Annotated in this window: 106 protein-coding genes, 1 tRNA gene and 1 pseudogene (1 of these 108 running past the window's edge); 39 read left to right on the top strand and 69 right to left on the bottom strand. The window is 45.1% G+C overall.

All coding sequences use genetic code 11. From position 1 onward, the window contains the following. Nucleotides 1-1,388, bottom strand: the 5' portion of a protein-coding gene (gene panP / locus C3B51_RS09700) for a pyridoxal-dependent aspartate 1-decarboxylase PanP (protein ID WP_130244910.1). Its footprint begins 241 nt before the window's first position; only the first 1,388 of its 1,629 coding nucleotides appear in the window; the start codon lies at nt 1,386-1,388; the stop codon falls past the left edge of the window. Nucleotides 1,389-1,701: 313 nt separating this feature from the next. Between panP and C3B51_RS09695 the strand changes: the two genes are divergently transcribed. Then, nucleotides 1,702-3,600 carry an EAL domain-containing protein gene (locus C3B51_RS09695; RefSeq protein WP_130244909.1) on the top strand — a complete coding sequence of 633 codons (1,899 nt, stop codon included), beginning with the start codon at nt 1,702-1,704 and terminating at the stop codon, nt 3,598-3,600. 44 nt (nt 3,601-3,644) lie between these two features. On the opposite strand, the gene trmB (C3B51_RS09690) is transcribed toward C3B51_RS09695, so the two are convergent. From trmB (C3B51_RS09690) to rph, 7 genes are all read right to left on the bottom strand, one after another. After that, nucleotides 3,645-4,310, bottom strand: a complete 666-nt coding sequence (gene trmB, locus C3B51_RS09690; protein ID WP_125780999.1) for a tRNA (guanine(46)-N(7))-methyltransferase TrmB — start codon at nt 4,308-4,310, stop codon at nt 3,645-3,647. A gap of 110 nt (nt 4,311-4,420) precedes the next feature. Further along, the gene (locus C3B51_RS09685; RefSeq protein ID WP_130244921.1) at nt 4,421-5,188 is read right to left on the bottom strand and encodes an ABC transporter permease; all 768 of its coding nucleotides are present in this window, start codon (nt 5,186-5,188) and stop codon (nt 4,421-4,423) included. Between the two features lie 2 nt (nt 5,189-5,190). Further along, nucleotides 5,191-6,111 (bottom strand): ABC transporter ATP-binding protein, encoded by a 921-nt coding sequence (locus tag C3B51_RS09680; protein WP_130244908.1) that lies wholly within the window; start codon nt 6,109-6,111, stop codon nt 5,191-5,193. A gap of 88 nt (nt 6,112-6,199) precedes the next feature. Next, entirely contained in the window at nt 6,200-6,817 is a 618-nt protein-coding gene (locus C3B51_RS09675) for a flavin prenyltransferase UbiX (RefSeq protein WP_130244907.1), read from the bottom strand. Nucleotides 6,818-6,821: 4 nt separating this feature from the next. Further along, complete coding sequence (gene mpl / locus C3B51_RS09670) at nt 6,822-8,171, bottom strand: UDP-N-acetylmuramate:L-alanyl-gamma-D-glutamyl-meso-diaminopimelate ligase (RefSeq protein ID WP_130244906.1); 1,350 nt, start codon at nt 8,169-8,171, stop codon at nt 6,822-6,824. Between the two features lie 192 nt (nt 8,172-8,363). Further along, nucleotides 8,364-9,008, bottom strand: a complete 645-nt coding sequence (gene pyrE / locus C3B51_RS09665; protein ID WP_046006213.1) for an orotate phosphoribosyltransferase — start codon at nt 9,006-9,008, stop codon at nt 8,364-8,366. Nucleotides 9,009-9,033: 25 nt separating this feature from the next. Beyond that, nucleotides 9,034-9,747 carry a ribonuclease PH gene (rph, locus tag C3B51_RS09660; protein ID WP_010383487.1) on the bottom strand — a complete coding sequence of 238 codons (714 nt, stop codon included), beginning with the start codon at nt 9,745-9,747 and terminating at the stop codon, nt 9,034-9,036. A 225-nt stretch (nt 9,748-9,972) separates the two neighbouring features. Here rph and C3B51_RS09655 point away from each other — a divergent pair, with 225 nt between their 5' ends. Next, nucleotides 9,973-10,833 carry a YicC/YloC family endoribonuclease gene (locus C3B51_RS09655; RefSeq protein WP_130244905.1) on the top strand — a complete coding sequence of 287 codons (861 nt, stop codon included), beginning with the start codon at nt 9,973-9,975 and terminating at the stop codon, nt 10,831-10,833. 133 nt (nt 10,834-10,966) lie between these two features. On the opposite strand, the gene C3B51_RS09650 is transcribed toward C3B51_RS09655, so the two are convergent. After that, nucleotides 10,967-11,428, bottom strand: a complete 462-nt coding sequence (locus tag C3B51_RS09650) for a hypothetical protein (RefSeq protein WP_130244904.1) — start codon at nt 11,426-11,428, stop codon at nt 10,967-10,969. A gap of 317 nt (nt 11,429-11,745) precedes the next feature. On the opposite strand from C3B51_RS09650, the gene C3B51_RS09645 reads away from it, so the two are divergent. Further along, nucleotides 11,746-12,348 (top strand): DUF4377 domain-containing protein, encoded by a 603-nt coding sequence (locus tag C3B51_RS09645; RefSeq protein ID WP_165389135.1) that lies wholly within the window; start codon nt 11,746-11,748, stop codon nt 12,346-12,348. A gap of 118 nt (nt 12,349-12,466) precedes the next feature. Here C3B51_RS09645 and C3B51_RS09640 read toward each other — a convergent pair whose 3' ends face one another. The 4 genes from C3B51_RS09640 to C3B51_RS09625 all read right to left on the bottom strand — a co-directional run bounded on the left by C3B51_RS09640 (nt 12,467) and on the right by C3B51_RS09625 (nt 15,436). Next, nucleotides 12,467-13,222: a hypothetical protein gene (locus C3B51_RS09640; RefSeq protein ID WP_130244902.1), complete on the bottom strand. Its 756-nt coding sequence runs from the start codon at nt 13,220-13,222 to the stop codon at nt 12,467-12,469. Next, nucleotides 13,219-14,091: an ABC transporter ATP-binding protein gene (locus tag C3B51_RS09635; protein WP_130244901.1), complete on the bottom strand. Its 873-nt coding sequence runs from the start codon at nt 14,089-14,091 to the stop codon at nt 13,219-13,221. The genes C3B51_RS09640 and C3B51_RS09635 overlap by 4 nt, the downstream gene beginning before the upstream one ends. A 511-nt stretch (nt 14,092-14,602) precedes the next feature. Further along, on the bottom strand, nt 14,603-15,139 hold the full coding sequence (locus C3B51_RS09630) for a hypothetical protein (RefSeq protein WP_130244900.1): 537 nt from the start codon (nt 15,137-15,139) through the stop codon (nt 14,603-14,605). A 3-nt stretch (nt 15,140-15,142) separates the two neighbouring features. Continuing rightward, on the bottom strand, nt 15,143-15,436 hold the full coding sequence (locus C3B51_RS09625) for a helix-turn-helix transcriptional regulator (RefSeq protein WP_046006275.1): 294 nt from the start codon (nt 15,434-15,436) through the stop codon (nt 15,143-15,145). A 304-nt stretch (nt 15,437-15,740) separates the two neighbouring features. Here C3B51_RS09625 and C3B51_RS09620 point away from each other — a divergent pair, with 304 nt between their 5' ends. The 6 genes from C3B51_RS09620 to C3B51_RS09595 all read left to right on the top strand — a co-directional run bounded on the left by C3B51_RS09620 (nt 15,741) and on the right by C3B51_RS09595 (nt 22,674). Continuing rightward, the gene (locus C3B51_RS09620) at nt 15,741-16,913 is read left to right on the top strand and encodes a MerR family transcriptional regulator (protein ID WP_130244920.1); all 1,173 of its coding nucleotides are present in this window, start codon (nt 15,741-15,743) and stop codon (nt 16,911-16,913) included. Nucleotides 16,914-17,023: 110 nt separating this feature from the next. Continuing rightward, nucleotides 17,024-17,647 carry a guanylate kinase gene (gmk, locus tag C3B51_RS09615; RefSeq protein ID WP_125717114.1) on the top strand — a complete coding sequence of 208 codons (624 nt, stop codon included), beginning with the start codon at nt 17,024-17,026 and terminating at the stop codon, nt 17,645-17,647. Nucleotides 17,648-17,811: 164 nt separating this feature from the next. Next, nucleotides 17,812-18,087, top strand: coding sequence for a DNA-directed RNA polymerase subunit omega (gene rpoZ / locus C3B51_RS09610; protein ID WP_046006224.1), 276 nt, complete (start codon nt 17,812-17,814; stop codon nt 18,085-18,087). A 240-nt stretch (nt 18,088-18,327) separates the two neighbouring features. Further along, a complete protein-coding gene (spoT, locus tag C3B51_RS09605; protein WP_046006225.1) occupies nt 18,328-20,430 on the top strand; it encodes a bifunctional GTP diphosphokinase/guanosine-3',5'-bis pyrophosphate 3'-pyrophosphohydrolase in 2,103 nt (700 codons plus the stop codon). Between the two features lie 10 nt (nt 20,431-20,440). Then, nucleotides 20,441-20,833, top strand: coding sequence for a RidA family protein (locus C3B51_RS09600; RefSeq protein WP_130244899.1), 393 nt, complete (start codon nt 20,441-20,443; stop codon nt 20,831-20,833). A gap of 230 nt (nt 20,834-21,063) precedes the next feature. After that, the gene (locus C3B51_RS09595) at nt 21,064-22,674 is read left to right on the top strand and encodes a DUF342 domain-containing protein (protein ID WP_130244898.1); all 1,611 of its coding nucleotides are present in this window, start codon (nt 21,064-21,066) and stop codon (nt 22,672-22,674) included. 42 nt (nt 22,675-22,716) lie between these two features. Here C3B51_RS09595 and asnA read toward each other — a convergent pair whose 3' ends face one another. After that, on the bottom strand, nt 22,717-23,712 hold the full coding sequence (gene asnA / locus C3B51_RS09590) for an aspartate--ammonia ligase (RefSeq protein WP_130244897.1): 996 nt from the start codon (nt 23,710-23,712) through the stop codon (nt 22,717-22,719). Between the two features lie 179 nt (nt 23,713-23,891). Here asnA and asnC point away from each other — a divergent pair, with 179 nt between their 5' ends. From asnC to recG, 3 genes are read left to right on the top strand one after another with little or no spacing between them, the layout of a single operon-like run. Beyond that, nucleotides 23,892-24,350: a transcriptional regulator AsnC gene (gene asnC / locus C3B51_RS09585; RefSeq protein ID WP_130244896.1), complete on the top strand. Its 459-nt coding sequence runs from the start codon at nt 23,892-23,894 to the stop codon at nt 24,348-24,350. A 53-nt stretch (nt 24,351-24,403) separates the two neighbouring features. Next, nucleotides 24,404-25,102, top strand: a complete 699-nt coding sequence (gene trmH / locus C3B51_RS09580; RefSeq protein WP_046006228.1) for a tRNA (guanosine(18)-2'-O)-methyltransferase TrmH — start codon at nt 24,404-24,406, stop codon at nt 25,100-25,102. 2 nt (nt 25,103-25,104) lie between these two features. Next, nucleotides 25,105-27,189, top strand: a complete 2,085-nt coding sequence (gene recG / locus C3B51_RS09575; RefSeq protein ID WP_130244895.1) for an ATP-dependent DNA helicase RecG — start codon at nt 25,105-25,107, stop codon at nt 27,187-27,189. 18 nt (nt 27,190-27,207) lie between these two features. Here the strand turns inward: recG and C3B51_RS09570 are convergent, their stop codons facing one another. Continuing rightward, on the bottom strand, nt 27,208-27,603 hold the full coding sequence (locus C3B51_RS09570) for a VOC family protein (RefSeq protein ID WP_130244894.1): 396 nt from the start codon (nt 27,601-27,603) through the stop codon (nt 27,208-27,210). Between the two features lie 14 nt (nt 27,604-27,617). On the opposite strand from C3B51_RS09570, the gene C3B51_RS09565 reads away from it, so the two are divergent. Both C3B51_RS09565 and C3B51_RS09560 read left to right on the top strand, forming a co-directional pair. Next, a complete protein-coding gene (locus C3B51_RS09565; RefSeq protein ID WP_046006231.1) occupies nt 27,618-27,893 on the top strand; it encodes a ribbon-helix-helix domain-containing protein in 276 nt (91 codons plus the stop codon). Between the two features lie 134 nt (nt 27,894-28,027). After that, nucleotides 28,028-28,711 (top strand): hypothetical protein, encoded by a 684-nt coding sequence (locus C3B51_RS09560; RefSeq protein ID WP_206076623.1) that lies wholly within the window; start codon nt 28,028-28,030, stop codon nt 28,709-28,711. Between the two features lie 96 nt (nt 28,712-28,807). Here the strand turns inward: C3B51_RS09560 and galU are convergent, their stop codons facing one another. From galU to rplU, 6 genes are all read right to left on the bottom strand, one after another. Then, nucleotides 28,808-29,683, bottom strand: coding sequence for a UTP--glucose-1-phosphate uridylyltransferase GalU (gene galU, locus C3B51_RS09555; protein WP_125717108.1), 876 nt, complete (start codon nt 29,681-29,683; stop codon nt 28,808-28,810). Between the two features lie 206 nt (nt 29,684-29,889). Next, the gene (locus tag C3B51_RS09550) at nt 29,890-30,264 is read right to left on the bottom strand and encodes a DUF3718 domain-containing protein (RefSeq protein WP_125717107.1); all 375 of its coding nucleotides are present in this window, start codon (nt 30,262-30,264) and stop codon (nt 29,890-29,892) included. Between the two features lie 77 nt (nt 30,265-30,341). Then, nucleotides 30,342-30,833 (bottom strand): type 3 dihydrofolate reductase, encoded by a 492-nt coding sequence (folA, locus tag C3B51_RS09545; protein WP_206074698.1) that lies wholly within the window; start codon nt 30,831-30,833, stop codon nt 30,342-30,344. Between the two features lie 90 nt (nt 30,834-30,923). Beyond that, the gene (cgtA, locus tag C3B51_RS09540) at nt 30,924-32,072 is read right to left on the bottom strand and encodes an Obg family GTPase CgtA (RefSeq protein WP_130244893.1); all 1,149 of its coding nucleotides are present in this window, start codon (nt 32,070-32,072) and stop codon (nt 30,924-30,926) included. Nucleotides 32,073-32,267: 195 nt separating this feature from the next. After that, the gene (rpmA, locus tag C3B51_RS09535; protein ID WP_010383519.1) at nt 32,268-32,525 is read right to left on the bottom strand and encodes a 50S ribosomal protein L27; all 258 of its coding nucleotides are present in this window, start codon (nt 32,523-32,525) and stop codon (nt 32,268-32,270) included. A gap of 19 nt (nt 32,526-32,544) precedes the next feature. Beyond that, on the bottom strand, nt 32,545-32,856 hold the full coding sequence (gene rplU / locus C3B51_RS09530) for a 50S ribosomal protein L21 (RefSeq protein ID WP_010383520.1): 312 nt from the start codon (nt 32,854-32,856) through the stop codon (nt 32,545-32,547). Nucleotides 32,857-33,214: 358 nt separating this feature from the next. Here rplU and ispB point away from each other — a divergent pair, with 358 nt between their 5' ends. Then, nucleotides 33,215-34,186 (top strand): octaprenyl diphosphate synthase, encoded by a 972-nt coding sequence (ispB, locus tag C3B51_RS09525; RefSeq protein ID WP_125717104.1) that lies wholly within the window; start codon nt 33,215-33,217, stop codon nt 34,184-34,186. Between the two features lie 59 nt (nt 34,187-34,245). Here ispB and C3B51_RS09520 read toward each other — a convergent pair whose 3' ends face one another. Together C3B51_RS09520 and mutY are read right to left on the bottom strand one after the other, a co-directional pair. Continuing rightward, nucleotides 34,246-34,518 carry an oxidative damage protection protein gene (locus C3B51_RS09520; protein WP_046006237.1) on the bottom strand — a complete coding sequence of 91 codons (273 nt, stop codon included), beginning with the start codon at nt 34,516-34,518 and terminating at the stop codon, nt 34,246-34,248. A gap of 34 nt (nt 34,519-34,552) precedes the next feature. After that, nucleotides 34,553-35,611 carry an A/G-specific adenine glycosylase gene (mutY, locus tag C3B51_RS09515; RefSeq protein ID WP_125717103.1) on the bottom strand — a complete coding sequence of 353 codons (1,059 nt, stop codon included), beginning with the start codon at nt 35,609-35,611 and terminating at the stop codon, nt 34,553-34,555. 130 nt (nt 35,612-35,741) lie between these two features. On the opposite strand from mutY, the gene trmB (C3B51_RS09510) reads away from it, so the two are divergent. The 5 genes from trmB (C3B51_RS09510) to arcA all read left to right on the top strand — a co-directional run bounded on the left by trmB (C3B51_RS09510) (nt 35,742) and on the right by arcA (nt 40,714). Next, nucleotides 35,742-36,467 carry a tRNA (guanosine(46)-N7)-methyltransferase TrmB gene (gene trmB, locus C3B51_RS09510; RefSeq protein ID WP_125717102.1) on the top strand — a complete coding sequence of 242 codons (726 nt, stop codon included), beginning with the start codon at nt 35,742-35,744 and terminating at the stop codon, nt 36,465-36,467. A 48-nt stretch (nt 36,468-36,515) separates the two neighbouring features. Further along, nucleotides 36,516-37,553 (top strand): methyltransferase, encoded by a 1,038-nt coding sequence (locus C3B51_RS09505; protein ID WP_130244892.1) that lies wholly within the window; start codon nt 36,516-36,518, stop codon nt 37,551-37,553. 187 nt (nt 37,554-37,740) lie between these two features. Next, on the top strand, nt 37,741-39,363 hold the full coding sequence (locus C3B51_RS09500; RefSeq protein ID WP_125717100.1) for an ATP-binding protein: 1,623 nt from the start codon (nt 37,741-37,743) through the stop codon (nt 39,361-39,363). Beyond that, complete coding sequence (locus tag C3B51_RS09495) at nt 39,360-39,887, top strand: YfiR family protein (RefSeq protein ID WP_125717099.1); 528 nt, start codon at nt 39,360-39,362, stop codon at nt 39,885-39,887. The genes C3B51_RS09500 and C3B51_RS09495 overlap by 4 nt, the downstream gene beginning before the upstream one ends. A 107-nt stretch (nt 39,888-39,994) precedes the next feature. After that, the gene (gene arcA, locus C3B51_RS09490; RefSeq protein WP_046006242.1) at nt 39,995-40,714 is read left to right on the top strand and encodes a two-component system response regulator ArcA; all 720 of its coding nucleotides are present in this window, start codon (nt 39,995-39,997) and stop codon (nt 40,712-40,714) included. 7 nt (nt 40,715-40,721) lie between these two features. On the opposite strand, the gene arcB is transcribed toward arcA, so the two are convergent. Next, on the bottom strand, nt 40,722-43,049 hold the full coding sequence (gene arcB / locus C3B51_RS09485) for an aerobic respiration two-component sensor histidine kinase ArcB (protein ID WP_125717098.1): 2,328 nt from the start codon (nt 43,047-43,049) through the stop codon (nt 40,722-40,724). Between the two features lie 271 nt (nt 43,050-43,320). Between arcB and folE2 the strand changes: the two genes are divergently transcribed. From folE2 to C3B51_RS09465, 4 genes are all read left to right on the top strand, one after another. Next, nucleotides 43,321-44,241, top strand: coding sequence for a GTP cyclohydrolase FolE2 (folE2, locus tag C3B51_RS09480; protein ID WP_130244891.1), 921 nt, complete (start codon nt 43,321-43,323; stop codon nt 44,239-44,241). Between the two features lie 142 nt (nt 44,242-44,383). Next, nucleotides 44,384-44,974: a DUF2726 domain-containing protein gene (locus C3B51_RS09475; RefSeq protein ID WP_046006245.1), complete on the top strand. Its 591-nt coding sequence runs from the start codon at nt 44,384-44,386 to the stop codon at nt 44,972-44,974. A gap of 122 nt (nt 44,975-45,096) precedes the next feature. Then, nucleotides 45,097-45,804: a 5'-methylthioadenosine/S-adenosylhomocysteine nucleosidase gene (gene mtnN / locus C3B51_RS09470; RefSeq protein ID WP_125717096.1), complete on the top strand. Its 708-nt coding sequence runs from the start codon at nt 45,097-45,099 to the stop codon at nt 45,802-45,804. Between the two features lies 1 nt (nt 45,805). Continuing rightward, nucleotides 45,806-46,756: a cobalamin biosynthesis protein gene (locus tag C3B51_RS09465; protein WP_165389134.1), complete on the top strand. Its 951-nt coding sequence runs from the start codon at nt 45,806-45,808 to the stop codon at nt 46,754-46,756. A gap of 57 nt (nt 46,757-46,813) precedes the next feature. On the opposite strand, the gene tyrS is transcribed toward C3B51_RS09465, so the two are convergent. Then, a complete protein-coding gene (gene tyrS, locus C3B51_RS09460) occupies nt 46,814-48,013 on the bottom strand; it encodes a tyrosine--tRNA ligase (RefSeq protein WP_125717189.1) in 1,200 nt (399 codons plus the stop codon). Nucleotides 48,014-48,175: 162 nt separating this feature from the next. On the opposite strand from tyrS, the gene C3B51_RS09455 reads away from it, so the two are divergent. Continuing rightward, nucleotides 48,176-49,513: a peptidoglycan DD-metalloendopeptidase family protein gene (locus tag C3B51_RS09455; protein WP_130244890.1), complete on the top strand. Its 1,338-nt coding sequence runs from the start codon at nt 48,176-48,178 to the stop codon at nt 49,511-49,513. 62 nt (nt 49,514-49,575) lie between these two features. Here the strand turns inward: C3B51_RS09455 and C3B51_RS09450 are convergent, their stop codons facing one another. Together C3B51_RS09450 and radA are read right to left on the bottom strand one after the other, a co-directional pair. Continuing rightward, on the bottom strand, nt 49,576-50,493 hold the full coding sequence (locus tag C3B51_RS09450) for a hypothetical protein (RefSeq protein ID WP_130244889.1): 918 nt from the start codon (nt 50,491-50,493) through the stop codon (nt 49,576-49,578). A gap of 15 nt (nt 50,494-50,508) precedes the next feature. Further along, nucleotides 50,509-51,879, bottom strand: coding sequence for a DNA repair protein RadA (gene radA / locus C3B51_RS09445; protein ID WP_046006249.1), 1,371 nt, complete (start codon nt 51,877-51,879; stop codon nt 50,509-50,511). A gap of 136 nt (nt 51,880-52,015) precedes the next feature. Here radA and C3B51_RS09440 point away from each other — a divergent pair, with 136 nt between their 5' ends. Then, a complete protein-coding gene (locus C3B51_RS09440; protein ID WP_130244888.1) occupies nt 52,016-54,520 on the top strand; it encodes a PilZ domain-containing protein in 2,505 nt (834 codons plus the stop codon). A gap of 44 nt (nt 54,521-54,564) precedes the next feature. Here the strand turns inward: C3B51_RS09440 and ampE are convergent, their stop codons facing one another. Both ampE and ampD read right to left on the bottom strand, forming a co-directional pair. Continuing rightward, nucleotides 54,565-55,449: a beta-lactamase regulator AmpE gene (gene ampE / locus C3B51_RS09435; RefSeq protein ID WP_130244887.1), complete on the bottom strand. Its 885-nt coding sequence runs from the start codon at nt 55,447-55,449 to the stop codon at nt 54,565-54,567. An 11-nt stretch (nt 55,450-55,460) separates the two neighbouring features. After that, nucleotides 55,461-55,997, bottom strand: coding sequence for a 1,6-anhydro-N-acetylmuramyl-L-alanine amidase AmpD (gene ampD / locus C3B51_RS09430; protein WP_125717090.1), 537 nt, complete (start codon nt 55,995-55,997; stop codon nt 55,461-55,463). Between the two features lie 189 nt (nt 55,998-56,186). Here ampD and nadC point away from each other — a divergent pair, with 189 nt between their 5' ends. From nadC to yacG, 7 genes are all read left to right on the top strand, one after another. Continuing rightward, entirely contained in the window at nt 56,187-57,026 is an 840-nt protein-coding gene (nadC, locus tag C3B51_RS09425; RefSeq protein ID WP_125717089.1) for a carboxylating nicotinate-nucleotide diphosphorylase, read from the top strand. 433 nt (nt 57,027-57,459) lie between these two features. Then, the gene (locus C3B51_RS23890; RefSeq protein ID WP_130244886.1) at nt 57,460-57,912 is read left to right on the top strand and encodes a pilin; all 453 of its coding nucleotides are present in this window, start codon (nt 57,460-57,462) and stop codon (nt 57,910-57,912) included. A gap of 55 nt (nt 57,913-57,967) precedes the next feature. Further along, nucleotides 57,968-59,200 (top strand): type II secretion system F family protein, encoded by a 1,233-nt coding sequence (locus C3B51_RS09415; RefSeq protein WP_046006255.1) that lies wholly within the window; start codon nt 57,968-57,970, stop codon nt 59,198-59,200. A 19-nt stretch (nt 59,201-59,219) separates the two neighbouring features. Next, the gene (locus C3B51_RS09410; protein WP_130244885.1) at nt 59,220-60,095 is read left to right on the top strand and encodes a prepilin peptidase; all 876 of its coding nucleotides are present in this window, start codon (nt 59,220-59,222) and stop codon (nt 60,093-60,095) included. 3 nt (nt 60,096-60,098) lie between these two features. Further along, complete coding sequence (gene coaE / locus C3B51_RS09405) at nt 60,099-60,710, top strand: dephospho-CoA kinase (RefSeq protein WP_125717086.1); 612 nt, start codon at nt 60,099-60,101, stop codon at nt 60,708-60,710. Between the two features lie 108 nt (nt 60,711-60,818). Next, complete coding sequence (gene pilB / locus C3B51_RS09400) at nt 60,819-62,495, top strand: type IV-A pilus assembly ATPase PilB (protein ID WP_130244884.1); 1,677 nt, start codon at nt 60,819-60,821, stop codon at nt 62,493-62,495. A gap of 71 nt (nt 62,496-62,566) precedes the next feature. Next, complete coding sequence (gene yacG / locus C3B51_RS09395) at nt 62,567-62,809, top strand: DNA gyrase inhibitor YacG (RefSeq protein ID WP_125717084.1); 243 nt, start codon at nt 62,567-62,569, stop codon at nt 62,807-62,809. Between the two features lie 44 nt (nt 62,810-62,853). Here yacG and C3B51_RS09390 read toward each other — a convergent pair whose 3' ends face one another. Next, entirely contained in the window at nt 62,854-63,363 is a 510-nt protein-coding gene (locus C3B51_RS09390) for a Spy/CpxP family protein refolding chaperone (protein ID WP_130244883.1), read from the bottom strand. 208 nt (nt 63,364-63,571) lie between these two features. Between C3B51_RS09390 and C3B51_RS09385 the strand changes: the two genes are divergently transcribed. Genes C3B51_RS09385 through C3B51_RS09375 form a run of 3 tightly spaced genes read left to right on the top strand, consistent with a single transcriptional unit; the run spans nt 63,572 to nt 66,639 of the window. Beyond that, nucleotides 63,572-64,258, top strand: coding sequence for a response regulator transcription factor (locus C3B51_RS09385; protein WP_130244882.1), 687 nt, complete (start codon nt 63,572-63,574; stop codon nt 64,256-64,258). 31 nt (nt 64,259-64,289) lie between these two features. Next, nucleotides 64,290-65,639: an ATP-binding protein gene (locus C3B51_RS09380; RefSeq protein ID WP_240701878.1), complete on the top strand. Its 1,350-nt coding sequence runs from the start codon at nt 64,290-64,292 to the stop codon at nt 65,637-65,639. Then, complete coding sequence (locus C3B51_RS09375) at nt 65,629-66,639, top strand: alpha/beta fold hydrolase (RefSeq protein WP_130244880.1); 1,011 nt, start codon at nt 65,629-65,631, stop codon at nt 66,637-66,639. The genes C3B51_RS09380 and C3B51_RS09375 overlap by 11 nt, the downstream gene beginning before the upstream one ends. Here the strand turns inward: C3B51_RS09375 and C3B51_RS09370 are convergent. Then, the gene (locus tag C3B51_RS09370; protein ID WP_276319648.1) at nt 66,600-67,490 is read right to left on the bottom strand and encodes a cation diffusion facilitator family transporter; all 891 of its coding nucleotides are present in this window, start codon (nt 67,488-67,490) and stop codon (nt 66,600-66,602) included. The genes C3B51_RS09375 and C3B51_RS09370 overlap by 40 nt on opposite strands. A 195-nt stretch (nt 67,491-67,685) precedes the next feature. Here C3B51_RS09370 and trmL point away from each other — a divergent pair, with 195 nt between their 5' ends. Beyond that, the gene (gene trmL, locus C3B51_RS09365) at nt 67,686-68,150 is read left to right on the top strand and encodes a tRNA (uridine(34)/cytosine(34)/5-carboxymethylaminomethyluridine(34)-2'-O)-methyltransferase TrmL (protein WP_125717079.1); all 465 of its coding nucleotides are present in this window, start codon (nt 67,686-67,688) and stop codon (nt 68,148-68,150) included. A gap of 50 nt (nt 68,151-68,200) precedes the next feature. Here the strand turns inward: trmL and hpf are convergent, their stop codons facing one another. From hpf to C3B51_RS09250, 23 genes are all read right to left on the bottom strand, one after another. Further along, nucleotides 68,201-68,557: a ribosome hibernation-promoting factor, HPF/YfiA family gene (gene hpf / locus C3B51_RS09360; protein WP_054014760.1), complete on the bottom strand. Its 357-nt coding sequence runs from the start codon at nt 68,555-68,557 to the stop codon at nt 68,201-68,203. Nucleotides 68,558-68,769: 212 nt separating this feature from the next. Next, a complete protein-coding gene (locus C3B51_RS09355; RefSeq protein WP_130244879.1) occupies nt 68,770-70,905 on the bottom strand; it encodes a YjbH domain-containing protein in 2,136 nt (711 codons plus the stop codon). Nucleotides 70,906-71,164: 259 nt separating this feature from the next. Continuing rightward, entirely contained in the window at nt 71,165-73,102 is a 1,938-nt protein-coding gene (locus C3B51_RS09350) for a polysaccharide biosynthesis protein (RefSeq protein ID WP_130244878.1), read from the bottom strand. A gap of 124 nt (nt 73,103-73,226) precedes the next feature. After that, a complete protein-coding gene (locus tag C3B51_RS09345) occupies nt 73,227-74,402 on the bottom strand; it encodes a DegT/DnrJ/EryC1/StrS family aminotransferase (RefSeq protein ID WP_130244877.1) in 1,176 nt (391 codons plus the stop codon). A gap of 2 nt (nt 74,403-74,404) precedes the next feature. Then, nucleotides 74,405-75,424: a GNAT family N-acetyltransferase gene (locus C3B51_RS09340; protein WP_130244876.1), complete on the bottom strand. Its 1,020-nt coding sequence runs from the start codon at nt 75,422-75,424 to the stop codon at nt 74,405-74,407. Next, the gene (locus C3B51_RS09335) at nt 75,417-76,460 is read right to left on the bottom strand and encodes a hypothetical protein (RefSeq protein WP_130244875.1); all 1,044 of its coding nucleotides are present in this window, start codon (nt 76,458-76,460) and stop codon (nt 75,417-75,419) included. The genes C3B51_RS09340 and C3B51_RS09335 overlap by 8 nt, the downstream gene beginning before the upstream one ends. Next, complete coding sequence (locus C3B51_RS09330) at nt 76,450-77,082, bottom strand: sugar transferase (RefSeq protein WP_130244874.1); 633 nt, start codon at nt 77,080-77,082, stop codon at nt 76,450-76,452. Before C3B51_RS09330 ends, C3B51_RS09335 begins: the two co-directional genes overlap by 11 nt. A gap of 22 nt (nt 77,083-77,104) precedes the next feature. Further along, a complete protein-coding gene (locus C3B51_RS09325) occupies nt 77,105-77,641 on the bottom strand; it encodes a GNAT family N-acetyltransferase (RefSeq protein ID WP_165389133.1) in 537 nt (178 codons plus the stop codon). A 151-nt stretch (nt 77,642-77,792) separates the two neighbouring features. Then, entirely contained in the window at nt 77,793-79,019 is a 1,227-nt protein-coding gene (locus C3B51_RS09320; protein ID WP_130244872.1) for a glycosyltransferase family 4 protein, read from the bottom strand. A 112-nt stretch (nt 79,020-79,131) separates the two neighbouring features. Continuing rightward, a complete protein-coding gene (locus C3B51_RS09315; RefSeq protein WP_130244871.1) occupies nt 79,132-80,232 on the bottom strand; it encodes a glycosyltransferase family 4 protein in 1,101 nt (366 codons plus the stop codon). Next, entirely contained in the window at nt 80,229-81,473 is a 1,245-nt protein-coding gene (locus tag C3B51_RS09310; RefSeq protein ID WP_165389132.1) for a hypothetical protein, read from the bottom strand. The genes C3B51_RS09315 and C3B51_RS09310 overlap by 4 nt, the downstream gene beginning before the upstream one ends. Nucleotides 81,474-81,713: 240 nt before the next feature. Beyond that, nucleotides 81,714-83,150, bottom strand: a complete 1,437-nt coding sequence (locus tag C3B51_RS09305; RefSeq protein WP_130244869.1) for an MOP flippase family protein — start codon at nt 83,148-83,150, stop codon at nt 81,714-81,716. Between the two features lie 91 nt (nt 83,151-83,241). After that, nucleotides 83,242-84,303, bottom strand: a complete 1,062-nt coding sequence (locus tag C3B51_RS09300) for a TDP-N-acetylfucosamine:lipid II N-acetylfucosaminyltransferase (protein ID WP_130244868.1) — start codon at nt 84,301-84,303, stop codon at nt 83,242-83,244. Between the two features lie 71 nt (nt 84,304-84,374). Beyond that, entirely contained in the window at nt 84,375-85,508 is a 1,134-nt protein-coding gene (gene rffA, locus C3B51_RS09295) for a dTDP-4-amino-4,6-dideoxygalactose transaminase (protein WP_130244867.1), read from the bottom strand. A 2-nt stretch (nt 85,509-85,510) separates the two neighbouring features. Then, nucleotides 85,511-86,209 carry a GNAT family N-acetyltransferase gene (locus C3B51_RS09290; RefSeq protein ID WP_130244866.1) on the bottom strand — a complete coding sequence of 233 codons (699 nt, stop codon included), beginning with the start codon at nt 86,207-86,209 and terminating at the stop codon, nt 85,511-85,513. Then, on the bottom strand, nt 86,209-87,084 hold the full coding sequence (gene rfbA, locus C3B51_RS09285; protein WP_130244865.1) for a glucose-1-phosphate thymidylyltransferase RfbA: 876 nt from the start codon (nt 87,082-87,084) through the stop codon (nt 86,209-86,211). Before rfbA (C3B51_RS09285) ends, C3B51_RS09290 begins: the two co-directional genes overlap by 1 nt. Before the next feature lies 1 nt (nt 87,085). Beyond that, nucleotides 87,086-88,183, bottom strand: a complete 1,098-nt coding sequence (gene rfbB, locus C3B51_RS09280; protein ID WP_130244864.1) for a dTDP-glucose 4,6-dehydratase — start codon at nt 88,181-88,183, stop codon at nt 87,086-87,088. A gap of 2 nt (nt 88,184-88,185) precedes the next feature. Further along, nucleotides 88,186-89,421, bottom strand: a complete 1,236-nt coding sequence (locus C3B51_RS09275) for a nucleotide sugar dehydrogenase (RefSeq protein WP_130244863.1) — start codon at nt 89,419-89,421, stop codon at nt 88,186-88,188. A gap of 320 nt (nt 89,422-89,741) precedes the next feature. Then, nucleotides 89,742-91,979 carry a polysaccharide biosynthesis tyrosine autokinase gene (locus C3B51_RS09270; RefSeq protein WP_130244862.1) on the bottom strand — a complete coding sequence of 746 codons (2,238 nt, stop codon included), beginning with the start codon at nt 91,977-91,979 and terminating at the stop codon, nt 89,742-89,744. A 14-nt stretch (nt 91,980-91,993) separates the two neighbouring features. Next, complete coding sequence (locus tag C3B51_RS09265) at nt 91,994-92,428, bottom strand: low molecular weight protein-tyrosine-phosphatase (RefSeq protein WP_130244861.1); 435 nt, start codon at nt 92,426-92,428, stop codon at nt 91,994-91,996. 11 nt (nt 92,429-92,439) lie between these two features. Continuing rightward, complete coding sequence (locus C3B51_RS09260; protein WP_130244860.1) at nt 92,440-93,561, bottom strand: polysaccharide export protein; 1,122 nt, start codon at nt 93,559-93,561, stop codon at nt 92,440-92,442. A 978-nt stretch (nt 93,562-94,539) separates the two neighbouring features. Then, nucleotides 94,540-95,544, bottom strand: coding sequence for an NAD-dependent epimerase (locus C3B51_RS09255; RefSeq protein ID WP_130244859.1), 1,005 nt, complete (start codon nt 95,542-95,544; stop codon nt 94,540-94,542). 14 nt (nt 95,545-95,558) lie between these two features. Then, nucleotides 95,559-96,725: a nucleotide sugar dehydrogenase gene (locus C3B51_RS09250; RefSeq protein ID WP_130244858.1), complete on the bottom strand. Its 1,167-nt coding sequence runs from the start codon at nt 96,723-96,725 to the stop codon at nt 95,559-95,561. A gap of 168 nt (nt 96,726-96,893) precedes the next feature. On the opposite strand from C3B51_RS09250, the pseudogene C3B51_RS09245 reads away from it, so the two are divergent. Continuing rightward, a pseudogene (locus C3B51_RS09245) lies at nt 96,894-97,846 on the top strand (IS30 family transposase). A gap of 44 nt (nt 97,847-97,890) precedes the next feature. Here the strand turns inward: C3B51_RS09245 and C3B51_RS09240 are convergent. The 15 genes from C3B51_RS09240 to C3B51_RS09170 all read right to left on the bottom strand — a co-directional run bounded on the left by C3B51_RS09240 (nt 97,891) and on the right by C3B51_RS09170 (nt 114,834). Beyond that, nucleotides 97,891-99,315 carry an oligosaccharide flippase family protein gene (locus C3B51_RS09240; RefSeq protein WP_125717059.1) on the bottom strand — a complete coding sequence of 475 codons (1,425 nt, stop codon included), beginning with the start codon at nt 99,313-99,315 and terminating at the stop codon, nt 97,891-97,893. A 37-nt stretch (nt 99,316-99,352) separates the two neighbouring features. After that, on the bottom strand, nt 99,353-100,387 hold the full coding sequence (locus C3B51_RS09235) for a TDP-N-acetylfucosamine:lipid II N-acetylfucosaminyltransferase (protein ID WP_130244857.1): 1,035 nt from the start codon (nt 100,385-100,387) through the stop codon (nt 99,353-99,355). Between the two features lie 24 nt (nt 100,388-100,411). Further along, nucleotides 100,412-101,545: a dTDP-4-amino-4,6-dideoxygalactose transaminase gene (rffA, locus tag C3B51_RS09230; RefSeq protein WP_130244856.1), complete on the bottom strand. Its 1,134-nt coding sequence runs from the start codon at nt 101,543-101,545 to the stop codon at nt 100,412-100,414. After that, the gene (locus C3B51_RS09225) at nt 101,532-102,224 is read right to left on the bottom strand and encodes a GNAT family N-acetyltransferase (RefSeq protein ID WP_130244855.1); all 693 of its coding nucleotides are present in this window, start codon (nt 102,222-102,224) and stop codon (nt 101,532-101,534) included. Before C3B51_RS09225 ends, rffA (C3B51_RS09230) begins: the two co-directional genes overlap by 14 nt. Beyond that, nucleotides 102,221-103,096: a glucose-1-phosphate thymidylyltransferase RfbA gene (gene rfbA / locus C3B51_RS09220; protein WP_125717055.1), complete on the bottom strand. Its 876-nt coding sequence runs from the start codon at nt 103,094-103,096 to the stop codon at nt 102,221-102,223. The genes C3B51_RS09225 and rfbA (C3B51_RS09220) overlap by 4 nt, the downstream gene beginning before the upstream one ends. Next, nucleotides 103,093-104,184 carry a dTDP-glucose 4,6-dehydratase gene (gene rfbB / locus C3B51_RS09215; protein ID WP_130244854.1) on the bottom strand — a complete coding sequence of 364 codons (1,092 nt, stop codon included), beginning with the start codon at nt 104,182-104,184 and terminating at the stop codon, nt 103,093-103,095. The genes rfbA (C3B51_RS09220) and rfbB (C3B51_RS09215) overlap by 4 nt, the downstream gene beginning before the upstream one ends. A 75-nt stretch (nt 104,185-104,259) precedes the next feature. Beyond that, the gene (locus tag C3B51_RS09210; RefSeq protein ID WP_125717053.1) at nt 104,260-105,312 is read right to left on the bottom strand and encodes a glycosyltransferase; all 1,053 of its coding nucleotides are present in this window, start codon (nt 105,310-105,312) and stop codon (nt 104,260-104,262) included. Then, nucleotides 105,312-106,406 carry a glycosyltransferase family 4 protein gene (locus C3B51_RS09205; RefSeq protein WP_125717052.1) on the bottom strand — a complete coding sequence of 365 codons (1,095 nt, stop codon included), beginning with the start codon at nt 106,404-106,406 and terminating at the stop codon, nt 105,312-105,314. The genes C3B51_RS09210 and C3B51_RS09205 overlap by 1 nt, the downstream gene beginning before the upstream one ends. Before the next feature lie 6 nt (nt 106,407-106,412). Then, entirely contained in the window at nt 106,413-107,294 is an 882-nt protein-coding gene (locus C3B51_RS09200) for a glycosyltransferase (protein WP_125717051.1), read from the bottom strand. Continuing rightward, the gene (locus C3B51_RS09195; protein ID WP_130244853.1) at nt 107,287-108,441 is read right to left on the bottom strand and encodes an O-antigen ligase family protein; all 1,155 of its coding nucleotides are present in this window, start codon (nt 108,439-108,441) and stop codon (nt 107,287-107,289) included. The genes C3B51_RS09200 and C3B51_RS09195 overlap by 8 nt, the downstream gene beginning before the upstream one ends. A gap of 29 nt (nt 108,442-108,470) precedes the next feature. Continuing rightward, a complete protein-coding gene (locus C3B51_RS09190; protein ID WP_125717049.1) occupies nt 108,471-109,463 on the bottom strand; it encodes an exopolysaccharide biosynthesis polyprenyl glycosylphosphotransferase in 993 nt (330 codons plus the stop codon). Nucleotides 109,464-109,478: 15 nt separating this feature from the next. Further along, nucleotides 109,479-110,396, bottom strand: coding sequence for a Wzz/FepE/Etk N-terminal domain-containing protein (locus tag C3B51_RS09185; RefSeq protein ID WP_130244852.1), 918 nt, complete (start codon nt 110,394-110,396; stop codon nt 109,479-109,481). Between the two features lie 62 nt (nt 110,397-110,458). Continuing rightward, on the bottom strand, nt 110,459-113,071 hold the full coding sequence (locus C3B51_RS09180) for an SLBB domain-containing protein (RefSeq protein ID WP_125717047.1): 2,613 nt from the start codon (nt 113,069-113,071) through the stop codon (nt 110,459-110,461). 125 nt (nt 113,072-113,196) lie between these two features. Beyond that, a complete protein-coding gene (locus tag C3B51_RS09175; protein WP_130244851.1) occupies nt 113,197-113,997 on the bottom strand; it encodes a DUF481 domain-containing protein in 801 nt (266 codons plus the stop codon). A gap of 21 nt (nt 113,998-114,018) precedes the next feature. Beyond that, nucleotides 114,019-114,834, bottom strand: coding sequence for a mechanosensitive ion channel family protein (locus tag C3B51_RS09170; protein WP_125717045.1), 816 nt, complete (start codon nt 114,832-114,834; stop codon nt 114,019-114,021). Between the two features lie 187 nt (nt 114,835-115,021). Here C3B51_RS09170 and C3B51_RS09165 point away from each other — a divergent pair. Continuing rightward, a tRNA-His gene (locus tag C3B51_RS09165) sits at nt 115,022-115,097 on the top strand. Nucleotides 115,098-115,343: the final 246 nt, after the last annotated feature.

Genomic DNA, 115,343 nt, shown 5'->3' with positions numbered 1-115,343 from the left:
GCATAAATATCGATGCGTTCCTGCTCACCTGCGCGGTCAATCGCCTGGCGGATCTGCTTTGGCACATAGCGATAGGTTAGCAAACATAGTTCTGGCTCTGAAACCAGTTCAAAGTCTTCGTCTGCGCGGATAAGATCTGCAAAATACTGGGCTTTTTCAATGCCTTTGTCGATCAGCATTTCATAGCCTTTACGACCAATCACCCGCAAGCACGCATGCACTAACATGGCCATGCCCGGACGACTACCTTCCAGGGTATGACTGCCCAAGTCTTTAGAGCCTTTACGCAGGATATATTCCGCGTGGTGTTCAATGGCATCCGTTGCGGTAGGGTCTTTAAACAACACTATACCTGCGCCCATTGGTACATACATCTGCTTGTGCGCATCTATGGTAATGGAATCTGCCAGCTCAATGCCCTTGAGCAAGTGACGGAAATTGTCAGACAGCAAAGTCGCCCCGCCCCAGGCGGCGTCGACATGGAAATGACAACCCAATTCCTGTGCAAGGGCCGCCATTTCTGGCAAGGGGTCAATGTTGCCGGTTTCTGTGGTGCCCGCAACGCCAACAATGGCCATGACCTTGATCCCACGCTCACTCAGTTCCTGTGCTTTGGCACGCATAGCCGCCACATTTACCTTGTTATTATCATCGGTTTTTACCGCAACAAAGTTACTACGGCCAATGCCCAGTACATCGGCGGCTTTACCCAGTGAATAATGGCCGCGCTCAGAAACCAACACTGCCAGGCCTTTATAACCATAGTGCAGCATGGCGGCCATAATTCCTTCACTGGCAAGCCCCTTAAAGTCACCATCCGGGCCCAGTAAGCGGTTGCGCGCAATCCATAAAGCCGAAATATTGGCGATGGTGCCGCCAGAGCAAAACGCACCAAGCGCGGTCTTCGCGCTGTGCATCCACTTTTCATAGAAGGCGTCGTTTTCGCCATAGGCAAGATGGTGCATCATACCCAGCACCTGGCGCTCCAAAGGCGTGAATGCTTTTGAAGTTTCTATTTTTACCAGGTTCTGGTTTAGCCCGACCATCAGCTTAGATAGCGGCAGAACAAAATGCGGCAGCGCTGAGGTCATATGCCCGATAAAACTTGGCGAGGCGGTATGCACAGAGTGCGCCACCAGCTGCTCCATAATATCCTGAGCATAGTCAGAGACAAACATTGGTTCTTCCGGGATCATCGCTGACTGAAAGTCTTTTTCTATCTCATGCAATGGCTTTTCAATTGCTGCGATATTTTCATTCAGAAAGCCCGCCAGATTACTGGAAATTTCCTGCTCTATTACACTTAACGTGGAGCTGGGTGCTTCTGGAACGGTGAAAATACGCATTAAGCTTTCTTCAGAAGCGACTGCACAACGCTTTGGACCCATTTTAATACCTAATCATGCGTGGGTAACTGATATTGGGAGTTACCTTGCCAAGTTGATACGAAATGACTAACTTTACTGTAAAGCGATGGGAAAGTCTGCAATGCAGTCAAAAAAAATGAACTCTGCTTGATAATTTGATGAACCTCTGATGACACCGTATTACGTACTAAACCCAGTATTTAGTACGATATTTGTTAGGTGCAGGGTTCACAAATAAGGCAATTTCGTTAAATATTTTGTCAGCATTGTCAGAAATGGATAGTATTAGGAACAATCTTTCCCACCAGACTTGAAGACTCAAACGGAAACTGACATGAATAAACGGAATTTCGCGCTGAAGGCCTTATCACTGACCTGGATAGTCATCGGCTTTGTGGTTTTTATCGCGTCTTTATCGGCCTATGTGCTGTACACCTACCACCAAACTCGCAGTACCATAGTTAACGGGATAGATCAGCAGCTCAAGATGGCCGCACGCAGCACTCAACTGATACTGGGTGATGATTATCATGACAGGCTCGATGAAATTAACGACGATGAGTATCGGCACAAAAGCATGCAACTGTCGCAGCTGGCGCAACACCTGGGTGTAGAATACGTGTATGCCATGGTCTATGACGCCCCCTATGTGCGTTTTAGTGCCTCCAGCTACACCCAAAATGATGTACTGCAGGACAAAGTAACCCGCTTGCTGGACCTGTATCCAGAAGCCACCGCAGTCAACAAAAGCGCCTTTCGCTCAACACAACCCTTATTTGAAGTCTCTGAAGACAAATGGGGCCACTTTAAAACCATTTTTATTCCCCATGTAACGCGCGATGGCCGGGTGTACCTAACCGGTGCAGACATCAAAACGTCACACATTCAGACCGAGCTTGCCAAAAGTGTCAAAGAGGCACTGTTCACCGCCTGTTTCTTTTTTGCCATTGCCTTGCTGGTAGCCGGGATGTACTTATTGATATTGAGAAAAACCCTGACAACAGACGCCCGTACCGGATTCCCTAATCGCCTCGCGCTGGAGCAGGACCTGGCGAAAAACCCTAACCAGCACCTCAGCCTGGCAATTGTTGCCATTAATGAGCTGGAAGAAATTGTCAGCTTTTATGGTACTGACGTCGGCGATGAGATCATCCGCCGAGTGATGAGCCATTTCAGCGAGTTTACGGCCCCCTTTAAGGTCTACCGCCTCGCGACAGCAAAACTGGTGTTGTTGAGTGACGCTACTAAGGGAGAGCACTACCTGAGCAGTCTGATCAATGAGTTCCCCGTCACAACGCCAATCTTGCAGCAGCCGCATTTATACGTCCAGCTCACCGCGGGAATAGCCAGTGGTAATAAACGTCTGCTACTGGAAAACGCGTTTATCGCCTGCCGCCAGGCACAGCAAAAACAACAGCGCGTATGTATGTATGGGCAAGACCCCACACAGATCAAAACCATTCAGGAATCGCATATTGCGATTGCCAAAACCGTGCAAAGCGCCTTTGAACAACACCGGATCCTGCCCTATTTTACACCGCGCATGGGCACCGAGAGCAAAGCAATAGAGCAATATCATTGCACCCCCCGGGTGCTCACAGAGCAGGGGCTGATCTTACGTCCCGAATCTTTTTCTGACGTGATCCGTCATTCCAGACTGAGCTCACAGCTGACCAAAGTGATGTTAGAGTTGTGCACTGCACATTTTCGTAAATCGCATCATGCGTGGAGCATGCAATTGAGCTGGCAGGACCTGGCCGACCCACAAATGATGGAATTTATTTTTGCCCAGCTGAGACGCTACCCGCAACCGGCCAAAATTACCTTTGAGCTGGAAGAGCAGGAAGTGATTGAGCACTTTGCTGATATGCGGGTGTATATCAATGTGCTAAAAAGCAAAGGCGTGAATATCATGGTGGCATCGAGTAACAGCGGCCTGCTGACCATCAGTCGGGTACTCAAGCTTACCATAGACAGCGTTAAGCTAACCTCCAGCGTGATTGAACAGCTTGGCGAAGATACTGAACTCCATGAGTACATTGAACACATAGCAAGACTGTGCCATGAGCGCCAAATCGCGCTGCTGGTCGACGGTGTACAGAGTAAATATCAGCTGGAGCAGCTACTGGACTGTAACGTGAAGCTGGTTGAAGGGAGCCTTATCGGCACACCAGGACCACATATCAACATAAGCCCGGGCAACCTGAGCAAAGATTTACAGGCCAGCGCCTGAACACCGGTGCGGTATTGCCAGGCAACGCACCGGTGATGCTGCACCTATAACTGAGCAATCAAGCGGGTGCTTTGTTGACCGCTGGCCCAGTACTTACGCTCAAACGGGGTCATTGCTGTATCACTTTCATAGGCACTGATCTGGGCCTTTTTACCAGCCAGTTCCAGACTGCGGGCAAACTCCTCAACATAAGTTGACCAGTTACTGCGTAACTCCAGTCGGCCACCCAGCTCCACGATATAAGGGAACACCGCCGCACCATGCCAGCGCCTTTGCAGGTGTTTGGCTTTCGGCCAAGGGTTGGGGTAGAGCAAATAATGGTGCGTAGGCTGCCAGTTGGCCTCACAGGCCAGACGCCAGAAGTCATTCAGATCCGCCTGCACCAGAATATACTGACCAGACTCCGTCTGTTTGTATTCAATATCATGCTTTTCAAGGCGGTGCTCTGACTTATCAATACCAATGACCAGCGCATCCGGGTGCAGTTTTGCCAGATTTGCCGTACTCTCACCTACCCCACAGCAGGAGTCCAGAATAATAGGGCCATCGAATGCCTGCACTTTTTCATTCACCTGCTCAAAAGCCTGTTGAGTATGGGCCGCAATGGGCTTTTTGAATGGTGTGTTGAGGTGTTTCTGGACCACTTCGTCTAACTTTTCGTGGAGCCCAGCCTGATTACTGGTGATGCTTCTGGAATTTGCGTCTGACATAACAGCGTATCAATGTTCATAGTCTGAAAAAAATAATGGCACTATTTTATCTCAGTCCGCCCGATTAAGTAAGCGGTAGTGTGGCAGAGCAACCTCTGCCACCTTTCAGATCAATGACGTAAACCAACGCCGCGCTTGATCAGGTTCAGCGCCACTGCAAACAGCACGCTGATAAAGCCAATCAACACGCCAAAGGCCAGTGTGATATTGACATCAGACACCCCCAGGAAGCCATAGCGGAAGGCATTTACCATGTAGATAATCGGGTTGACCTGAGACACGCCCTGCCAGAACTCAGGCAACAAAGTGATAGAGTAAAACACCCCGCCCAGATAAGTCAGTGGTGTCAGCACAAAGGTCGGAATAATACTGATGTCATCAAAGCTATTGGCAAACACAGCATTGATCAAACCACCCAGCGCAAAGACTGCCGAGGTCAGTAATACCGTTAGTACTATCACCGCCAGATTGTGAATTTGAATATCCACAAACAGCAAACTAACCAAAGTAACTATCAACCCCACCAGCATGCCACGGGCCATACCGCCGCCCATATAACCCAACACAATAATGTAGTTAGGCACCGGGGCCACTAGCAACTCTTCGATGCTTTTCTGAAACTTAGTAGAATAAAAGCTCGATGCCACATTGGAATACGAATTGGTGATCACCGACATCATAATAAGACCCGGCACAATGAACTCCATATAGCTAAACCCACCCATTTCACCAATGCGAGAGCCGATCAGAGAACCAAATATCACAAAGTATAAGGTCATGGTGATAGCTGGTGGCACCAGGGTTTGCACCCAAATGCGCAAGAAGCGGATACATTCTTTGATCCAGATACTTTTCAGTGCTACGCCGTAGTTTAAGATTTTCATTCGCTGCGCCCCTGTTCCAGTAATCCGACAAACAACTCTTCCAGGCGGTTTGCCTTATTTCGCATACTCAGCACCGTATTGCCCTGCTCATTGAGCTGGGTAAACACCCCGTTCAGACCCTGAGACTTAGCCACTTCGACTTCCAGCGTGTGGTCATCCGTCAGCGTATACTCATAGCCCTCTAGTTTTACCGGGTTGATGGGCGCTTTAAGGTCTAGCACAAAAGTTTCTTTGTCCAGCTTGGCCAGCAAGGCTTTAATGGTCGTGTGTTCGACGATTTTGCCCTGATCGATAATGGCAATATTACGACACAGCAGCTCAGCTTCTTCCAGATAATGGGTGGTCAGGATAATGGTGATCCCCTGCGCGTTGATCTCGCGCAGGAAGTCCCACATAGAGCGGCGCAGCTCGATATCTACCCCGGCTGTGGGTTCATCCAAAATCAGCAGCTTTGGCTCATGCATTAAAGCACGGGCAATCATCAGGCGACGTTTCATACCGCCCGATAAGGTGCGGGCTTGCTTGTCTTTTTTATCCAGCAAGCCCAGTTGCTTCAGGTATTTTTCGGCGCGTTCATGGGCCAGCGCACGCGGCACACCATAATAGCCGGCCTGATTGACCAAAATCTGATTGAGGGTTTCAAACTGGTTAAAGTTGAACTCCTGCGGCACCAGGCCAAGGTGAGACTTGGCCGCTTCCAGATCGGTATCTATGCTCTGGCCAAAAACTTCAACCTGACCCGCCGTTTTGTTTACCAAAGAAGAAATAACCCCTATGGTAGTCGACTTACCCGCACCATTTGGGCCCAGCAACGCGAAAAAATCGCCCTGCTCAACCTGTAAATCAATCCCTTTAACGGCTTCAAGGCCGTTACTGTAGACCTTACGCAGGCCAGATATGCTTAATGCCTTTGTCATCTTATTGTTTTTCCTCACATCCCCATGTTGTTGTTTTCACTTGTTTGTATCAATACGCTGTTTAACCGAGCAGCTTCACGGCTTAGCGTCAGTCGCCATAGCCCCAGCGTTTCGCCAGCTGATGCTCTATGCCTAAGTGGTCTAAAATGCGCGCTACCATAAAATCGACGAGATCCTCGATACTTTGCGGCTGGTGATAAAACCCGGGTGCCGCCGGCATAATAGTGACCCCAAGGCGGCTCAGCTTAAGCATATTTTCCAGGTGAATGGCACTGAACGGCGTTTCTCTGGGCACCAAGATCAGCTCACCGCGTTCTTTGATCACCACATCGGCCGCACGCTCCAACAGGTTGTCGGATGCGCCCATGGCAATCGCCGACACGCTGCCTGCGCTGCACGGACAGACCACCATTTTCTTCGGCGCCGCAGAGCCCGACGCCACAGGACTGAACCAGTTGTCTTTACCAAACACCTGAATTTGCCCAGCCTTGGCCTGATAGAGCTCACTGAGCTGTGCTGTGGCCTTGTCTTCGTTGCCCGACAATTTGATGTTAGATTCGGTGTCCAGCACCACTCGCGCCGCACTGGAGATCAGCACATAAACCTGATAATCCAGCGCCACCAGCACTTCGAGTAAACGCAAACCATATGGCGCGCCCGATGCGCCGCTGAATGCCAGCGTAATGGCTGGCTTAAATTGTGACATAACTTTATGACCTCTTTTCGCGCAGTGCACTTAACACTGCGGTATGGATCCCATTAAACCCACCGTTGCTCATGATCAGGACATGCTCACCCGGTTTTGCTTTGGCCGCCACCGCCGCGACGATGTCATCGGTGTTGTGATAGCACTCATAGCCTGCCTGCCTAGCAGCCTCTTGCAGTGACCAGCTCAGATTGGGTGGCTCAAACAGCATCACCTCATCGGCTGCTGCCAGTGAATCCATCAGGGTTTGCTGATGAACACCCATTTTCATGGTGTTAGAGCGCGGCTCAAGAATAGCGGTGATACGGGCATCGCCTACTTTGGCGCGCAATCCTGCCAAAGTGGTTTCAATGGCCGTGGGGTGATGTGCGAAATCGTCATACACACACACGCCGTTTACCTCTCCCAGCAATTCCATGCGTCGCTTGGGCGAGATAAATTCACCGAGCGCCTCAATACTGACGGACACAGGAATACCCACATGACGCGCAGCCGCAATCGCCATCACGGCATTTTTGACGTTATGTTCACCAATGGCCTGCCAGCTCACGGTGCCCTGACTTTCGTTGTTCAGTAACACCTCAAACTCGCTGCCATCGGCTTTACACAGGCGGTAATCCCAGTCGCCACCGAGGGTTTCTTGCTGGCTCCAGAAGCCTTTGTCTATCACTTCGCACAGGGGTTTATCCGCTGCCGGGTAAATTGCTTTCCCCTGCGCAGGTAAGGTACGAAGCAAATGGTGAAACTGGGTCTGAATTGCGGCCAGATCGGCAAAAATATCGGCATGATCGAATTCCAGGTTATTCATAATCAAGGTGCGCGGCAGGTAATGAACAAACTTACTGCGCTTATCAAAAAACGCCGTGTCGTATTCATCGGCCTCAATAACAAAAAACGGGGTATCACTGGTGCGTGCCGACACGCCAAAGTTTTGCACTATACCACCGATCAGAAAGCCTGGCCGCAGCCCTGCATATTCCAGCAACCAGGCCAGCATACTGGCGGTGGTGGTTTTACCATGCGTACCAGCTACCGCCAGCACCCAGCTGTTTTGCAGCACGTGATGTTTTAGCCACTCGGGGCCTGAAGTGTAAGGCAAGCCACGCTCAAGTACATATTCTACACAGGCGTTCCCCCGGCTCATGGCATTGCCAATCACCACCATATCGGGTGCCGGGTCCAGCTGGGCCGGATCATAGCCCTGGGTTAATTCAATGCCAAGCGACTCCAGCTGAGTGCTCATAGGTGGATAAACGTTTTGATCGGATCCCGTTACCTTGTGGCCCAGCGACTTCGCAATGGCCGCAATGCCACCCATAAAGGTGCCGCAGATCCCAAGAATGTGAATATGCATGATTTAATTAACTAATTAGCTGACTAACCCGCTTAGGTTATCATACTCGTCTGAACCTTGGCTGGTTTTGTGAGCGGATCTCTACAAAACACTTTTGCAGCTGGTACAAAGTCGCCACCACAGGTATAAAAAAACCGGCTTAAGTGCATCACCTAAGCCGGTTTTTAAATACAATTTTAACGAGCTACTTAATTAAGCAACACCGTACTGGTCACGATACGCTTTAACCGCTTCCAGGTGCTCGGCCATATCACCTTGCTGCTCAAGGTAAGTGATTAGGTCAGCCAGTTTCACGATAGATACCACAGCGGTATTAAAGTCGCGCTCAACTTCCTGAATGGCAGACAACTCACCTTTGCCTTTTTCCTGACGATCCAGGGCAATCAGCACACCAGCCAGATCGGCTTCATTGGCTGCAATGATCTCCATCGACTCACGGATAGCCGTGCCTGCCGTGATCACATCATCCACCAGCATGATACGACCCGCCAGCTCAGAGCCTACCAGGTTACCACCTTCACCGTGCTGCTTTTTCTCTTTACGGTTAAAGCAGTAAGGGACGTCTTTATCGTAATGATCCGCCAGTGCCACAGCGGTCGTAGTTGCAATCGGAATACCTTTATACGCTGGGCCAAACAGCACATCGTAGGCAATGCCAGCATCTTCCAGTGCAGCGGCATAAAAACGCCCTAAACGCGCCAGGTCGCGACCAGTATTGAACAGGCCCGCATTGAAGAAATAAGGGCTGGTACGGCCAGATTTAAGCGTAAATTCACCAAACTTAAGCACCTGCTTTTGCAGGGCAAATTCAATAAAGTCTTTTTGATACTGTTTCATACGATACCTTCTTATTTACTTATGCTTATGCCAGCGCCTGTTTTTGCAGGTCAATGATCTCACGGATTGAATGCTTAGCCAGTGCCAGCAGCTCATCCAGCTCTTCAAATGAGAAAGGTTCGCCCTCGGCTGTACCCTGCACTTCAATCAGTTTGCCGGTTTCGGTCATGATCACGTTCATGTCGGTTTCGGCTTCTGAGTCTTCCAGATATTCCAGATCGGTAATGGCTTCGCCGTTGTAAACGCCCACAGAAATAGCCGCAATCATAAACTTAAGCGGATTCGCGTTGATCATGCCCTTGGCACGCATGTGTGTCAGCGCATCAACCAAAGCAACACAAGCACCGCTGATAGACGCAGTACGTGTACCACCGTCGGCCTGCAGGACATCACAGTCGATAGTAATGGTGTTTTCACCCAGCGCACTCAGGTCAACCGCGGCACGCAATGCACGGGCGATCAGACGTTGGATCTCCATGGTACGGCCGCCCTGCTTGCCTTTTGCCGCTTCACGGCCATTACGCGTATGAGTAGAACGCGGAAGCATCCCGTATTCTGCAGTGATCCAGCCTTTGCCCTGGCCTTTCATAAAACGCGGTACACCCGCTTCAACCGTGGCAGTACACAACACCTTAGTGTTGCCGAACTCTACCAGCACCGAGCCCTCGGCATGCATAGTATAGTTACGTGTAAAAGTTACCGGTCTGATTTGATTTGCAGTTCTTTCGCTTGGACGCATCCACCTTCCCCTATCATCAAAGTTTCGCGATATTATAAAGGGTTCCCAGGCGCTATGCCATGCGGATCGCGAATAATTCACACCCAGCCACTAGAGCTGGCCGATGTTTCAGCTATAATGGCGGAGTTTCGTTCATGGCGATGTGTGTGTTCAGCAACGACAGCGCTGACCCTTAGGTCACCACATGCAGACACGCCACAACCTTAAATTAGATTAGGAACTTATATGATCCATAGTATGACCGCTTATGCCCGTAAAGAGATCAAGGGCGACTGGGGCACCGGTGTGTGGGAGATCCGCTCCGTAAACCAACGCTATCTTGAAACCTTTATCCGCGCACCGGAGCAATTCCGTGGCCTGGAGCCGGTTATTCGCGAGCGCCTGCGCAAACACTTACAGCGCGGTAAAGTGGAAGTATTTTTAAAGTTCACCGCCAACCCGGCGCACGTAGGTCAGCTGTCGATCAACGAAACCCTGAGCAAGCAGCTGATTGAAAACGCCAAGTGGGTGCAGTCGCACAGCGGTGGCGAGATCAATCCAACAGACATCCTGCGCTGGCCAGGCGTCATGGAAGCCGAAGAAGTGGATCTGGACACAGTGAATAGCGAGTTGTTAAAAGGCTTTGATGCGCTGGTTGAAGATTTTAAAGCGGCACGCGCAAGCGAAGGTAACAACCTGGAAACTATGATCACTACCCGCCTGGACAGTATTCTGGAGCAGGTAGCCATCGTCGAAGGCCACATGCCTGAAGTTGCCAAATGGCAGCGTGAGAAACTCACCGCTAAGCTGGAAGACCTGAAAGCCGAAATCGACGAGAACCGCCTGGAGCAGGAACTTATCTACCTGGCGCAAAAGCAGGACGTGGCAGAAGAACTCGACCGCCTCAAGTCACACGTTAAAGAAACCCATAAGATCCTGAAAAAAGGCGGTGCCTGTGGCCGACGCCTGGACTTTATGATGCAAGAGTTCAACCGCGAGTCTAACACTCTGGCGTCTAAATCCATCAATACCGAGATCACCAACGCCGCAGTTGAATTAAAAGTACTGATTGAGCAAATGCGCGAGCAGATCCAGAATATTGAGTGATTAAAACTAAACTCGTTTAAAAGCCCCAACTGTTGGGGCTTTTTTATGCTTAAGCTAGTGCCAGAGCAGAGTCTTGCGACAGGTTTTCAGTATCCGCCATTCACAATGGCCTGAATCCCCAAGCATATCGCCATCAGGCCTGGGAGTAAAACCGCCCTGCACCGCCAAACTGATAGGCTTGCAGCGTATCAAGCAGGTTTTGCGAGAATTGAACTTCAGACGCAGAGGCACCACTGGCTTTTGCCGTAGCAACACGCGCTTTTTGCATGGCAATCACATCGACTTTGTCGTTTTCTGCTTTGGATAATGCACTCAGAGAAACTTGTCCGTCTCCCTGATTTAGCCCTGTTTTTGTCGCGGTATAGTGTAATGACAAAGAGGCGTGTTGCCCCAAAGTAAGTACACCCTCGTCATACAAAGTTTTTGATGCATCAGACAGCTCCTTCAACGTCATACTGGTAAAATCAAATTTATCACTATCCTTATTGCCTGCTGTCATCTCAGATGGCGGCAAGGTCTTGCCGGCTTTTTCACCACTTTGAATCGGTTGTGCCTGATACAGGCTTTGTACACTTACCTGGCTTTGAACCTTCATTCACTAAATCCTTTTTAGTTATCACCCACTCTGCGCAGCAAACTTTATGCCTGAAGTTGCCTATCGCACACAACCCCATAGCTCCCTCTCTCGACTATCTTTACCATACTAAGGTAGAAGTTCAGATATCATCTGCTCCACCTGGTGGAGTTCAAAATAATGTGTGCCTGCAGAATGACTAAGGATCATCCCGGCCTGGCAGGAAGTGACAGCTTTACATGCTGCTTTTTTATTCGATTTAGATAGTCACACCAATTGAAACACAACAGGGGTACAGTTAACATCATCGTGTAGTCAAATAAACAAGGAATATGGACATGACAAAAATGACATTACTCAGCAGGCAAGCTCTCATCTCCAGCGTAGCGGTGCTTTATCTCGCAGGTTGTGGCTCATCAGACTCCAGCGCTGCACCATCGTTACAGAATAACAATGAGCGTGCAGAAACAAAAACACAAGTTTGGAACATTGATGCTTACGCTCAACATTGTACCGGAGTGGCACAACAATTATGTCTCAGGGTCAAACCCTCTGATGAGGAAAGCTATTCATTGCATTATGGCTTGATTGAAGGGTTTGAATATCAATGGGGCCACCATTACCAACTAGAGGTGACAGAGTCTGACGTCAATAATGCGCCTGCCGACGCTTCAACCAAAAAGGTGCAACTCAAAGCCATTAGCTCGGTAAAAGAAGATAGTATTGGGACTGAATATATTCTGTCAGATGTAAATTTACAGCCAGACACACTGGTGTATGATGACAAAGAGCAAGGCTATCGTTTCTTGGGTAAACCTTTCAGCTGCACCGAATATGTAGACTGTGATCATTTATATTCTATGCGAGAAACAGGTGCCAAAGTAAACCTAACCTTCCGTTACGAAGGTAACGCCAATATCGCTCTGCTCAACTGGAATTAATAGCTGCGGCATCTACATTAGTCGATGCCACATGCGCGTACAAAACGAAGATGTGCAGGTCTATCTGGCAGAGCAAAACGCCCAGTAAACTTGGGCTATTTTGCGCTGGCTTTACCTGTTAAAGCTGAGTGACCACATCCCGGCGTTTAGCCTGTTTATACATAAAGTGGAAAAACAGCGAACTCAGCATAAATAAAATGACACCGGGCAGGCTTGCGAGCACCACCTGGCTTGCTTCGACAGGTATGCCACTGGCCAAAGATCTGAGTAAATACATAGAGCCACTGACAGGGATGTAGAGGCTTAGCTCGCTTTCTATTGGCACCAAAAATACCATTATCAGAAGCAGCTGGACAAAAGCAACAAAGGTACTCATCTGCTTATTTACCAGAGCAATGGCGCCTAACAGGTAAGACACTGCAAACCCTGCAACAACTATCTGCAAAAAGACCCACAGCATCATAGGATGAAAGGTCACTTGCAGGTCAAAATACAAATGGATAAATACAAACCCAACACCCACAACCAGCAACTGATACAGCACCAGCACCACTTTGCGTGCCAGCAATACACTAAATAAGGTTGTCGCTGATGTTAAAATATGTGGCAGCGTGCCTAAATTGGCGCCCTCAACAACATCTTCAGCAGCAGTAGATGAAATTCCGACCGTCAGTGTCCACAAGTAATACCCCAATACCAAAGATTCCATCCGCTGCAATGATAACGCCCCGCCAGACAGATAAGAGGCGCCCGAAATAACCAGTATGAGAATGACAGCAGCAAAAACAATACTGGCATAAAAGTTCAGCGGGTATCGCTTTGAGGTCACCCACTTTCGGTGCAGCTCCAGTCCGAGCAAAGTAATAAAATTCATGATAAGTCTAACTCCCTGCGGATCAACCCTTCCAGACTGGCCTGATGCTTTTCAACGGTGACAATGTTAAATCGCGTGAGCAATGTCAGCATCTCATTAAGACTGCCCACGGCGGTGTCAAACCTGAGTGACTGCTCAGACAATCGCTCACACTGCATAGGGAGCACCTCAGGAAGCGGGTGTTGTGTTGTAATGGTGTACTGCTCAGCGCAAGTGTTAGCCAGTAAGGTTTGTGTATTGCCAAAGCGCACCACTTCCCCTTTATTAAGCAGCAATGAATAATTACCAAGTCGCTGCGCCGTATCCATCTGGTGCGTCGCTATCAGGACAATGGTGCCTGTCTCTTTGACTTGTTCAATACATAGTTCAAACTCTTTCTGACTCTCAATATCCAACCCCAGAGTTGGCTCATCAAGCAGCAAGACCTTAGGGCTGGAGATCAATGAAAGGCACAATGCGAGGCGCTGCTGCATACCTCTGGACAGCAGTTGCACCTGCTGCTCGGCTTTGTCTGATAAGTTGAACTTATGAAGAAGTTGCTGCGCTGTGTCTTTTGCAACCCGCCGTGATAATCCCTTTAAAACGCCAAAATAGCGAAGGTTTTCAAATGCCGTCAATTTGGGGTAAAACGCCCTGGAGGAGTCAAATACAAACCCGATATCATGCGCCTGCAACTTTTTGTCCGGGCCAAAACACACACTGCCCTGATAGTCGTGAGATAAGCCTGCCAGTATTTTAAACAAGGTGGTTTTGCCAGCGCCATTAGGGCCTAAAATGGTTAATACCGTACCCGGCTCTACTGAAAAAGACACCTGCCTGAGCGCACAGTGGGCGCCATAGTACTTAGATAAATTGGTGATGGTTAGCATACTTCACTCATCCCAGCGTATTTGTTCAAAGCCTGCCGAGCCTGCTTTGTAGCCTACTACTGAAAGTATTTCTAATCGTTCATAAACGGTCTATAAAACAGGTTGTTAGCTGATTGTCCAGCACTTATCACAGGTCCAGGTGCGATTATGTATTTCTTCATAAAAAAAGCGCTGAACGCGCTTTTTGTTTTAGCAATTTAGCTGGCTTTAGCCGCCACAGTTTTTTGGCAGAACAGGATGCACAGCCTGAGCACGATCAGGGACATCAGGGCTACTAATACCGCCACCTCCAACCGCTTTTCTTAAGTCATCTTTCGACAATCGTTTCATGGTTTAAAACCCTCCTTAATTGATTCAAGAAGTTAACTAAGCTAACTTCTTGACACCTAAAATTTTACTCCTTACAAAAACACGACTCAAAAAAGCATGCTTGACCTCAATCTTCATTTTTCCCACATAAGAGCATTAGCTGCTTTAATGTCTCAGTGCTGACTGTGTATAAAATGAAAACTCAGCTAGCGCCTTCATGATTAAACTCACTATCCCTTACCGGGGCATTAATAGCAAATACCAGCAAAGCAAGGCTCAAAATCACATGGATTGCTAACATAATATTGTCTCGTAAATAGAGTTTAAAAGGTACAGAGTCAATCAGATAGCTCTTGTAAGCCAGTATTTCTATCCATGTAATAAAATTAACGACACACATCAAAGCGAGTAATAGAAGAATACAACACTCTTGTATGGATAAAGTTTGGCGTTTATAGACAGTAAGAAAGTACTCAAAGCCCAACCATGTATACAGTTTATACGCAAAACTTCTTCTATAGACTATGGGGATAAGAAACATCAAGCTCACGAAGATATCCGCGATATAATAGTGCGTAGTCCATTGCAACGTAATTGGTAAAGTCGCCAATTCAAACGTTTCAAAAAGACCATAAGTCAATAGAAACCATCTCGCTGTGGCGATGTTCCAACAAAGAATCAAACCCAACAAAATCATTGCAATAGGGGCGTATTCCATAACCGCATATATTTCACTCATGGATCACTCCTTTTCCGGCTTTTCATCTGTTGAAGGACTTTGTTCTTCAAGGTCGGTTAACTTCAGTACGCCGGTCAGGTCTTTACCAAAAACCAGAAACAGTTCGAACATCTGAGCGTAACTCATATCGGTTTTGCCAGATTCGTAGTTACTGATGGTCGCCTGGTCAACACCCAGCCGCCTGGCCAGCTCTTGCTGGGACCAGCCTCTATGGTGTCTTAACTGACGAATTGAGCGCTGCACATAGCGCCTGAAATTCTCCACTTTGTGATTGCGCTTATCAGGACTGTTTTTCACGCGCATGCATCTCCCTATTTATTCCTGCAGCTAACCTAGCAAGCAAAACCACAAATAGCAACATTTTGGAAACAAAGTTAACATCAACACAAATCCTTTATGAATACTTTTATAAGCCTATTCGATAGCACTACTCGTGATATTGCCTCAGCTTGCTGTGCTTAAACTCACATCACACACTTTATCTGCAGTTAAATTTTGCTCCCGGCCATTGACCTGTCTATAACTTCATAGTTTATCGTTTTCATTCGTTACCGCCTGACAGGGTTTTACAAAGTCAGGCTGACAGGAGGAGCCGGATTTGATGTATCGAATTTCTGAGCTGGCGGCGCAGCTGGGTTTGTCGCGCTCTACTTTATTGTATTACGAAAAGCGCGGACTGCTCTGTGGCCGTCGCGCCAGTAATGGTTATCGACTATATAGCGAGCAGGACCTGCAAAAGGTGCGGCTGCTGCAACAGTTACAGGCTGGCGGGCTGACGCTGAGCGAGTGCAAGCAGGCGCTGGAGGCCAAACTAGACCGCACGGTACTGAGCCGCAGGCTCGCCGAGCTGGAAGCCGAGATAACACACAAGCAACAGGCGCTTAGCTTGTTGTCGGCGCTGCTTGGCCGTGGCTCGCTGCGCGACTGGCATACACAGGCCGACAAACTGGCACCCGATGCACATCGAAACTGGCTTGAACAACAAGGCTTTGATGAACAGCAAAGCCTCTATTTAAAATGGTTATCAAAAGACATGAACGAACACGATACTTATATGGCCGACTTTATGGCGGTCTTTCATCAGTTGGAACGCTGGGGACCGGGCAATGATGCCGATACGCGCAAGGCGTTAGCGCATGTTCCTTTTGCACCACAAAATGTGCTGGATATCGGCTGCGGTAAAGGCTTTGCCAGCGAGTTGTTCGCTCGTGAAACGCAGGCGCAGATCACAGCGGTGGATAACGAAGCTGAGGCAATCCAGAGTCTGGCACAGCGGCTACAACGTAAAGGACTGGATAAACGCGTCACGCCGCTGTGCGCCAGTATGACCGCACTGCCCTTTGCACCTGGCAGCTTTGATCTGCTCTGGGCCGAAAGCTCCGCTTATATCATGGGCTTTGCAGCAGCGCTGAATGCCTGGCGCCCGCTTCTGAGTTCAGCCGGTTGCTTAATGATCAGCGATCTGGTGTGGTTACAGGATGCGCCCTCAGAACAGGCGCGCTTATTCTGGCAACAGGAGTACCCTGATATGCAAGCCATTGCAGTGCGGCTGGCACAGATTGAACAGGTTGGCTTCGAGGTTCTGGCGCACTTTACGCTGAGTCAGCAGGCCTGGGCGGACTATTATGAACCGCTCAAAGCCGAAGTCACACGCCGCCTCAGCCACCAGCCCAACTCTTTGGCACTGCAGGATATGGCCCGGGAAATTGCCATCTATGAGCAGTATCTTGGCGAGTTCGGCTATCAGATGTTTGTGTTGCAACGCACGGATTGAGTATCCCGGTGCTGGTAAGTTAAACGATATGGCATTAAAATAACGCTTTTGGACAACCAGCGCTGTGCTTATGCGCACATCGCTGCATTGCAACCTGATAGGTCTGACGTATGCCACATCAAAATCGCGGTAATTTGTTTATTCTTTCAGCGCCTTCTGGTGCCGGAAAGTCAAGTTTGATTAAAGCCCTGCTGGAAAGACAAGATAAGGTCAGGGTCTCGGTGTCTCATACAACCCGTGCGCCTCGTCCGGGTGAGAATAACGGCGAGCACTATCACTTTGTCTCGGTCGATGAGTTTAAAACCTTAATCAATCAGAATGACTTTTTTGAATGGGCACAGGTATTCGACAACTACTATGGTACTTCGAAACAGGCGATTGAAGCCCAGTTAGCTGCCGGTATCGATGTATTCCTCGACATTGACTGGCAAGGTGCCCGTCAGGTGCGCGAGCTGATGCCTGAAGTAAAAACCATTTTTATTCTGCCACCTTCTAAACAGGCGCTGGAAGAGCGCCTTAATAGTCGAGGTCAGGATTCTCAGGAAGTCATAGCCTCGCGCATGGAGCAGGCTAAATCTGAGTGCTCACACTACAATGAATTTGACTACCTGCTGGTTAACGATGACTTTGATACCGCTTTAAATGAATTAGAGCATATTGTGGTGGCAGCGCGGCTGGAGCTGAAAAAGCAACAACTGAGCCAGCACGCGTTGATTGCAGAGTTATTGAAATAACCCGCTTTCATCGTACCCTGTATCGAGTTTAGGTCTGAGGCCTGCCCGCACGGCAACCCCAGACTCTGATGGCCCGATATTTTTTAACCATATACTTGGCGAATCCGGTGCTTTTTAGTAGACTAGCCCTTTGCTAAATGTATTGAATTTTTTGGAGTGCTTCGATGGCTCGCGTAACAGTAGAAGACGCAGTAGATAAAATTGGTAACCGTTTCGACCTAATTCTTGTTGCAGCGCGTCGCGCTCGTCAGATTGCAGTCGGTGGTAAAGACCCTATGGTTGAAGCTGAAAATGACAAGCCAACCGTAATCGCATTGCGCGAGATCGAAAAAGGCATGGTCACCAGCGATTCACTGGACATGATCGATCGCGAAGAGCAACAAACTCAGGAAGCTGCTGAGCTTGCTGCTGTTGCTGCAATTGTGGGTGGCAATCGCTAATCCACTGCGACCTGTATAACAATAACGCCAGCTTTTTTAGCTGGCGTTATTGTTTCTGCGTCACAGGCCGCTGAACACCTCATTTTCAGACTAATAAATTGGTTAGTCGATTGGCTTCGAAGTCAATTCATCGTATATTCAGTACTTAACTTATTATTAATACCAATCAAGCAACATAGCCTGAGCGCAGGATATGCTATTGCGTCATTGGTGTAACTTCGCTGGAACATTGGAGTGTGAATGTATCTGTTTGAAGGCTTAAAGAAAAAAATATCAGAGTATCTGCCACCCGAAGATGTGGAACTGGTGCAAAAAGCCTACGTGGTTGCCCGCGAAGCGCATGAAGGGCAAACCCGCTCCAGCGGCGAGCCTTATATTACCCACCCGGTTGAAGTCACGCAGATCCTGGCCAGTATGAAGCTGGACCATGAAACGCTGATGGCGGCCCTGATGCATGATGTGATTGAAGACACCGATTTCAGCCAAAAAGATCTGGCCGAGATCTTCGGCGATACCGTTGCCGAGCTGGTGGCCGGCGTCAGTAAGCTGGATAAACTCGACTTTAAAGACAAAAAAGAGTTCCAGGCCGAAAACTACCGCAAAATGATCATGGCCATGACCCAAGATATTCGGGTTATCCTGATCAAGCTGGCTGACCGCACGCACAATATGCGGACTCTGGGCTTTCTGCGCCCGGAAAAGCGCCGCCGGATAGCCCGTGAGACCCTGGAGATCTTTGCTCCCATCGCCAACCGCCTTGGTATTCACGATATTAAGAACGAGCTAGAAGATCTGGGCTTTGCGGCTTTATATCCAATGCGTCACAGAGCACTTAAATCAGAAGTTGCGAAAGCACGCGGTAACCGTAAAGAAGTGATCAGCAATATTCAGTCTGAGATTGAATCGCGCCTGGAAGAAGCTGGGATTGATGCCTCGGTCAGTGGCCGCGAGAAACATCTCTACAGCATTTACAAAAAAATGCTCAACAAAGAGCTGCTGTTCAACGAAGTGATGGACATTTATGCTTTTCGTATCAACGTCAACAGCATAGATACCTGCTATCGGGTATTGGGTGTGGCACACAACCTCTATAAACCCATCGAAACCCGCTTTAAAGATTATATCGCGGTACCCAAAACCAATGGTTATCAGTCTTTGCATACCTCCTTGGTGGGGCCGCACGGTATTCCGGTGGAGATCCAAATTCGTACCCACGATATGGATCATATGGCCGACAAAGGGGTGGCAGCGCACTGGATGTATAAAAAAGCCGGTGACAGCTCGGGTCACACCGCACAGCAACGCGCCAGACAGTGGATGCAAAGCCTGCTTGAGCTGCAGCAAAGCGCCGGCTCGTCGTTTGAGTTTGTTGAAAACGTTAAAACAGAGCTGTTCCCGGAAGAGATTTATGTCTTTACGCCGGATGGGCGGATCATTGAGTTACCTATGGGCGCCACGGCGGTCGACTTTGCCTATGCCGTTCACACCGACGTAGGAAACACCTGTGTTGGCGCACGCGTTAACCGCAAGCCTTACCCACTGAGTAAAGCGCTGGATACCGGCCAGACTGTTGAGATCATTACCAGTTCGGGCGCACACCCTAATGCCACCTGGCTCAACTTTATCGTCACGGGTAAAGCGCGTCTGGGCGTACGCAACTACCTTAAGAGTCAGCACCAGGAAGAATCTATCCTGCTGGGCCGACGCTTACTTGACTCCGCACTGGGTGAACATAAGCTGGACGATATTCCCACCGAGCAGATAGACAGAGTACTGGAAGAGCATGAGCTCAATACCGTACTGGAGCTGCTGGTAGAAATTGGCAACGGCAATATCATGAGTATGCTGGTGGCCAAACGCCTGCTGCAAGCCGATGATGCTATTGAGAGCCTGGCACAAAAAGCCAAAGCGCCTATTATTGGTACAGAGGGCATGCTGGTGACGTATGCCAAATGTTGTCGCCCGGTTCCGGGTGACGACATTACCGCTTACGTCAGTCAGGGTAAGGGCTTAATGGTCCACCGTCAGGAATGTAAAAACATCAAAGGCTGGCGCAATGAACGCGCTAAGTACTTTGTGGTAAAGTGGGAAGATAACCCCGAGAAAGAATACATCGCAGCACTGCGGGTTGAGATAATCAACCATCAGGGTGCGTTGGCCAAATTAACCAATGTGGTTGCAAGTACACAAGCCAATATTGTGGAGATAGCAACCGAAGAAAAAGAGAGCAACCTGTACGTGATAGACCTGGGTGTCACCGTTAAAGACAGGATCCATGTGGCGAATATTATGCGCCGGATCCGGGTGATGCCAGATGTACAACGTGTAACCAGGAAGCGATAAAGGAAAGACTATGAATAAAGCCATTATTTCAACCGATCAGGCGCCGGCGGCAATCGGCACCTACAGTCAGGCAGTTAAAGTCGGTACGGCGGTTTACCTTTCGGGGCAGATCCCTTTGGTGCCTGAAACAATGGAAGTAATCTCTGAAGATTTCGCAGAGCAAACACAACAGGTATTTAAAAACCTGACGGCCGTATGTAAAGAAGCAGGCGGCCAGCTACAGGACATGGTTAAGGTAAACATCTTCCTGACCGATCTGAGCAACTTTGCCACGGTGAATGAGATCATGAGCCAGCACTTTAAAACGCCTTACCCGGCACGTGCTGCCATTGGTGTTAAAGAGCTACCTAAGGGCGTACAAATTGAGATTGACGGCATCATGGAGCTGCCTTCAACCAACTAATACCCGTACCCAGGTTGTACAACTACCAAGCCCGCTTTATGCGGGCTTTTGCTTATCTGAGCGCCGATATTTCATCATCTTAACTTTGATCTTAAACACTTGACCGCATACTATTAATTTAGCAATCTGGTGATATGCAGAGCGCTTAGTGCGACTCTGAAATAGCCGCACTTTTTGGCAATTTGAGGTATTTGGCATCGTAGTAAGTGATAAGCAATAAGGATAAGCCTGTGTTTAAACTCGCAAAAAATGGCAATATATTGATGGACGTCGCCGCCGCGTCGCCCCCCAGTGCAGCGTTTGTGGTTGAAGCACTCGAGCGCTCACCTTATGCTGACTGCGCAATCGATCACGAGTCCATTGCTGCTTACTTTAAGCAAGATACCCCCGCAGCGCAGCTGATTGTGGGGCAGCAAAAAGATGCACACATAGAAGTGGCGCTCAGCGAAGACAAAATGCAGGCCATCGCCAGACTCACCACAGCTCAGGGTGGCAAGATGATCAGCCTTGAAGACGCCAAGCGTGCCATCGTGAAAGTGGGCGTAACCCGAGGCTATAAACAGGTCTACCTCGAAAACTTACTCAAGCAGCAGCTGGAATCCCCGCCGGGTAGTGAAGTCACCGGTATTGTCGCCCAAGGGCGGCCACCTGAAAATGGCACCCCGGCCAAGCTCATGCCGCATGTACAAACATTAAAAGAGCGCCTGAAACAACCTAAATTGCGTGAAGATGGCACAGTGGATATGCGCGACTTTGGCGCTCTGGCAAGCGTTGCGCCCGGCACCTTGCTGGTTACACAAAAGCCGGCAACCCCAGGTAAAGAAGGCTTTACAGTTACCGGCGACAGCATAGCGCCTAAACCCGGAGACAGCTTTCAGCTGGTGGCCGGTGAAGGCACCGAGATCTCCCCGACCAATCCGCTGCAACTGGTTTCGACCATCGCGGGCTGCCCGTCCGATATTCCCAATGGTATGCGGGTAGACGATATCTTTACCATTGCTGATGTTAATGTGCGCAGTGGCCATATTGAATTTAGCGGCAGTGTGCTGGTTACCCGCAATGTCGATCCGGGCATGAAAATAAAAGCCCATGGCGATATCACTGTAATGGGCACCGTAGAGTCGGGTGAGCTCATTTCGGATGGCAACATCGAAGTACGCGGTGGCGTGATTGGCCATTTGGATCACAGCAACGACGATCAGGGCCTGACCTGTCGCCTGATAGCCAAAGGCGATGTTCATATCACCCACGGTCAGTACACTTATCTCGAAGGCCAGAATGTCTTTATCCAAAAGCAAAGCAATCACTGCGATATCAAAGCGCGTAACCTGTTGCAGGTTGGTCTGGATGAATCGCCTAAAGGTAAGCTCATTGGCGGCACTATTTTTGATGCTAAGATGCTGGTGGCAGGCGAAGTGGGCAGCAGCTCAGGCGCAACCATGGCGATTTACCTGGCACGCAGTGGCATGGAGATCACCGAACGCACCGATCTGTGCCTGAAGGAGCTGAGCCAGACCGATGAGCAGATCAATAACCTGCAAAAAGCGGTCGAAAAAGCCGACCACGTAAAAGACGCCGAAAAGAAAAAAACCTTGCTGGCCAAAATCGGCGCGACACAACAACATTACTGCAAACAGGCCGAGGCACTGGAACATCAGTTGTCGGAACTAGATCATACCCTGCACGACTTGCTCGATAACACTCAGCTGGTCGTCAATACCTCTTTGCACTCGGGTGTCGAGATCCATATTTTCGACAAAGTGTATAAAACCACCCGAAGCTACCCCCCGTGCAGTGCCAGACTGATTGAAGGCAAAATCGAAATTGAATTTAAGATGTAAGGGAGCCCAACCGGGCTCCCTTACCGTGTGTTGCCATCGCGTCTAAAGTAACCCAGAAACTTCAGCTTTAATGCGCTCAGGCCACACACCAACCTGGACCTGACCAATATGTTGCTTTTGCAGTAACAGCATCACCAGACGAGACTGACCAATGCCGCCGCCAATGGTTTGTGGCAACGCCCCTGCCAGCAGGCTCTGATGCCAGTCCTGCTCCAGTCTTTGTTCATCCTGAGTCAGGCTAAGCTGACGCTGCAGGCTGTCCGGACATACCCGGATCCCCATGGACGAAATTTCAAACGCATCTTCCAGTACCGGGTTCCAGACCAGAATGTCACCGTTGAGGCCCTGGTACTGATCGCACGTGGGTGTCGACCAGTCGTCATAGTCCGGTGCTCTGACGTCATGGATTTTGCCATCACCCAGCTCGCCGCCAATCCCAATCAGAAATACCGCACCATACTCCTGAGCAATCGCTTTTTCTCTTTGTTTGGGCGTAAAATCCGGATACATGCGACGCAGCTCTTCACTGTGTACAAAGGTGATGTGCTGCGGCAAAAACGGCGTCAACCCGTACTCAGAGGCCAGTTGCTGCTCGGTTTCACGAATAGCGCTGTACAGAGTTTGAACCGTTTCTTTGAGTTTATCCAAAGAGCGCTCTGACTGCGCACAGATCACCTGCTCCCAGTCCCACTGATCAACGTACACAGAGTGGATCGGTGACAGCTTGTCTTCGTCCGGACGTAACGCCTTCATATGCGTATAGAGCCCCTGCCCTGCGCCGAAGCCATAATCGCCAAGTGTTTTACGCTTCCATTTTGCCAGTGAATGCACGACCTCAAAGTCGCTGTCACTCAAAGTTTTCACCTTCACCTTTACGGCTTTTTCGGTACCGCTGAGGTTATCCTGAATACCATCTCCTACTTTTGCCAGGATAGGTGCCTGGACTTCAATCAGGCCTAACTTGTCAGTCAGTTGTTGTGAAAAAAGTGCTTTTGCACGGGCTATTTGCTGTTGTGTTTGCAGATACTGTTGCAACATATAGGTTTCCTCATTCCCAATGGTGTTGAATAACGGTGCAGGCTTGCTGCGTTAAATCTATCCTCAACAAAAACGAGCAAAGATTCAATACTCCATAACAAAAACACCTTTACACTATTTTTTTCGCTAAAAATCCGCTTTAATAATTATCGAATCAATAATTGACGTGTGAAATATCCATGGAAAATTATCAAATCGATAATCTCGACCGTTCTATCCTTCATGCCTTAATGGACAATGCCAGAGCCCCCTATGCCGAACTGGCCAAACGCTTTGCCGTCAGTGCCGGGACCATTCATGTGCGGGTCGAAAAGATGAAACAAGCCGGTATTATCGTCGGCACCCGGGTCAGCATAGATGCCAAACAGCTGGGCTATGATGTCTGTTGTTTTATCGGCGTAAACCTCAAACATGCACGGGATTACCCGGCTACCATTGAGCAACTGGAAGGGTTTGAAGAAGTTGTAGAAGCCTATTACACCACAGGTAATTACAGCATTTTTATCAAAGTGATGGCGCGCTCTATCGATCACCTTCAGGATGTGCTGATCAACAAGATCCAAACCATAGAAGCAATTCAGTCAACCGAGACCCTGATCTCCTTGCAGGCACCAATCATGCGTGAAGTAATGCCTTAGGGAGGCGCTTTTTGTTATAATCGCGGCAATTTTGTAGTTAAGAGCTGTAATTGATGGAAGAAAACCGTTTTCAGCGCGTGAAGCGCATTTTGGATCAACGCCAGACTGATTTAACTGTGTGCCTGGACGAAGTCCACAAACACCACAATCTGTCGGCCATAGTGCGTACAGCCGATGCGGTCGGCTGCCATCATGTGCATGCGGTATGGCCGCAGGAACAAAGACGCCTGACCAATAACACCTCAGGTGGCAGTAAAAACTGGGTAGAAACCCATATGCACGACGACATAGATCAGGCCGTTGCCGCGATCCGTGCACAAAACCCGGGTATTCAGCTGCTGGCCACCAACCTCAGCGATACCGCCGTAGATTTTCGCGAGATTGATTATACTAAGCCAACCGCCGTCATTGTTGGACAGGAACGTTTGGGGATCTCAGACCGGGCACTGGAACATGCCGATCAGCATATCGTGATCCCAATGGCTGGTATGGTACAGTCTTTGAATGTCTCAGTGGCTGCAGCCTTGATCTTATATGAAGCACAACGTCAGCGTGAGGAAGCGGGGCTGTATCAGCGCAACGATATGCTCGACCCGGCAATCAAACATAAGCTATTGTTTGAAGGCTGTCACCCAATCATTGCTAATCGCTGCGTAGAAAAAGGCCTGCCCTACCCGGCGCTAGATGAAGTTGGGGAGATCGTTGCCGACGAGGCTTTCTGGAACACACTGAAGTTCAGTCAAAAAGGATAATTATGTCGCACCCCAATTTAGCCCAGTACGCCATCACCGACCTCAAGGGAGTCGGCCCTAAGGCCGCAGAGCGGCTGGCCAAATTGGGGATCCGCAGTGTCCAGGACATGTTGTTTCACCTGCCATTGCGCTATGAAGACAGAGCCAGAACTTATCGTATCGCTGAGCTGATGCCGCACACTCATGTGAGTGTGGAGGGCGAAATAGAGCAGGCTAATATCACCTTCGGAAAACGCCGTATGCTGGTGTGTCAGATAAACGATGGCACCGGCCGCATAACCCTGCGCTTTTTCAACTTCAGTGCGGCGCAAAAAAATGCCATGCAAAGCGGCAAAATCATGCGCTGTTTTGGTGAAGTGCGCCGTGGCCGGGTCGGACTGGAAATGGCGCACCCAGAATACAGTATTCGCGATGAGCTGAGTGATACACCGCAAGGCGCCGATACCCTCACGCCGGTTTACCCGACGACGGAAGGACTTAAGCAACTGAGCATTCGTGCCATTGCCGAACAGGCCGTTGCTTTACTGCACAAATACGATATTGACGACCATCTGCCGCAGCAGTTCCGCCCCAATCAGCTGAGCTTAAAAGAGGCCCTGCTGACACTCCACCAGCCGCCTCAGAACGTAGCGCTGGACCAGCTGGAGTTAGGACAACACCCGGCACAACAACGCCTGGCGTTTGAAGAATTATTGGCACAAAACCTCAGCCTGCTACAGCTCAGGCAGCAAGGTCAGGCCGTCAAGGCCGTATCACTACCGCCCAACAACCTATTAGAGACGGAGTTTCTGGCTCAACTCCCCTTTAAACCTACCGCGGCACAGAGCCGGGTGGTGGCCGAGATCAAAGGCGACTTGCAACAGCCCTACCCTATGATGCGTCTGGTGCAGGGTGATGTTGGCTCAGGTAAAACCCTGGTCGCAGCATTGAGTGCGCTGACCGCCATTGCCAAGGGCTACCAGGTGGCATTGATGGCACCAACGGAAATTTTATCCGAGCAGCACAACATCAATTTCCAAAACTGGTTTGCAACATTGGGTATTGAAGTCGTCTGGCTTGCGGGTAAAACCAAAGGGAAAGAGCGCGAGCGAGTGCTTGAGCGCATCAGCTCAGGTCAGGCGCAAATGGTAGTTGGTACTCACGCACTGTTTCAGGAGCAGGTGCAGTTTAGCAATCTGGCCCTGATCATCATTGATGAGCAACACCGTTTTGGTGTTCATCAGCGCCTGTCCTTGCGCGAAAAGGGTAAGTTTAACGACTGCTATCCGCATCAGCTGGTTATGACGGCCACGCCAATCCCGCGGACACTGGCAATGACGGCCTATGCCGATCTGGAAACCTCAGTGATCGATGAACTGCCTCCCGGACGTACCCCCATCACAACCGTTGCCGTTCCGGATACTCGTCGCGAAGAAGTGATTGAGCGAGTGCGGCGCGCCTGTATTGAGCAACAGCGACAGGTGTACTGGGTCTGTACTTTGATTGATGAATCGGAAGCCTTGCAATGTCAGGCGGCAGAAGACACCGCAGAGCAGCTCACCAAAGCGCTGCCGGAGCTGAATATAGCCCTGGTTCATGGCCGTATGAAAGCGCAGGAAAAGCAGCAGATCATGCAAGACTTTAAGCAGGCGCAAAGTCATGTGCTGGTTGCAACCACGGTCATAGAGGTGGGTGTGGATGTGCCCAATGCCAGCCTGATCATCATAGAAAACCCGGAACGCCTGGGGCTGGCTCAGTTGCACCAGTTACGTGGCCGGGTTGGCCGTGGTGATATCGCGTCGCATTGCCTGCTGCTTTATCATGCGCCTTTGTCAGCAACGGCGCAAAAACGCCTGGGTGTACTGCGCGACAGTAATGATGGTTTTGTCATTGCCGAGCGGGATCTCGAGATCCGCGGCCCAGGTGAAGTACTGGGCACTCGCCAGACCGGCCTGGCCGAGCTGAAAATTGCCGATCTGAGCCGCGACAAAGTACTACTGCCTCAGGTGCGTAGCCTGGCTTTCACCCTGCTGCAACAGCATCCACAAGCCGTTGAGCCATTGATCCAGCGCTGGCTGCCCAACCGCAGTGAATTTGCCATGGCGTAGTCATGGATTATCCATGACTTATTTAAACGTCTCTGAACGTTCAATGACTTCAACCTGGTAGCCGTCGGGATCGGCAATAAAGAAAAAACGAGCTACCAAAGTGTCGCCGTTGTAGAACGACTTCATCTCTTTGGGCTGATAACCCAGCGCCTGTGCCTTTGCATGCACTGGAGCCAAATCATCCACTACTACAGCAATATGACCATAACCATTGCCCAGCTCATAAGGCTGCCCGGAGTTATGATTCCAGGTCAGTTCCAGTTCAAACTCGGCCTCTTCATTGCCCAGGTAGACCAGGCTAAAATCATCAAACTCAATGCGCCTGCGCTCGCTCAGTGCTAATACATCGTGATAAAATGTCAGGGATTTTTGCAAGTCCATTACCCTAACCATGCTGTGAATGAGTTTTGCCATCAAGGAGTCCTCTTATGTGTGAATTATATGCTTCGGCCAATCCCGCCAGCTATGAGGTCATACGCCGCTCGATGCGTATCCAGGGAGCCGTAACCAGCCTGGCACTGGAGCGTCAGATCTGGGACCTGCTACAGGAGATAGCGACCGCAGAGCAGCTCAGTGTGGCCGAATTTGTCTCGACCCTCTATCAGGAGGTGCTGGAGCGTCAGGGTGAGGTAAAAAACCTGGCCTCTTTGTTGCGGATCACCTGCTTAACCTACCTGGCCGATCATACGCGTAGTCGCAGCTAAATAGGTAGTATCTGGCTACTACATTGATATTAGACTTTTGCTTATTGCTAAAAGCCGATAAACTTATCTCAACTCATTCTTAGTAATCCTTTGAATTGTGTGAACTATTTAGGCACAAGGTATAGCGCTATCTTATGAAATCTCATTTAGGCCGACGCGCATTTTCCAATATGGAGCTGTACACTCTGTTTAACGGCTACATTTATGGTGATGAAAAGCAAAAGCGTGAACAGCCGAAACACTGGCACTTTTGGTTGCCAGTGCTGGCATATTACACCGGTGCCTACAGTGACGAGATTGGCAATCTAACCCTCTCAGATATCACTAAACAAGAACAAGTGCGCGGCTTCACTTTTACGACTCATGGCAAGTTACAGGCCCGATTTGTGCCCATTCACCCTGCACTTTGGCACGCCGGATTACAGGATTATCTGCACTTTGTGGAGCGCCAGGGTCACACCCGGCTGATGTTTGACTTACCCGCTAAATCAGGCCGCTTCAGTGAAAAAGTCAGGATCTGGTTTTCCGGAGAAGGAGAAAGGCTGGGGTATTTGCAAAAATGTGGTCTGCCCAATGTCGACCAGCAAGGCATGAAAACCGCCATCAGTAGCCTGAGGCTGAACTTTGAACAGCAGGTCCATATCTCGGCCATCCAGCAGGGTAACAAGGCCGCCATGCTCTATTTGCTAGGGCTTAAGAATGATGGGCAGGTTCTCACTCAACCCCAGCCACACCAGCTCAAACAGATCCTCACTCAGGTCAGGGTCATTAACCCCAATATTCACTGGCAGCGCTTTACTGAGCGTCATGGTCAGTAGGTATGCTCATTATCCTTATGAGCAGCCACTTCACAAATCATGGGCATAAAAAAGCCCGACATCATGGCGGGCTGTATACCTAGATGGTGAGCATCACTACAGTGACTTCACAAACTCACTAAACTCATTGCCAAGCTTCTCGTCGCGCATCGCATACTCAACGATGGCCTTCAGATAACCTAACTTATCACCGCAGTCATGTGCTCGGCCACTCATGTGGAATGCTTCTACAGTTTCGCTTTCCATCAGCATATCAATTGCATCGGTAAGCTGAATTTCACCACCGGCTCCCAGCGGTGTACGCTCAAGCAATGGCCAGATATTACGCGAAAGGACATAACGACCTACAACAGCCAGGTTGGAAGGTGCTTGATCAACAGGTGGCTTCTCAATCATATGTTTGATTGGCGCGCTTTCGCCCGGTTTGAGTTCAACACCCTGGATATCTGCAATACCATACTTATTCACATCTTCTTGCGGCACGGGCTCAAGCATGATCTGACTCAGCTTAGTTTCAGAGAACCTGTTGACCATAGCAGCCAGGTTTTCTTTACTCTGATCTGCCGTATACTCATCCAGGATCACATCAGGTAAAACCACCACAAAGTCATCATCACCAACAATAGGCTTTGCACACATTACAGCATGACCTAACCCCTTAGCCTCACCTTGCCTAACATGCATGATAGTAACGCCGTCTGGGCATATTGAGCGTACTTCTTCAAGCAGCGTGCGCTTAACACGCTTCTCCAATGTAGCCTCTAGCTCAAAACTGGTATCAAAGTGGTTTTCAATGGCGTTTTTTGATGAATGAGTGACTAGGACTATCTCGGAAATGCCCGCAGCTGCGCACTCTTTCACAATGTACTGAATAAGAGGTTTATCGACCAGAGGCAGCATTTCCTTGGGAATTGCCTTTGTCATAGGTAGCATGCGCGTACCAAGTCCAGCGACGGGTATTACAGCTTTCATAATTCATCCATTATTACTTAAAGTGAAGTGGTGGAGGGAGTTCTCACCATTAAATAGTTTTGTGACGAGTATTCTAATCGAATAAGCTGGCAGTGCAAGTTTAGTAACATACTTGTACTGTGCACACCAATAAAAATGCCCGCTCACTCACTGTGTCGGGCATTAAAAATACTGTAATTTATCAGACGTTAAGTCTAGTAGATTTGTTACAAACCAGCACGTTTCTTGATGGCTGCAATCAGAGCAGAACCACCGTGACCATTGCTCTCGGCCCAAGCGATATCAGCACCGTCTTCTAGTGCACTCTTAGGCAGGCTTTTGACGATAAATTCACCTGCATCTACCGCGTTATTAGCGATGGCATGACGCAGCATGTTGTTACCGTTACACTGTACTGAGTCGTATACGTTACGGATTTTAACCCGAGAGCTCTTTAGTGTACTACGGATACGTCTTTTATCGTCGGCCGCAATGTATTCACACAAAGACACGGCTAACTGATCGTTTGCTTTGCTCGCAAAACTTACTGTTAATGCAGAAACGCCAAGACTCACACCAATAACTAAAGGAATTACTTTCATCACCAATCACCTAGTACTTTTTTCGTAAGAACAAACGCTCAATATTGTATCAACCAATACAATTGTTAGCAACAAAGTTATATTCCTTTATTTAGAGTTACGAACTTATAACTATACAAATTTTTCTCATCTGCTTCAAAAGCTTCGCATGCAATCTGGTGCCATTCACCCACCTGAGTATGGTCCGGAAAGCGCGTGTCACCTGAAACATCTAAGTCTATGTAGGTTAAATAGAGCCTGTTACTTAAGGGTAGAAACTGTTCATAAATATTTCCACCTCCAATGATCATTACTTCTTCACATCCATCAACCAAAGTCAAAGCGTCTTGTGGTGATGAAACCACCTCAATACCCTCGGCGCTGTAATTTGGATTGCGGCTGATCACAATATTACGTCTGCCGGGGAGCGGTCGACCTATAGATTCAAATGTTTTGCGCCCCATCACCACAGGTTTGTTTAAGGTAACCGCTTTAAAATGTTTCAAGTCGGCCGGTAAATGCCAGGGCATGGCGTTCTCATCGCCAATGATACGCCCGTTTGCCATCGCAGCAATCATTGATATTATCACAACATACTCCACTCATACTTTTATACTAAAAAAGGGCCATCGGCCCTTTTTATGCCAATCCGCTTAGGTGAGTTCAAATACGGATTGCGCTTATCGTTCGTAGACGACTTCTACATCGTAGTCATCATCATCCCAGTCATCCCAATCATCGTCGTTATCCTGGGTTGCCTGACGGTGGTATGTATCCCACTTAAATTCGACTTCTTCCTGTTCCTGCTCTTCGAACTTGTCACGTGGCATGCTGTCCAGCAGCCCCTGAATGTCATAGCACAGTTGCTGAGTATTGAACTTATTTGCAGCAGAGATCCGATATACATGCTCTGCATCCAGCTCTTCGGCAATGCGCTGACACACCTCTTCGAGCTCATCCTCTGCAAGTAAGTCAATTTTGTTCAGCACCAGCCAGCGCGGTTTATTTGCAAGTTTAGGGCTGTACTGATGCAACTCATTGATAATAGCGAACGCGTTATCAACCGGATCTGTGCCATCCACAGGCATTACATCTACAATATGTAGTAATACACGGCAACGCTCAAGGTGCTTCAGAAAGCGGATCCCAAGGCCAGCCCCGTCGGATGCCCCTTCGATCAAACCTGGAATATCGGCGATGACAAATGACTTGTTTGCTTCTGCACGCACCACCCCCAGGTTAGGCACTAAAGTGGTAAATGGGTAATCCGCCACTTTGGGCTTTGCCGCAGACACGCTACGAATAAAGGTAGATTTACCCGCGTTTGGCAGCCCCAGCAAACCAACATCCGCCAGCAGCATTAGCTCTAGCTTAAGGTTGCGCACTTCGCCAGGTGTTCCCAGCGTTTTCTGTCTCGGCGCGCGGTTTGTGCTCGACTTAAATCGCGTATTACCCAAGCCATGATAACCGCCTTTAGCGACCAGTAGTTTTTGTCCATGCTTAGTCAAGTCGCCCAGGCACTCCTGAGTATCGACATCGGTCACGCGTGTCCCTTCCGGTACTTTCAGGATCAGATCGGACCCTTTTTTACCTGTCATGTTGCGACCATGACCATTGGTGCCACGCTCGGCACGATGGAAACGCTCAAACTGATAGTCAATCAGGGTATTGAGGTTTTCGTCTGCTTCAAGATAGACGCTACCTCCGTCTCCACCGTCGCCCCCATCCGGGCCACCGTCGGGTACAAACTTTTCGCGGCGAAATGAAACGACACCGCTTCCACCGTCTCCGGCTTCCGCGCGGATCTCTACTTCATCGACAAACTTCATGGTTACTCTCTTACTGGTTGTTCAGCACCTGCTATTATAGCAAGTTCATAGCGGCTTGATCAGCATGGTCAAATGCCTAACTACCGGTCTGTGGCGCGTTTTTGACAGGAATAAGGTTAGAGCAAAATTCAGGCTCTGCTCTATAAAAACAAAAAACCCCGCCTAAGCGGGGTTTTTCAGTATTCTTTTTACCGATTACTCAGCAATGATGCTAACGTATTTACGGTTCAAAGGACCTTTCTGCTCAAAAACAACTTTACCGTCTGCTTTTGCGAAGATTGTGTGGTCTTTACCGATACCTGCGTTAGTACCAGCGTGGAACTTAGTACCACGTTGACGAACAATGATGTTACCCGCAAGTACTGATTCGCCACCGAAACGCTTAACACCTAAGCGTTTACTTTCTGAATCGCGACCGTTACGAGTACTACCAGCTGCCTTCTTATGTGCCATCTTTCTGTACCTCTAAAAATTAAGCGCTAATGCCAGTGATTTTAACTTCAGTGAACCACTGACGGTGGCCCATCTGCTTGCGAGAATGCTTACGACGTCTAAATTTAACGATCTTAATTTTCTCGCCACGACCGTGAGATACAACCTCAGCTGTAATCTTACCACCGTTTACGAACGGCGCACCGATCTCGATTTTTTCACCATCAGCTACAAGAAGTACTGAATCAAATTCAATTGATGCACCAGTCTCAACGTCTAGTTTCTCTAGACGAATTGTTTGACCTTCAGTCACACGGTGCTGTTTACCACCACTTTGGAAAACCGCGTACATAATTAACTCCGTCTGTGCGCCCTCAAATCGACGCAACTTAATATTCTTCAATAGGGCGCGAAGTTTACGCTAATGTGCTACTTCGCGCAAGCCCTAGATCGCAAATAAATGAATAAAAAATAGCTAACTTGAGGGCGTAATAATATTTTCATTTATTCTAACGAAAAGGTGTGATAAGCCAAGCTATTTTTTGCTTTTTCCGCACAGGAATTGTGATCACAAACAGGCTTTGAGAACAAAAAACATACAAAAGCACCGTTTTTTTAACCTCTATCACGGCAAGTTATCGAGTCGTGGTGATTTTTAATGTACACTTGCGACTCGAACATCCCTGAATGAGGCTTTAGCTCGGAGCGTTATGGATATCAAAGCGATCCAGAGATTGATTGAGCAAGACATGCTTGCCGTTAATCAACTTATCAGCGACCAAATGCAATCTGACGTCGCACTGGTTAATCAACTTGGCTTATATATAGTCAATAGTGGTGGTAAAAGGATCCGTCCGATGCTGGCACTTTTGGTTGCCAAGGCATTGGGCTATCAGGGCGACAAGCACATTACACTGGCAACTATCATCGAATTTATCCACACTGCCACTTTGTTACATGACGATGTTGTTGATGAATCAGCGTTACGTCGTGGTGAGCCTACAGCTAACGCCGAATTTGGTAACGCCGCCAGCGTTTTAGTGGGCGACTTTATATACACTCGCTCATTTCAGTTGATGGTTGGGCTGGAAAATATGGAAGTGATGCAAATCCTGGCTGATGCAACCAATGTGATTGCTGAAGGTGAGGTGTTACAGCTGATGAACTGCAACGATCCAGACACCACAGAACAAAGCTATATGCAGGTAATATATAGTAAAACAGCCAAGCTGTTTGAAGCCGCCACTATGCTTCCTGCTGTTGTATTGAACAAGCCAGAAGCGACAAAAGAAGCCCTTAAACTCTATGGTATGCATCTAGGCACAGCCTTTCAGCTGGTCGATGACGTCCTCGACTATAGTGCCAACGCGGAGCAACTGGGTAAAAATATCGGCGACGACTTAGCCGAGGGTAAGCCCACCCTGCCGTTAATTTACGCAATGCGCCACGGTAGTGAAGCTCAGGTAATGCAGATCCGCGATGCCATATCCAATGGTAACGGGCTCGATAACCTGACCGATATCCTGGCAACTCTTGAGCAGACGCAAGCGCTGGAACATACCATGGAGCGTGCCCGTCAAGAATCACAAAAAGCGATTGAGCAACTCGGTATGTTACCCGAGTCTGAGTACAAAACGGCCCTGATCTCATTGGCTAAGCTGGCAGTTGATCGCAGCTACTAAAGCTAACTGTAAACAGACATTAAAAAAGGCTGCAACTGCAGCCTTTTTTGTTGAGGTGATTACCCTTCTTTTGGGCGGTAGCCTTCAATCTCAACGTCTTTACCTTCAAACAAAAAACCCACCATTTGCTCTTCAAGCTGCTGACGGTGTTCAGGGTCCATCATGTTTAAGTGCTTCTCGTTGATCAGCATAGTCTGTTTATGCTGCCACTGTTGCCACGCCTCTTTGCTGATATTATTGAAGATGCGTTCGCCAACTTCTCCCGGATAAAGTTGAAAATCAAGTCCAGGAGCTTCTTTTTGTAACTTTTGACAAAATACGGTACGTGCCATCTCTTTACCCTCTATGCATTCGTTGTCGCTAAGTTTACCCCATTGCCTTTAAGACTTTAACCAACTTTTTAGTCGGTGCCGCTAAGCCAACCTCTGCCGGCTGTGCCAGCGCGTACCATAAGAGCGGATTATCGTGAACACAGTCAGGAACCGCGCTTAATTCAACAACCACTGGGGTGATAGTCAATTCAAAGTGGGTAAATATGTGGACAAATGGCGACAACGTTTGCCGAGCGCCCGAAATCCCCTGTTGCGCCAAAAAGGTCTCAAGCTCGGTCAGCTCGCTAAACTCAAAGAAACCAAACAAGCCACCCCAGATGCCACTGCTGGGGCGCTTTTCCATCAGCACTTTGTTATCCGCACGAATTATTAAATGATAAGCGGCTTTTTTGGGTTTGGCTTTTTTCGGCTTGGAGTTTGGAAATTCCTTCACTCTGCCTTTTTGATATGCCTGACAACGGCTGACCAGAGGACAAGCCTCACAGTCAAAGTTACTGCGACTGCACAGACTTGCCCCTAAATCCATCATCGCCTGGTTATACTCCGAAACACGATCTTTTGGTGTCAGCGCATCTGTCAGAGCCCACAACTCATTTTCGACCTTCTTAACGCCATACCAGCCTTCAACCATAAAAAAACGCGCCAGGACACGCTTTACATTACCATCCAGGATCGGGTGAGGCTGACCCAGAGACAAAGAGAGCACGGCCCCTGCTGTAGAACGACCAATTCCAGGTAGCGCCATCACGGCTTCTAACGTTTGCGGAAACTGGCCCTGATATTCATCGCGCACAATTTTGGCGGTTTTGTGTAAGTTACGCGCACGTGCGTAATAGCCAAGGCCGGTCCAGTGATGCAAGACTTCGTCTTCGGGTGCATCGGCCAGGTCGATTATGGTCGGGAAACGTGCCATAAAGCGCTCAAAATACGGGATCACAGTCACAACCTGAGTTTGCTGTAACATTACTTCAGACACCCAAACTTTATAAGGGGTCTTCTCAAGTTGCCAGGGCAGCGTTTTACGTCCGTGTAACTGATACCAATCGACAACCTGCTTGGCAAACCACTGGGCTTGCTCATTATTTACTGTCATTGCGAGACTCTGCTTTTACTTGCTAATACACGCGCCAGTGTATGAAGCTTTTTTCAAAGGTCAAGCTCTTGTACTTGGCGCTGCGAATAGCGATAATATGCGCCCATTTTTTACACCGAAGATGAAGACCATGAACGAATCGAGTAAAACCGCTCTGGAACAAGCCGAGCAGGAAGGCAAGTACATTCGCAAAGTACGCAGCTTTGTAAAACGTGAAGGCCGCCTGACCAAAGGGCAAGCTGCCGCCATTGAAAAATGCTGGGCAACGATGGGCCTGGAGCACGCTCAGGGTCGCCTGGACTTTACCGAGGTGTTCGGCAACGACAATGATGTTGTGGTTGAAATTGGCTTTGGCATGGGTAAATCTCTGGTTGAAATGGCGAAAAACGCGCCTGATCAGAACTTTATTGGGATTGAAGTGCACCGTCCGGGAGTTGGTGCCTGTTTAATGGAAGCCGATGAACAAGGCGTCACTAACCTGCGCGTATTTGAGCATGATGCGGTTGAAGTGCTGGCAGATTGCATCCCAGACGGTAGCCTGGCAAAACTTCAGCTGTTTTTCCCGGATCCATGGCACAAAAAACGCCACCATAAACGCCGTATCGTTCAGGCCGAGTTTGTTGAAAAGCTTCGCACTAAGTTGCGTATCGGTGGTGTTTTCCATATGGCAACAGACTGGGAAAACTATGCAGAGCATATGCTGGAAGTCATGCAGTCAGCGCCTGGTTTTGCTAACCAGTCTGACAGCAACGACTATGTACCGCGTCCGGATTTTCGTCCCTTGACTAAATTTGAGCAGCGCGGTCACCGCCTCGGTCATGGTGTATGGGATCTGATGTTTGAACGTACAGCCTAACCTGTCATTGCAACCGGGGCGCCCTGCCCCGTCTATTGTGGACCTCAGATGCAAAAATTAACCAACCCCAGCTTATTGCTGCTGCGCAATGAAGAAGAGCTGACAGGCCAGCATATTTTGGTGATCAATCACCAGCGTGATGGTTTTCTGTCTGAGCTGAAGCAACTAAACCCGCAAGCAACCATCAGCGCATTTAGTTATGACTTTGCCGCTCATCAGGTTGCGACAAAAATAGCCGGTATAAATAGCTACGTCTCGCACAGCTTGCCTGCGCTCAATGATCTCGATCTGATCATTTATTACTACCCAAAGTCCAAGCCCGAAGCGCAGATGATGTTCGATAATATTCGTGCGCTGTGCTCTGACAAGACTCGCCTTCTGGTGGTTGGAGAGAATAAAGGTGGCGTTAAGTCGGCAGAAAAACAGCTGCAAGATAAATGCGAGGCACATTACAAACTCGATAGCGCTAAACATTGTATTTTGTATGAGTTTGCCCAGCTGCAACCTGAGGCATGCTTTGATATTGCCAGCTACCAGCAAACCTTCACCATCGCGGTTGCCGGGCAGCAGTTTGAGGCAGTCAGCGTCCCTGGGGTATTTAACCATGGTAAATTGGATGTCGGGACCAAGTTACTGCTGGAAAATCTCGAGTTGCCTGCCCACGGCAGCATGCTCGACTTTGGCTGTGGTGCCGGAGTCATCGCCACCTTTGTACTAAACCAGTCTCCAAAAATTCGCTTCAGCTGCCTGGATGTCAATGCCCTGGCTTTATATGCCTGCGAGCAAACCCTAACCCTAAATGGTCATGGGGCGGAGCTGGTGCTGAGCGATGGCCTTAAACAGCTAAAGGGTCGCTTTGATGCCATTATCAGTAACCCGCCTTTTCACACTGGCATTAAAACTGACTATGACATTGCCGAAGGATTTATTCAGGGGGCAGCTGCCCATATGAGTAAAGGCGCTCAACTACATATAGTTGCAAACAGTTTCCTGAAATATCCCCCGCTGATTGAAGCACGTTTTGGGCACTGCGACACGCGGATAAAAAACACCAAGTTTGCCGTTTACCGGGCCTGCCTGAATTAAGCTCCGGCCAGCTCAATTTGGCTGTTGGGCTGGCTATATTGGCATACCCGGTGCATTCTGACTCGTCTTTAATTCACTATCTGCAAGCAAAGCGCTGAATCGTTTCGTAAAATGTGAGCTTTTTTGTGTTCTATACTGCTAAACTAAAGTGAGTGAATAGCATGCAAGCGGGATTTGTGGTCTCCCAATGGGTAAATACGCAACAAAAACAAGTATAAGAAAAGTGCTGATCAGTGCCGTCATGCTAGTAACGGCGCTGTCTTTGTCCCTGTCTATCTCAATTTCAACCTATCTCGACGTTAAAAAACAAAAGCAGCTGATCATCAACAAACTGGAGATGATCGCAGAGATCATTGCATTTAATGCTCAGGTAACGCTGATTTTCGACGACAGAAAAACCGAAGAAAAGCGCCTCAAGTCGTTCGATAAAGTCGATCTGGTTAAGAACATTCACATTTATGCGATTGACGATGTGACTAATCGGCCGGTCTTCTTTACCAGCTACAACGCCAGTAAAACCCCGCCGGTACCGCTCAAAGTCAATCAGATAGAGGAGCTCAGGACGCCGAAAATATCGGAAGACTACATAGAGCTGATCCTGCCCGTCGAATACGAAGGCAATATAGAAGGCTATGTTTATTTGCGTGGTGGTCTTGAGCACCTGGCTGAATACATCAACAGAAAAATCCTGGTCGATATCGCATTAACTCTGTTTGTGCTGGTGCTGGTGATGTTTGTCGCCCGGGGGATCCAAAAGCGTATTGCCAGCCCGATTGAATCTCTCTCTGTTTTGTTGCAGGACGTATCGAAAAATCACAACTACGCCACCCGGGCGGAAAAAAGTGACATTGAAGAGATTAATATCCTCGCCAACAACCTCAATATCATGCTTACCCGGACACAAAATCAGCTTGAGCGCCACCAGGCTGATAAACAAGAGATCAAACAGCTTAACCAAAGCCTGGAAGAAAAGGTCAATCAACGCACCATAGCGCTCAGAGAGGCAAACCAGGAGCTGCTCAATACACTCGAGCGCATGCATCAGTACCAAAATCAAATTGTTGAAAATGAAAAAATGGCTTCACTGGGCCAAATGGTTGCAGGCGTTGCACACGAGGTAAATACTCCCATAGGCCTGGGTGTTACAGGCTCAACCTTACTACGCGACAAACTCAGTGATATCGAAGTCGCCTTCCAGCAAAAAACGCTGACCTCAAAACAGCTGGAACGCTTCATCAAAGAAGGGATCGAAAATCTGGATCTCATTTATCGAAACCTCAACCGGGCCGCAGATCTGATCTCAAGCTTTAAAAAAGTGGCGGTCAGCCAGGACATAGAGATCAATTCAGATGTCAACATTACTAAATTGCTCAATGCAGTCATGGGAGCGATGCGCACTGAGCTGGAAATGAAATCACCTCAGATAGACATTGACTGCCCGGAAGAACTGACCATCAGAAGCAAATCAGGTTTGCTGCAGCAGGTGTTTGAGCAACTATTTTCAAATTCACTGTTACACGGCTTTGCAAGCAACGAAAATAACGAAATTGCTATAAAAGTGAACCGTGAAGAATCGCAGTTAACGATTGTGTACAGTGACAATGGTGTCGGCGTACCAAACGCCATCAAAAAGCGCATATTTGATCCATTTGTTACAACTCGCCGGGGAGAAGGTGGCAGTGGCCTGGGTATGCATTTGGTATACAACCTGGTCACTCAGGCGCTGGGTGGCAGTATTACACTACAGGAAGATTATAAATCGGGTACTCAATTTGTGATCAGCTTACCTCTGAAAGGAGGTTCACAGTGAGATATGCGTACCTATTTATTTTTTGCTCTTTTGCGTTTTTTCCTACGTTTTGTTTTGCTAAATCGCCCGAGGAGATCCGTTCAGCCTTTTTATATCAAATGGCAAAGTTCATTGATTTTCCAGAGCAAAAAAATAAGAAAACCACTCGTTTTTGTTTTTATGACATCACAAGCGGGCCAGGTGCTGTTTTATATAGTAACCGTACCCTAAAAATACGTTTAAAGCCGATTGAAATAATCGAAGTGAAAAAGTCTGAGTCACTTCGGGAACTTTCCCAGCGATGTGATATCACATACATTGATGAAACATTGGAAGATGATATACTGTCCGCTTGGACCGATACAATGGCCCTAAGTATGGTAACTGTGGGCGAAAGTATCGAATTTTTGGAAGGGGGTGGGATTGCGTCCTTGGTCCAGGAAGGGAGTAAGATAAGGCTTTATATAAACAAGCAAGAAGTCACTCAGCACAACTTTAAAGTGCTTTCACGGTTGCTTGCCGTCTCCAAGTTTTATCCTAACTGATTTTACTTGTTAACAATTGAATATACTCCTATAATCGTTAACATTCGGTTTTATTATATAACGCCGATGATCTTGTAAATACAATATTCCGAAAAGGTTAATTAATAATGCAAACGCCAGTCATTCTAATTGTTGAGGATGAAGACGTAACTCGACTGAACCTCGTTAGTTTATTTGAAGCCGAAGGTTATAAGGTAATTGAAGCCATTGATGGCGATGATATGCATGAAAAATTGACATCGAACGATGATGTCAACTGTGTGATCATGGATATTAACCTGCCAGGTAAAAATGGCCTAATCCTGGCTCGTGAGTTACGCCAGAAGAAAAACATCGGCCTGATTTTCCTAACTGGTCGTGACAACGATGTCGACCGTATTTTGGGTCTTGAGATCGGTGCCGACGATTATGTTACTAAGCCTTTCAATCCACGTGAGCTTACTATCCGCGTGCGCAACCTGATCTCTCGTACCGGCTCAAGCCCGGAAGAGTCAAGTATTGACAGCAATGGTGTCATTACGTTTAACGGTTGGGAGCTGGATGAGAATAGCCGCTGCCTGACTTCACCAACGGGTGAAGCTAAGCGTTTGCCGAAAGGCGAATATCGTGCATTACGTCTGATGCTTGATTCACCTGGCCGTATCTTTAGCCGTGAGCAACTGATCAAGCACATGACAGGTCGTGAACTACGTGCTAACGACAGAACAGTAGACGTAACTATTCGTCGTATTCGTAAGCACTTCGAAACCGACAACAACACGCCAGAATTGATCAGCACCATTCATGGTGAAGGCTACCGCTTCATCGGGAAGATCGATAGCCAATAAGTTTGCGTTACGAGTTTTCAGCGAGTTTTGCAATTAATGAGTGAAGGGCAGCCTGCCCTTCTCTTATTTTCACTTCCAGCTCTTCCAGCCAGTCTGCGCGCTGCTTAGTCTCTACCTGAGCCCCTTCAAGTTCCATTGTTTTGGCATGTAACTGTACATTCTGCAGGCCGACTGATCCCGCGGCCCCTTTCAGCTTATGCGCCACCGACACATAGGTCTCGGTATCATCACTCTGATTTGCTTCATCAAGCTCGTTGCAGTAAGTCGGGTTAAGACGGGTAAACAGATCACAGCTGCGCTTGAACGCTTCTATGCCCATGGATGAAACAAAGTCAGTGATGGTTTCTACATCCAACAGGGCTTGCTCCTGCTCACTCAATTGTAGTGGCTCAGATTGTGGCGAGGCTTGCTTGTCTTTACTGGCTTCAATACCGAACAGCTCTGCGAGCATCTTATCCAGCTTAGTCGTATTGATGGGCTTGGCCAGTGCTCCCTGAATATCTATCCCCTGCAGCTCTTGCTCGGCACTACGCACGTTGGCTGTCAGCGCAACAATGGGTAGCTCATCAAAATGACTATCAGCACGGATCTGCCTTGCCACTTCATCACCATTAATATCCGGCAGCTGCATATCAAGCAGGATAAGATCCAATTCGTCTTCCGTTTCAACCATCGACAGGGCGTCTTCCCCGGTTTCAGCCCAGACAACTTCGTGACCGCGCTGCTCAAGTAAGTTAGTGGCAATTTCGGCATTGAGCGGCACGTCTTCAACCAAAAGTATATACAGGCTGCGACCGGCATAGCTCTGCTCGTTGGGGGCTGTGCATAGCTCCAGTGGCAACTCAACATCGAAGCGGCTACCTTCGCCTTGCATACTGCTGACATGAATCGTGCCTTTCATGGCGTGCACCAGGGCTTTCGTTACCGCCAGACCAATCCCCGAGCCGATGGCATTGTTGCCACTTGCATCAGGGGCTTTGTAGTACATATCAAAAATACGGTCTTGCTGATCGGATGGAATACCAACGCCCGTATCAATAACACTGATAGACAACCAGGGGCCATCTGAGCGGTTTTCCCGGCGACACTCCAGCGTAACACCACCTCTGTGGGTAAACTTCACCGCATTGTTGATAAGATTCCAAAGTACCTGGCGCAATCGGGTCGGATCCAGCAGTGCGTAGATATCCAGCATACCTGAGCGCTTAATGTTGAATTCAAGGCCTTTTTGCTCTGCAATCAGCCCTGCAAAGTTGACCACATCGTTGATGAAGTCCGACACATTGATGCTGTCCGTGGCAATATCCAGCTGCTCCCGGTCTATCTTGTCGAGATCGATAATGTCGTTGAAAATATTACCCAAGGTTTCAGCACTGGAGAACACCGTGTTACACCAGCTCTTCTGTTGCTTGGTTAGCTCAGTGTCGAGCAGCATGCGCGTCAAACCGACAATGCCATTGAGTGGTGTGCGCAGCTCGTGGCTCAACGTGGCAATAAATTTCCCTTTATCTTTGTAGGCTGTTTCCAATGCCTGCTCAGCTTCTTTACGGCTGGTAATATCACGACCGAACGCCAGCAAACCAATGTATTCGCCATCATCGTTGATAAAGGGCAGCTTGCGCATCTCAAACCAACAGTTTTCGTTTGCCACCGGGTATTCTACGTCAACATTAATCGACTGCTGGGTCTCTATCACTTGCTCATCGGTCTGCAACACTCTGGGAATGTCTTGCTCACCAAATACTTCCTGTACAGTGTGGCCAATCAGCTGTTCACTGGTTTTGCCAATGACTTGTTCAAACTTCTTATTGCAGCCAGCAAATACACCGCGCTCATCCCGGTAATAAAACAGATCCGGAGAGGAGTCCACTATGCTGCGCAATAACATACTCTGCTGGGCCAGCTCTTGCTGGGTTTTACGCCGCTCGGCTATTTCTTTGCGTAGTTCGGCAATCGCCCGATGCTTCGCATGCAAGGCCATTTTCCGCTCATCAATCTCATTGTTGAGGCGGTTAATGTTGTCCTTGAGTGTCTGGTTAAGTAGTTTTTCTTGTTGTGTGGCAGATTCCAGATACTCTTTTGACGCATCCAGCTGACGCATTGCATAGATGGCAACAGAGAGTAGCAACGGTGAGGTCAATGCGGCAAATATCACCACTGACAACACATTGACCAGCGTGACTTCGCCAAGCGCAACATAGTAAAACATGCACGCCAACACCAGAGACACCACCAGCACAAATGCGTAGGCGACAACCCCCGCCCAGCGGTCTCCGTAATTTTTAATCAAATTAGATAAAATTCGGGCCCAGGTCCCAAATGAAGAGTCAAGCATAATAAAATCACCCAGTTAACGCCTACATTATACCTGACCCAAACACAGAAGCGAGTCACCAAAAGTCGCAAGCGCTATTGCACAAACCAAAATGACCGCCGCAGCCCCCGGTTTCTCTGCCTTTTAAAGGTGTTTAGAAAGCCAACATCGGCGTATGATTTTTTGCACACTTGGGCGATTTTTTTACCAGAAATTTTCCTGCAGGCTCGGCAAGTTGTGACATTTTGGTGTAACATGCCCCACCCAAATAGTCGTGATTAAGAGAGTTCAAATGCCAACTTCAATGCCTGACATTGCACATTCTGCGGACGCCTTACAAGAAGGTAAGCTGGACTGGGTCGGAATGGGAAATATCGAGCTGCCTTTATTGTTATCCAGCAAAGGGCTCAATGATACCCCGGTAACCGCCAAAGCGGATGCGTTTGTCAGCCTCGACAGGGAAGATGCCAAAGGTATCCATATGTCACGGCTATTTTTGGCACTCGATACATTATCCTGTGAACAAACACTCACACCGGGCGCAATTCGCTCTGTACTGGACAGTTTTATTACCAGCCACGAAGGGCTTAGTCACAGTGCCAAGGTGACCTTTCATTTTGAGTTGCCGCTGCGTCGTGCATCACTACTGAGTGGCAAACAGGGTTGGAAAAATTATCCCGTCAGCATTACGGCCAGCCTGAGCGACGGCCAGTTTAGCCTGGAGCTGGCCGTTGATGTCACCTACTCATCGACCTGTCCCTGTTCTGCAGCCCTGGCGCGTCAGCTGATCCAAAACGCCTTTGAGCAAAAGTTTGCCGGTCAGTCACTCGACCATGCCAGTGTGCATGCCTGGCTGGGCACCACTGAAGGGATCTTAGCCACGCCACATTCGCAGCGCTCTGTTACTAACATCAAAGTAAAACTAGATGAAAACTGTCAGGCCTTTGACATTTTGGGTCTGGTAAACCTGGTAGAAGATGAGCTAAAAACCCCGGTGCAGGCGGCAGTTAAACGTGAAGATGAGCAAGAATTTGCCCGCCTTAACGGGCAAAACCTGATGTTCTGTGAAGATGCAGCAAGAAAGCTTAAAGCCTTGTTTGAAGAAGAGAATTATCAGGACTACTATATAAAGATAAACCACTATGAGTCTTTGCATGCACATGATGCCGTGGCATACGCTGTAAAAGGCGTGAAAGGCGGTTACCGCGCCTAAGCCAGCAACGTCCCGCTTTTCACTGATCCGCTCGGCGATAGTCACAGCGCCGAGCAAAATTGATAATCTCCCCCTTCCGCTCACTTTAGGCACACTCTTTGCTTAATAATTTCAAAGTCAAATTGTTGTCGTGGAGTGATTTATGGAACTAACATTATTATCTATTCTGGCGCTGGTCGTTATTGCTTCCATTGTTATTTCAAAATATACGGATACCGGCGGTAACCCCTATCCGTTTAACCGCAAGGATTCAGTATTCACCACAGTTGAAGCCTCCTTTTTGCAACTACTGGAGCGCTCAGTGGGTGATAAGTTTAAGGTTGTCAGCCGGGTTAAGCTGATAGAAATCATCGAGTGCAAGCCCGGACTATCTAAAAAGGCACGCCGCTCAGCCATTACCAAGGCGCAAAACAAACAGCTTGATTATGTACTGGTTGATAAAGAAACGCTTAATATTGTGGCAGCCGTGGACTTGGTCAACAACGCCAATAAAAATGGCCACAAGGCACAAAAAGACTGGTTTGTCAGCGGTGCGCTCGAGTCGGCCGGGATCCCACATATCCGCATGAAGGTTAAGAGCGGCTACAAGAGTGCTGAAGTGCGTGCCGCCATTTTGTTTAAACTCGGTAAAAAGCCGGAGCCACAGGCCAAGCCACGTAATCGCAACTACAAACCTGCGGTACTTTCACCCTCTCAGGCCAAAGCCGCTTCTACGCAGCTGGCAGAGATCTAATTGATCCTATTCGCTGTCGGCCCCAAGGCCGGCAGCAAAACCACTTACCCGCCTAACGTCATATTTTCTAAAGCCCATTTTGATATATAATGAGCAACACAGTTAAGAAACAAGAGAAGATTATGAAAGTAGGTATTATTGGCGCAATGGAGCAGGAAGTTACTATCCTGCGCGGCGCAATGAAGAATACACAAACCGCAACTAAAGGTGGCTTTACCTTTTATCACGGTGAGCTGGGTGGTCATGAGGTTACTCTGGTTCAGTCAGGCATTGGTAAAGTGGCAGCGACAGTTGCAACGACCTTGCTAATCGACAACTACACGCCAGATTGTGTAATTAATACGGGCTCTGCCGGTGGTTTTGATCCTGAACTGAATGTCGGTGATGTGGTTATCTCATCTCAGGTCAAACACCACGATGTGGATGTCACTGCATTTGGCTATGAGCTGGGTCAGGTCCCTCAAATGCCTGCAGGTTTTAGCGCTCATCCAGCTTTGGTGGATGCCGCTCAGCAAAGTGTCGGTGAACTGACAGACATTCAGACTAAAGTTGGTTTAATTTGTACTGGTGATTCTTTCATGTGCGATCCGGTACGCATTGACAAAACGCGTCAAGACTTTCCACAGATGCTGGCCGTTGAAATGGAAGGTGCCGCCATCGCCCAGGCATGTCACGTGCTGAACACCCCATTTGTTGTGATCCGCTCGTTATCAGACATCGCCGGCAAAGAATCGCCACAATCATTCGAAGCTTATCTGGAAATCGCTTCAGTGAACTCTTCTAAGCTGGTGACTGCCCTGTTGGCAAAACTGGATCAGGTTTCGCTTTAAGGTGTTAGCTGAACAACTGCAAGCCCATACGGGCTTGCTGATTTTTTTGCTGGCAACGCTCAGCGCCATCGGCTTCAGAACATCCAGTCTGTACCACCCCAATGTGGTGATGACATTGCTGTTTGCCAATCTGGCTCAAAAGGTTTACCGTCCTAAGTCTCCAGCAAGTTACCAGTGGCTATCCGGTAGCCTGGCATTTGTCCTGCCGATTTTAGTTACCCTGCTACTACTCGCCACACTCGGTTATTTGTCTTTCTATCCACAGTGGCTCGGTGGCCTTGTTTTATTTCTGTGTCTTGATATTCAGCACGAGCGCCGTGCCAAGCGCATTGCCATTTTGCTCAAACAACAACAAAAAGCAGCAGCACGTCAGTTACTTGGCGCCATGGTTAACCGGGATGTAGAGACACTGTCATTGATGGGCATTTGTAAGGCATGCCTGGATAGCCTGGCTTTGCGTGGTATACGGCATTTTTATCTGGTCATTGTGTTTTACCTGATCGGTGGCCCTTTACTGGCACTGAGTTATAAGTTGATGTTGCTCTGTGAGCATGCCTGGCGCAGCAAAATGCGACCGGATACATCATTTATCAGGCCCCTGCAAATCAGCCTGAGCATTTTAGAATGGCTGCCCGTCAGAGGCCTAGTCGTCATAATGGCACTGACCCAAAATTTGGGGAAAACCCTCCACTATCTCAAACATTATGGTCAGTTTTACCAACCCGCGGGCTCCGGCTGGATCCTGAGTCTGTTCGCAGCCAACCTCAATACACAGCTGGCGGGGCCACGTTTTTATCAACAGCAGCGCTTTGACAATATGCGCATTGGCAGCGACGCGCCACCCGAAGCCGAAACCATTAACCTGATGCTCAGGCTACTGGCAACCATGCGCTGGTTTTTTCTTTGTGCATTATGCTTGTGCTGGCTTACCATCAATATTCTCACCCATTAAAAAGGGCGGCTACCTGGCCACCCTTTACATTAATACTTACTTAATTAAAGCAGCTGATCATTCAACGCTGATTTTGGCGAACTTACGTTTACCCACCTGGTAAATCGCAGTTGAGCCTTTTTCAACGCTCAGCTTAGAATCCGTCACTTTTTCTTCGCCATTGAGCTTCACCGCACCTTGCTTAATCATGCGCATCGCTTCTGACGTACTGGCAACCAGGCCCGCCTCTTTCAACACATTGGTAATGAAAGTCGCAGGTTCCTCAATGGTGATAGTCACTTCAGGGATGTCATCAGGCAGCGCATTTTTTTGGAAACGCTTGATAAAGTCCTGATGTGCGGCTTCTGCGTCTGCTTCGCTGTGGAAACGCGCAATCATTTCTTTGGCAAATTCAATCTTGATGTCTCTTGGGTTACGACCACCAGCCACTTCTTCTTTAAGACCAGCAATTTCTTCCAGCGACTTGGCACTTAGCAACTCGTAATAACGCCACATCAGCTCATCTGAAATCGACATCACTTTACCAAACATGTCGTTTGGCGCGTCTGTGATACCAATATAGTTACCCAGTGACTTAGACATCTTCTGCACGCCGTCGGTGCCTTCAAGTAGAGGCATCATCAGCACGGTTTGTGGCTTCTGACCTTCTTCTTTTTGTAACTCCCTGCCCATCAACAAGTTAAAGCGCTGATCGGTACCACCGAGCTCGACATCTGCTTGCAGGGCCACAGAGTCCCAGCCCTGCACCAGCGGATAAAGAAATTCATGGATGGCAATTGACTGGCCGCCGGCATAACGCTTTTTGAAATCATCACGTTCTAGCATGCGCGCAACCGTTTGCCGTGCTGCAAGCTTGATCATGCCCGCACTGCCTAATTTCTCCATCCACTCGGAGTTGAACGCCACGGTAGTTTTGGCCGGATCCAGGATCTTAAATACCTGCTCTTTATATGTTTCAGCGTTGGCTAACACGTCTTCACGAGTAAGGGGTTTACGGGTGACATTTTTACCCGTCGGGTCGCCAATCATGCCGGTGAAATCACCGATCAGGAAAATAACCTCGTGACCTAAGTCTTGGAAAGTTTTTAGCTTGTTAATAAGGACCGTATGACCCAAGTGCAGATCCGGGGCTGTTGGATCGAAACCCGCCTTGATCCGCAATTTTTTACCTGACTTCAGTCTTTCCTTTAAATCTTCTTCAATCAGAATTTCTTCAGCACCACGCTTTATCTCTGCCAATGCCGTATCTATATCCACAGTTGTCACGCCAACCTCACTCCAACAATTTAATCAGTTAATCGCCCGATTTTAGCTTATATTCGGGGCAGTTTAAATGTATAAAAGACTGGTATTTGCGCATTATTACGTATATGCTGCACTATTATTTGCAATAATTCTTGACAGCGGAAAAGGCACGTTATGGTACATGCAGTGCACAAACTCCCAAAAAAACACAAGTTGCTGATCCTGGGCTTGCTGTCAGCAATGGTCGCTATTGCACTCATTCCGTCTGAGAGGGCAACAGCCTCCCGAGATCACAACAAAGACGCGCTCGAAGTGGGCAAGCGTTATGAACTCCCTTTGAATGTCAGTGAGCAACAACCCGAGCTGACAGAGCTCAGCGAAGCGCCGGCGGCTGCCGAACAACCACTTGCGCCCGAAGCCCCCCAGTACGACTTCGTCGACCACCAGGTTCGCAATGGCGACAGCCTGGCGGTGATATTTAAACGCGCCGGATTTTCAGCACAAACACTTCATAAACTCGTCAACACCAACGCCGAAACACGCAAGCTCACCAAGATCCATCCCGGTGAGGTACTGAGTTTTGCCAGTGATGCGCAAGGTGAATTGCTGCAGCTTAAATATGTGTTGTCTAAAACCGACACTTTATTGGTCAGCCGTACAGATGAAGGCAGCTACGCCACACGCATCGAAAGCAAAGAAATCGAGACAGTCGAAAAATCTGCCGGTGGCGAGATCAAGTCCAGCTTCTGGACCGCAGGTATTACCGCGGGCTTGTCTGAGCGTCAGATCATGAACTTTGCTCATATCTTTGGCTGGGATGTCGACTTTGCCAACGATATTCGTAAAGGCGATCAATTTTCTCTGATCTACGAATCACATTTTGTGGACGGTGAAGAGATAGGCACAGGCAAGATCATCGCTGCAGAGTTTATTAATCAGGGCGAGCGTTACACAGCTGTGCGCCACTCTGATGGTGACTTTTACACGCCAGAAGGTCGCAGCATGAAAAAAGCCTTCCTGCGTGCCCCAGTCGATTTCAAATATATCAGCTCTAACTTTAATCCACGCCGTCTGCACCCGGTCACCGGCCGAGTGTCTGCACACAGAGGCATAGACTATGCCGCCAGAACCGGTACACCTGTGGTATCAGCGGGTAATGGCAAAGTGATCAAATCAGGCTATAACCGTCTTAATGGTAATTACGTGTTTATCCAGCACGGCAGCCAGTACGTGACTAAGTATCTGCACCTGCACAAGCGCCATGTTAAACAAGGCCAGAAGGTCAAACAGGGCCAGAAGATTGGTACTGTCGGCGCGACCGGCCGTGTTACTGGTGCGCACCTGCACTATGAGTTTCTGGTCAACGGAGTGCACCGCAACCCGCGCACCGTCAAGCTACCTAAGTCGCAACCCTTGCCTGCGGCTGAGCTGGCAACCTTTAAGCCACTGGCTCAGCAGATGCTGGCCAAGCTGGAACGTAATCGTGAGCTGATGCTGGCACTGAATAATTAAACTGTGCTCCAGCGTTACAAAAAAGCCACCGTCAGGTGGCTTTTTACGTTCCGTGGTTTCGATTAAGAACCCGTTACCTGCAAATTAAGAAATTTCTCCAACCCTTCGGGATCGGCTGCCAGTAACTGAACTTGCTGAGAAAAGGTGTTAAAGTCCATTGCCTCATCGACAGAAACATTCACCTCCAGGCCATTCAAGCCCTTTGCAAAATCACTGATCCCCTGCTTGACCTGCTCTGAAACCGGCACTTGCATAAGTTGCATAGCCAGCATTTGCTGAAACTGCTCTTTGGTCAACCCTTTGTTAGCAAGGAGCTCAGTTACCAGCGCATCCAGCTTGGACTGCCCGGCAATCGCAAAGGTTAGCTTCTGTGGCTGTAGCGTCTGTATCGCTGAAATCAGCTTGCTCTGCATCTGCAGCTCCTGCTCGAGTGTCAAAGCACCACCTTGCTGTTGCATCTCCATTGAGGTCGTCATCAACTCTGTGCTATTGCCCAGGTCAAAATCAAACTTCAGTCCTGCCACGCCAGCCGCATCAACTGATGATTTAAACTGGCTGTCGCCATTATCCGGGTTGTAACGTAAAGACGAGGTCAGCGCATAGCTGGTACCAGCCAGTGTGCCGGCCTGCTGCTCAAGCTCCGCAGCCAGCACCGGGCTCAGTGTGACATTGGTCAACTTGACCTCTGTAAATTCACTGATTTTGTCGGCTTCATAGCCCTGCAAGCTGAACTCACCAATGTTCAGTAACGTCTGCTGCTCAGTGGCTTCTTTGATCACCAGAGACTGAACTTTGACTGTGTTGGTAAACAAGTTATAAGATGAGCCTTGGTGCTCAATCAGCAGTTCAGATTGCTCCGCAAATTGCGCGATCTGCTGCTGCACCACCAATTCAGCCTGCTGATTTGCATAAAGATGTGCGCCAACAACAGCGGCTGACATGACACCACCTAACGCCAGCATGATCGTAGATTTTTTCATTTGTATAGATTCCCTTTAAAACAAGGCTTCGAGCGCATCACTGAGGCTGGCAACGGCGACCACTTCCATTCCCTCAATGGCGTCCTTGGGTTTATTCGCAATGGGTACGATAGCACGTTTGAAGCCATGTTTCGCGGCTTCACGCAGTCTTTCCTGACCACTGGGTACCGGCCGTATCTCTCCGCCCAGGCCCACTTCACCAAATACCACCATCTGACGCTCCAGCGCATGGTTTTTGAAGCTAGACACCAAAGCCGCGATTAACGCTAAGTCAGCACTGGTTTCAGAGACCTTGACGCCGCCGACCACATTCACAAACACATCCTGATCCGCCACCTGCAAACCACCATGACGGTGCAACACCGCAAGCAACATGGCCAAGCGGTTTTGCTCCAGACCAACAGTAACACGCCGTGGATTTGCCAACTGGGAGTAGTCCACCAGCGCCTGAACTTCCACCAGCAATGGCCGGGTGCCTTCCCAGATCACCATGACCAGAGAGCCTGGCGTTTGTTCTTCACCCCGGTTGAGGAAAATCGCCGAGGGGTTACTCACTTCTTTCAGGCCCTGCCCTGTCATGGCAAAAACCCCGAGCTCATTGACTGCGCCGAAACGGTTTTTGTTACCACGCAGGGTTCTGAAGCGGCTGTCGCTGCTGCCTTCGAGTAAGATAGAGCAGTCAATACAGTGCTCCAGTACCTTAGGCCCCGCCAGTGAGCCATCTTTGGTCACGTGGCCGACCATAATAATGGCGACCTGGTTTTGCTTAGCGAAACGAGTCAGGTAAGCCGCACTTTCACGCACCTGAGAAACGCTGCCGGGCGCAGACTGCACATCACTCATGTGCATAACCTGAATTGAATCTATAACCATAATGGCCGGCTTTTCGCGCAAAGCCAGCTGACAGATGCTTTCAACGTTTGTTTCGGCCAGGGTACGTAATTTGTTGGTTGGCAGGCCCAGGCGTTTCGCGCGCATCGCAACCTGTTGCAATGATTCCTCACCCGTCACATATAAAGTGGACATAGATTCGGCCAGCAAGCACATGGTCTGCAACAACAAGGTACTCTTACCGGCACCCGGCTCACCACCAATCAAAATGGCACTGCCCGGTACCACGCCGCCACCGAGTACACGGTCAAACTCTTTGAATCCAGTAGAAAATCTGGGCAGTGATTCGAGATTAACTTCGTCCAGCGTCTGGACTTTGGCTTCCACCACACCAGCATATCCGGCCATAGTGCCGCCACGCGGTGCGGCTTTAACAGAGGGGACTCTGAACTCAGTAATTGTATTCCAGGCTTTACATTCAGAACATTGCCCTTGCCATCGAGCAAATTCCGCTCCACAATCACTACAGACAAATGCGGTTTTCTTTTTTCCCATAAAAATCAAGGCATAGTTATTGCTTAAATTAAAACTCAATTAAGCTTAGTTTAAAAGTAAGCGTTAATACTGACATAAATTTGGCAAAGGCTGAAACAATAACCGGGTAAGATCTGCTGATTTAAAATGTGTACCTATGGCTGAAGATAAATTACAACAATACCAAGACTTAATAGATGAATTAAAGATTGATCTCGGCGATCCTAATTTTGACTTTATCTTCAAGCAAAAAACAGCGCAACTCAGTAAGCCTGATCAGTTTTTGCTGAAAATGGAAATGGCTCGGCTGTCTCAGCCCGTAGCGCGTTTTATCGATCTGCGTGGCCAGGTGTCTGGACAAGTAAAACCCTATGAATACGAAGGCAAGCAACACTTTATGGACGATGTTGCGATCCGGGTGTTTGAACAAGAGGTGGCCCGCTACGGCGGTTATACCTTAGCCGTTTACGAAGCGGTGATGAACACCGACAATAACTTTAAAGTAATGCAAAAACAGGCAGCCCAGCAGCAAGGCAAAGATACGCCTGCTCTGGATGTCTCCCAGGCCACCCAGTACATTCGTTTTGCCTCTTACGAAAGCCGCATAGAAGAGCGGATGAATTATTCTATCAAGATCACGGTGGAGTTCTCCAACCAGCGGCTTGCCGATGCCAGCACCTCAGACATCTCTCTCAGTGGCGCAAAAATAAAGCTGGCACCGAGCTATCATTTGCATAAAGGTGATCTCGTGTCACTGCGCCTGGTTGGTCTGGAGCAGGATTTTGAGCTTGGCCTGAAAAGCGGGATCCAGTATGAAGTGGTCGCGGTAGACCCCGTCTCAAATGAATACAACCATGTACGCCTGAAGCGCACTTTTGTAGAAAATAACAGTGGCTTTGATGAGTTCCTGCAAAGTTTTATTCATGGTAATAAGCGTCGCTATAAAATTAACCTGGATAACACAATGGATGCGGTCGTATGTAAGGGCTATGAGCAGTATTACCTGCCCCGCGTGAATTCGTTGTTCGTGTTTTTTAGTCAGGCTAAAACCATGCTCTATCCAAGCCTGGCACTGACCAATGAAAACAATGCGTACATTAACTATTACTTTGAGGATGAACGCAAAACCTCCTCTTTGTACAGCGTCTTTAACCAACAACGCCTGGATATGCTGTTGCAGCGTCCTGAGCCTGTCAAAGAAGCCTATTGTTACACATTTACCCATAGCAAAAATGGTAAGATTTATTTTTACTCGGCATTTGATTGGGAACTTAAAAAGTCGGTAGAGTTGCATCACCTGTTTATGGGGTTTGGCAGCCAAAAAGATAGCTGGCGGATCTTTAAGGTTCAGCTGATGCCAAGCCACCATGAAGATGCCTTTATTCCGCTGTCTTTGCCCTCCAGCGCTGGCAAAAATGTTGAGAAACTAAACAAACGTCCAACCCCTCGGGTTCAGGGGTTGATTGAGAACGTAAAATACCTGATGACGCTCAGCGATATTACCACCGAGCAGCAAACAGCGTATTATCAGGCGCTGCAATACGCAAAAGAGCAGGTTAACCTGATCAAGCAATTTGGTCATGGTAAGGCCAAAGTGCCCCCGCCACTGGAAGTCGTTGCACTTGAATACGTCAACCTGCGCTCGCACAAGCGCTATCTGTACAAGACTGCCGTGATCGTTGCCGCAGAGAATGGACAGGCGCTACATGGCCATACCCGGGATTTCTCGGTAATGGGCTTACAGGTAGCACTGGATGAACCAGCAACGCTGGAAAAAGGCGATATTGTGCATCTCGATCTGCCCGAGCTGCAAAAAATCACCAAACAACACAACCTGACTAAACTCAGGTATGAAGTGATGGCGGTCAACAAGGCAAAGACCATCATTAACCTGAAAGTGAATATTCTCAGCAATGTGCAACACACCGCCATTACTTTTTTCAAGATCCTGATTGAAAACAACAAGAATAAACTGCAACCCTGCGAGGAAGCACCCAGGATCCCAGGGTTGTCACATGCACTGCGCAACATGGTTACTAAGAGTATTTGTCAGTTCCCACTTTATCTTCACAAATCAGCAGCCCATTTTAAAATCGGTGCGATTGGCCAGGGGCTCTATCCCACTACGCTACACAAGATTTTACTCAGTGAAGTTATTCATCATAACCATCAAGAATATGTGCAACCTCATGGCTTGCTGCCAAGCGACTTTATTGGCGAATATCTAAGTGAACGACTGCGCAAACAATCACGCCAGGATAAGCCGTTGCAATACACGGTTTTCTTACGTTTTGATCCAAAGGCTAAAACGCTCAAAGAAGCAATTAAAAGTCAGTGTGTTGCAGCTGGGGAGTCGCTGGACCCACTGTTTTTATTCATCAAGCGGGCACTCAAGAAAGAGTTATTGTTTGTGTTTCACCTCTATATCTCCAAAACAGGTCGCCCGGATATGGATTACCTGGCCAACGAGCTGAGGTACGTCAGCCATTATGCGATACACAAGGCTAAGGGGCTTGAAGAGGCATTGTGGAATGTTGCAGGGGTGTGCGACATGATTGAGGTAACGGAGCAGTTGCTGTCCACATTAGATGTTGAAGACAATCAGCTGGCGGCCATGTTTGAGCGCAGGCGTGCCTGGCTGGCCACTCAGCCTGGTTCATGATCGCCTGACGGGCAAGCATTGCGAGCCCGTCAGACCTTGTTGAGTTAACTCAAACCACCAAACAAAGTGAGCAGTGCAGTCAACACCAGAAAAAACAGGATATTGCGTTTGACCAGGCGCATCATACAGGTCGCTTCATAGGTGCAGCCAAAAAATTGCTGCTCTATTTGCTCTGCCGCCAGCGCAATCTCACTCACCACTTGTCGGTTTGGCGTATCAAAATCCAGTAAATACTTTAACCAACACCCAGTTCCTTTCGTGAAGTTACCTATGATCAGATAACCAAAGCTGGCAACCCTGGCAGGTAACCAGTTAAGCCAAAACAGTAATTTCGTAAATCTTTGCGCGTGAGCCCCAAGTGAGCTGCGAAACAGACTCACCTGCGCTGGCAGGTCGTCTTCCTGACGCTCCGTCAGTGTTTCAACCAGGTAACGTACACTTGCATAAAGCACGGCACCCGGCGCCCCTAACACCACAAACCAGAACATCACGGCGCAATAATGCTGAAAATTTATCCATACCAGCGTTTGCCCGAACGTTTCACCATTGCGCTCGGTTTCGGTCCGCTCCTGACCCATTTGCAGCGCGTATAATGTGACTGCTTCTGAATCTCCCCGTGTCAGTGCGTTGAGATACCCTTTATACAAGCGACGATAACGGCCACAGCCAAAGCAAACCAGCAAGATCAACACATTGAGTATCAGCTGAAAGAGTACAAAATCTGAAAGATGATACACCAGCGCAACCAGCACTGTGGGTAGCACCAACCATATCATGACCCCAAGATCAGAACCAAAAACCCCTTTATCACTAAGTTGTTTTTTACTCCAGGCCAGGTACTTACCCAAATAAAAGTCAATCTGCCAATGTTCTGAACGGGCACCCAGGCGCTCGATCACTAAAGCTATTATGATAGAAATTAACATCATGTCCGTTACTCTTATCTTATCAATGCAAAATACTTGTTCCAATCGAACGCCACACCCGGATCGTGCTTGCGCCCGGGTGCAATATCACTGTGCCCAACAATACGCTCGGAATTCAATGCCGGGAATTGCTGCTGTAACCAGGTTGTGAGCTGAGCCAGCGCCTGATACTGGGCTTCAGTGTATGACGCTGTGTCTGTTCCTTCCAGCTCCACACCTATACTGAAGTCATTGCAGTTATCTTGTCCAGCAAACACAGACACCCCGGCATGCCAGGCGCGCTTATCGAACGGCACGTATTGGATGATGGCGCCGTCACGACGGATCAGGCAATGTGCTGACACCCTCACACCGCGCAGTGAATCAAAACTGGGGTGGGCCTGGCAATCCAGCGTGCCCATAAATAAATCGTCAATGTAGTGACCACCATACTCACCCGCAGGCAACGAAATACAGTGCACTACCAGTAAAGACACACAACACGCTGACGGTCGCTCATTGTAATGGGGAGAGCGTCGCTGCTGTGCGCCCGGATACCAATTTAACTGCATAAATAGAAACACTTAGCCAATCTCGCTGTGTTACTACCTTAGCAAGTTTGCCATACTTTCACTATGTTATTTTGACACCACTTTAGCAGATACCAAAACCGTTCGCTGCTGCCGACAATAAACGACATTGTCATTAACTGGCGTAACGCAGTAGAATTAGGTTATTGAATAGCAAAGCTAAGATTGCCCATGTTAAATGAACAGATCCCCCAGCTGGTTAAGCTGGCACTTGATGAAGACCTGAATAATCAAAGCGCTGCCGATGGTGACATTACTGCAGCCCTGATCCCCGCATCACAACAGGCAAAGGCCTACGTGATCACACGCGAAGCTTGTGTGTTTTGTGGTAAGGATCTGATCCTTGAGGTGTTTAGACAAGTTGACCCCAGTGTTCAGGTGAATGTCCTGGTAAATGACGGTGATATGCTGCAGCCAAACCAGCGTATTTTTGAAGCAACGGGAAATGCCCGGGCGATCCTCACCGCCGAGCGCACTGCCCTAAACTTTGTGCAAACTCTGTCGGGCACAGCCACTGCCACCGCGCATTCAGTTGCTGCACTTGCCGATACCAGCACACAACTGTTGGATACCCGCAAAACCATCCCGGGGCTACGCGCACTGCAGAAGTATGCCGTGACCTGTGGCGGCGGCAAAAACCACCGCATCGGTTTATTTGATGCCTTCCTGATCAAAGAGAATCATATTGCGGCCTGTGGTGGCATAGCCAAGGCGGTTGAGCAGGCTAGACAAAACCACCCGGACAAACCCGTAGAGGTTGAAGTTGAAAGCCTCGCAGAGCTGCAACAGGCGCTAGATGCCGGCGCAGATATCATTATGCTTGATAACTTTACCGTTGAAGACATTCAAATTGCCGTTAAACAAACTGCAGGTAGAGCTAAGCTGGAGGTCTCGGGTAATATGACCTTAGATAAACTGGCGACCTATGCGCAGGCGGGTGTTGATTACATTTCTAGCGGTGCGTTGACGAAACACCTGCAGAGTATAGACTTATCTATGCGCTTTGAGTAACAGGTGTAACGGCTTTGTAATAAAATACAAAACCAGCTCGTTGACAAGAATGAGAAAACACTTTTTAATACGAACAAAGAATTAGCACTCAAAAAGTGTGTGCTCTCATTAACGTGCCAGCGTATTGATTAACAGTAAATGTAACTTCGGCAGATGTGATGGCGGCCTCGTTAAGGCGGGCATCACCACAATTGTCATAGTAATGTCGTAGACTGATGGGTAACGGGGCGAGCTTTTCTCGGTAAATATGTTTTTCGATACATAAAAATACCGAGAACTACGCCAAAAGAATGATTACTCACTTTGATTTACAACAAATTTATTATAGGAATAAAGACCTATACTGGGTCTAGTTGCTTAGAGCACAAATTTAATAAACCCCTGGTGTGAGTGGTTGCTGGCATCGGGTCTAACATCCCTTAGGAGACACATCATGACGCAAAGACAACAGGGTGGTTTTACCCTTATCGAATTAATGATTGTAATCGCAATCATAGGTATTCTTGCTGCCGTTGCCCTGCCGGCATACCAGGATTACATCAACCGTGCTAAAGCCTCTGAGCTTATCGCAGCTGCCACTATGCCTAAAGCGTGTGCAACTGAAACAGCACAAATTGGCGGTAACCCAGCTGTCTGTGACGACGATTTTGAAGGCACTCAATATGTCACCACACTGGTAATCGACGCTGCTGGCCAGATAACAATTACAGGTACAGGCGATATGAATGGCTTGGTTGTAACACTGACACCGCAAACCACAGCTGGTGCAGATGCTGCAGACACAGACTTCACTGGTGGATTCCAAATTGCCAGCTGGAAGTGTAATGGCACTGCAACGGCTCCGGCTCAGTTAAGCTGGTTACCTGCAAGCTGTACAGCAAACTAATCAATAATGCTGAATTATTGCAGGAGGGCTTTGCTCTCTTGCAAGTAAGCTCCTTATGAATCAACCCGACAAAAACGCTGCCAAAGTCGATACCTTTATTTGGGTCGGCGTAAGCGCCCGTGGTAAACGCCTGCAAGGCGAGCTCACCGGCACCAGTGTCGCCCTGGTTAAAGCGCAATTGCGCAAACAAGGGATCACGCCCTCTAAAGTAAAGCGCAAACCTAAGCCGTTATTCGGGTTAAGCAGCACCCAAAAAATTACCCCTAAAGACATTGCCGTCGTCACCCGGCAGATTGCCACTATGCTGACCGCAGGGGTGGCATTAGTGCAGGCATTGGATATGATTGCGTCGGGGGCAAAGAACAAAAGCCTCAGTAAGCTTATCACCCACATTGCCGATGAAGTAAAAGCTGGTCAGCCACTGGCCAAGTCGCTGCGCAGCCATCCCAAATATTTCGATGAGCTATACTGCGATCTGGTTGAATCGGGCGAGCAATCAGGGGCGCTGGATCGGATCTTTGACCGGGTTGCCCTGTATAAAGAAAAAGCCGAAGCACTTAAGTCTAAAATTAAAAAGGCGATGTTTTACCCCATTGCAGTGCTTTCCGTTGCTTTGATCGTGACCTCCATCCTATTGATATTTGTTGTGCCCCAGTTTGAAGAAATTTTTACCGGCTTCGGAGCAGAACTGCCAGGCTTTACCCTGATGGTACTGGGTATTTCTGAATTTATGCAAGAATACTGGTGGTTATTCCTAATTGGTCTTGGCGGTGCCGGGTATGCGTACAAAGAAGCCCTGCAACGCAGCGCCGCAGTGCGCCATTTTAACGACCGCATGGTGCTACAGATCCCAGCCATTGGCGAAATACTCAAAAAAGCGGCCGTTGCCCGCTACGCCAGAACCTTATCAACCACCTTTGCAGCAGGCGTGCCTTTGGTCAATGCGCTTGAGTCCGCCGCCGGAGCTTCCGGAAATATCATCTACAAAAATGCCATCTTAGACATTAAAGGTGAAGTCAGCTCAGGTAATCAGATGAACTGGGCCATGCGTAATGCCAAGATCTTTCCCGATATGGTGGTTCAAATGGTGTCTATCGGAGAAGAGTCTGGCGCACTCGACAGCATGCTGGCAAAAGTGGCCAGTATTTATGAGCAGGAAGTAGATGATGCGGTCGATGGGCTGTCGTCATTACTCGAACCTATGATTATGGTGATCCTGGGCGTGCTGGTTGGCGGCTTGATTGTTGCTATGTATTTACCTATATTCCAGCTCGGCACCGTCATTTAACAATAACAAAGACTTTATTATGCAAGAAGTTTGGCACCTTATGGAGCAGCAAACCTGGTTTTGGCTGCTCACTGTCGCACTAACCAGCCTGTGTATCGGCAGCTTTTTAAACGTGGTGATCTACCGCCTGCCCGTGATGATGCAACGTAACTGGCAGGCCGAATGCCGGGTCATTCTGGAGCAGGCGCCCGAGCAAAGCGAACCCGCTACATTCAACCTGATGACACCGGGCTCAACCTGTCCCAAGTGCAACACAAAAATAAAACTTCAGCACAATATTCCGCTACTCAGCTGGATATTCCTGGGGGGCAAATGCGCTTACTGCCAAACCCCCATTGCAAAACGTTATCCGCTGGTTGAGCTACTGACCGGCGCAGCGTCGCTCTGGCTGGCCTGGCACTTTTCCGCTACCCCACAGGCTTTGGTGTATTTGCTGGTGACCTGGGTACTGATAGCCCTGATCTTTATCGATATTGACCACATGCTGCTGCCCGATCAGCTCACTTTGCCCTTGCTCTGGTTTACCCTGCTGGCCGCCGTCGCGGGCATCACCATTCCTCCCGCCGAAGCCATCACAGGCGCAGCTGTGGGTTATCTGAGTCTGTGGAGCATTTACTGGGCGTTTAAGCTACTCACAGGTAAAGAAGGTATGGGCTTTGGCGACTTTAAACTGCTGGCAGTCTTTGGCGCGCTGATGGGCTGGCAGTCACTGCTCATTATTGTTTTGTTATCCAGCGTGGTTGGCGCCGTCATTGGTGCAACTCAACTGGCCGTGCAAGGCAAAGACAAAGCGACTCCAATCCCCTTTGGCCCTTACCTGGCCATTGCCGGATGGCTGACACTGTTATATGGTGAGCAGCTAAGTCGCTGGTATCTTTCGTTGTTAGGAGCATAACCCATGGCCAACTGGATCTTAGGCTTAACCGGCGGGATCGGTGCCGGTAAAACCACTGTATCTGACTACCTCAGCCAAAAAGGGATCTGCGTTGTGGATGCCGATGTAGTGGCAAGAGAGGTAGTCGAACCAGGCAGCCAAGGGCTGGAAGCCATTGTGGCCCATTTCGGTAAGCACATCCTCACAGAGGAAGGCATGCTGGACCGCCAGGCGCTGCGTGCAATCATCTTTGCCGACGAAGATGAAAAAAACTGGCTGAACAGCTTGCTCCATCCGATGATCCGCACTCAGCTGCTGGCACAATTGGCGCACGCTGACAGCGATTATGTGATTTTATCGGCGCCTTTGCTGTTTGAGAATACGCTGGATAAATACTGCGATAAAACCCTGCTCGTCGATGTGCCTGTGGAGGTGCAGATAGCGCGCACCTGCGCGCGAGACAATGCCCACCAGCAGCAAGTTGAGCAGATCATTGCAGCGCAAATGAGCAGAGCCGATAAACGCGCAAAAGCCGACTTTATTCTCGACAACAACCAACCGCTTGAAGCGATGCAAGCACAACTTACCGCCTTACATAAAAGCTTTTTACAGCTTGCAGAGGCCAATCATGCATGATGAGTGGAGCACCCGCTCACATCCAGCCCGGTTTGCCGTTAATTCGCTACCCGGATCACCGTATTTTTTGCTACATTTAGTGTAACTCGTTGAAGTCTTAAGAGCATTATGGAACATCACTCGCCATTACTGAGAAAGTTTATTACCCTTGGCAAACTCACTGCTGAGCAGGTCAAAGCCAAACAAGCCGATGCCCACTCAACGGCAGAGCTCATTTGTCTGTGTAGTGGCATGAGCAGTCAGGAGATGGCCGAGCAGTGCCTTGATTTGTTCAGGGTGCCCTATTTTGATCTGAGCGGCTTTGACATTACTCAGGTTCCTAAAGAGCTGGTCAAAGAAAAGCTCATTCGCCAGCACCATTTGCTGCCGCTGGTGAAAAAGGATCGAAAACTCTTTATTGCGACCTCAGATCCCACCGATTACGGGGCCTTCGAGAACTTTGAATTCAGCACCGGTTTGCAATGTGAGGTTGTGGTTGTTGACTACAAACTGCTCGACCACAAAATTGACCAACTGTTTGACGATAACAGCAGCCTCAGCCTGAGTGAGGATGAATTTAAAGAGTTCGCCAGCCTGGATGTCGAGGACGAACCCAAAGCACAAAACAACGATGAAGAAAAAGACGATGCCCCTATCATCGTTTATATCAATAAGATCCTCATGGATGCGATCAAAAAGGGCGCATCGGATCTGCACTTTGAACCCTATGAAAAGAAGTACCGGGTGCGCTTTCGTATCGACGGTTTGCTGCATGAAATGGCCAGTCCGCCTCATGCTCTCTCCAGCCGCCTGTCAGCCCGTATCAAGGTGATGTCTCACCTGGATATCGCGGAAAAACGCAAGCCACAGGATGGCCGTATCAAGCTGAAAATCTCCGAGCGCAAGAGCATAGACTTTCGTGTCAGTACCCTGCCAACCATGTGGGGTGAGAAAATCGTGATGCGGATCTTAGATTCATCCGCCGCCAAGCTGGGCATTGAAGCGCTCGGTTATGAAGCGGATCAGAAGAGCATGTATCTAAATGCCCTTGAGCAGCCACAGGGGATGATCCTGGTCACCGGCCCAACGGGCTCGGGTAAAACGGTGTCGCTTTATACCGGCCTGAATATCCTCAATAAGCCAGAGCGTAACATCAGTACTGCGGAAGATCCGGTGGAGATCAATCTCGAAGGTATTAATCAGGTACAGATCAACACCAAAGCAGATATGACCTTTGCCAATGCATTGCGGGCATTCCTGCGTCAGGACCCCGATGTCGTCATGGTTGGTGAGATCCGTGACCTGGAAACCGCAGAAATCGCCATCAAGGCTGCCCAAACAGGCCACCTGGTGATGAGTACCCTGCACACCAACTCAGCCTCAGAAACCCTCACTCGCTTGCTCAACATGGGTGTACCAGCCTATAACGTGGCCAGCTCAGTCAGCCTGATCATCGCTCAGCGACTGGCTCGCCGTTTATGCCCCAAGTGCAAAGAGCCAGAGCAATTACCCACCGAAGAGCTGCAACGCCAGGGCTTTACTGCTGAGCAGATTCAGAATATGACCCTCTATGCTCCCAAAGGATGCGATCATTGTACCGATGGTTACAAGGGCCGGGTCGGTATTTATGAAGTGATGAAGATCACACCAGAAATCTCACATGCCATTATGGAAGGCGGTAACTCACTGGAAATTGCCGAGCTTGCCGCGAGCCAGGGTTTTGCGAATCTGCGTCAGTCAGGGTTGAAAAAAGCATCCGATGGGATCACCTCTCTGGCTGAGATTAACCGGGTAACCAGTTACTAATTAGTCTGCGACCCGTGACGGCCAGGCGACCACACAGTACAATAGAGAAAATGAGTTATGCTGAGGTGCTTATGCCTGTTTCTGTAAAATGTCCTACTTGCCAGGCTGCCGTGGTCTGGTCGGCGCAAAGCCCACATCGTCCCTTTTGCTCTAAACGTTGCCAGCTTATAGATTTAGGTGAGTGGTCTGAAGAGAACAATAAAATCTCAACGCCACTCAACAGTGCCGATCTGTCGCCGGAAGCTGCCAGAGATATGGTGGAAGATCTGGAAGCAATGCTGGCCAAAAACGACGATAATTTCTTTAAAGAATAAGCCCTGCCCGGTAGTCATCCGGGCAGTTTACCTTTTCATAATCGTTACGAGGACTGGTGTTGATGGTGCTTTTTGGCCATGCGCTTGTGACGCAGTTGCTTGAGTTTAGCGCGCTGCTCTTCAGTTAAAATATGATACACCTTGTGCTGTGTTTCCAGCCGGATAAGCATCATCTCACGCTTTTGTGGCTGAAATTGCTCCAGTAACAATTGTGCCTGCGCTTTGTCGAATTGTTCGTCCTCAATCAGTGACTTAAACGCTTCATGGTGCTCACCTTTGTCTTTGTCACCACGCAAGCTTTTCACCTGCTCGCGCTGCGCGTCAAAAAGATTTTTTAATTCATCCTGCTGGCTTTGAGTCAAACCCAGGTGCTTTACCGCACGCTTTGACAGCAGTATGTGACCCAGGCTTTTCATCGGCTTCTCGCTCATTGCTCTGGGCTGTGTCTCATTGACGTCGGTATCAGCCAGTGCAGCACCACTGCCGGCCAGCACTGAGGCCATTAACAGTGCTTTAAGTGTATAACGGATTTTGGTTTTGGTCTGTGTATTCATAATAGCGTCTCCTGTTAAGCTGGATACCACTTTAGCAACGCCAGAGCAAAGCAACGTCAAGGCTGTGTAAAGTTTTGTCAAGTGCTGTTTCAGCTCCCACACATTCGCAAATCCGCCTTAATCTATTAAGCGTAAAGAAGTGTAAAGTCAGTCACCTTACTTCTATAGTAAGGTAAGATAAGCACAGGAACAGAAACTGAGTAACAGTATGAGCGCGAATGTACTGATAATTGACGATGACCGGGGCCTGTGTGAACTCTTGCAGGAGTATCTGCAAAACGAAGGATGCGATGTTTATACCGCTCATACCGGCACAGAGGGGCTGGATACAGCACTAACCAGAGAGTTTGATGTGATCCTGCTTGATGTCATGCTGCCCCAGCTGGACGGCTTTGAAGTGCTTAAAGCATTACGCGCAAAAAAAATGACGCCGGTGATCATGCTGACGGCCAAAGGCGATGATTTCGATCGTATTTTCGGTCTGGAGCTGGGCGCAGATGACTACATCCCCAAACCCTTTAACCACAGAGAGCTGCTGGCACGGATCAAAGCCATCACCCGGCGCGTCGCACATCTGCTGCACAATACAGTGGCACCCAGTTTCAAATATCAGGATCTGGAGTTGGACCTGGCGTCACGTACAGCCAGTATAAAAGGCACGCCACTGCCATTAACTGGCACGGAATACGAAATGCTGCATCAGCTGATTAAATCAGCCGGTCAGCCAGTGACTAAACAAACTCTGTCACACACTGTACTTGGCCGCCCTTTAGCACCCTACGACAGATCGGTTGATATGCATGTCAGCAATGTCAGAAAGAAAATCGCGCAGCATAGTTCGCATACCTATATCAAAACCTTACGTGGCTCAGGCTATATTTTCCTAAAGGCATAGAATGAGGAAGTACTTACTAATAAAAGTATTCATGTGGTTTTGGGGAACGATTGCCGCCACTTTAGTGCTGCTGATGAGTGTCAGCCTGTTGCAACCCAAGCTATTAGAAACTCGCCAGCTAAGTCCGGCGATGCTCAAGAATCTGCATCATCTGCAACGTACTCTGGAACGCCGCGCTGACAACCGCCCAGGTCAGCCACTTACAAACTTACTGCCCGGTCGTAACCGTAGCCACGGGCCAAAAATTTACTTACGCCACAGCGACGAATTGAAAAGTGTGCTGGGTCACCCAGCCTTGCAGGAGTGGGATTTGTCACTTCTGAACTTTACTGTTAATGCGCCCCCGCAAGTTGTTGACACGGAGCAATACCGGGCGTTTGGCCCGCTGGATATTCGGCTGCAGGGCGAATCGTATCAGCTTTTTCAGCTGATGGATCACCGCGATCCCCGGGTGCTAACAAAGATCAGATTACTACCGACATGGGTGAAGATACTGATCCTACTCCTCGCCAGCTTTGGCTTTAGCCTGTGGTTTACCCGTGGCCTGCTCAAGCCAGTCAGGCAGTTACAACAAGCCGCTGCGGCACTGGCACAGGGAAAACTGGATACGCGCGCAAACATCAGCACCTCACGCCAGGACGAGTTGGGGCAGCTGGGCAAAGACTTTGACCTGATGGCCAGCCACCTCGAGGCACATGTTACACAACAAAAGCGCCTGCTGGCAGATATCTCTCATGAGCTCAGATCGCCGCTCACGCGCCTGCAGATGGCAAATGGGATTGCCAGTGATAAAGCACCTGAGCCACTTATGCCCTATCTGCAAAGAGTTGAGAAAGAGGCACATCTGCTTGAACATATGCTGAGTGATATCCTGCAATTATCGCGACTGGAATCTCAGCAGCAGCAATTGAGCCTGCATGCTATATCACTGGCTGAATTGCTGGACCCCATTCTTGACGATGCCAGCTTTGAGAGCCAGCAACTGGGCAAAGAGGTGAGCTGGGAAACATTACCAGAGCTCACCCTGACGGTGGATGACATGCTACTTGGTCGCGCGTTTGAGAACATATTGCGAAACGCCATAAAGTACGCAAGCAAACGAGTTACGCTGAATGCGCAGTGTGATAACAACCGGCTGAGCGTAACAATTTGTGATGACGGGCCGGGAGTCAGCGACGCCATGCTGGAAAAACTCTGCATTCCTTTTTTCAGAGCCTCAGAGTCACGCACACCAGAGGGCATTGCGGGCTCAGGCGGATTTGGCCTGGGACTGGCAATTGCGCAACATGCCATAAAAGTGCATCATGGTCGTATTCAGTTTAGTAATCACGATGGTCTGCGTGTCACCGTAGAGCTGCCAATAGACAAGCATGTTTTATAGCGAAAGTAAGCACTTATCCGATAATCTGGCGCAAATAGAAGCGCACTGGCAAGCGTGCCAGAAAGGCACCTTTGACAGCCTTATCGGGCCGCTTTTTTATGCCTGCCATATACCCGAGCACGCCCGATTTGCCGTCATACTGGTCAACGGCCGGATAGAATCGGCACATAAGTATCAGGAGTTGATCTGGGAGTTTAGCCGCAATCAGGTTGCCGTTTTTACCTATGACCATCCTGGTCAGGGTCTGTCTGGCCGTTTTCTTGACAACCTGCACATTGGCTATATTGAACGTTTTGCGCAATATGGTGATTGTCTTGATGCTTTCATCAATCAGGTCGTCTTACCTCAGTGGCACGGACAGAGCGTGATTCTGGCCCACTCTATGGGCGGCGCTATCACCTGCGATTATCTCACACGTTACAGTAGCCCCGTCGTTGGTACCTTTCTCAGCGCGCCTATGTTTGCGATTAACACAGCGCCCTACCCGGCCTGGCTTGCTCAGGGGATTGCCACAACAGCCTGTGCGCTGGGGCTGGGACAAGGTTACGCCGTCGGTCAGGCAGACTACTTGCCCAAAGCTTTTGCAGACAATGAACTGACGCAGTGCGAGGTGCGCTATTCGTTATTCAGGCAGTTATATCAGCAGTATCCTGGCTTACAGCTGGGCGGGGTGAGTTTTCGCTGGTTGCAGCAGGCGCTGCAATTTACACAGAGCATGGCACGGCAACGCATTGATCTGCCTGTAAGCATCGCCAGCGCACAACATGACAGCATTGTTTGCCCTGCCGCCCATGCGCATTTTGCGGCCAACAATACCAGCTGCCAGTTACACCATTACCCAGGTAAACACGAGCTATTGTGTGAGGTGGACCCAATCAGACGGGCTGTACTGAAGCAGTTTTATACGTTTGCCCACCAGCTCATCAAACAGGGACCCGCAACAGCCCCCTCTATGTCTGACTATGTGGCCGGTGATACCGCCAGTGACACGGGATCCTGATGGATCAGAATGTCCATTTCCGATTCAAACGCCGCTTTAATATGGGCCACCACTTCATCGCTGATCTGATGTGCGCGGGCTAGCGGAATATGGTCGTCCAGCTCCAGGTGCAATTGTACAAACTTCACTTTGCCACTTTGCCTGGTTCTCAAATCGTGCACCCCATAAACCTCATCATGGCTGGACGCCAGCAGAATAATCTCAGTTTTTTCTTCATCGGGTAGCTCTTTGTCCATCAGGTGATCTGCGCTCTCCCGGGCGATTTCCCAGCAGTTATAGAGCAAGTAGGCCGCAACCCCTATGGCAAACAAAGCGTCTGCATGCTGCACCTGCCAGTGACTCAGCAATAAGGCCGTCAGCACTGCCAGGTTAAGGAGAATATCCCCTTTATAATGTAAGGAGTCGGCTTTAATAGCGATTGACTGAGTACGCTTTACAACCTGATGCTGTACCACGACCACCGCAAATGTACAGACGACGGCAAACAGACTGACCCAGACCCCCAGCAGGCTGTGCTGAATGGTTACCGGGTTAAATAAGCGCTCGATACCATGAAAGGTCAAAAGACAGGCAGAGCCCGCAATAAACGCAGCCTGCCCGAGTCCAGCCAGAGCCTCAGCTTTACCGTGGCCGAAGCGATGATCGTCATCAGCGGGGCGAAGCGCATAGCTCAGCACCAAAAAGCTCATCATAGATGCACTGACATCAAGCAGAGAGTCAGTGAGCGATCCCAGCATCGCCGCGCTGCCGGACGCCAGCCACGCCCAGGCCTTGGCCGCTATCATCAGCGCCGCCATGACCAGTGTAAAGATACTGGAAAATCGAACTAAAAAGTCATAATTATGGGTCACCTATTACCTCAACAACCTCGTTAAACTCCGGGTTAGGCTTATCTTATAGTGTAAGTCATGAAAATGAAAAATTAGTGACGCTGGATTGAATAGTTAGACTGACGATCCTGCTTATATCAGCTCAGCTATCACCACGACTTTTAGCCCTCATGCAGGATGCGCTATACTGCAGGCAATATCACTTTGAGGTTTTCCATGTTAGACATCGTATTATATCAACCTGAAATTCCCCCCAATACAGGCAACATCATTCGCTTGTGTGCCAATACCGGGTTTTCTTTGCATCTTATTGAGCCTCTGGGCTTTGACTGGGACGACAAGCGGGTCAGGCGTGCCGGACTGGATTATCATGAGTTCAGTGACGTAAAGCGCTATGCTTCACTGGAGGACTACCTAGCAGCGCGCAAGCCAAACAGAGTGTTTGCCTGTACAACAAAAGGCACGCGTTATCATCATGAACCAGACTATCAAAGTGGTGACTGCCTGTTGTTTGGTCCTGAAACACGGGGCTTGCCGGAAGATATCATTTTCTCATTGCCACCTGAGCAGCGGCTGCGGATCCCCATGCGACCAGACAGCAGAAGCATGAACCTGTCTAATGCGGTGTCTGTATTCGTTTATGAGTCCTGGCGCCAGATGGGCTTTGACGGGGCTGTGTGAAGGGCATTACGAATGAAGCCACCGCTTGGGTGGCTTCTTTGTTTCTATCTCTAATTCAGGTTCATTTCCTGAATGATTTCATGGGCGATAGGCGGCGTCGTGCTCACAGGTTTTTCGTGTTTGTTGGCCTTTAGCTGGCCTTTTCTGTGTTTCAGTGCAGCGTCTAGTTTTTTAGCTGCATTTGCAATGGCCGGATACATGACGTCATCTTCTCCTCTTACGGATATCCGGGCTCCTGAATAATTAGTGTTGATCTCAGTATAAAATTTCTTGTGTTCCTTACTGACTATGACGTCTATCGACAACAGCGACGGGAAGTGGTTAGCGACTTTGGCAAACTTTTCATCAACGTGTTGTTTTACTGCTTCTGTCATATCTACATGGTGGCCTGAAAGATTAATTTTCATAAGCGCTCCCTTTTGTTGTTTACCTATAACTAAGTATTGGAGCGAAAGACACAATTCTCAAGCATAAATTTCAGATTTTTGTCATCAAACTGAATTTATTTGTGATAGATCACAGTTACTGATGCGTTGCAGATAAAACGTTCAAAGAAGGCGGTAGCAGGATGCCGGTTGTCCGGGCTGATTATAAGATCAGCCCGGCTTTAACGGTGGGATTATTTAAAGGTCAGATACGCTTCGCGCAGTCTGGCCAGGTTGGCATAGACATAACTGCCAGACAATCGGCCCTGGTTAAAGTAGGTGCGATCTAAGCTGATAGAAGTTTCAGGTGTATAGGCCTTCTTATACACTAACGCGTTATGCTCGTCGCTAATACGTGTGCTCACACCATGACGCCATGCCTGATTACCCTTCACCTGACCATACTCAGATACTGCCATGTCTTTTCTCGGTGTCAGTGGAATACTGAAAGAAATACCTGCAACCTGTACGTCCGTATCGTAGGCGTAGACTGACACATAGCTGTCACCAAACCAGAATTTGGTCTCTACTTTCATTCCTTTATCACGCTGCCAGAACTCGCCCCCGGACAGGTGGAATGAAATATCTTGCTCAACCCAATGGTACTGATATCCCATAACATGGTAGTCACGATCGCCATCAAAGTCTTCATAGTCAAAGAAGCCATACGTATTATACAACTTATGGCGACCTGACGGGCTTACCCAGGCAGTTTCATTAATAATGCCTGTGTAATCATAGTACTCCCTGAAAAAGCCGACCTGGGTTTGGTTATATAAACCAAATGGCAAATCAAATGTTTGATAGAAAATGGCACGCTCCAGGCCATTTTGCTCACGGCGAGACTCAAAGGTATCACCCGGCTCGAAGTCTTCAGTGTCTGCAACCACAGTTTGTGCTGTGATGTTAACACCCGCGCCACGCCATAGCGGGATTTCCAGATCCGCTCTGAGCGCCAATGAAAAGTCATACACACCCAATTCTGTCGCATAGGTTGAACTCAATGCGGGGCCTATGGTCAGACGCGGCTTGAAGTAAGGGCTGTTCACGGAGCCATCACCAATCCAGGCAACACCGCCCGGCACATCCATCATCCCCTGACGAATGACAACACCTGGCGAGGTCCCCTCAGTAATAAATTGTCGATAACTGCTCACTTGTCCTGACAAGGACAGCAATGGAATATCATGCTTGCTCAGCTGAACTGTGTAGCTCGCACTATCATTACTGATATATTGTGCGACTCGGCCCAGCACAACCCCTATGGCGTCAATATCATTGCGGTTGAATACTGGGTTTTCGAACTTCACAACAATAACAGGTTCACGATTCATACCCACCTGAACATTCTCGAACCCATCTGCAACCAGCGCCTGCTTAAGAGCCCGGATCTCAGTGTTCAATTCACCGACATTGACTTCCTGAGTCAAACTTAGGTCATTACTTTGTGTTTTTGTGTCTAAATTCACCGATTTAGGAGGAGTAGCTTTAGGTGGTTTCGTACGTTGTACGCCTTGCTCTGACAATTGCGCTATCACGCCTGCATTGTCCGGCGCGGGTTTTATTTCCTGATAGTCCGCTCGGGATTGCTCAGATAAAGGCATAGAGAAATTAATGCCATAATAGGTGTCTTTTTCGCTGTGATCTGTGTTGCTATAGAATCGACTTGTCAGCGTCAGGGTACCAAGATCAAACAGCCAGGCTTTAGGGACTGTCACACGCGCTGCCGCATTCACCGCTTCCGCGTCATGCTCAAGCTGCAATGCAAACCACTCAAGCGGCTGCCATTCAACACCCGCAAACACGCCATCCATCATACCGATGTCGCTTTTACTGGTGCTTATCCCGGTCGAAAAGCGAAAGTCTAGCCAGTCTTTTGAGGCAACAGCAAAGTAAGATTCATAGTGGTTTGCGGCTCCACCAATGTCTTTCCCGCCAATGGCTAAATTAAACCAATCGTCGGGGATCAGAGGGATTTGATATTTAGCGTTGAAGGATAAATCTCGAACTTGATCGTCACCTAACGCAGCTAAAAGAAACCCATTGTCATGCATGCTACTGCTGGAAATCTGACCACTGATTTCTAACCCAGGCCACATACCTGCCGAAAAAATATAATTGTAACCATCAACATAGTCTACCCCCCTAAAATTGAGCTGGTTGTTATAACCGATGTCAATCACGCCTGGCGCTAGAACCTTTGCAGAGGGCGTATTCACTAAACCTGTAGAGCCAGTAAAATTTTGGTGGTTTTTTGGTGCCTCACTGGCACCACTAGGTAGCGATATAGATAACAGGCTGCTTGCCAGAATAGGGGTTAATTTAGACATAGTCCTCTGTCCGGTTAAGGTATTCAGTTGTAGAGAAAATTTACGGCTACTATAACACTAAGAGCTTTATAAATGGGAGTGAAAAAGAAACAGTTAACGGTCAATAGTCATATTGAAACACAACAAAAAAGGACTGAATTATGGCGTGCACCAGTTTCTTCCTCATTTCAAAATAGCTAGAACAATGTAACAAGCAACCTAACAACCTAAAACCCGCAAAGTAAAAATAGCCGAGCGATTATACTACTCAGCTAACCTATTACTTAAGATTAACCACCTTATTCTCAAGCTGTGGTTCGGCGTTCTGCCTTGCATTCCAAACGAGATCACAAATACCGTCTGTGGGATTGAATCCAGTTGGCGCTTTCAAAAGTAGCTGTCTTATCACCTCATGATCAAAATCATGGCAGGCCTTATCTAGTGACTCTAAAATACCTTCAAGTTCTTTTAGCGGCAACATCACTTCATTTGCAGTCATAATCCGCTCATGGGTGGTCTGTTCAACATTCTCACCGATCAGCAACTCTTCATATAACTTTTCTCCTGGTCTTAGGCCAGTACATTTGATTTCTATATCACCATGTGGGTTAGTTTCACTTTTTACCTCAAGCCCGGACAGGTGCACCATTTTTACCGCCAAGTCCTTTATTTTGACCGATTCCCCCATATCAAGGACAAACACATCTCCCCCCTTCCCCATGGCACCGGCCTGAATAACCAACTGAGCAGCTTCTGGGATAGTCATGAAGAAACGCGTTATCTCTGGATGAGTTAACGTGATTGGACCACCTTGTTTAATTTGCTTTCTAAATAAAGGCACAACCGAGCCTGAAGAACCAAGCACATTTCCGAAACGCACCATACAAAAACGGGTTGTATTTTGCCCTTTTGCTAAACCTTGCAGTACCAATTCAGCCATGCGCTTGGTCGCCCCCATTACATTAGTGGGCCTAACCGCCTTATCTGTGGAAATCAGAACAAAAGTTTTAACGCCGGAATTAATAGCTGCTTTGGCTGCGTAATAAGTACCAAATACATTGTTACGCACCCCCTCAACAACATTGTGTTCAACTAGAGGAACATGTTTGTAAGCTGCTGCATGATATACAGTCTCAACAGCAAAGGCCTTCATGCATGTTTCCGTTCGGTTAATTCGTTGTACAGAGCCAACGATTGGTATAATCTCAATATCCAGCCCTTTCTTCCTGATAGTTTCAGAGAGTTCTTTTTCAATTGAGTATAGTGCGAACTCTGAGAGCTCAAATAAGACCAACTTACTAGGTTGATTATCAACGATTTGACGGCATAACTCAGATCCGATAGACCCGCCAGCTCCAGTAACCATCACACATTTATCTTTAATATTTGCAGTCATCAGTTCAGATTTAGGTGAAACGCTATCACGACCAAGTAAGTCCTCGATTTCTACGTCCTTGATTTCATCCAGATTTGCTTTGCCTTCAACCACAGCAGCCATACCAGGGATCGTAAGTACTTCCACAGGTAGCTTTTCTAGCTTAGCAAGCACCTCTTTGCGCCGGGCTCTTGATGCGCTGGGTAATGCCAGAAGGATTTTTTTTACTCTACCTGCATCTATCAACCTATAGAGTGATTCAAACGCAACAACCGGGATCCCCAGAATAATTGAGTTATGTTTATAAGTGTCGTCGTCGATGAATGCGGTAACATAGTAATCAGGTCCCGCTCCTAGCGCGGTCGCCAGCTGCCTCCCAGCATCACCAGCGCCATAAATAACTACTGGTAGCTTATTGACAGATGCAAGCCTGCCAACCATTGCTCTTACCATTATTCTGGAACCACCAACTGACAGAATAACCAGCCATGCATAGATCAGCGGCATTGTGCGTGGAATGCTAATTTGCAGGAAAAAAGCCAATATCACCAGCGTAACAGTGCTAATGACGGTGCCTGTAACTATGGCTCCCACTGCATGTGCACCAACATATCTTAGTACCGCTCGATATAAACCAAGGTTGATAAAAGAAAACAAGCTAATGGGAAGAACGAGGCTCAACAAAAGCCAGTTATAGCTATACACCAATGGCTCAAAGCTATCGAGACGTACTATCAAAGCAAGCCAGAAAGCACTTATGATAAACAACGAATCAATAAACAAAGTAATTAGGCGCTTTTTTGCCCGAGAGGCACTCAACATTGAGCGCAAATAGCTATCCATGAAACATCCTTAAGCTTAGTCATTTGGTCCACAAAGACATATTTATTGTTGCATGATAAATGATATATAAAAAAGCACAGTTAGCCAACTTAATACACTGTGCTTAGGGTAAGGCTTGGACAACCTAACGACAAGCCTTGGTAAATACTTCGCGGATGACCGCTGTGGTTTTCACCATTTCTTCACTAGTGAGTGTTGGGTGGACTAGAAACATGATTGAGGTTTCCCCAAGCTCTACCGCGTTCTTCAAACGCTCTTTTGGTCTCCACGGAGTGCCGTCAAATGCCTTTTCAAGATAGACCTCTGAACAGCTTCCTTGAAAGCAAGGAACTCCTAACTCACTAATATTTTGAACTATTTTATCTCTAGTCCAGCCATCGGCAAGATTCTCTGGGCGAACAAATACATAGTGTTTATATTCCGCATGTTCTGTGTGATCGGGTACTTCTACAAGCCTAACAACACTCAGATCGCCAAGTGCATTGTCGATGAGTTGTGCATTTTTCTGGCGTTTTTCTGTCCATTCAGTCATACGAGTCAGCTGTATACGGCCTATTACGGCCTGCATTTCAGTCATGCGCCAGTTGGTACCAAAACTTTCGTGTAACCACCTAAAACCGGGAGGGTGTTCTCTATTATAAATTGCGTCGAAGCTCTTCCCGTGGTCCTTATAGCTCCACATTTTTGACCACAGCTCCTTCGAGTTAGTGGTGACCATCCCGCCTTCTCCGCCCGTAGTCATAATTTTATCTTGGCAGAAAGACCAGGCCCCTACATGACCAATTGAACCCACTGACCTGCCCTTATACTTAGCGCCATGCGCTTGAGCGCAGTCTTCAATTACATAAAAACCGTACTCTTCACTTAAAGCCATAATCTCATCCATTTCGGCTGGCATACCGGCCAAATGAACGACAATTACTGCCTTAGTTTTGGCAGTTAATACATCTTTAATAGATGAAGCTGTAATTGCTTGACTATTTAAGTCGACATCAGCAAATACAGGGGACGCCCCTGCTGTTACAATACTGCTTGCCGATGCTAAGAATGTACGAGGAGTTGTAATAACTTCGTCACCTTCACCAATACCTAAGGCTTTTAAAGCAATATCTAAAGCAAGGGTGCCATTACCTAATGCGACTGCGTATTCACAACCGGCCCAAGTTGCAAATTCTCTTTCAAATTCGCGCCCTTCAGTGCCTGTCCAATAATTAACTTTGTTCGATAAAATTACGCTACTGACCGCGTTTGCTTCTTCTTGAGTAAAGCTAGGCCAAGGCGAAAAATCAGTATTTAACATTATTAATTAACCTTTCTATATAGTGGAAAATAACCTGTTTCAGGCACTGCATCATCTTCATCTAAGTTGCTTAACATTTTATATGCTTGCATATTTGTTATTTTCTTAAATACATAAAACTCTATAGACTCTTTCGAGAAGCCGAATTTGAAGTTAAATAAGCTATCTCGCTCTGCACCCAAACCACCACCAAGATGTAGATATTTATACCCTAATTCAGTTGCATCTTTTCTTGCTTTATCTATAAGCATACGTGTGGGAGCTAACTCTTTATACTCTTTCAATGTGCCACTAAGATGATATTGAACAATATCATCACAAAAAACGAACATTCCAGAGCATACTTTTAGCTCATCAAGCCAAACATTGTAAATTCTAACCTCGAAATCTTTACTATCTAACAAATTACTGTAATAAGCATCGTCAAAAAAGTAATAATCTCCTGCGTTTAGGCCTTTCATTGTCTCTGTATAGATTTGCTTAAAATCATTTAAGCTTTCATCCGTATTAGACCAATCAGCTCTAAAACCTTCTCTCTCCAATCGTCGCAGCAAGTTGCGATAATTCTTACGGTATCGCTTACGTTGCTCATCTTCATCGATTGTCAGGTCAACAACGACTGTCTCACCACTTAAATAACAGCCATCAAGAGACTTTGTATCTACAACTAATGAATTGAGACGAGAGAAAATCGAAACAACGGAATTCCCATTAGCCCAATCAAATAAGCGTTGTTGAAACTCTTCAAATAAACCAATCGCACTATCACTTGAGAGCAAAAAACCAGGGTAACCATAAACTGACGTCATATCTTTGTAGTCCGTTCCGGTAATATCACGAAGCAACAAAGGCAAAGCCAAGCGTTGATTTAAATCGTTCGTCAACACAAAAAGCATTGGCTTACCTTCATTGCTTTTAGATGCAATTTGATGATAATCCCAGCTATGATACCAGTCCCCTCTGTAATTCTTCAGCTCTTCTCGCCACTCATCTTTTGCTGTTATTACTGTAAATTCATTCATTTTCGAAAAATCTATTAATTATTTGAGCTACCAAAACAACATCTTGTAAAGAATAACGTTGATCAATAGGGATTGTAATAATACGCTCAGCCAAAGCGAAGCTTTTATCTGTAACTTTGCCCTTTTCCTGAGGCCAATGTACCGGACAATAAACTTTATTATCAATCAGATAGCGCCTGAGCCTTGCCCTCACTGCAGCAGTCTCGCATGTAAAAATGGCTCCAAATGGGGTTTCTGCGTGTGAATAGTGCAGTAGATTAATGTGTTTAAGGGTAACGTCTGACAGGGCCTTCAGAAATGTCTCAAAATTCCTTTTCCTCGTAACGATATAGTCAACGGGGTACCCACGAAAAACTTGGGTAAAAGCTTGCTTCGAAATTCCACTTGGCTCACTCTTAACTATACAAGATTCACCTTCTGAGAACAAATCCAGAAAAACTTGCTTGTCTACGTTTCCTCCTTCAAGATACTCCGTTTTTAGCTTCATTGCCTCGATTTTAATAGCTGAGTTAAAAGCTGGTAGCTCCGCATTAGGTAAGTCTCTTGAATTAGGTGACCAAAAAATACACCCATCAGAAATTGGGAGTGTTTTACGCAATGATGAAAATGCATAATCAGCATTACTGTTTTTTACCCAATCAGAAACTGGCGAATGAGTATGATCTTCAATGAGGAAAATATCATTTTCGGCCTTAAAGTCCTGCCATGATTTACTGTCATCGCATCCAAAGAAGTTGACCGCAAGCACGACTCCGCGAAGGGGTACTGAGCTAAAGTTAACCTTAAAACGCCCGTCGGTAAAGCTCACATCATATGACTTAGTCTTGATACCATGAGATTCCCAAAACTTAATAACATCCCAGCAAAAAAAATCGGGGTAATGAAGCACCTGATTACCTAGTAACTCTTTGAGTAATAGAACAGGAGTTCTTCCGCTCGCTACGAATATAGAGCTCGTTGGCCATTCATAAAATTCAGAGGAAGAAGTTGTTTCAAAGTGATATTCACTACCAACCTCCCAACGCTTACCTATCATTTTGCTGCTGTTTCCTATAAGTATGGAAGTCTACATTTGTACTGTCTCCACGAACTACAACATCAGACTTTGCGAACACTTTGTAGATTGTTAAAAGTGCTATCTTAATATCAAAAAGCAACCCTAACTTTTCGACATATTCGACATCAAACTTAAATTTATCTTCCCAGGTTATACTGTTTCGACCATTAACTTGAGCCCAACCACTTATACCTGGCTTTATATTATGCCTGCGCCTTTCCTCATCGTTGTAATAAGGCTCATATATTATTGGCAAAGGCCTTGGCCCTATAAAGCTCATCTCACCCTTAAGTATATTTAATAATTGTGGTAATTCATCAATACTTAATTTTCTAAAAAGTGCGCCCGAACGTAACATTCTTTCATGATCGGATAACTCATTGCCATCCTTGTCATGAGTTGATACTTTCATACTTCTGAGCTTAAAAACCCGAAACTCTTTAGAATCTTTACCTAGTCGCTTCTGCTTAAATAGCACAGGTCCATCTGGGTCTTCAAATTTAATTATTAAAAATGAAATCAAAATAATTGGCGAAAAAAAAACCAAAAGAATAAGTGCAGCCAAAAAATCAAGAATAGGTTTAAAAATAGTGCGGTACATTTTCAACTCCACAAATACGCTATTAAAAAGAAAGCTTGCTGTATTCTTCTTTCGTAATACCTATCATAACAAGATCATTATATTTACCATTTTTAAACACTGCCGATTTTTTAACACCTTCGATATTCCACCCACACGCTTTTGTATATAGCCCAATAGAAGACTCATTGTAACTTAAAATTGTTGACTCAAGTCTGTTCAAATTTAACTGATTAAAAGCGTATTCCATAATAGTAAACACTGCATCTTTAGCATAGCCGCACCCTCTAAACTCTTTGGCAAACTTAACCCCATGCACAGCAGATCTATTTACAAAGTCAATTTCAACAATATTTGCAAAACCTACAACTACACCTTCCATGTTCTCTACTATTAACCGAATGTTTGAATAAGAGTTGCTTAAATTGTCAATCCACTTCCCTTGTTGTAAAGAAGACAAAGGGACTGAACTACCAACTACCCAATGTTCAAGCTCTGCTGAATTTACCAGTTCAAGTAAAAAATCAGCGTCATGCTTTTCAATAGCTCGAAGAGTAACTTTTTTGCCAATTAAGTTCATAAAATGCTCTCCACACCGTAATTTTTTATAAAGTAAGCTATAATCAATAAGCATTATGGCTGCAAGGAATAAAGCTCATTAATCGTTAATCTAAATTATTAGATATATATTTAATAACACGAGAGAATTTTCTCCCTAACTCAATAAGACATCAACTTTCTATCGCTTCCTGTAATGCGCCTTCAACACGTTCAGCCATAATATCTCTAGAAAAGTGCTCATATGCTAACGTTTTGCAGCTTTCCACTGCTAGTTCGTACTCACTATTCGAATTCAAAAACTGGTCAATAGTTGCAGCTGACTTGCTGGCGTCATTTGGATCGAGGATCAATCCACACTTATGCTCCTTTATAAACTCCTCCTGCCAACCACCATAGTTAATTGCTATTGGTGTTTTAGATGCCAATGCATCAAATAATTTATTTGCAGAATTGTGCCACATGGCCTTAACAGGGCCGAATAAAGACAAAGAAAGATCAGCAGCAGAAAGAAGCCCTACAATCTCCGTTTTAGGAACAGGTGGCAAAATATATAAGTTCTCGTTGAGAACACCTGCTTCTGCAGCTTCCTTAATTACCTGATCTTTTTCCATCCCACTCCCTATCGCAACAAAGCATAAGCTTGGGTATTCCTTCTTAGCGATCTTAGCGAGTTTAACTAAGTAGCCAACCTTATTGATTAACCCAAAGGTACCAGTATACACGATTAACTTTCTACCCTTGACGAAATCAAGTTTGCTCTCTAAATATTTGACGCCCACAGTATCACAAACATCAAACAAGTCAGTGTCGCAACTGTTTGTGGCCAAGGTTATTCTGTTGTCACTGATTCCTTTGCTCTTGATCCCTTCACACATTCCCGGTGATAAGCCAATTAGTCTTTTAGAGTTCTTATAAGTAAACCTTTCTAGCCACTCCGCTAATTTAATAAGTAGCTTATTTTTAATAACACCAGTCGCAATTGGTAGTTCAGGCCATAGATCTCTCACCTCAAAAACTAAAGGTCTACGCTTGAATTTAGAATATATCAAACCTGGTATTGCAATTGTTAGTGGTGTACTTGTTGCTAATACAACATCAGCTTTGATTGAAAGAGATTTAAAGATTGATCTTATAGAAAAATAAACAAACTTCCAGATGCGAGATATGAAACTATCATTATTTGAATAATCTAAATGCAATACAAAAAGCTTAATCCCTTCAATATCAACTTCATTCCAACCACTTCTAAAAGTATAACTTTGAGGAAAAGCAGCTGACGAAGTGACGAATGTTACATTATGCCCCTTTGCTACAAAGCGTTTCGCCATTTCATAAGAGCGCGTTCCAGTTTTAGACTCTGGGGTAGCGAAATATTGATGTAAATATAAAATATGCATTTATAATCCTAAAAAACTTTCTATAGCCAACCACTCGTCCTGAGTCATCACATCAGAAAGCACTTGTACATAGACTATTATTGAAAAAGTAAGAAGGTTAACTTTCAAAAAGCTATTTATAAACCTTGTTTTTGTAAATCTTTGCAATACTTACCCATGAGAAAGAATGCGCAGGATTTACATCAAATGCACCTAACCCATTTGGAAATTTAGATGTTGTATTTAAGATTGCCTCAGAAATAGAATCTACATCTCTTGAATTTGCTTTAAAACCAAACTCACCATCTTTGAAATAGCCATCAACGCCCTGTCCTGCTGTGTAAACAATTGGCAAACATTGAGATATTGCTTCAATATAAACGAGACCAAATGTCTCGTGATGAGAAACCATTACAAAAAAAGTTGCCTTATCCATCTCTGATAGTAATTGCATTTTATCTAACTTCCCTAAAAAAACCGTTTTCTCTCTATGTTCCAAAGGCAATTCACCAAAGACCTTCACATACTCATCGTAAGTGCCGCCGGCAACTCTAAACTCTAGCTCAGATGTACCCTTTGTTGCTTCAAAAAAGGCTGAAATGGTATTTTTTAAGTTTTTATTTTTATTGATATTGGCAATGTGCAAAGCAATTATTTTGTTTTTCGGCGAAACCTTTTTATCCTTAGCGTTTTCTAAAAAAAACTGATTAATGCCATTTGGAATCACTTTAAGTTTGTCATCAAAAGCATGACCAAAGTAGTTTTGAAACTTTAACTTATGGGCTGGAGAAACTAGAATAATACTAGATGAGTAGCTTAACGCTTTTTTAGCCAACCACTTATACTGTCTGTAATATTTAAAGCCAGTATTAACGTCGGTATTACGTAAAGTTATGATTAATTTTTTCCCTGCTAGTCGTGAAAATATGTACGCGGGTATCCCATCTGAATACAAGGTATGTGCATGTACCACTTTAATACTCGAATTCTTAAAGTAAGTGACAAAGGCAGGGTATAGAATACGTATTAACTTTAGCAGGTAAAATGCGCGAGTGAATATGCTCAGATTTTTAACAAATTTAAATTCAACACTCGGCACCTGATTTGTGCTTAGTTGCTGTTTGAACCTTACTGGCACATAAACAAATTGCTTGCAATGTTGATTAAGTGCTGAAAACAATTCAAAAAATACTGTAGAACCTACATAGTAGCTACAAAAGTGTAATATTGTCATTCCATCACCTTATTTCTCATAGCTAGTCCTGCACCAATTAGTACTCCGTACACAAGCCAACTATATACCCCAACAATTAACTCTGCAAAATAGAAAAAACCCAAAGAAAATAATACATAACCGAAAACACCACAAAAAACACTTGTATATATAACTTTATTTTCGAAAGTAGCACTTTCGCTTTTCAAAAACAGCTTCCTGAGTTTTAATAAAATAATCAAAAGACTCGAATAAACTAATGAAAAACCAATAACACCATAATTCACCAGAATATTAAATGGTTCACTCTCAATTCCCCAAGATGAGTTAAATGAGCGCTGTACCGCATTTGAAACACCCATAGGCCATTCATACCAACTACTGAGCAAAGCGAGCCCATTTAGTACTTGAAGGTCTCGACCACCGCCAGCAGATTCGCTTAATGCTTCAAATCGATATATTATAAAAGCAATTTTTTCATCAAAATGAGTAGAACCAACATAACCAACAACAAGCAACAAACAACAAATAAGCGGTAATACAAAAATACTTTTCGCTCCGATTCTAAACGACAACAAAAATAGGAAAAGTGTAAAGCTAACTACAAACGCAATCATAGCGCCACGTGAGCCACTGCTAATAACGTTGATTAAGCATAATATGAAAAACATAAGCATAAGGAAGATAGCTTGCTTATTTTTAATCTGTAAGTTTTGCTGTAAAGTTAGCCTGAGCGTAAGTAATGCTACCGCAGCATAAAAAATAAAGAGACTCATGCCCCCCCATGAGGTAGAGAAACCCGCGATACTGTAAACGCGTTGATAAGCGTTGTCGTTCATCGCATTGGATATTTGAGCGTCACTACGACCATATATAGACGTGACCACTTCTATCTTAAATAGTTGAAGTATACCAATAAACAAGCAAAGAAAGCTTGCCCCCAGCAAAACATTTACAACAAGTATCTTCTTTTTTAATGGGAGGTGATACATGGTTATAGCTGCGATAAGGAAACATATGGCTCGCTTTAAATATTGCCAAAGCTCTGTTGGTATTTTTAACAAATTTAAATAAACAACACCCTGTAAGGCACCATAAACAGCAAAGGAAACAACAAATATAAATAACGGCATTACTAAATTATAGCTTGGACCTAAATATCTTCTTTGAGACGCGTAAAAAAAGAAAACTAAAGGTATCGATAATAGCGGTAAAATATCATCAATACCCAGCCAAAGCCCAGCAATGGTTACTCTAGGCAAGAACTGACCAAAGATAAGCAGGAGGAGCATTATAAAAAAAACTTTATAGAACATAATTTATTTTTAACATTATAAAATTAAAACAGGTGATAACGCACCTATCATGACCTACTTCATTCAACCAGCTAGCACCAGCAGAAGCTAACGTACCTGCAGTTTAACTTTTTTATCGGCTTTAAGTATATCTCGACTGTAGCAACTGTTGATTTTCTTTTCTAAAGCCAAACAATACTAACATAACTATTCCTTTCTAAAACTTATTAGTAGTTTCTTTTCAACCAGTAACAAATAAGGCGCATACATTATTAAGCAAACTATACCTTCTAACAGCACTCTTATGATAGGTTTTTCAAAATGAAACAAGTTTACAACTAGTTGAGCGATCCAAGCTATTGCAATCGCTATAAAAACAACTTTAACAAAATGCAAAAATATACCTAAATAAGAAATTCGGCCAATTTTAGCAATTAAAATATGCCAAATGATACCTACGGTTACTGATAAAAATAGCAGAGCAAATGCTACCGCTTCTATAGACTTGAAATATAAGAGAACGACAAAAAGTGTTATTGAAATGGTAATAGCCCAAAAAACATTCCACCAGAAGCCGACATCCGCACGCCCTAATGCCAGAATTAAAGCTCCTCCAGGGTTACCTAACGCTCTCCCAATCCCTACAAATGCTAAAACAGTGACTAATATGGCCGTTTGTTCCCAGCCTTCCCCAAATAAGATCAGAACAATATCATTAGAAAAGAAAGATAAAAAAATCAAAATAGGCACTGTTAACAAGCTCAGCACTTTAACACTCATACTATAATATCTATTTAAAGCATCTTGATCATTTTGAATTTTTGCGTAAACAGGAAATGCAACCTTATTGACTATGGGATTAATTTTAGCTGTTGGAAAAACAATCAACTGCCACGCCATATTATAAAACCCAACAGCCTGAAAGCCGATCAACTTACCAATCAATAACTTGTCAATATTGGCACTAATATAATTGACAGATCTTTCACCCATTTGAAATAAGCCAAAAGAATAAAAGCCTTTAAGCTCACTGTGTTTATATGAAAAAGTAGGGGTATGAAATTTTTCTAACCCAACGTACAAAAACAATACACTGGAAGTAAGCGCCTGTGTAAGCATTGCAAAAACTAATGCATATACTCCCCATCCACTATAAGCAGAATACACCGCGACTATAAAAGAAAAGACAGCAGCAATGATTTCAACTTTCGCCATTAAATTAAATAAAAGCTCTTTTTGACATAAAACTCGATATTGGTTTCCAAAGGCTACGATAAGAAAAACAGATGAAAGTAACATAAGAAGATTAGCGAGCCTTGCCTCTTCATAAAAAGATGCTATTAGTGGTGCTAGAATAACTATAATTATAGCCAGTAAAGCGCCGGATAGAATGTTGAGCCAATATAAGCTAGACAGTTGACTTTTGGTGATTTTCTGCCTATGGATAATTGCACTACTTACTCCCATATCCATAAAGGCTTGAGAAAAGCCGATAACTACCATTAAAATAGCCATTAGTCCAAAATCTGCAGGATCCAGATAGCGAGCTAATATTGACAACTGTAATAGCTGCAATATTGTAACTGTTAACATAGACACTGTAGTCCATTTAACACCTGTAATTGCATTATTTTTTAAGGACATAAACCAAAAGCACTAAAAACACACATATAAACCAACCATTAGGTTAATGAGAAACATCAATTATAACAATATATACTAGGCCAATACCAACTTATCCAAATATCTTTCTCAACTGTTCTAGAAAATTTGATTTAGAAAAGTATGTTTTCACAATTTCAATATTTCTTTCTTCTTTTGAAAATTCCAGATTTTCTAGTTTTTCAAAATCCCTTACATTAATACCTTTTTCTGTAAAAAACTCCCACTGTGAGGTATCCCTACGTATATATACTGTTTTACCAAGCCCTAACAAAGTAATGGTGTTACCCATAGCTTGCTGTCGCTTGTGATTAAATATAGCAATATCAATTGACCCTAATAACTTTAAGTATTCTTCAAATGGCATAAATTCAGTAAGAGGTATAAATTTATCACCGAACCATTTTAATCCTTGTTCAATAACTTGATTAGCATTTTCTTTAGAGCCATAAGATAAAGGTACATATATACGTATATTTTCTTCTTTATAGGGTAATAGTTTCCTAAGCACTTCTAAATGATTATTCGTTCGGTCTGCAGAGTTCCCAACCTGTATATTTATAAAATTTGTTTCATTATCTTTAACATCATATTCTTTATAAAGGTTGCTTGGGTACATTAAGCATTCATGGAACAGCCCTTTAGCAGAGTATTTTTTTTCAGCAATACTATAATCCTCTTTAAGGTATGTTATGTACCCCGCAAACCTACCCTTTAAATTTTTAGCTATAAAATAGCTTAAAAGCGACTTGATTGTAGAAATCTTTAGCGAGTAATTATATAAATCAACTCCCCACATAACCCAGTAACTTTTTGATAAGAACTTTTGATTAAAAAACAAAAAGCGTACAATGTCTTTTGCATAAAAGCTGTGAAAAATAATTTTTTCAGCGCCGTCGCAATGCGGTTGTAAAATTTTAGACAAGCGTAGGCTTTTCATAAGCCCTTTATATTGATTATTGAGATTGATTACATTTTCAGCTTCAGGTATCGTAAATTTGCTTTCAGGCTCACCAACCACATAGATAAAGAGGTGCTCTTCACTGGGGAAGTTTTCAATAATAAAATTGTAGAATTCGTTTATAAATTTATCATTTTTTACAATGTGAATAAATTTATATTTTTTTATTTTCATCTATTATCGACCATCAAAAAGACACACACTCTATTACTATAAAAATTGGACTAATTTAAGTTTGAAACGCTTTATACTTTAGTTGATAAAAAGCTCAAAACACTATCAATTATTAATTCCACGTTTTCATCCGAGAGAGAATAATATAAAGGAAGTCTCAATAAAACCTCACTTTCTTTAGTTGTGTATCTATCCTCCCCATTAAAGCGAGAAAACATTTGACCTGCAGCTGTTGAATGCAATGGGATATAATGAAAAACGGATGTTACACCACACTCCTTTAAGTGAGCTATCAATTCTTGCCTCTGCTTAAAGTTTCCAAGTTTTATATAAAACATATGTGCATTATGCTGTATAGAATCAGGAATATTAGGTAACTGGTGTGCTTGTAGCTTTTGACTGAACGCTTCGTAATAACGATCCCATATCGATAAACGGAAATTGTTTATAAGTTCAGCTGACTCCAACTGTGCATACAGGTAAGCGGCTTGTAATTCACTGGGTAAAAAGCTTGAGCCGACATCTTGCCATGTATATTTATCCACTAAACCATGCAAGAACTGACTACGATTTGTGCCTTTTTCACGAACAATTTCAGCTCGAGCAACCAATTCAGGGTCATTAATTAATATTGCTCCGCCTTCTCCACCTGAAGAGTAATTTTTAGTTTCATGGAAGCTATAACATCCTATGTGCCCAATTGTACCCAATGCTTTATCTTTGTAAGTTGACATGACTCCTTGGGCTGCATCTTCGATTACCCAAAGGTTATGCTTTTCTGCAATTCCTAATATTGTATCCATTTCACATGCAACGCCTGCATAATGAACTGGTACTATGGCTCGAGTCTTTGAGGTTATAGCTGCTTCGACAAGTGATTCATCCATGTTCATTGTATCAGGTCGGACATCAACAAAAATGATTTTTGCACCTCGTAAGACAAATGCATTTGCGGTAGATACGAACGTATATGAAGGCATAATCACTTCATCACCTTCTTTTATATCTATTAATATTGCCGCTAACTCTAATGCAGCTGTGCAAGAGGGTGTAAGTAATGCTTTAGCCGTATTAAAATTTTCTTCTAACCATGCTTCGCATTTCTTTGAAAAATGGCCATCACCGCATAGCTTATCAGATTGGATAGCTTGTTCTATATATTTAAGCTCATTGCCTGTTTTAGGTGGAATATTAAAAGGGATCATCTTTAAACCTGTTTATAAAACCAATATGAAATGTCCGCGATAGAAAAACCATCTTTCTCATATAAGTTTGCAGCTGAAATATTACTTGTTTGTGTTGCAACTTTAATTACTGTCGCATTTTTTGCCGTACTATATTTTTGAACGAGTTGCAATAACTGTTTACCAATACCTTTACCTTGAAATGGCGCAGCGACACCAATAAGCCCAATAGTTGCTTCAGAACCTCGGATACGTACAGTTACAAAACCAGAAATTGTGTCATCTATTTTTAAAACTAAGCAGCAATCATCAAATTTTGCTAAGACTGCATTTTCGATCCATTTTTGATAGAAACGGTCTCTTTCCAATGAGGTAAACCACGGCTCTCTAAACCGACTATTTACATATAAATCAGTCACAACACACTTAAGTTCAACAAGAGAATCTTCTGTTGCTAGATATGTTTCAAAATCTGTTAAAGAAGTGACGTTTGCCGTTACAGGCAATGCCTTTTTAAAAACAAGCTCACCTTCAACAAAACTAAAATTCTGATTATTTATATGTTCTAAACTTTGGTAATTATTAGCATCAACCTTAACTGTAATGAGTGAGTTTTTAGGCCAGTTTTCAAATTCGTTCCCAAGTGCATCTAGTTCAAGTGTATAGATATTGCGATTGAAAAAGTCACTGTCCCACTCTTTATTTTTAAATAGTTTAGACATTATTTTTTTACTAAGTCCATTAGATACTGTCCATAGCTATTTTTTAACATGGGCTTTGCAAGCTCTTTCAGTTGAAGTGCTGTTAACCACCCATTATTAAATCCTATTTCCTCTAAGCAGGCTATTTTATAACCTTGACGCTTTTCAATTGTTTCTACAAACTGTGCGGCTTCTAATAAGCTTTCATGTGTGCCAGTATCTAACCACGCAAAACCGCGGCCAAGAATTTCTACATTCAGCTTGTTTTGTTTTAAATAAATTTCGTTTAGGCAAGTTATTTCCAATTCGCCACGGTGTGATGGTTCAACTTGTTTTGCCAGCTTCACAACTGAATTATCATAAAAATAAAGTCCAGTTACAGCTAAGTTTGACTTTGGCTTAGTTGGTTTTTCTTCGATAGAAATCGCTTTCTGCTTTTCATCAAACTCTACTACACCAAAACGTTCAGGGTCTTTTACTTGATAACCAAAAACCGTTGCGCCTTGACCACTACTCGCATTTTGCACAGCATGCTTTAACTTAGGAGTAAAGCCTTGACCATAAAATATGTTATCTCCAAGGACCAAGCATACGTCATCTTGACCAATAAACTCTTCACCCAAAATAAAGGCTTGTGCTAAGCCGTCTGGGCTAGGCTGAACGGTATAACTAAGCTTAATACCAAATTGAGAGCCATCTCCTAATAAACGCTTAAACGAATCACTGTCTTCAGGAGTCGTGATTATTAAAACCTCTCTAATACCCGCTAACATTAAAACCGAGAGGGGATAATAGACCATAGGTTTATCGTAAATAGGTAAAAGCTGCTTAGAAACCCCCATTGTGATCGGATACAAACGGGTGCCAGACCCCCCGGCGAGAATTATTCCTTTCATTTTATCGCTCATTTAGTGAATTAGCTAACACACCAAGACGTTCACGTTGATATGAACCATCTTGAACATTCTGACACCAATCTTGATTATTCAAATACCATTTCACTGTTTTACGAAGACCAGTTTCAAAGGTTTCCACTGGGTTCCAGTTTAGCTCTTTATTCATTTTTGAAGAGTCAATCGCATAACGCCTGTCATGACCTGGTCGATCATCAACAAAAGTTATAAGCTCAGCATAGCTTTGTTCTTTAGGCACCAATTCATCTAAAATATCACAAATTGATTTCACCACTTCGATATTTTGCTTTTCATTATGCCCACCAATATTGTATGTCTCGCCAATTACCCCCTCAGTAACCACTTTGTATAAAGCGCGAGCATGGTCATCTACGTACAGCCAGTCCCGGATTTGATCACCCTTTCCATAAATAGGTAGGCTTTTACCCTCTAGTGCATTCAGAATCACTAAAGGTATTAGCTTTTCTGGAAAATGATACGGCCCGTAGTTATTTGAGCAATTGGTAATAATTGTAGGGAACCCAAAAGTTCTTAGCCATGCCCTAACCAAATGATCGCTTGAGGCTTTGCTGGCAGAATAAGGGCTGCTTGGCGCATATGGGGTTTGCTCTGTGAAAAGAGGCAAGTCATCTGAGTTGTGCTTTACGTCATTCGGGTGAGGAAGGTCACCATAAACTTCGTCAGTTGAAATATGATGAAACCTAAACTTTTCTCTCTCACTTGCATTTAATGAATTCCAGTACTCTCTAGCAACCTCAAGCAAAGTATAAGTACCGACAATGTTAGTATTAATAAATTCAGCAGGACCTGTGATCGAGCGATCTACATGGCTTTCAGCAGCTAAATGCATTACTAAATCAGGCTTGTGTTTTTTAAAGGTAGTTTCTAAATCAATACGCTCACAAATATCGACTTGTTCAAAAAAATAACGGTCATTCATTTCGACCGACTTTAGTGACTCAAGATTACCTGCGTAAGTAAGCTTATCTACATTAATTACGCTATTTTCTGTTTCATTGATTATATAACGTATTAGTGCCGACCCAATAAACCCAGCACCACCTGTGACTAGTATTTTCATATCTAGTTTAACAACCCTTTGAAGTCATAGATGTATTTACTACCCTTAACTGAATTACATATTTCAATCAGCTCAGAATGTCCCACGGCTAGCAATAGAGCCTTAAAGTTATTTTCTTTAAATTCGTTTTTAATATTGATGTTATATTCAGCTTTAACTTCATCAGTATCTGCCCAAGGATCAATAACTTCGACATTAAAGCCTAAATCCATTAAGGCGACATAAAGATCATATACTTTTGTATTTCTTATGTCGGGACAATTTTCCTTAAAAGTAAAACCAAGTAAGCCAATAGTAGAATCTACAGGGTTTATTTTTTGTTTAATTAGCTGTTTCAAGAAATCCTGAGCAATATAAGTAGGCATAAAATCATTGATTTCGCGCGCTTTTCTCATTAAATCTGGTATATAACCTGATGTTTGAGATTTATGAAGTAAATAGTAAGGATCAACCCCAATGCAATGACCCCCTACTAAGCCAGGCTGTAATTTCATAAAGTTCCATTTAGTTCCTGCAGCCTCAATGACTTCTTTGGTATTTATGCCAAGTCTTTGAAAAATCTGATGCAACTCATTCACTAAAGCTATATTTACATCTCTCTGAACGTTCTCAATAACCTTTGATGCTTCGGCCACTTTAATAGATGTAGCTTTATGTGTTCCAGCTGTAATTATCGATTTATATAAGTCATCAACGAATTGCGCCACTTTAGGTGTTGAACCTGAAGTTACTTTCAAGATATTTGTTACACGACGTTCTTTGTCACCAGGATTGATCCGTTCGGGTGAATAACCTGCAAAAAAGTCTTTATTAAATTTAAGACCTGAAACCTGTTCAACCACTGGTAGGCATGCCTCTTCCGTGGCTCCTGGGTATACAGTTGATTCATATACTACAATGTCACCTTCTTTAATAACTTGCCCAATCATCTCACTTGCTTTAATGAGAGGAGTTAGATCAGGCTGCTTGTGTACATCAATTGGAGTAGGTACTGTTACAATGTAGATATTGCAACTTTTTAAGTCGTCAACTGAGTATGAAAAACTAAGGTGAAGAGCCTGCTTTAATTCATCATCACTTACTTCTAGAGTCGAATCAGAACCTGACAGCAATTCTGCTATACGGTCTTGAGCAATATCGAAGCCTAGAGTTTGATATGTTTTTCCGAATTCTACCGCAAGGGGCAAACCTACGTAACCGAGCCCAATTACACCAACTTTTGCTTTATTTAAGTCCATATACTTCCCATTTGGCAAAATTTTGAATTTTAAAAAATAGTTTACTTAAGGCAATTGTCGTATAAGCAAATTGCGTTATTTAGATCCTGTAACAAGTTCAGAATCACAAACCTTTAAGCCCTGGCACGAGTTCAGAGCTAATTTTCTATCACAACCTAAAGTCGCTGCTGCATCTCTATCTGTCGCCATAAATGACGACCTACATTTGCTCTATCTTTATTGTCACGAATGACTGCCTGTATTTATGCTTTCTTTGCCACCGTAAACGACGAGCTATATTTTCACAGTGCTTTTAAATACAGGCAACGAACAACACTATATTATTTATCAGACTTATATTCGTAGTTGTAGTAACCGTAGTAGCCGTAGGCATTACTTGCTTTTTTGACTACGCCATTAAATACCACGCCTTTTACATCAATGCCATTTTGTTCAAAACGGTTACGAGTTAGTTCTAACTCTTTTACATGGTTTTGAGCAAAGCGTGTTACAAGTAGTGTACTGCCTGCATGAGCACTCACAATTGCAGGGTCTGTAACCGCTAGAATTGGTGGCGTATCTATAATTACAAGGTCGTATTTGCTACTGACTTCTTCAACTAGTTTTGAGAAGTTTTCATGCATTAATAGCTCAGACGGGTTTGGCGGTATCTGACCTCGAGTCATTACATCTAACCCTTCAACCTGGCTGTGTTTTAAAGCTTGCTCTAAGTTGATTCTGCCAGAGAGGTAATCACTTAATCCGTTATCCCATTGCATACCAAATTGGGTTTGTAAGTAACCTTTACGCATATCGGCGTCGATAATAAGTACTTTTTTATCGCTTTGCGCTAGTACTGTTGCTAGGTTAACTGATATAAATGACTTACCAACGCCAGGGCTTGGACCTGATATTGCGATTACATTATTTTTTGCTTCCATCATTGCAAAGTGCAAGCTGGTGCGTAAGCTTCTTAGTGCTTCGATTGACAGGTCTGCTGGGTTATCAACTGCGAGTATCGACTTCGCTTTGGCGGTTTTACCTTTGCGAGCTTTTGCAAAACCAGTCAGCTTAACCTGGTACTCTGAGTAAGGTACACTTGCATAAACAGGTAAGCCTAGCGCTTCAATCTCGCTTGGGTCTTCAATACCTTTATGAATTGCTTTTTGAATCAGTACAATCGCCACTGCTAACATGCCACCTAACATGGTCGCCATAACAACGATTAAGGCCTTTTTGGGTTTTACTGGCTTTGAGATATTGACTTCTGCAAGGTCAATAACACGTACGTTACCAACTGTACCCGCACGAACAATGTCTAGCTCTTGTGTTTTTGCCAATAACAGTGTGTAAATTTCGTTATTTACCTCTACGTCACGGGTTAAACGTAAAAGCTCTTGCTGTGTTTCTGGTAGCACTTGCACTTCGGCTGCCAAGCGGCGTTTTTGGTTTTCAACCGCTTCAATTTGCTCAACTGCAGCTTGATAGCTAGGGTGGCTTTGTTTAAATTTACGGCCCAGCTCTAGCTTTTTAAGTTCAAGCTCTTGCAACTGGGTTTCCAGCTTCACTAATTGTCTTAGTACCCCCTCAGTTTCCAACGTAATGTCTACTGATTGCTGCTTTACTTGGTAGTCGTTGAAACGTTGCTCAGCAGCTTCTAGTTGCTTTTTCACTTGAGGCAATTGGTACTCTAAAAAGTCTAGTGACTTCTGCGCTTCAGCACTGTTGCGCTCAACATTACGGCGAACATAAATACCAGCGACTTTGTTTAAAACGGTTTCAGCATATTCAGCATTGGCATTTTGTAAGCTTAAATTAATAATACCTGAGTCTTTACCTTTTTCGCTTGCACCGATAGCAGCTTGCAAATCAAGAATGGTATTTAAGCGATCACGCTTAGTTAAGGTAAACTCGGTATCAGGGCGAGCAACTAGCGTTTTTAGTGTTAATGAAAAAGCACCGTTTGATACTTCTTCGCCTACTTTACCTTTTAATATGCTATCGCCATTACCTGTTAACAATTCAAATTGATTGTTTGATAATGCTACTAGAGTAAAATCTGCACCAATGGCATTTTGCGGCACTTCGAATTTAAATATCTCAATTTTCTCACCACCCCATGCGTAGCTTGATGCCCCAAAGCTGGGCTCCGCTAACTCGCCTGCTTGCATAGGTGTGAAATTACGAAACGCACGACCACCTATAATTGGATACAACTTTGGCTCTGCTACGATGTCTAGTTTTAAGCTGTCAACCGCCTCTCCAATGATGCTACGAGACTTTAATAATTCGATTTCTGTCACTGCCGCCGAGGTACTTTCAAACATCCCACCAAGTTCATCAAAACCGGGGACTGAGCCCCCTTTTTCTTCAACTTGGATCATCGCAGTGGCTTGATAAACAGGCGTACTGAAGATAGCGACAGCTACGCCTATTATCATGAACAGTACAGTTACACCAGTTATGAATAATTTGCGGTCTAGTAAAGCACCTAGTAATGCCATTAGATCGATTTCTTGCGCTTGCTGCGTGGTTTGCTTTGATTGCACTCCACTCAATAGGTTTGATTGAGCGTTCATTGACTCTTTCATCCTTATAAATACTTCTGCCAAGCGCCACACGCGCTATCGATTAAATCATATACATGCTCGAAAGCTTCGCGACTTTGACGGTATGGATCTGGTATTTCTTTATCACCCAGCCATTTCCCAAGCAAGAATGTTTTTCCTCGTGCTTGCGGATAACGGGAACATAAGTCCTCTAGATGGCGCTGCTCCATCACCAATATAACGCTGTTTTGGGAAACCAGCGAGGTACTAACTTGCTGGCCTTTGTGTTCGGACATATTTATATCATTCTGAGCAGCCAGTTCCTGAGCCAAACTATCAGCTGGTTTACCAACCAAAGCAGTCAAGCCAGCTGAAGAAACTTTTATGTTACGGCCTTCAAGCTTATTTCGTAATACATATTCTGCTGTGGGGCTGCGGCAAATGTTTCCCGCGCATACCATTAAAACACTATCAAACATGAATTGTCACACTATTGATTGTCGATATCTTGTAACGCATCCACTGTAGCAAGTGAAGGCAACAAAAGGCTGATAACTTTGTTCCATCTAGCGAGCGGAGCGCTAGTAACATATACAATGTCTTGTGGCTCCAATTCAAATTGCTCCGCTAGGACCAAGGACGCTATGTTTCGAGCATGTAATTGATATACATCGGCAACGACTCCATCGCTTTCCAAATCACGTTTGCGCAAAACAAAAACACCATTAGCATCAGCAGTCCGTTCGTTAATGCCACCAACTTCACTCAACGCCTCAGCAAGGCTCAGTCCATAGCGATTAATGCTGACTTTGCCTGCTTTAGTTACATCTCCAAGCACGTAAACATTGCGCTTATCATTTCGGGTAACATGGATTACGTCACCATGCTGCAACAAACGGTTCTGAGAAATATCACCGTTAGCATAAAACGCGTCGAGCCTAATCTGCTCCGTTTTATCACCCCGAGTAAAATTCACAACTTTCCAGTCGGCATCTTCGGTCAGACCACCGGCTTGGTTAATAGCATCAATCAAAGTGAGTGGAGTCTCGGTGATAGGCAACACGTTGGGGTTGGTTACCTCGCCGGTGACATAAACTTTCTGGCTTTTGAAGCCCACTACTTTCACATCTATTTGTGGATCTTCAATAACGCGGCTTAGCCTTTTTACTAGGTCTTCTCGCAGCTCTGTTACTGTCCTGCCTGCAGCCGGAACGTTAGGAGCATATGCAAATGTAATCGTGCCATCTGACTGTACACGAAACCCGTCAAATTCTGCGGTTCTTTGTACCGCAGCTGGTATAGTTAGCTCTGGGTGATCCCACACGCCAATAGTAAGTACATCACCTACACCCAGTCGGTATTCAAATTCAGATACATCGACACCCACAGGCCCAGTGGCTTGAGTTGACATCATTTCAGACTGAGTCAATTTAGATTCGTTGATAAGTTGAGCATCGATTAAATGTATGTTGATGTTTTCAAGATCTCGTTGCAGGCCCGCAACTTGCTCACTTGAACTTATTCCTTCAAAATGGCCGCCGGGAACAATCGAACAGCCAGTCATTGCAAGAAATAGAGTAGAAGCAATGATAGTTTTACAGCTTAGCGCCATTATTTTTTCCCAAAAATATATAGTTATTTCTTTCAGTTCTTATGGTGTGATATTTCGCAGCCCCAATTAAAGCATGCGCGATTGTTAATCGCAAGTGACAAATCCTCCGAAGCCCACACCGCTTAACCTGAGCGCCTGACGGTGCTCAATTTTACCTCAATTGAACTGGCAAATAAGAACCCAACTCACTTTATTTGATGACAATCCTAATCTTGAACAACACAAACGCTCTATCATACTATAGGCCGCAAATATTAACACATAGAGACAATCGCATTGATCCGACCAAGCTATGCGTGCTGCTTCTTTATTCAGAAATGGCGCTTAGCCACCCACACTTTGGTAAAATGCCAAAAACAAACGAAATCGAATCCACTCTGAGATCATTTATACCTATTTACCTCATACTAAAGAATTGGTATCAATACAAACATAACGTCTTATTAATTTGCAAAGCGCAACAAAACACAAGTAAGTGCCTCCATGGACCATTGCGTAAGCGACATTCTATGCCAGATACTCTTCAACTGCTTCCCCAAACTGCAACTTGAAAAAGACAATAAGTTTTATAAATGTTCAATAGAATGCAGCTCAGACCCAACAAATAAGTGTATGTTTTACGTAATGGATACTGCTCTAACAGTGCAGGGGCTTAGTTAGATAGGATAGAGAATTTTCACATCCTTGGCTTCAGTAGAAGTCTGCTCAGACTTAATACCGAATGACTATTTGCGTTCCATGCACTGACTTTAAAATTGAGGTTCCAATTATGTTGGGCGGTATTATACTAGCTTTACTATCTGAGTCTAGCTCTCGGGGCACCGAGTTTGCCCATTTCCTGTGCAACACCTGTCTTTGACGGTGATGAGCTTCAAGCGTTACTTGTTACTCTCACCATCAAACTTAAACGCCAAACCTGTCTGAAAGAACAACAGAAACAGACGCTGGATTAAGGCCTACTTAATATCTCAAAGTAAACTAGTGGTAAAAGTCTCGATACCACTCTACAAGTTTTCGCACACCTTCTTTCACACCAACCTGAGGTTCATAGCCCGTTGCCTCGAACAAGTCACTGGTATCGGCAAAAGTTTTGTAAACGTCTCCAGGCTGCATACCCCGAAAGTTTTTCTTTGCAGTAATACCCAATTCGTTTTCAATCGCCCCGATGAAGTCCATCAGATTGATTGGGCTACCATGTCCAATGTTATAAACACTGTAAGGCGCGGAACTACTTGCCGGTGTCCCGGTTTCGACCTTCCACTCTGAACGTCTACCAGGAACAATATCGGCGATCCGAACAACCCCTTCAACAATATCGTCTATATAAGTGAAGTCTCGCCACATGTCACCGTTATTGTTGACATTGATAGGTTCGCCGTTAAGTATCTTATTTGTAAAGATAAACGGGGCCATGTCTGGTCTGCCCCACGGGCCGTAGACGGTGAAAAATCGCAACCCTGTCGTCGGTATGTCGTAGAGGTGAGAATAGCTATGCGACATTAATTCATTGGATTTCTTTGTTGCGGCATACAGAGAAATTGGATGGTCCACAGAATCAGCTGTACTAAATGGTGTTTTTTCGTTTAACCCATATACGGAACTCGATGACGCGTACACTAAATGCTGCACCGTATTTTGGCGACACCCTTCAAGTATATTTAAATGCCCAGTTAAATTACTTTCAGCATAAGCGTGCGGGTTATCTAACGAATAACGCACACCAGCTTGTGCAGCCAAATGAACCACCCGGTCAAACTGTTCGTTAGCGAAAAGCTGCTCAATCAGGGTGCGATCCGCGATATCGAGTTCTATGAACCTAAATGCTTTATCACAGGATAGTAGCTTCAATCGAGCATGTTTAAGCTCTACACTATAGTAGTCATTGATATTATCAATACCAACAACATCATGCCCCATCTCAACCAGCTTCTTGCTGACTGCCGCGCCTATAAACCCAGCAGCACCAGTTACTAAATATTTCACATTAAACCTTTATGCTAATCACTACCAAACAAATCTCTAGTGTACACCTTGCTTGCGACATCAGCTAATTCGTTGGACATTCTGTTGGAAATGATAACGTCCGAAACAGATTTTAACTCTTCAAGGGAGTGAGTTACCTTCGAGTGGAAAAACTCTTTTTCAGTAAAAGCTGGTTCGTAGATAATGACCTCAATACCTTTCGCTTTGATCCGCTTCATTACTCCCTGGATAGCCGAAGCTCTGAAATTATCTGACCCTGACTTCATCACCAACCGGTAAACACCCACAACCTTAGGCTGTCTTGAAATGATTGCATCCGCTATAAAGTCTTTTCTTGTAGCATTAGCATCAACAATTGCTCTGATCATATTATTCGGAACATCCTGATAATTCGCTAGCAATTGTTTGGTGTCTTTTGGTAAGCAGTAACCACCATAACCAAAAGAAGGGTTATTATAATGAGAACCGATACGAGGATCTAAGCAAACGCCCTCAATGATCTGTTTTGTGTCTAAGCCGTGAGATTCTGCGTAGCTATCCAACTCATTAAAGTAGGCGACACGCATGGCTAGGTAGGTGTTCGAAAACAGCTTTATTGCTTCGGCTTCTGTTGGGTCGCAAAAGAGAACTTCAATATTTTCTTTAAGCGCCCCTTGCTTCAGTAGATCTGCAAACACGCTTGCTCTGTCTGAACGTTCGCCGACAATAATTCTAGACGGATACAAGTTATCATGCAGAGCCTTCCCCTCTCGCAAAAATTCAGGCGAAAAGATCAGTTGCTGTGTATTAAAGCGCTCTTTGACCGATTCCGTATAACCAACAGGTACTGTTGATTTAATAACCATGACAGCATTTGGGTTTATTTTAAGAACGTCCTGAACGACACTCTCTACTGAAGCAGTGTTAAAGTTATTGGTTTCAGGATCATAGTCGGTTGGTGTGGCAATAATAACGAATTCAGCACCTTGAATAGCCTCAAGCTTATTAGTTGTAGCTTTAAACTCTAAAGTGGTGTCTTGAAGGTAGCTGGTTACTTCAGCATCTTCGATCGGAGAGATCCTGTTGTTAATCAACTCGACCTTAGCTTCATCTATGTCCAATGCAACTACTTGATTATGCTTTGCAAGTAATAAAGCATTTGATAATCCCACATAACCAGTTCCGACAACCGTAATCTTCATTCACAACCCACCCTAAAAAATTGTCAAGTAGTAATAATACCATAATTCACTGTACGACGTTAGCCTGATTTCAGATAATAAGTGCGACATTCATGGTAACGCGTAGAAGAGGAAGCCAACTACTGAAAGTGGTACGCTCTTCTCGCCAAAGAAACAAGCAGTACTACCATGAAATATCAGCAGTTGACCGAGGGCAGAAGATACCAGATTTCCACATTATTGGAAGTGGGTTGTTCAGCCTCTGAAATCGCCAAAAAAGTAAAATGCCATCGCTCCACCGTTTATCGAGAGTTAAGAAGGCATAGAATCAACGAGTCATATTGCCCTGATGCGGCGCACGTAATGGCTATAGGGAAACGCAAAACGGCACAGAAATACCGTATCCCTCAAAAACGAATCGACTTCATCCGAATACTACTGCAATCAGATTGGAGTCCGGAACAGATTTCAGCAGTATTAACGAGCGTTAAACAGCCTGTCAGTCACGAGTGGATCTATCGCTATGTTGCTGTTGATAAACGCAATGGCGGAAAACTCTATCGTCACCTACGTCAAGGGCATAAGCGATATAGACGAGGTAGAAATGACAAAGGCCCTACGATTTTAAATGCAATGTCAATTGATGGACGACCCGAAGTCGTGGAAGAGCGAACACGGCTCGGGGATTGGGAGATTGACACCGTATTAGGGAAGCAAGGAACTGGTGCTCTGGTCACTGTTTTGGAGCGAAAAACACGCTTCTATCTTGTCAAAAAAGCCGCATCGAAATCAGCGGAAGATGTTGCACAGGCAACTATAGAACTGCTTTCGCCTTATAAAAAGTACGTGCATACAATCACGGCAGACAATGGTGGCGAATTTGCCGCTCATGAACTCATTTCGGCCTCTTTAGAGGCAGATTTCTACTTCGCGCATCCTTACTCTACCCTTCCTGGGAGCGTGGGGCAAACGAAAATGCAAATGGTTTGCTGCGTCAGTATATAAAGAAAGGCACTGATTTGAGAGAAGTAAGTGATGCAGATGTTGAGTTCGCGATGTCGCGGATAAATTATCGACCGAAAAAGTGTTTGGGTTTTAAGCAGCCAGCTGTTGTATTCAAAGAAATGATGCAGGCCGCTTAATTTAGGTAAGAGTGTCGCACTTCAGAGTTGAATTCGGGAGTGCTTTAGCTAGCTTCTTTATCACCCCTAGTCTTAATCAGCTTTAAACAATAAACTAACTCTGTTTTAAAGCTAAAACATACACTCACTAAAACCGTCATCCAAAAAAGTAAGGTATATACAAAGTATTCCTTTCCGTAGAGAGTAGAGAAAACAGCTCCGAGCACCAGTATGCTAGTGTAAAAATATTGTAAACGGCGAGGGAACGGCATCCAAACCTTTGCAGAAAACTCAGTTCTTAATAAGAAAAAGCAGAAAAATGAGATGCAGGTACTCGCAGCCGCTCCAGCAGCACCATACATAGGGATAAAAACCAAACTCAAAATGATATTTAAGACAAATGAGAGTACAGCAGCCAACATTGCGAGCCCTGTTCTCTTAGCGACATTTATTCCAACAACGGTCGCCTCAGATAGAGTGTATAGCAGAGGGTAACCAAGGCAAGAAATCACAACCCATTGAACTTCTTTGTAATAGACTGGCAAAAATACAGGTACAACCCATGAAAGCAAACCGGCAAAGCAAAAAAGAACAATCACAATAAGTAATATGTACTTTTGAATCTCTTTTACCTTATTCAGATTTTGCCCTTCGGCAACCCATTTATATACCGTCGGCGCCCACACCGTCGAGAATATACTTTGAAAAATGGTCGCTGCAGCAGCGAAACTAACTGAAACAGAATAAAGGCCTAGCTCTTCCAGACCGGCTATTTTCTTTAGTAAAAACTTATCAATTGCTGTAAGCCCCCAAAAAGCAAGGGAGCCTAAGATCAAAGGAGCACCGTACTTTAATATCCTTTTACACAGGTCAAAATCAAAGTTAATTTTAAAAAGACTGAAAAACACCTCTTTCACTAAAAAAACTAATATAAAAAAAGTAAAAAGCTGTGAAAAAGCAGTAATTAGCACCAATTCATTTGCTTTGGGAGCTGGCAATACCGCAACTGCTATGAGTACAAATGAAATAAGAAAGAACTTAGGGGATATTTGTATAGCTGAAAAAGCAAGTGCTCGTTGCTCCATCCTTAGCGTAAGCGATAAAAACCTAGATAGGAATGACACGACAATAGAAAGTATAACAATAATAGTTAGAGTTGTACTTTCAATATTGAAGAGTAAAGTTGATAACCAACTCTCAGATATAAAGATAGAGGCGGAAAAAACAACAGACAACAGTAATAAGCCTGGAGCTAAGGCAGTAATGAGCAACTTAACCTTATCGTCAGACTCATGATACTCTCGAACATAAGCCTGATCTAACCCTAGGCTAAATAACATTACACTTAAGCTTAATGCAATATTATACATTGCAATACGGCCAACATCCTCAGGAGAGAAAAACCAAGTAATTAAAGGTAACGATATAAAGCCTAAAAGAGCACCTGCAACTGGGCCTATTGCAAACTGAGCAATTTTTTTAACATTCATAATTAATGATTACACTTAATAGTAGGAGTTACACATGCTAATCATTAAAAATACGGCTGAGCTGATTTAGATAATTATCCATAGAAAAGTATTTTTTGACCTTTTCTTCATTCTCAGTCAAAGTTTCTTTTTCTAAGCTATCAAACTCCGAAATTGCTTTCACATCCAGGCTCTGAGACTGGAAGAAGTCCCAGTGACTAGTTCCGCTTCTCAAATATACTGTTTTGCCTAGCCCAAGTAAGGTAATAATATTGCCCATTGCTTGCTGCCGATTATGGTTAAAAAACGCTATATCAATCTTACCAAGGAAAGATAAATATTCATCGAAAGGCATTAGCTCTGTGATAGGCTTGAACTTATCACCAAACCATTCTTGACCAACAGATATTACTTCTTCAGCATGGCGCCTATTCCCATAAGATAATGGCACATAGACTTTTATGTTACTGTCAGAAAAAGGACGCAACAATTCCAAAACTTCGAGATGGTTATTACTCGGATCGGCTGAGTTTCCCACTTGAATATTTATACTTTCATCAGAACGTTTAGGCAGCTCATAACTCCGGTACAAGTTACTTAAATACATTAAGCATTCATGATAGGACCCCTGTGCCTGATATTGTGCTCTCGCAATTTCTATATCACCGGGGACATAGGTCACTAAATGCCCTATCCTTTTAATCACTGATTTTTTAATTCGTTCTTTTATTTTCCAAAAGAAACCAACTTTTTTTGACTGAAAAGTGTATAGGTCCCCACCCCAAATAAACCAGTAACACTTACTCAACACCCAAGGACAAAGGAATAAAATATAAATCAGCTTTAGATCAAAGAGCCCATGAATAATAACCCGCTCGGCACGATGAATTTTTATCAACGTCAAAACTAAACGCTTTATCTTTAAGTAAGTTGAGCTATCCGAAACAAAAACATTGCTTGCTTTTAAAGCGTCTTTTGAAGCAATCCCTTCTGAGATTAGGAAATGATGTTCATCAAATTTAAAGTTATCTTCTATCAGCTCTATAAAAGGGAAGATAAACTTATCCCCCGATGAAATATGTAAAACTCTCACTTACTCTAATCTCAATACACGTTATTACTTGGAATTCTCAAAAAAGCTACTAACGGATTTAATAACTGTTGATTGCTGTTCACTAGACATATTATAGAAAAGAGGCAGCCTTACTAATCTCTCGCTTTCTAAAGTAGTATATTTATCTTCTCCAGAGAATTCACCTAGCATAAGCCCTGCGGGACTAGAATGAAGAGGAACATAGTGGAAAGGAGCTGTGATACCTTCACTTTTCATAAATTTGATGAAGTTAGATCTTTGTTCTTTATCATCAAGTTTAATATAAAACATATGCGCATTATGTTGGCAATCCTCAGGTACAAAAGGCAACGATGACTTTGGAAGCACTTGAGACAACTCGTCATAATATCTTTGCCAAATAGACAATCGCTTCATGTTTATATCTTCAGCTGACTCTAATTGAGCAAACAAGAAAGCCGCTTGTAACTCACTAGGCAAAAAGCTAGAACCAATATCTTGCCATGTATATTTATCAACAAAACCACTAAGAAACTGGCTTCTGTTAGTGCCTTTTTCTCTTATAATTTCTGCTCTTTCAATCAATTCCTTTGAATTAATCAGAATTGCGCCACCTTCACCACCTGACGAATAGTTCTTTGTTTCGTGAAAGCTGAAACAGCCAATATGACCTATCGTACCTAAAGATCGCCCTTTGTACTTTGACATTACCCCTTGCGCTGCATCTTCTATGACCCACAAGTTATGTTTTTCTGCAATTTCCAAAATCGCGTCCATATCACAGGATACGCCAGCATAATGCACCGGCACAATTGCTTTTGTTTTGGCTGTGATAGCTGAAGCTATTAATTGCGGATCTACGTTCATTGTTAGCGGATCAATATCAACAAACTTTATTTTTGCCCCCCTAAGTGCAAAAGCATTTGCTGTTGATACAAACGTATAGGATGGCATGATCACTTCATCGCCATCTTTTAAATCTATCAGCAATGCTGCCAGCTCTAAAGATGCTGTACATGAGGGAGTTAACATTGCTCTTGGCGTAACAAAATGCTCCTCAAACCATTGTTCACATTTTTTCGAAAAAGGACCATCGCCGCATAGTTTTCCTGACTCGATAGCTTTTCTTAAATAGTCTAGTTCACACCCCAGACTTGGTGGTAAATTAAAAGGGAGCATGCTTATAAAACCAATATGAAATATTTTGAATTGTAAAGTTCGACTTACTGTAAAGCAACATCGCTAGGCGATTGCTTGACTGAGTCGCTACCGATAATAGAGTGGCGTTACTTAATGCACCATACGCTTCCGCAAGCGATATGAGCTTCTTGCCAATACCTTGACCCTGAAATTGTTCATTTACGCCAATTAGGCCTATTTTGGCAACATCACCGTGAATTTTGACAGAAACGAAACCTTTGATTATGCCGTTATCTTGAATTGTTAAACAGACATCATCAAACTCGCCGTTTACAGCCTTACGGATCCACAGAGAATAGAATGCATCTCTCTCACTCGGTGAAAACCACGGCATTCTGAAACGGCTTTGGCTATACAAACCCGAGCAAAGCGCTTCCAATTTTTCAATATCCGACTGCTTTGCTTTGTATTTTTCAATAGAGAGTTTTGTATCAACAGGCCCCAACCTTTTTATGAAGCTAACTTCACCTTCACATAGTTGAAACCCCAAATTATTAAGTCTATCAATGCCAGCATAATCATCCCCCTCTATTTTCGCGGTGATCAATGCTCCAGGCTCTGCTTGCTGATTACTTTCCGTACCATCGAGTTTTAAAGTATAAATTGGTTTGCCAAAAAACTCACTATCCCAACTATTTTTAGTCAAGTTTAGTTTCATCTTTCAATTAAACTCTTTAAATAGGTTCCATAATCATTTTTACTAAACTTTTTCGCCCTTGACTCAAGCTCTTCTGTTGATAACCATCCATTATTAAAGGCAATCTCTTCTAGACACGCTATCTTATAACCCTGTCTTTTTTCTATGGTTTCAACAAATGCTGACGCTTCAAGTAGGCTTTCATGTGTACCTGTATCCAACCACGCAAACCCTCGGCCTAAAACTTCGACATTTAACATCTCTTGCTTTAGATATAGCTCGTTTAGACACGTGATTTCTAACTCGCCACGTTTAGATGGCTTTACTTGCTTGGCCAACTCAACTACAGAGTTGTCATAAAAATACAAACCCGTTACGGCTAAGTGAGACTTCGGCTTTAAAGGCTTCTCTTCTATTGACACAGCCTTATTATTTTCATCAAACTCGACGACACCAAACCTTTCTGGATCTTTAACCTCGTAACCAAAGACCGTTGCTCCATTGCCCTGCTCAGCATTTGCCACAGCCCTTTTCAACTTTGGTGAAAAACCCTGCCCATAGAAAATGTTGTCTCCTAAAACAAGGCACACACTATCCGAACCAATAAAATTCTCGCCAAGAATAAACGCTTGCGCCAAACCATCAGGAGAAGGCTGGATTGTGTAACTCAGCTCGATGCCAAACTGCGAACCATCACCTAATAAGCGCTTAAATGCATCTGAATCTTCAGCAGTAGTGATAATTAATATCTCTCGTATTCCAGCCAACATAAGCACAGATAAAGGGTAGTAAATCATTGGCTTATCATAAATAGGAATTAACTGCTTAGAGACTCCCATAGTGATAGGATAAAGACGGGAACCTGACCCCCCTGCTAAAATTATACCTTTCATTTTAAATCCTTATTATCGAAGACACCAAGCCGCTCTCTTTGATAATTGCCAGACTGAACATTTAAACACCACTGTGTATTATCCAGATACCATTGTACGGTTTTTCTCAAGCCAGACTCAAAGCTCTCTTCTGGAACCCAATTCAACTCTCGCTGCATTTTGCTGGAATCTATTGCATATCTACGATCATGGCCAGGCCTATCAGCAACGAAAGTAATTTGCTCAGAATATTTATTTTGCTTTGGTTTTAACTCATCCAGTATCTTGCATATGGCCGAAACAACTTCAATATTTCGTTTTTCATTGTGGCCACCAATATTATATGTCTCTCCAATGCGCCCCTGAGTTACAACTTTATATAGTGCTTTTGCATGATCTTCAACAAACAGCCAATCCCTGATTTGATCTCCTTTACCATATACAGGTAAGGGTTTCCCGTCTAACGCATTCAAGATCACCAAAGGAATTAATTTCTCTGGGAAGTGGTAAGGTCCATAATTATTGGAGCAATTAGTAATAATAACAGGTAAGCCATAGGTTTTATGCCAGGCCTTGACTAAATGGTCGCTTGAGGCTTTACTTGCTGAATATGGACTACTAGGTGCGTACGCCGTCGTCTCTGTGAATAATGGCAACACCTTATCTTCTTCAACATCATCAGGGTGAGGTAAATCACCAAATACTTCATCAGTTGAGATATGATGAAATTTGAAGCTTTGTTGCTTAGCTTTATCTAGCCCTAGCCAATACTCTCTTGAGACTTCTAACAGGTTGTACGTGCCAACGATATTAGTTTGAATAAACTCAGAGGGCCCAGTTATAGACCTATCTACATGACTCTCTGCCGCCAAGTGCATTACAACATCAGGCTTAAAAGAAGAAAACAATTGCTCAATTTGACCCCTATCACAGATATCGACTTGCGCAAATTGATATCTTGGATCTGGCTCAACTTCAACTAAAGACTCTAAGTTGCCAGCATATGTTAATTTATCAACATTCAAAACTTCATCTTTAGTGTTGGCAATAATATGTCTAATTACAGCAGATCCAATGAAGCCTGCTCCACCTGTGACTAATATTTTCACGTAAAACCTCTATAAACTTTAACTAGCTGTATACGCCCTAAAACAAGCGTACACTACGCCAATGGCAATTCAACATTACACCTTATTGTTAAGCAATTTGCCAATGGAGTGACTATATTGCTTCACCACGTCTGTTAAGTTAAGGGCTGCAACGGAGCCCTTCAACTCACTTTCATTGTCATTTAGGCCACGGAAACGCTTGATCGCTTCCTCCAACCCCTCTAAATCGCCAACTGGATATATAAAGCAATTCTTATAAACGCTCTTTAACTTTGTTTCCTGATAAGAAACACCTAACAGTTCAGCTGGGCCAGTTTTACAATTTGACGTTATAACCGGTACACCTAAGGCGAGAGACTCTACTAAACAATTTGGAAAGCCCTCTGTTTCAGATGCTAAGAGCATGGCTTTGGCGTTTCTGATATACGGGTAAGGGTTATCCACAGAACCAGTAAACTTCACTCTGCTATCCATCCCCAGCTCTTTCACATGACTTAAGAGTGTATGATACTCCTCACCGTCACCAACGACCAGCAAGTTTTCTTTTGTTTCTGTTTTCTTAAGAACATCAATAATGTCATTTATTCTCTTTGACTTAATAAGTCGACCCACAACGACAAAATAATCATCAAAATACAACTGAACATTCTTTTCGGCTAGAGCCTCATACTTTTCTAGATCATGAGGATTATATATTGCTTCTACACAGCCAGGCTTACCTAAAAAGCATTTGGCTTGGTTCGCCATTTCTTTCGATACACAAATTACACTATGAGCAGAGCCGTATAACTTCTTTATAAAGACTTCAATTTTAGAGCCTTCGAAACGCTCAAAGCTGCTATGACAAACAATCTGAGACTTATAATTAAATAGCCGGCACAAGAACACATTCAACATATTTGGAAAAAGTAGGTGAGACTGTACAACATCTGGTTTAACTTTAACTAATGTCCAAATATATCTGAAAACAGCAAAAAATTTCCAAAATCTACTGGTAGAGTTACCTTTTAAATAAAGATAGTAAACATCTAACTCGTTCTCTTCTTTTAACCCACCATATAGACTATTGAATACTTTTTCAGCCCCCCCTCCACTACTTGAGTTAATTATCATTAACAGCTTGTTCATCACTCACCATTATAGTTTTGCAAGTACTGTTTACACATACGCTCAAGACTAAAGTCTCTTGTTAGCTTATTGTACTGTTCACTTACAATCGCTTCGCGTTGATTTTTTGATTCTACTAACACTTTAAATCGCTCTTGCAGTTCTTCAGCAGTACTGAACAAGATATGCTGAGATACACTAGGCTCCAGTATCAAGCTGTGAGCAGGAATATCCGACAGTAGGATAGGTAACTTAGAAGCCATCGCTTCCAAGACAGAAATAGGCAGCCCCTCTTCTCTTGAAAGTGAAAGAAATATATCTGAAGAAACTAGTAACTCATTAATATCTACAACCTTTCCTAGAAAGTTAATAGATACATTGCCACTCGCCAAGTCACGTACCTTTTCCATATATTCAGTGTCTTCCACTGCACCGGCAATAGAGAATTCAAAGTTTTTACTTGGGAATGTTTTATTAAGATAATGTACTACGTACTCTAGCTTGTCATATCCCTTTCGATATTTTACGTTACCAACAAGCACCACCTTAACCGGTTCACCTAATGTTAGGTCACCTTTTGTCTTGAAGTTAGAGATATCTACAGAATTCTCTATGACACGAAATTTTTCTCCAAAATCTCGTGTAAACCTGTCTATATCCTGCTTTGAGACGCCAACGATTTTATCTGCAGTTTTATTGATCAAGTACTTATGTATTGCACCGACAAACCTATTGAGAAAGCCATTTCCATAGTAAAAGTCATATGAATTTCTTAAACTAACTAGATATGTAAAGTCTTTTTTCAAAATCCCCGTATACAACAGGAATGAGAACAGTAAGTCAGCTCCTTTTAGTTGACTCTGTACAACATCGACACGTTCATTTTTAATGAGCCTTGGCAACATAAAAATAGATTTAATAAAACCCAGTAATGGTGCACTTTCTTCAGTAAGTTGCACCACTTCACGGTTTTCCCAAAAATCCTCTTGGACATTGTTATGAGCCCAAAGCAATACAACCTTAGAATCTACAAAACCTTTGTCTACCATTCTTCTTATTGAGGCCTCAGCCCCACCTACTCCATTCGAGTTTAGAAGATATAAAACTTTCATCATTGCTCTCTATTTATTACTTAGCTTAGCTATCATGTTTTTAAAGCTAAAAGCGAAATTACCTAAAGTTGAATGCTTTATCATAAAATAAAACGCTCTCTTACCTTGTGAAGTACCGAGCAGAGAAATGACAAGCCAGATGGGGATTTTTTGCCCTCGATTAACCAAATCACTAAACAACCAAAAGTGAACTTTGCCATCAAGTTTATCTATATGCTTTGCAAGAAACTGCTGAGCTCCTTTAGCAGTTCTCGTTCCAGTAGTGATCCGAGCCCGATTAGGGTCTACGTTGACCCGGTACAAAGACTTACCCAATTTTAGTAGCTTCTTATTTGATGTGTAAGCAAGTCTTAACCAACAGTCATAATCCTGCCAAGCAGTCATTTCCTCATCAAAAGCGACTTTTTTCAATCTAGAGGCTTTAGTAAAGACCTGATTACCAACATAATTTCTTTCCGTCAGGTCAATTGGGTTGTACTCTGTTGTACGATGTTCAAAGCGCGTTGAGTTAACTCCAAAAATAGAATATGAAGCACACAGGAAAGCGTAGTTATCGTCCCAGTGTTTTATATACTCACTAATACAATCTGCTTCCATGAGGTCGTCGTCATCAAGCCCTGTTATAAACTCGCCTTGCGCACTTGATATTGCCCGGTTTCTGGCATTACAAGCACCTTGTGCTTCTTCATTGACAAGAAACTTAACTCTCTTATTGGCCTTTGATAACTCCGTTAAGAATGATACTGACTCAGGGCATATACCATCAAGAACAACAATCAACTCAATATTAGAATAATCTTGCTTTAGAACAGAATCGACAGCGGCTTTTAACTCTTTTGGCCGCTTATGTGAGGGTATATATATACTTACTAAACTGTCGTTACTAGACATTTTTAGTCCCTAAGTTTATTTTGAAGACAAATGGAAACGCAAGAAACAATACCCAATAAGGGTAAACCCACATTTCGTTTGAAATGGATAAAAAACAAAAAATGACAATTAAATATCTTACACCTCTTGTCTTGGCTTTGAAAATTAGAGCCAGGATACAAGAAGCAATAATAGAAGAAACAATCAGGCCATGATCAACTAATAGAGCAAGCCAACCATTGTGAGGTTGCACATAGCGCATATCCTGCGCAAGCAAACTCCTAACACCGGTAATTCCCTGGCCAAGGAAGGGGCTATCATAAAAACCATTGATAGCTAGATTCCACATCGTTAACCTCTGAGAGAATGTAGAAAGCTGCTCAAAAAAAGACAATACCGTCAACAGGCCAAATAATAAAACAACTATAAAACCAACATTAAATAGCACCCTTAGCTTCAACTTAATAAAGGCAATCCTAACGAGCAATAAGAAACAAATCATCATTACCGTTTTAGAGCCTGAAGCGAACAGTGTAAAGGCAAATAAAGATAGACAGATAATAGTGAATAAGTTCTTAGGCCGTGTTTTTGAAACAACATAAATGGAAAAAACCATAAGCAATGAAGTATAGTTTGGGTCGTGTGCGTAGCCTGCTGGCCTAACCCCTAAAATCGACAGCTCATCTTGGAAAGCTTCTCCTGTCGAACCTGCCGAAACAAATGGCAAATCACCCACTAGCACTTGATAAATCGATGAAAATGACAAAAACAAGCTTGAAAAAATCAAACTATTTAAGAACACCTTATTGTCTAAATAGTCCCGATTTAAGAAAAGGTAAAGAACCATTAAGAAATTATAGCAATACAAGATCAAAACATTTTTATAGACAGAGTTATTTTTTGATAAATCCGAGTTTAGCCACGCAAGTTGATCTTGGATTATAATAATAACCAACAATAAAAACGCTATTAAAGCAGTTAGCGGAAGAAAATAGTTATCATTTTTTACTTTTACTATAAAAGCGACAAAGAAGCCTAGAATTAAAACAGGTAAAACGATAAAACGAATGTCAAAACCTAGTGAAAAGGTTCGATTGTAAATAGAAAAAACAGCCAACACTATAAATAGCGCACTTATAAACTGGTTTAACTTTACTTTTTCTAACAATGATGACATAGCGTGGGGGAACTAGTTTACTAGCGCCCCATCCCAAAAATCACAACTTTTACAGTTTTCAAAAGGATTTTCAGATCCAAAGAAGTACTATGGTGCTTAATATAATACGTATCATACTTATGCTTCCAAATAGCATCTTCTAGAGACTCACCATAAGGAAAGCACACTTGAGCCAAACCTGTAATGCCAGGCTTCACAGCGTGTCTAAAGCGGTAGTATGGAATCTCTTTTTCCAGGTTTTCTATGAAAAACTCTCGTTCAGGTCTAGGACCTACAATTGACATTTCACCCCTCAATATATTAATAATTTGAGGTAATTCATCAATTCTTGTTTTTCGTATGAATTTACCGACCTTAGTTACACGAGAGTCATTTTTTTTAGCCCACTGAGCACCAGAGGCTTCAGCATCCTGAGCCATCGAGCGAAACTTAATTACTTCAAACTCTTCATTGTACAAACCGGTGCGCTTTTGTTTATAAAAAATTGGCCCTTTACTTTCTACTTTAATTAAAATCGCAGTGAGTAATGCAATGGGTAAAGTCAAAATCAATAGTATCAAAGCCACGACAATGTCTACCACGCGTTTTGCAATTTGAGTACGCTTGGTAGATAAGATAGAAAACGCTTTTTGGTGAAGGAAATAACCACTGGCCAGCAGTTTAACCTCTGTATACCCCAAACGTGCATCCAAGTAGCTCACCAAAGGTTCAACCCAAGCCCCAACTTCAGTTGCACTTACTAAAAAATTGCGATGCTCTATCGAGAGTAGTGCGCTTTCATAATGGCAAATAACTTTGCGAGTCAAGTCATTAATTGAATAATCATTAATTATGATCTCAAATGAATAACTCTCGGCAAGTGATCGGATCTCCTCTACCCTGGATTCCGGGCAATAGACATATATCACTTTCTGTCTCAATACTTGAGACTGAGATCTAAAGCGTTTCTTGATACTAAGTTTGTTTAAACTGGTCACCTTATCCATACTCATTCTATTTACAGTTGAAGACATAAACGCCTCAGCTCCTTAGCCTCGCTTTCTAAGATAATAACGAAGCGCTACAATAACAAATGCAACCATAAAACCTAACATTGTTATAAGTATACATATCAGGGCTCGTTTTGGTCCGCTCTTCAACTCAGGTACGATCGCAGGATCAATGGTCTTGAAAACATACTCTTCACGTACTTCAGCAAACATTTTTTTCTTTGTCTGCTCTTCAATTAGTGCGTACAAAACAGACTGTATATCGGCAATACTCGTCTTCCTAAGTTGGCGATTTAAGTAGTACATGCTTTTATCGGCTTCTTCGATTGTTTCTAACTTCATTTCTGAATTAATCGACTTAACCAACAGTTCCAACCACTGTTTAGCAATCAGTGGAGAAACATGCTCAATAGTAATTCTAATCAGGCCGGCTTCCTTTTCCTTTGTTATTGTTAACAAATCTCGGAACTCAACGTAAGCCTCCTGCATTGATGGTTGAGGAGAATAGGGCGCTTTAACGTCGCGCACCCATTTTTCCTGCTCTGCAAGATATATGCTCTCATCATATATTAGAGTATTACTGGCTTTATCCCACTTTTTAGCAGCCATTAAGTCTGGTAAAAGTTCATATTCAGAAATAAAGTCACTGATGAAACGCCGTGACTTCATGATCTCAATCGCCAAATCGACCTTTTCGTTCCCCCCGGGAAGGCTCAAACCAGCAAGTCCAGCCATACCGCCAAGCTGCCCTGTCAAGCCAGCCAACCCTCCTGATGACTCGTCATCAGCAGGGGCCACAAGCACGTGGCTCTTATATACATTCGGCAAGCTTAAAGAAAATAATACGGCACCGATGGCAAACACCGTAGTCAGGAGCACTATCGTCCACTTACCTTCCCAGATGATTTTTACCAATTCACGAAGGTCAATATCATCTTCTTTTGTTATCTGACTCATATTTCACTACAACTATCGTTTGATATTTATTACCTAAATTAACACTCGACTGTAGACAACGGCTACAAGCTCGAAATTGCAGCTAATGCTACACCAGCTTGATACAGTATCTGTGTTGTCGTACTCCAGAGGGTTAAGTTATCCATATGTGAAGAATCAAGTGGTACAACAATGGTATCGCCCGGAGACAGTTTATTTTGACTGTTTACTGCAAACCACCCGCTACTTTGTGGAACAAATACAGCACCATTTGACTTAATAACGTAGATACGATCTTCATCTGCTCTTGCTTTTGTGCCGCCACTGAGTGCCAGATAGTCATTAATGTCAAGGTTAGGCTTAAACAAGTGTGAAGATGCGTAGTTCACCTCTCCGATAATTGAGACAGAGTCTTGTTTACCTGGAACTATCAACTTATCCCCATCTTGTAGAATTAGGTTTTCTTTCCCTTGCTTTATATTCTGTAAATCAATAACCAGTCGGCCCACAGCACGAATTCTCGAAAGATCTTTGAGCAAGCTATTCATGTCTGTGTAGCTCATTGAGGTATTAACGCCAACAGACTTTTGGAAGCTCATCGCAGCAATTTCTTTACGCAGCTCTTGAGATAATTTCTTAAATTGTGCTTTCTCAAGCTCCCGTATCGATTCTCGAGTGAATATGGCTGCACTGGCTTGCGCATACTCAGTCAGGCCACCGGCACGCACAAGCAGGTTTTGCAAAGTTTCGCCCCGCTTAACAGTATAGGTACCTGGGAATTTAACTTCGCCCTCGAGGTGGACTGTATATGTATTCAACCAATTTGGTTTTTTCAGAATATGCAATGTGTCTTTGCTTTGTAAAGCAAAGCTATGACGTTCGCTGGTCAGGTTGACGTCGATATAATCCAATCCAACTTGTTCTGCAAAACGTGTAACACCAGCACGGGTTTCATGAGCAGACTCAAGTAGTCCACCGGCTGCCGATAAAGCATCACTGAGGCTTGCATCTGCATTTAGCGGGTAAATGCCAGGATACTTTACTTCACCTTTGATCTCGTAAACTGCCAAAGGCTCATCATTACTTGCTTGATACTGTATTTGCTCAAGAATCGGCTCCAACAAGGTGTGGCGGCTGAACATCGCATATTCAACCTCTTCCTCTTCAACCAACTCCTCAGGAATTTCAAAGCTAGTCAGATCAGGAAAAGTTTCGTCAAGACTCGTTACTTTATCTTCGAATTGTTTGTACTCGTACTCGTGCCATAGCTTCACTTTTTCCTGAAGCTTTTTTTGCTCCACAGTGAGTGCCATATCACGCAGAGCAAGCGCTTCATCACTTTCCTCTTCAAAGCGGCTAAATACATAAATTTTATCACCCTGCTGGAGGGTCAAATCATCATTTAAAATAATATCCGATATAGAGAATTGAATAACTTCGATATTACCCAGCTTAGACTTTTCTCTTACTACTAAACCATAGCTGAGGTCTGCTTGCGGCAGCAGGTCAGATTTAACATCGTTAATTAAGGCCCGGAGCGTGAAGCCATCATACCATTGGTAGTTACCCGGGCGCGCAACGGCCCCGATCAAAGTAACCGAATTTTGAACAATACTATTTACTTTTTGCACCTTAAGGTGATCACCACCTTGTGGCTGATAGGATAGCTCAGGGGCTGTAAAGTCAACAGATACGGCGACACTTTTCTCACCTTTGTGAATACGCGTCACCTGAACTTTGCTTAAATAAGCATTTTCATCAAAGCCACCAAACATGTTTATGAGGTCTTCAACGGTATCATCTTCTTTCAGTTCAAAAATACCAGGTCTTTTAACCAACCCCTCAACTTTCAGCTGTGGTCCTACAGACGGTATAAAAACCACGTCACCTGATTGCAAGTTAATATCGTTGCTACTATCGCCTTTTAATAACAGGTCGTATAAATCAAGTTCAGTGACAACTTTGCCACGCCTTTTAACTTGAATGTTACGCAATGAGGCAATATCGCTTAAGCCACCACTGGAAAATATAGCATGGGTCACTGTTGACAACGGGCTAAGTGCATAAGAACCGGGTTTGTATGCTTCACCTACAACCAAAATACGCATAGTTTGCAGCTTTCCAATGGCAACAAAGGCTTGAATACCAATAGCTTCTTTTTCAACCTTCATTTTTACGAGCTTTTTGACCTCAGCGTACGTTAGGCCGGCAACCTGGACAGGGGAAAACTTCGGAATAGTAAGGCGCCCCTCATTGTCAACTTCAAGCTCGTAGGATGCACTCTCTTTACCATATAGAGTAACGAGCAATCTATCACCTAAACCAATGATGTAGTCACTCGGCACCGATACCTTTTCGGTCGGCATAAAGGTTGTAGGCTCACCAGCGAATAACTCGTAACCGAATGGTTTTAGCTCCTCGACGACAGGCTTCAATCGCTCTTCTTCAGAAACTAGCTCGTCAGTCTTTTCATTTCTGGGTAAAACGGTTTTCTGATTGCTCTGTGTTGAAAGCTCGCTATCATCTGTTTCAAGGTCCAGAGAAGAAAGGTCAATACCATACTGCTTTGCCAACGCCTCTTGCTGCGCTTTGGGCAGTTTCTTAAACTGCTCTATTTGTTCAGCCGATGGCGTAAACGCCAACGAGCAAACACTATAGCTAAGTACGATTAATGCAAAAATACGTCTAAAAAGCATTGCGGGATGACTTCCAAAGTAGTGTTGTTTAAAAAGATTGGCTATTTTACACGAAAATTAAAGAATAGAAAAAGGGACTTTCGCCCCTTTACGCAATTTATTTGTCAATTTGATGAACAGCTTTGTTAAAAGCTGTAAACTAGCGTGAGAGATGTTTCCGTATCGGTATTTTCCTTGTCTTCGTCCACTGTTGAGTTATGAGTAATATTGTACGCCACCTTCATTTGTAGCGAGCCGTTGATCTTGGTCATCAGTGCTGACTCTGACACAGTTTTAGTGTTGGTATCGCCATATTCCACACCAACTACCTGAGTAAAACGCGCGTTATCCGACACTTGCCACTCGAAATCAACTTTAGCAACGCCAATCACTTCACTCTCGGTCGTTCCTGCAAGTGGGTTACCATTTTCATCAAGCTCGGTGCTGTCATCCTGATATTCAAAGCGCTTCATACCAGGGCCGATTTCTGCATCTAGGTACATAGTATCGAGATTAAGCAGACGCAGGCCATAACCTACGGATACAACCGTTTCACTGCGATAAGCACCAAAGTAATCAGAATCGTAAGCACCATAAATAAACAGGTGACTATGGTCTTCGTTCAGCTTGTAGTTGCCCTGCATAGAGACAGAATACTTTTCGTTGGTGCGCTCACTAACTCGCTCACCATCTTCATTTTCAATTTCATCTTCTTTGTAGATACCGTCCAGCTTATACTCATTTCGCCAGTTTTTAAGGTGGTGCTTGGCCTTGAGTGCGCCCTTAAGTGTCGTGGTTTCAGTATTACCACTGGTAATAATGGCCCCGACCTCACTGGTGATATCCCAGGTTTTTTGCTGTTTTGGCTTCTTTGCAGGAGCTTCTTGTGCAGCAACATTCGAGCTGATGGCTGCCAATACGCACAGAGATAAAAGTTGTAATTTCATTGCCTATAAACCTGTCATTAATTAGTCTTTGTGAAGGTGAACATCCATCTGCGGGAATGGAATTTCGATATTAGCGTCGTCTAATGCTAATTTTATATTCTCAACAAGGTCAAAGTAAGTCGGCCAGTAGTCTGATGTTGCAACCCAGGGGCGCACAACAAAATTAACACTGGAATCTGCCATTTCTAATACGGCGACCGTATAAGCTGGCTCTTTAAGGATCCGCGGTTCTTTGTCCAGCACGGATTTTAACACATTTTTCGCTTCCCGGAGATCCGCTCCATAGCTCACCCCGATAACCAAATCGATACGACGTGTTTTTTCACGAGAGTAATTGACGATCGCACCAGACATAATCGCCGAGTTGGGCATAATGATGACTTTGTTATCTGGCGTTCTCAATTCAGTTGAGAAAATCTCGATGCGCTGCACGCTGCCCGCCTTTCCTCCAGCCTCGATATAGTCACCAGACTTAAAGGGACGAAGAATAATGATCAAAACGCCTGAGGCGAAGTTCGATAAAGAACCCTGCAAGGCCAGGCCGATTGCCAGGCCGGCGGCACCCAGAATTGCCACAAAAGAGGTCGTTTCTATGCCAACCTGAGACAGCGCCATCAACAACGTCGCGGCAAACACAATGCTGTAAGCAATGTTACCAACAAACGCGCCAACTGCCTTATCCACTTTGCGTTTACTAAACGCTTTTTCCGTCAGGTTTGCTGCAAGCTTTGCCAGCTTCATACCAATGAAGAATATGATTAGGGCCAGCAGCCCCTGAAAAAGGTGGTGTATAATAAGAGATGAGTTATCATCAACCCAATGAACAATCGTTTCCATAGTGACTCCTGTAAGCACTTGAGTGAGATAGCGGGGCGATTTTACCCTGCCAGTATGAATATTAGCTGTACAACTTAGGGATACTCAACGAACTTCTTTGAGATTTTTTTCAATTTAACCCTTTGCAAAGTCCACGTTTTTATGTATTATGCGCGCCACACCAACAAAGGTGTTCTTATCTTTTGTGGCGGCTGTAGCTCAGTTGGTAGAGCCCCGGATTGTGATTCCGGTTGTCGCGAGTTCAAGCCTCGTCAGTCGCCCCACTTCTTTCCTCTTCTGTATCTTAATTCACTTAACTTATTTAAAAAATCCGCTCTAGTATTTTTCTGAAATTAACTAATACCAATTTGCTTAATTAAGTGTTCTATTTTGAGGCGAGAAAATATGTTCGATAACACCGCTCACGCGTCCTGCTATCGCTGAGGTACCTACGTCCATGTAGGCAAGGCAAAAATTTTGCTATTTAGTTGTTCTAAATGAGAAATTTTTAACACAGTTAGCGTCATATT

The organism is Pseudoalteromonas rubra, from assembly GCF_004212645.1.
GTDB lineage: Bacteria > Pseudomonadota > Gammaproteobacteria > Enterobacterales > Alteromonadaceae > Pseudoalteromonas > Pseudoalteromonas rubra_G.
The sequence above is the reverse complement of the archived record's forward strand: the minus strand, read 5'-3'. Positions and strand labels throughout refer to the sequence as shown.

Excerpts from the sequence above, each read along its gene's own strand:
- C3B51_RS09455 (WP_130244890.1), top strand. The coding sequence starts at position 48,176 with ATGGTACATGCAGTGCACAAACTCCCAAAAAAACACAAGTTGCTGATC.
- C3B51_RS09265 (WP_130244861.1), bottom strand. The coding sequence starts at position 92,428 with ATGTTTGATAGTGTTTTAATGGTATGCGCGGGAAACATTTGCCGCAGC.
- rph (WP_010383487.1), bottom strand. The coding sequence starts at position 9,747 with ATGCGTCCAAGCGAAAGAACTGCAAATCAAATCAGACCGGTAACTTTT.
- trmL (WP_125717079.1), top strand. The coding sequence starts at position 67,686 with ATGTTAGACATCGTATTATATCAACCTGAAATTCCCCCCAATACAGGC.
- C3B51_RS09175 (WP_130244851.1), bottom strand. The coding sequence starts at position 113,997 with ATGAAATTACAACTTTTATCTCTGTGCGTATTGGCAGCCATCAGCTCG.
- C3B51_RS09520 (WP_046006237.1), bottom strand. The coding sequence starts at position 34,518 with ATGGCACGTACCGTATTTTGTCAAAAGTTACAAAAAGAAGCTCCTGGA.
- C3B51_RS09180 (WP_125717047.1), bottom strand. The coding sequence starts at position 113,071 with ATGCTTTTTAGACGTATTTTTGCATTAATCGTACTTAGCTATAGTGTT.
- mtnN (WP_125717096.1), top strand. The coding sequence starts at position 45,097 with ATGAAAGTAGGTATTATTGGCGCAATGGAGCAGGAAGTTACTATCCTG.
- C3B51_RS09385 (WP_130244882.1), top strand. The coding sequence starts at position 63,572 with ATGAGCGCGAATGTACTGATAATTGACGATGACCGGGGCCTGTGTGAA.
- C3B51_RS09320 (WP_130244872.1), bottom strand. The coding sequence starts at position 79,019 with ATGCATATTTTATATTTACATCAATATTTCGCTACCCCAGAGTCTAAA.
- C3B51_RS09600 (WP_130244899.1), top strand. The coding sequence starts at position 20,441 with ATGAATAAAGCCATTATTTCAACCGATCAGGCGCCGGCGGCAATCGGC.
- C3B51_RS09450 (WP_130244889.1), bottom strand. The coding sequence starts at position 50,493 with ATGAAAAAATCTACGATCATGCTGGCGTTAGGTGGTGTCATGTCAGCC.
- C3B51_RS09550 (WP_125717107.1), bottom strand. The coding sequence starts at position 30,264 with ATGAAAGTAATTCCTTTAGTTATTGGTGTGAGTCTTGGCGTTTCTGCA.
- C3B51_RS09300 (WP_130244868.1), bottom strand. The coding sequence starts at position 84,303 with ATGAAAATAAAAAAATATAAATTTATTCACATTGTAAAAAATGATAAA.
- radA (WP_046006249.1), bottom strand. The coding sequence starts at position 51,879 with ATGGGAAAAAAGAAAACCGCATTTGTCTGTAGTGATTGTGGAGCGGAA.
- C3B51_RS09500 (WP_125717100.1), top strand. The coding sequence starts at position 37,741 with ATGGGTAAATACGCAACAAAAACAAGTATAAGAAAAGTGCTGATCAGT.
- C3B51_RS09315 (WP_130244871.1), bottom strand. The coding sequence starts at position 80,232 with ATGACAATATTACACTTTTGTAGCTACTATGTAGGTTCTACAGTATTT.
- mutY (WP_125717103.1), bottom strand. The coding sequence starts at position 35,611 with ATGACAGTAAATAATGAGCAAGCCCAGTGGTTTGCCAAGCAGGTTGTC.
- mpl (WP_130244906.1), bottom strand. The coding sequence starts at position 8,171 with ATGCATATTCACATTCTTGGGATCTGCGGCACCTTTATGGGTGGCATT.
- C3B51_RS09205 (WP_125717052.1), bottom strand. The coding sequence starts at position 106,406 with ATGATGAAAGTTTTATATCTTCTAAACTCGAATGGAGTAGGTGGGGCT.
- C3B51_RS09635 (WP_130244901.1), bottom strand. The coding sequence starts at position 14,091 with ATGCTAACCATCACCAATTTATCTAAGTACTATGGCGCCCACTGTGCG.
- C3B51_RS09250 (WP_130244858.1), bottom strand. The coding sequence starts at position 96,725 with ATGAAGATTACGGTTGTCGGAACTGGTTATGTGGGATTATCAAATGCT.
- C3B51_RS09655 (WP_130244905.1), top strand. The coding sequence starts at position 9,973 with ATGATCCATAGTATGACCGCTTATGCCCGTAAAGAGATCAAGGGCGAC.
- cgtA (WP_130244893.1), bottom strand. The coding sequence starts at position 32,072 with ATGAAGTTTGTCGATGAAGTAGAGATCCGCGCGGAAGCCGGAGACGGT.
- C3B51_RS09210 (WP_125717053.1), bottom strand. The coding sequence starts at position 105,312 with ATGAACAAGCTGTTAATGATAATTAACTCAAGTAGTGGAGGGGGGGCT.
- C3B51_RS09270 (WP_130244862.1), bottom strand. The coding sequence starts at position 91,979 with ATGAACGCTCAATCAAACCTATTGAGTGGAGTGCAATCAAAGCAAACC.
- C3B51_RS09340 (WP_130244876.1), bottom strand. The coding sequence starts at position 75,424 with ATGAATGAATTTACAGTAATAACAGCAAAAGATGAGTGGCGAGAAGAG.
- C3B51_RS09275 (WP_130244863.1), bottom strand. The coding sequence starts at position 89,421 with ATGGACTTAAATAAAGCAAAAGTTGGTGTAATTGGGCTCGGTTACGTA.
- arcA (WP_046006242.1), top strand. The coding sequence starts at position 39,995 with ATGCAAACGCCAGTCATTCTAATTGTTGAGGATGAAGACGTAACTCGA.
- trmH (WP_046006228.1), top strand. The coding sequence starts at position 24,404 with ATGGAAGAAAACCGTTTTCAGCGCGTGAAGCGCATTTTGGATCAACGC.
- C3B51_RS09170 (WP_125717045.1), bottom strand. The coding sequence starts at position 114,834 with ATGGAAACGATTGTTCATTGGGTTGATGATAACTCATCTCTTATTATA.
- yacG (WP_125717084.1), top strand. The coding sequence starts at position 62,567 with ATGCCTGTTTCTGTAAAATGTCCTACTTGCCAGGCTGCCGTGGTCTGG.
- C3B51_RS09325 (WP_165389133.1), bottom strand. The coding sequence starts at position 77,641 with ATGAACTTAATTGGCAAAAAAGTTACTCTTCGAGCTATTGAAAAGCAT.
- C3B51_RS09645 (WP_165389135.1), top strand. The coding sequence starts at position 11,746 with ATGACAAAAATGACATTACTCAGCAGGCAAGCTCTCATCTCCAGCGTA.
- C3B51_RS09390 (WP_130244883.1), bottom strand. The coding sequence starts at position 63,363 with ATGAATACACAGACCAAAACCAAAATCCGTTATACACTTAAAGCACTG.
- rfbB (WP_130244864.1), bottom strand. The coding sequence starts at position 88,183 with ATGAAAATACTAGTCACAGGTGGTGCTGGGTTTATTGGGTCGGCACTA.
- trmB (WP_125780999.1), bottom strand. The coding sequence starts at position 4,310 with ATGTCAGACGCAAATTCCAGAAGCATCACCAGTAATCAGGCTGGGCTC.
- C3B51_RS09650 (WP_130244904.1), bottom strand. The coding sequence starts at position 11,428 with ATGAAGGTTCAAAGCCAGGTAAGTGTACAAAGCCTGTATCAGGCACAA.
- nadC (WP_125717089.1), top strand. The coding sequence starts at position 56,187 with ATGTTAAATGAACAGATCCCCCAGCTGGTTAAGCTGGCACTTGATGAA.
- C3B51_RS09335 (WP_130244875.1), bottom strand. The coding sequence starts at position 76,460 with ATGATAGGTAAGCGTTGGGAGGTTGGTAGTGAATATCACTTTGAAACA.
- C3B51_RS09380 (WP_240701878.1), top strand. The coding sequence starts at position 64,290 with ATGTGGTTTTGGGGAACGATTGCCGCCACTTTAGTGCTGCTGATGAGT.
- C3B51_RS09630 (WP_130244900.1), bottom strand. The coding sequence starts at position 15,139 with ATGAGTGAAATATATGCGGTTATGGAATACGCCCCTATTGCAATGATT.
- C3B51_RS09355 (WP_130244879.1), bottom strand. The coding sequence starts at position 70,905 with ATGTCTAAATTAACCCCTATTCTGGCAAGCAGCCTGTTATCTATATCG.
- ampE (WP_130244887.1), bottom strand. The coding sequence starts at position 55,449 with ATGATGTTAATTTCTATCATAATAGCTTTAGTGATCGAGCGCCTGGGT.
- pyrE (WP_046006213.1), bottom strand. The coding sequence starts at position 9,008 with ATGAAACAGTATCAAAAAGACTTTATTGAATTTGCCCTGCAAAAGCAG.
- C3B51_RS09240 (WP_125717059.1), bottom strand. The coding sequence starts at position 99,315 with ATGAATGTTAAAAAAATTGCTCAGTTTGCAATAGGCCCAGTTGCAGGT.
- pilB (WP_130244884.1), top strand. The coding sequence starts at position 60,819 with ATGGAACATCACTCGCCATTACTGAGAAAGTTTATTACCCTTGGCAAA.
- C3B51_RS09305 (WP_130244869.1), bottom strand. The coding sequence starts at position 83,150 with ATGTCCTTAAAAAATAATGCAATTACAGGTGTTAAATGGACTACAGTG.
- C3B51_RS09415 (WP_046006255.1), top strand. The coding sequence starts at position 57,968 with ATGAATCAACCCGACAAAAACGCTGCCAAAGTCGATACCTTTATTTGG.
- hpf (WP_054014760.1), bottom strand. The coding sequence starts at position 68,557 with ATGAAAATTAATCTTTCAGGCCACCATGTAGATATGACAGAAGCAGTA.
- C3B51_RS09440 (WP_130244888.1), top strand. The coding sequence starts at position 52,016 with ATGGCTGAAGATAAATTACAACAATACCAAGACTTAATAGATGAATTA.
- rpmA (WP_010383519.1), bottom strand. The coding sequence starts at position 32,525 with ATGGCACATAAGAAGGCAGCTGGTAGTACTCGTAACGGTCGCGATTCA.
- asnA (WP_130244897.1), bottom strand. The coding sequence starts at position 23,712 with ATGTTGCAACAGTATCTGCAAACACAACAGCAAATAGCCCGTGCAAAA.
- rfbA (WP_125717055.1), bottom strand. The coding sequence starts at position 103,096 with ATGAAAGGTATAATTTTAGCAGGGGGGTCAGGTTCCCGTCTTTATCCT.
- C3B51_RS09410 (WP_130244885.1), top strand. The coding sequence starts at position 59,220 with ATGCAAGAAGTTTGGCACCTTATGGAGCAGCAAACCTGGTTTTGGCTG.
- C3B51_RS09345 (WP_130244877.1), bottom strand. The coding sequence starts at position 74,402 with ATGTTAAATACTGATTTTTCGCCTTGGCCTAGCTTTACTCAAGAAGAA.
- C3B51_RS09330 (WP_130244874.1), bottom strand. The coding sequence starts at position 77,082 with ATGTACCGCACTATTTTTAAACCTATTCTTGATTTTTTGGCTGCACTT.
- C3B51_RS09620 (WP_130244920.1), top strand. The coding sequence starts at position 15,741 with ATGTATCGAATTTCTGAGCTGGCGGCGCAGCTGGGTTTGTCGCGCTCT.
- C3B51_RS09675 (WP_130244907.1), bottom strand. The coding sequence starts at position 6,817 with ATGTCACAATTTAAGCCAGCCATTACGCTGGCATTCAGCGGCGCATCG.
- C3B51_RS23890 (WP_130244886.1), top strand. The coding sequence starts at position 57,460 with ATGACGCAAAGACAACAGGGTGGTTTTACCCTTATCGAATTAATGATT.
- C3B51_RS09570 (WP_130244894.1), bottom strand. The coding sequence starts at position 27,603 with ATGGCAAAACTCATTCACAGCATGGTTAGGGTAATGGACTTGCAAAAA.
- C3B51_RS09680 (WP_130244908.1), bottom strand. The coding sequence starts at position 6,111 with ATGACAAAGGCATTAAGCATATCTGGCCTGCGTAAGGTCTACAGTAAC.
- C3B51_RS09200 (WP_125717051.1), bottom strand. The coding sequence starts at position 107,294 with ATGTCTAGTAACGACAGTTTAGTAAGTATATATATACCCTCACATAAG.
- C3B51_RS09375 (WP_130244880.1), top strand. The coding sequence starts at position 65,629 with ATGTTTTATAGCGAAAGTAAGCACTTATCCGATAATCTGGCGCAAATA.
- C3B51_RS09185 (WP_130244852.1), bottom strand. The coding sequence starts at position 110,396 with ATGAGTCAGATAACAAAAGAAGATGATATTGACCTTCGTGAATTGGTA.
- C3B51_RS09475 (WP_046006245.1), top strand. The coding sequence starts at position 44,384 with ATGGAACTAACATTATTATCTATTCTGGCGCTGGTCGTTATTGCTTCC.
- rfbA (WP_130244865.1), bottom strand. The coding sequence starts at position 87,084 with ATGAAAGGAATAATTCTCGCCGGGGGGTCTGGCACCCGTTTGTATCCG.
- galU (WP_125717108.1), bottom strand. The coding sequence starts at position 29,683 with ATGAAAGCTGTAATACCCGTCGCTGGACTTGGTACGCGCATGCTACCT.
- rpoZ (WP_046006224.1), top strand. The coding sequence starts at position 17,812 with ATGGCTCGCGTAACAGTAGAAGACGCAGTAGATAAAATTGGTAACCGT.
- spoT (WP_046006225.1), top strand. The coding sequence starts at position 18,328 with ATGTATCTGTTTGAAGGCTTAAAGAAAAAAATATCAGAGTATCTGCCA.
- C3B51_RS09505 (WP_130244892.1), top strand. The coding sequence starts at position 36,516 with ATGCAAAAATTAACCAACCCCAGCTTATTGCTGCTGCGCAATGAAGAA.
- rplU (WP_010383520.1), bottom strand. The coding sequence starts at position 32,856 with ATGTACGCGGTTTTCCAAAGTGGTGGTAAACAGCACCGTGTGACTGAA.
- C3B51_RS09290 (WP_130244866.1), bottom strand. The coding sequence starts at position 86,209 with ATGTCTAAACTATTTAAAAATAAAGAGTGGGACAGTGACTTTTTCAAT.
- folE2 (WP_130244891.1), top strand. The coding sequence starts at position 43,321 with ATGCCAACTTCAATGCCTGACATTGCACATTCTGCGGACGCCTTACAA.
- gmk (WP_125717114.1), top strand. The coding sequence starts at position 17,024 with ATGCCACATCAAAATCGCGGTAATTTGTTTATTCTTTCAGCGCCTTCT.
- C3B51_RS09260 (WP_130244860.1), bottom strand. The coding sequence starts at position 93,561 with ATGGCGCTAAGCTGTAAAACTATCATTGCTTCTACTCTATTTCTTGCA.
- C3B51_RS09190 (WP_125717049.1), bottom strand. The coding sequence starts at position 109,463 with ATGTCTTCAACTGTAAATAGAATGAGTATGGATAAGGTGACCAGTTTA.
- C3B51_RS09350 (WP_130244878.1), bottom strand. The coding sequence starts at position 73,102 with ATGGATAGCTATTTGCGCTCAATGTTGAGTGCCTCTCGGGCAAAAAAG.
- C3B51_RS09560 (WP_206076623.1), top strand. The coding sequence starts at position 28,028 with ATGAAATCTCATTTAGGCCGACGCGCATTTTCCAATATGGAGCTGTAC.
- rffA (WP_130244856.1), bottom strand. The coding sequence starts at position 101,545 with ATGCTCCCTTTTAATTTACCACCAAGTCTGGGGTGTGAACTAGACTAT.
- C3B51_RS09695 (WP_130244909.1), top strand. The coding sequence starts at position 1,702 with ATGAATAAACGGAATTTCGCGCTGAAGGCCTTATCACTGACCTGGATA.
- trmB (WP_125717102.1), top strand. The coding sequence starts at position 35,742 with ATGAACGAATCGAGTAAAACCGCTCTGGAACAAGCCGAGCAGGAAGGC.
- C3B51_RS09640 (WP_130244902.1), bottom strand. The coding sequence starts at position 13,222 with ATGAATTTTATTACTTTGCTCGGACTGGAGCTGCACCGAAAGTGGGTG.
- C3B51_RS09225 (WP_130244855.1), bottom strand. The coding sequence starts at position 102,224 with ATGAAACTAAACTTGACTAAAAATAGTTGGGATAGTGAGTTTTTTGGC.
- coaE (WP_125717086.1), top strand. The coding sequence starts at position 60,099 with ATGGCCAACTGGATCTTAGGCTTAACCGGCGGGATCGGTGCCGGTAAA.
- arcB (WP_125717098.1), bottom strand. The coding sequence starts at position 43,049 with ATGCTTGACTCTTCATTTGGGACCTGGGCCCGAATTTTATCTAATTTG.
- C3B51_RS09565 (WP_046006231.1), top strand. The coding sequence starts at position 27,618 with ATGTGTGAATTATATGCTTCGGCCAATCCCGCCAGCTATGAGGTCATA.
- asnC (WP_130244896.1), top strand. The coding sequence starts at position 23,892 with ATGGAAAATTATCAAATCGATAATCTCGACCGTTCTATCCTTCATGCC.
- ampD (WP_125717090.1), bottom strand. The coding sequence starts at position 55,997 with ATGCAGTTAAATTGGTATCCGGGCGCACAGCAGCGACGCTCTCCCCAT.
- ispB (WP_125717104.1), top strand. The coding sequence starts at position 33,215 with ATGGATATCAAAGCGATCCAGAGATTGATTGAGCAAGACATGCTTGCC.
- rffA (WP_130244867.1), bottom strand. The coding sequence starts at position 85,508 with ATGATCCCTTTTAATATTCCACCTAAAACAGGCAATGAGCTTAAATAT.
- recG (WP_130244895.1), top strand. The coding sequence starts at position 25,105 with ATGTCGCACCCCAATTTAGCCCAGTACGCCATCACCGACCTCAAGGGA.